Origin of the sequence: Mesorhizobium erdmanii, from assembly GCF_013170725.1 — a bacterium.
Lineage (GTDB): Bacteria > Pseudomonadota > Alphaproteobacteria > Rhizobiales > Rhizobiaceae > Mesorhizobium > Mesorhizobium erdmanii.
In genome coordinates this window covers 3,518,214-3,632,750 of the sequence record NZ_CP033361.1, presented here as the reverse complement: position 1 = coordinate 3,632,750, position 114,537 = coordinate 3,518,214, and the positions used below count along the sequence as shown (strand labels likewise).

Genomic DNA, 114,537 nt, shown 5'->3' with positions numbered 1-114,537 from the left:
GAATGACGAGAACCTCGCCTTCCCTGTAGTTGCGATGCGTCACCGCCTCGAAACATTCCTCTTCCGAATCGAAGCAGCGCGCCGGGCCGGAGAATTTCAACTCCGCCATGCCCGCGACCTTCACGATCGCGCCTTCAGGGGCGAGGTTTCCCTTCAACCCCACGACACCGCCGGTTTGGGTAATTGGTTTGTTGGCCGGGCGGACCACGTCTTGATGCTCATTCCAGGCAACGTGCTGCATGTTTTCGGCCAAAGTACGGCCAGTCACCGTCAAGCAGTCGCCATGCAGGTAACCATGGTCGAGCAGTGTCTTCATCAGCAACGGAATACCGCCGGCCTCGAACATGTCCTTGGCGACATATTTGCCGCCCGGCTTGAGGTCGGCGATGTAAGGCGTCTTCTCGAAGATTTTCGCCACGTCGAAGAGATCGAACTTTATCCCGGCCTCATGGGCGATCGCCGGCAGATGCAGCGCCGCATTGGTCGAGCCGCCGGTGGCCGAGACCACGGTCGCCGCGTTCTCCAGCGCCTTCAGCGTGACGATGTCACGGGGCCGGATGTTTTTGGCGATCAGCTCCATGATCTTTTCGCCGGAGGCGAAATTGAACCGGTCGCGCATTTCGTAAGGCGCCGGCGCACCGCAGGAATAGGGCAGCGCCAGACCAATCGCCTCGGCGACGGTGGCCATGGTGTTGGCGGTGAACTGGGCGCCGCAGGACCCGGCCGACGGGCACGCCGCCTGCTCGATTTCCAGCAGTTCGGCATCGCCGATCGTGCCCACCGAATGCTGGCCGACCGCTTCGAACACATCCTGCACGGTGATCTGGCGGCCGCGATAGCTGCCTGGCAGGATGGAGCCGCCATAGATGAAGATCGACGGCACGTTGAGGCGCACCATGGCCATCATCATGCCGGGCAGCGACTTGTCGCAGCCGGCGAGACCGACCAGCGCATCGTAGCAATGGCCGCGCATGGTGAGTTCGACCGAATCGGCAATGACTTCGCGCGACACCAGCGACGACTTCATGCCCTGGTGGCCCATGGCGATGCCGTCGGTGACGGTGATGGTGCAGAATTCGCGCGGCGTGCCGTTGGCGGCGGCCACGCCCTTCTTGACCACCTGCGCCTGGCGCATCAGCGAGATGTTGCAGGGGGCGGCCTCGTTCCAGCAGGAAGCGACGCCGACCAGCGGCTGCGCGATCTCGGCGGCGGAAAGCCCCATGGCATAGAGATAGGACCGGTGCGGCGCACGCGCCGGACCGACAGTCACATAGCGGCTAGGGAGCTTAGCCTTTGAGATGACCTTGGCGTCCATTCTCTTCCTTGCCGCGGGCGGTGCGGCCTTGTCCCCTCGCCGAGCCTTTTGGCGCGTGTCCCGAGACCTTTTCGAGGTGCGCCGGGTTTATGGCGGGAAATGGGCAATTTCCTCGGCCTGACTTCTAGCGCAGGGGTTGTTCAGAAAGTGTTGCCGAAACGTCACAATCGCACGAGGCGGCCGCACTGCAGCTTATATGCAACGCAGCTTGAATGACGGGAGCATCGGCGATGCCGGCGCAAACGAAAAAGGCCGGGCGATGCCCGGCCTTTCTCTTTTAATTTCAGCCAGTTACCATTTGACCTTGAATGAAGTCGAAAGTGCCGTGACAAGGTCATTGCCGAAGTCGGCGGTATAGCCATTATCGTAGGTTAGGCCATCCGCCGAGCTCACGGCCGTATGTATCGATCCGCTGGTAAGCACGCCGATCGCTCCACCGACACGGAGTTCAATGTTCTGAGTTGGCGTATAGGCCACGCCACCGCTGAGGGTCCAAGTATCGGTCTGAGCGCTCAGGCCGGTCGACGTTCCACGATCCCAGGTGATAATCGCCGCACCGCTCCACTGATCGTTGAATTTATGGCCGATACCGCCCGAAACCGTCCAGCCATCGCGATAGAGCAAATCAAGCGAAGTAAGCCGCAGTGGGCTTGTTGTGGTGCAGGAAGGCGTGCCGCTGGGGCAAAAGGGAATGCTCTGCAACTCGCTCCAATTCATCCACTTTATGGATCCGAATGCCAGCCAGCCGGGAGCTATGCCTGACTGAAGCTTGAGCTCCAAAGAATCTGGAACCTCCGACGAACCACTAACGTTCGTCACCTTGCCCAAAAACGGATTTAGAGGATTGAGGGCCGAAGGCACCTGAGTCAGATCGAGCGTTCCGTCCAAACTGTCGAGCTTAACCGCCGAATTATAGACCAGGCTGGCGCGCAGGGCGATGTCCGGAATCTCATAGGCAACGCCGGCTCGCCAACCCCATCCATCGCCCTGAAGGTCAAGCCGTCCTATGCCCGCGCCGGGAATGGGAGCCACCAATTGTTCTTTGAAGCCAGAAACATCCTCGTGGAACACGCCGCCGATGAAACGAAGCTGTCCCTTGCCAACATCCATCTTGTAGGAGCAGGTTCCACCCACAGCCTCGCTCTTCACCTGCGTGTTAACATTGCTGTTCGCGCCGGCCCAGTTACGACCCGGGTTGCTGGACGCACCTATCGGTTGGCCATAGTCGACGAGGCAGTCGACGGGGCCCATACCCGCCTTGATACCGACGCTCGGCACCCAATAGCTTTCGGTATCGCGAGCACTATTGGAGAAACCCGGAATGAGGTTGAGGGGCCCGTCAGACGGGTCAGTGTCCTTCACATTCTTGAGATTGCGTTGCGGCATCACATAGGTGCCTGTGACCTCACCCGTAACTGGCGCCGGATCAAACAGCAGATCGATGTCGTAGCCGCCGCGCTCCAGACCGCCGGCATGCGCCGAACTCATCGCCGTCCCGATCAAAGCCAGCGAAAAGCACCCCGCCCCCAGCAGTGCTTTCAGACGCAAATTGTTCATGGATGTCCTCCCCGAATAACTAGTGCATCAAGCTAGAACCAATTCAGGTTAACGGCGCAACAACGAATTCCCGGAGCGTACATGTACACGCTTGCCAAACGCATTTTCGACAAAATGCAGATGGCCACGATGGACCCGAAAAACGGTCCGAGGCGCGCTCATCCGGCCAGAAAATCACGGAAAGCGGCCTCAAATGGATCGAAAACGGCCACTTTTAGGGGTCTTTCGGCCTCATTGTTACATTAAGGCAACAATGGGGCTAAAACTTCCGTTTACGTCAACATTAACGCAACGGAATGCCCGTTTTCGAGGCAAAACGATCACCATTTTAGACGACGCTAAAGCCCATCGAATCTACCTCTCAACCGGCGTCGCGAACCCTGATCAACGCCACCGAAAGCTTATCCTGTGCGTCGCGGTATTCGGCGAGCTTTTCGCGCTCGGCATCGACGATCTCGGCTGGCGCGCTGGCGACGAATCTTTCATTCGACAGCTTCTTGTGCAGGCGCGCGATTTCCTCGGTGACCTTGGCCAGTTCCTTCTGCAGCCGCGCAGCCTCGGCGGCGATGTCGATGAGGTTGCCGAGCGGCAGGCAGATCGTCGCCTCGTTGAGCACGATCTGCGCCGAGCCCTTGGGCGCCGCGTCGGCCAATGAGATGTCGCCGACGCGCGCCAGCCGCTTGATGGCGGACTCTTCGCGAACCAGCCGCTCGCGCGTGACATCGTTGGCGCCGACCACGACCAATGGCGCGATCGCCCCCGGCGGCACGTTCATCTCCGAGCGCACCGAACGGATGCCGGAGACGAGGTCGACCAGCCAGTTGATATCGGCGGCCGCACCCGCGTCCTCGAAGTCCGGCGCCGGCCATGCGGCGTGGCAAAGCAGCGAGGAGCGCTCCTTGCCCTCGCCCGCCGTCTGCGCCCACAGCTCCTCCGTCATGAACGGCATCATTGGATGCAGAAGCTTGTAGACCTCGTCGAGCACGAAGGCGACGCAGGCGCGGCTCTCGGCCTTGGCCGCCTCGTCCGTGCCCATGAACACCGGCTTCAGGAGCTCCAGGTACCAGTCACAGAACAGGTTCCAGACGAAGCGGTAGGCAGCACCGGCCGCCTCGTTGAAGCGGTACGAGGTGATGCCGTCGGTGATCTGACGCGTGGCGCGCGTCAGTTCGGTCAGGATCCAGCGGTTGACGGCAAGCTTGGCATCGTTCAGCCAGAAATCGTCATTGCGGGCGACTTCGTTCATCTCGGCGAAGCGCGTCGCGTTCCACAACTTGGTCCCGAAATTGCGGTAGCCGGCGATGCGCGCCGGGTCGAGCTTCACGTCGCGCCCCTGTGCCGCCATCACCGTCAGCGTGAAGCGCAGCGCATCGGCGCCAAACTCGTCGATCAGGTCGAGCGGGTCGATGACGTTGCCTTTCGACTTCGACATCTTCTGCCCGTTCTTGTCGCGCACCAGCGCATGCACATAGACGGTGTGGAACGGCTCCTCGTCCATGAAATGCAGGCCCATCATCATCATGCGGGCAACCCAGAAGAAGATGATGTCGAAGCCGGTCACCAGCACGTCGGTCTGGTAATAGGTCTTCAGCTCCGGCGTCTGGTCCGGCCAGCCCAAAGTCGAGAACGGCCACAGCGCCGAGGAGAACCAGGTGTCGAGCACATCCTCGTCACGGGTCAGAATCTCGCCCGGCTTGAAGTTTTCCAGCTTGTCCTCGACCCAGGCCTTCCATGGCCCTTCCAGCGCCAGATAATATTCGATCGCCGCGTCCAGCGCCTCTTCCTCTGTCTTCTCGACGAAGACGCGCCCGTCCGGTCCGTACCAGGCCGGGATCTGATGTCCCCACCACAGCTGGCGCGAGATGCACCAGGGCTGGATGTTCTCCATCCAGTCGAAATAGGTCTTTTCCCAGTTCTTTGGCACGAAATTCGTGCGGCCTTCGCGCACCGAGGCGATCGCAGGCTTGGCGAGTTCCGCGGCATTGGCATACCACTGCTCGGTCAGGAACGGCTCGATCGGCACGCCGCCGCGATCGCCATGCGGCACCGCGTGGCGATGCGGCTCGATCTTTTCGAGGAAGCCGCCGGCCTCCATCAGCTCGACGATCTTCTTGCGCGCGACGAAACGGTCGAGCCCGTCGAGCTCGTCCCAGACAGCCTGGCGTTCCGGCATCACGTCGAGGCCGGCGAGGAAATCCTCATTGTCCTTCAACTTGATCGCGGCTTCGACGGTCAGGATGTTGATCGCCGGCAGCTTGTGGCGCTTGCCGACCTCGAAATCGTTGAAATCATGCGCCGGCGTGATCTTGACCGCGCCCGAACCCTTTTCGGGGTCGGAATACTCATCCGCCACGACAGGTATCTTGCGGCCGACGATCGGCAGCACGACGTTCTTGCCGACCAGGTGCCGGTACCGTTCGTCGTCCGGATGCACGGCGACGGCGGTGTCGCCCAGCATCGTTTCCGGCCGCGTCGTCGCCACGGTGATGAAGGTTGTTGGATTTTCCGGATCGAAGGTCTCGCCCCCGACCGGATAGCGGAAGTGCCAGAGGTTGCCATTGACCTCCTGCTGCTCGACCTCGAGATCGGAGATCGCGGTCAACAGCTTCGGATCCCAGTTCACAAGGCGCTTGTCCTTGTAAATCAGGCCTTCCTTGTAGAGGGTGACGAAGACTTCGAGCACGGCCTTGGACAGGCCTTCATCCATGGTGAAGCGTTCGCGCGACCAGTCGGCCGAGGCGCCGAGGCGCTTCAGCTGGTTGAAGATGGCGCCACCGGATTGGGCCTTCCACTCCCAGACCTTCTCGATGAACTGTTCGCGCGTGAGATCGCGGCGGTGGATCTGCTTTTCCATGAGCTGGCGCTCGACCACCATCTGCGTGGCGATGCCGGCATGATCCATGCCTGGCTGCCACAGCACGTTCTTGCCGCGCATGCGCTCGAAGCGGACCAGAATGTCCTGCAGCGTGTTGTTGAGGGCATGGCCCATATGCAACGAGCCGGTGACGTTCGGCGGCGGGATGACGATGGTGAAGGCCTCGGCCCCTTCCTCCGCCCCGGCGCCAGCGCGAAACGCGTCGGCCTCCTCCCACACTTTGGCAATCTTCGGCTCGACGGTCTTGGCGTCGTAGGTCTTTTCAAGCATGGGAAAATGGTCCGCGCTGTCGGGATTTTTGCTGGTTCGGTGTAAATCGGAAGGTCTTGGCCAAGTCAACCGCAAGCGCCGCCCCGGCTCATGAGAAGCAGATAGGCGTGGCCCTGTTCATTTCAACGGCATTGCGCCTGAGCCGCGGGGTGCCCGCGCCTTCATCGTCAGCGATGCCGACGGCAATCTGATCGCGTTCCCGACATCGGCCGAAAGCCGAGCCCAAAAAAAGCGCCACCCGAGGGCGGCGCTTCGATCCGGAATCAGTCGAGAGACTTACTACGCGCCGCGCGCGACGCGCTCGATTTCCTCGCGCACCAGGCGCTCGACCAGCGTCGGCAGATTGTTGTCCAGCCAGTCCTGCAGCATCGGCCGCAGCATCTCCTCGGCCATCTCGTCGAATGTCTTCTTGCTGCGGCTGGCAAAGGCATCGGACAACTCGCCAAAGGCCGCGGCGACCTGCCGGCCCGTGTGTTCGGAAAGAATTGCCGGACGAGCCGAAGGCACTTCGCTTGCCGCCGCAGGTGCCTGCGCAGTGCCTCCCGGAGCATCGCTTGACGAAGGCTGCTCAATCGCGGCCTCCACCATCGGCTCACCGGTCGGCTCCTCGGGCTGGGCGACTGGCTTGCGGATGCCCGGTATCGCTTTTGCCTGCTCTCCGACCGCCGCGATCTCGCGCCGCCAATCGGCAACGATGCTATCGCTCGTCGCAACGGCCTGCGAAGCCCCTGCCTGCGGCACCATTGGCGTGTCGATCCTGGCGGCCGGCGCCGGCTCGGCGGCGACCCTCGCACTAACCTCGGCAAGCGTCATCGACGGCTTGACCGGCACGGGATCGGCGCGCAACTGCTCGTCCATGCGCGCGATCACCGGCTCGGGCGACGGCGTCTGGGGGTCAGCGAGCGCGACCGGCTTTCCGACTTCGGGGACAGCATGCAACTCGGCGCGAAACGCATCGACATCGGCGGCGGCAGCCTCGCTCGGCGACGGCTCCAGATCCTGCCGCAGCTCTTCGGCCTCGCCCGGCTGCTTGCGACCGTTGTCGCTGTCCTCGATAATCCTCCTGATGGAAGCCAGTATCTCTTCCATTGAAGGTTCGCGCTGTGCGCTGCTCGCCGTGGCCATCGTCACATCCGCCGCCTTTGTGACCCCTGTGGACTTCCCCTCCGGCAGAAGCCGGATTCGAATCATGGCGCCAGCGTAACCGACGGAACGCCGCCCGAGAATCCCCAATCTGGGGACATGTGGGATTTCAACAGATTAGAGCACGAAATCGAAGCAGGACCAGTTTCAGGAAAGGTCCCGCTCCACAGGGTCGGCCGCGCCTAGCGGCCGTCCGGCGTGCGCACGCCGATCCACTTGTCCTTGACGGCGTTGTAGTGCTCTTCGGGCTTGTACTTGGTCACCGGCAAGCCGAGCCGGTCGATCGACAGCCGGCCCACCGCCGACAGGATTGCATAGCTCGCCACCACCACATCGTGTTCGGAATTGGCCTGGTTGATCTTGGCGGTGATGACGGTGGCCTGGGCGTTGAGCACGTCGAGCGTGGTGCGCTGGCCGACATTGCGCTCTTCGATGACGCCGTTCAGTGCCAGCTGCGCCGCGTCGATCACCTGCTTGTTGGCGGAAACGCTCTGTTGCGCGGCGGTGTATTGCGACCATGCCGTCGCGACGGCCTGGCGCACTTGGTCGCGGCTGACATCGACCTGGATGCGGGCCTGACCAAGCGATTCCTTGCTCTGCCGCACGACCGCCGAGGTCCGCCCACCCGAATAGATCGGGATGGTCAAGGTCGCGCCGATATTGGCCGAGGTCGAATTGCCGTTCGTTCCGATATTCGGATTGCGATTGAGATAGTCGTCCGAGATGCCGGCCGAGGCGGAAAGCTGCGGCAACAGCGCACCTTCCGCCGACTTCACAGAAAACGCCGCCGCGTCGACCAGATGCTGGGTGGCGAGAATGGCCGGATGTTCGGCCGAACCAATGGCAATCGCCGAATTGAGGCTCGACGGCAACAGCTTCGCCAGCGGCGCGGCGGGCTTGAGCTTGCCCGGCTCGTCGCCGACCACCTGGTGATAGGTTGCGGCGCTGGCCAATGCCTGCGCGCGGGCGGCGCTTAGCGAGGCGACTGCGGAGGCGCGCGACGCATCGGCCTGCGCGACATCCGTACGGGTGCCCTCGCCAACCTCGAAACGCGAGCGCGCGGCGCGCGCCTGTTCGGTCAGGAACTGCAGGTTCTGTTCGGTCAGCACCGCGATCTGCCGGTCGCGAATCACGTCCATATAGGCGGTCGCGGCATTGAAAAGGGTGTTCTCCTCGGTGTTGCGCAGGCTTTCGACCGACGCCTTCACCTGGGATTCCGCTGCCGCCACATTGTTCCTGGTCTGAAAACCATCGAACAGGGTCTGGTTGATGACAATGCCGACACTGGCCGAGCCTGTCTTGGTGTTGGCGCCGCTGGCGCGCGTGTTCACATAATTCGCGTCGGCGGATCCGGTGATGGTTGGGCGCCAACCCGACTTGGCAATGGCCACGCCTTCATCGGTGACGCGCACGCCGGCGCGGGAAGAATTCAGCGACGAATTGTACTGATAAGCCTTGGCGAGCGCGCCCGTGATGGTTTCCGCCGTGGCGGTCAGCGGGGACAGCGCGGTCGCGGAGACGAGGACGGCGGCAAAAAGTGACTTGGATACAGACGGCACGGGTATATCCCTCATTCGTTTTCCATGGGAACCGCGCCGCGCCAGCTTCTCGTCAGAGTAGCCGGAGTGGCGTGTTATGTTCCCTGTCGCTCGGTCCCAAAGTGCCCCCAGTCTGGAATCTGCAACGATTGTTCAAATGCAAGCGACCATGACAAAGCCTTTGCTGCAAGGCCAAATCATTCAGAATTCGAAAGCATGCTCACGTTCGAACCCGGGTAGTGGCTTAATTGCCGCATTAAATGCCCGTCTACCGGTTACAACCCCCCCAGCCTTGAAAAAAAGTCGCGCCACGCCGGAATTGCCCTGCCCTTCGACCGCGACGAGTCGGCCGCCCTCGGCGAGCTGATCGAGCAGCGGCGCCGGCACTTTCTCGACACTGCCGCCGATGAAGATGACGTCATAGGGCGCCTTGGCCGCATGACCTTGCGCCAGCGCGCCCTGGACCACGGTCACATTGCCGCAGCCCAGGCCGGAAAGGGTCGACGCCGCGGTTTGCGCCAGTACCGGATCGCTTTCGAGTGCCACGACGGACCGCGCCAGCCGCGACAGGATGGCCGAGGCGTAGCCGGTGCCGCAGCCGACATCGAGCGCCGAATCTGTCGGGTTGATCTCGGCCAGTTGCATCAGTTTGGCCAGCGGCGAAGCTTCCATGAGATAGCGAGCGCCATTGGCGCCGTCGGCTATGCGGATGTCCTCGTCGATGTAGGCAAGATCACGCTGGCGGTCGCCGACGAAAACCTCGCGCGGCACGGTGAGCATGGCTTCCAGCAGCGGAGCGCTGGTCACATCGGTGGTGCGAACCTGGCCATCGACCATCTTGACGCGAAGCTCGGCAAAATCAGCGCTCATGTCCCAACCAATCCGCTTGCCGCGCCAGAACCGCGGCTCATTTCGATCGGAACGTCAGGCTCCGGCGCTGAGCGCGCGGGAGCCCGGGTATTGGAGGCCTCGCCCGGAATCGAACCGGGGTGCAAGGATTTGCAGTCCTCTGCGTAACCACTCCGCCACGAGGCCTCGTTGCTCCCGGCGTTCCACCCGGTTCCAATAGGTTGCGGCGAAAATGGCGTCAAGCGGCCACCACGCATTCCGCGCGGTTTCCTCTGCAAGAATATAGCCCTACGCATCGAGCGTCGCGGCCACAGCGGTGACCGTGCACATTAGTGGATAATTAGGGATAGCGGCAGGTCACGAGAAACTCCATGCCCCGGCCACCGTTCAGAATAGTAGGAGGACTGCGCCATGCGGCCGGCAAGCCCCGACAACGGAATGAACACCTGGGAGGGCTTGTCGCGATCCGGATGCCAGGAGTTGTTGCGCTACGCCATAGATTGCCTTGCGATAGACGGCACCGCCACGCTTTCACCGCGTGACCGCGCGCGGCTCGCCTCGGCTGCCGCCGTGCTCAAGCAAATCCGCGAGGATCTGCAGAGAAGCGCCGACAGCAAAGCCGATCCACGAAAATCCGAAACCAGAACAAGTGCATAACGCCACGGAAAGACGATGCAGGTCGACCTGATGCCTGTCGCTCAATCCGGCCGCCGCCGCCGCTCCCACCAGACGACGAAGCGGCGCCGGTGGCGGCGTACCATGGCGAATTCATAGGAGAGCACCAGCAATCCGATCGGGATCATCCAGAAGCCGAGAATTGGCAGGAAACCGAGAATACCGCCGATGGTCAAGAGGATGCCGATGGTGATTCTGAGGCCGCGCGACTGCGGCATGGTGAACTCGCGTCCGAAAATCGAGATCTTTCGGGCCGGAGTCCGGTTTTCGCCTGCTGCCGTCATCGCCAATGGCTGCCTGTGTGGTCGCTTGTCTGGTCGTTCGAAAATATCATTTTACGAAAGCCGCGCCCCCCCCTTTTCGGTTCCGCGCCCGTCGCCAGGACGGCTAATATGAGGGCGGACGCCACCGATTGCGAGAAACCGCGCGAAAAAGTCTCGGAAAAAAGCGAAATGCTGCTTTGCAAAGCCGAAAGGTGTTTGCTATAGGCTGCGCCACTTGCTCAAAGAGCCTCCGTTCCCCGGTAGCTCAGTGGTAGAGCAACCGGCTGTTAACCGGTTGGTCGCTGGTTCGAATCCGGCCCGGGGAGCCAAATATTTCCAAGCACTTACCGAAAATGCAAAATCGCCGATTTTGGCGATAGGTACGGTATAGGTACGCAACTCGACTTCGCTAGGCCTTGATCACACGGGGCTCGCTAAGGAGAGAAACGAGCATGGAACGCTTATCTGACGATCTGATTTGCCTCAGTGGAAGCGGCCTCGATGGAATTGGCGCGCCGGCGCGCCAGCTTGGACGCTTCGCCTTGCCGAAAGTTTGGCGATCGGCGTCGTGATCGGTGTAGGCTTAGCGGTCGGAATTGTTCTGGCGAGATGAGATGACTAATCCCGTCGGCCTTAAGCAGGTATCGGCAAAGCTGTGGGAGAGGCCTCAGCCCCTGGGTCATTTTGCTGGCGAACTGCTGAAACGCGGCAGATCCTACTACCAAGCCTTTCAGATCATTGCCGAGCGCCACGACGTAGGCCTCAGTTATCCGGCCTATTTCCTACTCGCCCATGCTGTGGAGGTCATCCTCAAATCGTACCTAGCCTTCAAAGGCGTCTCGAAGCTGGACATGCGCCGCAAGCCTTTCGGTCACGACATCGACTATATCTTCTCGGAATGCGAGCGACGGGGGCTTGTCATCACCGACCAGTTGATGAAGCCGCTGGCCGGGGGGCTCGGCCATATAAATCAAGATTATGACCTCCGATATCCAACTGGCTTCAACCTGTCGATTGCGGGGCCAAAGCATTACATCCCTCCGGTCGACGCCTTGCTTGCCGTTATCGCACCAGTCGTCGAACAGGCCGCCATAATGGCTGACCTTCAGTTTGCCGCTGACACGCGACATCTTCGCGGCAAGGGCAAGATCCGATGGAGCGACTAATAAGTCCCCGGAAGCCTTGCCTTGGCCGCCGCCCAATGAACGTAGCGATATTTAAGAAGGTCGGAAACAAAGCCCCTCCTGCGGCGTTTGACGCTCGTGCAATTGGAGAGGCTTGGATAATGGACCCGGGAACCGCAGCAGTGATGGTTATGCTGTCGTGCAACTCCTCGCTGTGTCAGCCTATGAATTCATCGCCGGTCCCCTACTCGTCCATGGACGATTGCCAGACGGCTCTCGCGGCGCGGTTGGCGCCATGGCCGAACGGCGAGATGGTTGGCCGATGCACAGCAGTCGACATGGCGGAAACTCGCTCAATCCCAGAGGGGTATGCGGCTGTTCAGGTTACGCGGGGCGTCGGCGCCAATGCTGCCACTACCACTTATTTCGTGCCTCACGGGAACTAGGAAAGGCCCGGAAGCCGAAGCCGCCGGCCTTATCGTTTCCGATATTCAATGCTTGGTGGCCGACATCGCTTCCAGCAAATCCCAAGCGGGATCCCTGTTGCGGTGCTTGCTGACCCAACATTGCTTACATGACACGCTGCCTTGAGACAAAGCGCTTGCGGACCGGGCGACCGGCCAGGTTCCAACTTGGGCTGTAGCAGTGGCTCAGCAAGCCCACGCCCCTGTTGGCGGAGGGACGCGGGCCGATCGAGCTGCCCCCTCGATCTTCAGCAAAGGATCATTGCCGCAAGACAGGACTAATGTTCCGTCGCGCGGCACTAATCTCATTATCGAAATTTGTCCGGAGTGATTGGCGGCCGGCGTGCCATCAGCTCGGGAACTTCCTGGCGCTGGCGACGTTCGCTCGCATGGCTCTCGTTACCGGCGTTGCATCTGCACTGGTGATTCTGTCTGTGGTGCTGCTCTTCACGCACGCAGCCCGTGACCTTCAGAGCTCACCTATCTATCATCGGATCCGCCGCCGACTGCGTTGAGCGGTTTAGGGCTTCCGTGATCACGCCATACCTACGTTGCGTCGAATCGGTGATTTTAGTTGTGCGGCGGACCTGGTGTTCGCTCGGCCGGCGCCTTGCTCATAGCCCACCCAGCTCCCAACCTGGTGCCGGCCACCTTTCACCTGAGCGTCGCTTTAAACCTTACAAATCCGTATGTGGTCGATTGAGCCCACGCTGGGTTAGGAATGCCGCTGGCAGCGAAAATGTCCCCGCTGCCCGGTGGGACACCCTACATTTCCCGCTAATGGCCCGCTGCCTCCCCCAAGATCCGCCCTGGCAGCGGGCCTAGCGCCTGAACGTCGGCTTCCAATCCTGATTCCGTGGCCGCTGAATGCCCTCGTAGTCAGGAATGACGGTGAAGTGCACCGAACGCCGATCGCGGCCGGCGGCCTTGCAATCCGAGCAGGTGAAGAGCCCGACCAAATCCTGGTGCATCGAGCCATGAGCAGGCCCAAGCCTGTCGATCAGCGCCTGAACCTGGCCATTGGCGATCTCCGTAGGAGGAGCTCGCCGCAAAGGGGGATTATATTCCTCGCCCCGATCTCGATAGCAAAGTCTGTCCAGGCAAGCTGGGTCGGAATGTGAGTGTGCGACGGCTATGGGCAAGTCGCACCCCCCTATCGGCCTTGGCATTAGCACTGGGATGGCACTGGCCGGTTAAGCCGCACCTGTATCAGTCGTCACCGCCGCCACCGCCGCCACCGCCACCGCCGCCGTCGCCGCCACCGCCGCCGCCGTTGCCGCCGCTCCCACCACCAGCATGCTCGCCGCTCTGATGGTCGCCGCTCTCGCCGCTATCATCACCGGATTTATCACCCTGGTTGTCACCACCCTTTTGCTGGCCGGCGGTCGCGCTATCGTCACCCTGGTGGCCTGTGCTGGCGGTTTCGACCGCATCATCATCGTTCTGGTCGCCGGTAGTCATTGTCGCTGTACCAGCGTGATCGGACACCTGGCTTGCAAAGGCGTTCGCCGCCATGAAAATTCCCAGCGCACCGAGAGAAGCCGCTAACAGCAAGGGGAGCCTTTTCATCGTTTTCTCCAATGTCGGCTTGGCAGCCACAGTGACTGATTCCGGCTTTATCGTTCCGGGCACATTACGGCGCGCTTAAACGCAAAGGAGCAATTTTAGAGACTGCTAATTTTCTCGGTCGAGACTTTACCGATTTCGCATGCATGGACTCAGCCTTAGAGTGGAAGCGCCCTTCGGGGAAGCCTCGCCTGATGGCCTCGGCCAGTTCGGCGAGTTCGGCAGGAGTCTCAGGCAGCGTTCCTATCGAGTCGCCGATTCGAATCCGGCCCGGGAGCCAATATTTCCAAGCGTCCGAAAGTCTCGGTTGAACAGGCTCGAAATGTCGGCGCGTGTTGGCTCGCTGTATCGCGACAGCGCGACCATTGCCGAACCGCATCGCAAGATGCGAACTTCCCAACCAGATGTTTCGTTGGGAAGCCATCATGCTCGTCTGCAAGACCGTCATGCCCATATGCAGGATTGTGCTCTGTGCGGCAGCGATCACGATTGCTGCGGTAAGCTTGGCCAATGCTCGGCCGGACACGCGCAATATGACCTGCGCGCAGACCCAGGCGCTGATCCAGACGCAGCATGCAGCGGTGCTGGCCACTGGGCCGAACACCTATGATCGCTACATCAGACAATTCGGCAACGAGTGCGACGCCCCTTACGTGCCGATGGTAGCCTATGTTCCGACCAGCGACGGTCAATGCATGGTCTACCAATGCGAGGAGCCCTCGCCTCAGGTTGGGTACTGATTGGCGGGTTCACCTCGCAAATCCCGAACGGATTCGCGTTTCCCGAGTTGGAAGTATCCACCCGCGCTCGTGGTGCTTGCGCGCGCACTGCCGGCGCGCGATAGATGCGTCGGTTCAGGGAGGACTCATGCGCAAAATCCTGATATCGGCACTGCTAGCCGCGGCGGCGCTTTACGCGAATTGCGCCCTGGCGCTCGACAGCAACAGCACGCCTGTCGTCGTGACGCCGCTGGCGTCACGCACGACCACCGCTTCCGGCCAGCCGATCACGCTGCCGCAGAAGAACGTGCAGGTGCTGGTGTCGACCTATGACATCGCGGTGGGCGCGACCTTGCCGGTGCACCGCCACCCCTTCCCGCGCTACGCTTATGTCGAGGCCGGAACGCTGAAGGTCACCAATGTCGAGACCGGCAACAGCAACACTTACAAGACAGGCGATTTCATCATCGAAATGATCGGGCAATGGCATCAGGCCACCAACATCGGCGACGGCCCGGTCAAGCTCCTGGTCATCGATCAGGTCGAGGAAGGCGCCAAAAATACGGAGTTGCGCCAGTAACCGCCCATGCTCAGAAAGCCGGAAGGCAATGCCGCCCGCCTTCCGTGCTGATGCAAACGGCACTTGCCCGGAGCGCACTCAGCCCCAGGTTCCGACCATCTGCCGTGTCGTCGCGTTCAGCCGGTTGAATGCGTTGATCAGGGCGATCTGGATGACCAAAACGGCAAGCGCCTTTTCGTCATAGTGCCGGGCGGCTTCCTGCCAGATATCGTCCGGCACCGCGTCCGGGCGATCGGCGAGCCTGGTGCCGGCCTCGGCCAGCGCCAGGGCTGCCCGCTCGGCCTCGGTGAAGTATGGCGTCTCGCGCCATGCCGCGAGCGCAAAGATGCGCTCGTCCTTCTCGCCGGCCGCCTTCAGTTCACGCGCATGCATGTCGACGCAGAGGGCACAGCTGTTGATCTGGCTGGCGCGCAGATGGATGAGCTTGCGCGTCACATAAGGCACGTCGGCCGCCTCCGTCGACTTGTCCAGCGCCAGCAGCGCCTGCAGGGCGCCGGGGATCAGCATCACCGGATTCTTGATTCTCGCTTGCATCGTCTTTCTCCTTTCGAGGACGTGTTTTGCCGTGCCCGTATGCAGCGCATCCAGGTTTTCAGCCGATGGAATTTTCGGCTGCCGCCCCGCCACCAAGTGCCAATCAATAACCATATGGCTATGGTTTATCTCATAACCGCGCAGTTATAAGACTGTCAAGCCGCGAAATGTCACCTGGTCCAAATTGCGGGGCACCGTTCACGCTTTCGCGCCAGCCGCCCGGGTGCTAGGGCTGTCCGAAATATCATGAACTGGATCGCCCCTTGACCACACAAACCCACCCGCCGCTGATCGAAATCTGTGTCGAAGGCATTGATGGCCTGCTCGCCGCGCAGGCTGCCGGCGCCGATCGGGTCGAACTGTGCGCCAGCCTGGTCGAAGGCGGCATCACGCCGAGCCTCGGCACGGTGCGTGCTGCACTGGACCAGGCGAATGTGCCGTTTCATGTCATGGTGCGGCCGCGCGGCGGCGATTTTCTCTACAGCGAAACCGAATACCGCTCGATGCTCGCCGACGTCGCGGCGCTCAGAGATCTCGGCGTGCCCGGCGTCGTGTTTGGCTGCCTGAACGCCGACGGCACTATCGACGAGAAGCGCATGGGCGAACTGACGGAGGCCGCCGGCCCCCTGAACGTCACCTGCCATCGCGCCTTCGACATGACGCGCGATCCCAAGGAGGCGCTGGAAGCACTGATCCGCTGCAAGGTCGGCCGCGTGCTGACCAGCGGCCAGCGCGACACCGCCATCGAAGGCCTGCCGTTGCTGGCGGACCTCGTTCGCCAGGCCGGCGACCGCATCGTCATCCTCGGTTGTGGCGGGCTTGACCGCGCCAACATCGCCGAGGTGCGCGAAAAGACCGGACTGGCCGAAATGCATTTCGCCGCGCTGAAGGACGTGGCGAGCGCCATGCGCTACCGCAACCCCAAGGTTGGCATGGGCGGCTCCGATCTCGACCGCGAGTACCGCAACACATTGACCGACACCCCGCTGGTGGCGGCGACGATCGCGGCGGCCAAGGCATGACCTCATTGATCGACCATATCTCGCAAGGCGACGAAGCGGACATATTGGCGCTCAACAACGAACACGCTGCTGAATTGTCGTGGCTCGAAGCCGAACGGCTGTCGTATCTGCTTGGCGAAGCATTCTATGCGCGCCGCATCGGCGATCTCGAAGCCTTCATCATGACCTTCGACCAGGAAGCCAACTACGACAGCCCGAACTTCATCTGGTTCCGCGAGCGTTATACCAGCTTCATCTATGTCGACCGCGTCGTCGTCGCCGCGCATGCACGGGGCCGGGGGCATGCGCGGCGGCTTTATCAGGACCTGTTCAAGCAGGCAGCGCGCGCCGGCCACGCGCTGGTGACCTGCGAGGTCAACGTCGATCCGCCCAATCCCGCCTCGGATGCCTTCCACGCGGCGCTTGGCTTCGCCGAAGTCGGCGACGCGGTGATCCATGGCGGCAAGAAGGCGGTGCGCTATTACGTCAAGCAGCTCGTCGCCTGACTCTGTGGTGCTGGCCACATCGAGAAGCCATGTCTAATATACGGTTCCGCCATCCGGAGGAACCGCGATGCCAAGCAACGTCTTCCGCTTCGACGAGAGCTGGCAGATTCCCGAAGGCAGGCCACGGCAAGTCTGGGACGTGATCGCCGACGCCGAACTGCTGCCGCTGTGGTGGGGCGACGTCTACAAGGAAGTGGTGCCGCTCGACCGCAAGGGCAAGGCGTCGGTCGGTTCGCGCGCAAGGGCGCGGGCGCGCGGCGCCCTGCCCTATGAGCTGAACTTCATCATCGAGGCCGCCGAACTCGACCCCGGCCGGCTGGTCGTGGTGAAGACCTTTGGCGACTTCGACGGGCTGTGGCGGGCCGAACTATCGCCGTCGGGCACCGGCACCCATGTGCAGCTGACCTGGCAGGTTACGGTCGAGAGGCCGATCCTCAAATTCCTCGCGCCGCTGTTGCGGCCGGCTTTCGCCTGGAACCATCGCTGGACAACGCCACGCGGCGAGGCCGGCCTGCGCCGCTACCTTGTCGAGCAAAAGGGCCGGTCGGCTTAGTTTACCAGTTGCGGTTGAGCCATTCGCGCGCCGGCCGCTCGACGAGGTAGTAGCTGCAGAGCGCGCAGGCAAAGACGGCAGCCAGCATCGGCCACGGGTTGCTGCCTTGCTCGTAGACGAATTTGTAGAACGGCTGCTGCCACAGATAGAGCGAGTATGACCACAGGCCCAACGTCGCCATCGGCCAGGACGACAGCAGATTGGAAAAAATCGGTGTGCTGAAATCGAGCGCGTTGACGGCCAGCGCCAACAGCGGCACCGCCAGGAGATAGTGGATCGGCGTCGGTACGGGATCCATGAACAGGAGGACCGCGCCAGTAGCCGCGGCCAGGGCGACATAGGGCCCCTTCATTACCGCCGGCAGCCGGCCCTCGGCCTTGAGCAGGCAGATCGAAGCCGACAGCAGGATCGAGGCGATGTGCACGTCGGTGCGCCAGTAAGTGGCCTCATAGTCCAGCTTGAACACCCAGTAGGACACCGCCCCATTGGCCATGGCGAGCAACGCCAGCGCCAGCAGCAGCGGAATGACGCGGTTGCGGCTGGTGACGGTGGCGCTGATCAGCGCCAGGATCACATAGGCATGTTCCTCGACGCAGAGCGACCAGATATGATCTAGCGCCCCGGCGCGCGTGACGAGAACGCCGGCGTAATTGTAGGTGAAAGTCAGAGCTGTCAGTGCCGCCTTCCACTTGAAGGCGATGAACGTGCCGGAGAGCGCCATCATGGCAATGACGACGAAAACCAGAAGTGCCGGGTAAATGCGCGAGAAACGGCGCTTGAAGAACTTCTTCAGCGGGTAGCGTTCGATAAACAGGATTTCGGCCATCAGCCGGCCGGAGAGCACGAAGAAGAACTCGACGCCCAGCACGCCGAGATTGATTCCCGGAACGGGGAAAAAATGGCCGATCAGCACCAGGGCGATCGACAGGCCGCGCCAGCCATCGAGATAGGCCAGTCTAGTCCTGGTTGGTCTGTCGGCGACGGCTCGGGACGGAACCATATCGGTCGCGGCAATTTCGGACATGCCGATCCTTTCGCATTGGTTATGCGAAAGGCACGGCGATACACATCCGAACCAGGCTCGCATGCCCGCCCCAATCCATACTGCAGTGCAATATAGATTTGTGCAAGTGCGAGATTGCCGTTATGGCGCGCTGCGGCAATTTCATCGGGAACTGGGTGGCGTCAGGCGGCCACGGACGAAAAAGGGGCCGCGACTGCCCCTTTTCTTATCCTCGGCGGCTCGTGAAGCGCTGAATCTCGCCAGTTTCAGGCGTTGGCAGCTGCCACCGCGCGCTTGGCCATGACCGCGATCAGACTGGCGCGGTAGTCTGATGAAGCGTGGATGTCGCTCATCAGGTTCTTCGCCGGCACTTTCACGCCATTGAGCGAGGCAGCGTCGAAAGTCTTCGCCAGCGCCGCCTCGATCTCCTTCGAGCGGAAGACGCCATCATCCCCGGCGCCGGTCACGGCAACGCTGACACCATCCTTGCCCTTGGCCACGAACACACCGACGATCGCGTAGCGCGAGGCCGGGTTGCGGAATTTTTCGTACGCAGCCTTTGCCGGCGCGGTGAAGGACACCGCCGTGACGATCTCGCCATCCTTCAATGCCGTTTCGAACAGTCCCTTGAAGAATTTGTCGGCCGTGATCTCACGCTTGTTGGTGACGATGGTGGCGCCCAGCGCCAGCAGCGCGGCCGGATAGTCCGCTGCCGGATCGTTGTTGGCGATCGAGCCGCCGATCGTGCCCTTGTGGCGCACCGCCGGATCACCGATCAGCGACGCCAGATGGGCAAGCGCCGGACAGGCCTTTTGCAGCTTCTGGTCGTTAGCGACATCATAGTGGGTGGTGGCGGCGCCGATGGTGACCGTCTTGCCGGATACCTTGACGCCTTGCAGATCCTTGATGCGCGACAAATCAACGAGATCGGACGGGGCGGCCAGCCGCGTCTTCATGGCAGGTATGAGTGTCATGCCGCCGGAGAGCAGCTTGGCGTCGCCGTTTTTCACGAGCTTCGCGGCATCCGCGACCGAGGCGGCACGGTGATAATTGACCGAGTACATGGATGTTCCCCCTCAATGCTTGGCGGCGCGGATCGCGGCCCACACGGTGGACGGCGAGGCCGGCATGGCGATATCGGCAATGCCGATGGCGTCGGTGATGGCGTTGATGACCGCCGGCGGCGAACCGATGGCGCCGGCCTCGCCGCAGCCCTTGATCCCCAACGGATTGCCCGGGCACGGCGTGTTCGAGGTCGAGACCTTGAACGACGGCAGGTCGCCCGCCCGCGGCATGGTGTAATCCATGTAGCTCGCCGTCAGCAGCTGGCCGCTTGCATCGTAATGGGCGCCTTCCAGCAGCGCCTGGCCGATCCCTTGCGCGATGCCGCCATGCACCTGGCCCTCGACGATCATCGGATTGATGATGTTGCCGAAATCGTCGGCCGCCACGAACTGGACGATCTCGGTCGTTCCGGTCTCCGGATCGATCTCGACCTCACAGATGTAGCAGCCTGCCGGGAATGTGAAGTTCGACGGATCGTAGAAGGCCGTCTCCTTCAACCCCGGCTCCATGCCTGCCGGCAGATTGTGGGCGGTATAGGCGGCCAGCGCCACCTGGAACCACGGCACGTTCTTGTCGGTACCGGCGACCTTGAGGGCGCCGTTCTCGATGACGATGTCACCTTCGTCGGCCTCGAGCAGGTGGGCCGCGATCTTCTTGGCCTTGGCCTCGACCTTGTCGAGCGCCTTCGATATCGCCGACATGCCGACCGCGCCCGAGCGCGAACCGTAGGTGCCCATGCCCATCTGCACCTTGTCGGTGTCGCCATGGACGATCGAAACCGAATCGATCGGCACGCCGAACCGCTGGTTGACCAGTTGCGCGAAGGTCGTCTCATGGCCCTGGCCGTGGCTATGCGAGCCCGTCAGCACCTCGATCGTGCCGACGGCATTGACCCGCACTTCGGCCGATTCCCACAGGCCGACGCCGGCGCCGAGCGAGCCGACCGCCGCCGACGGCGCGATGCCGCAGGCCTCGATGTAGCAGCTCATGCCGATGCCGCGCAGCTTGCCCTGCTTTGCCGCCGCGGCCTTGCGCTTGGCAAAGCCGGCATAGTCCGACGCCTTCATCGCCGCATCGAGAGAGGCGCCATAGTCGCCGGCGTCATAGTTCATGATCACCGGGGTCTGGTGCGGGAAGGTGGTGATGAAATTCTTGCGCCGCAACTCAGCCGGCGACACGCCGAGTTCCCGCGCCGCTGCTTCCATCGTGCGTTCAAGCAGATAGGTCGCCTCCGGCCGCCCTGCCCCGCGATAGGCATCGACGGGTGCCGTGTTGGTGTAGACGGTCCGCACATTGGCGTGGATGGTGGGAATGTCGTACTGGCCCGACAAAAGCGTCGCGTAGAGATAGGTCGGCACGCAGGACGAGAACAGCGACATGTAGGCGCCGAGATTGGCGATCGTGTCGACCTTGAAGCCGGTGATCCTGTTGTTCGTGTCGAAAGCCATTTCCACGGTCGAGACGTGATCGCGGCCATGCGCGTCGGTGAGGAAGCTCTCGGTGCGGTCGGCAACCCATTTGACCGGCACGCCGGTCTTCTTGGAGGCCCACAGGCAGACGATCTCTTCCGGATAGATGTAGATCTTGGACCCAAAACCGCCGCCTACGTCAGGCGCGATGACGCGCAGCTTGTTTTCCGGCGCGACATTATAGAAGGCGCTCATCACCAATCGCGCGACATGCGGATTCTGCGATGTCGTCCAGCAGGTGTAGTGATCCTCGGCCTTGTCGTAATGGCCAAGCGCGGCGCGCGGCTCCATGGCGTTCGGCACCAGCCGGTTGTTGACGATCTTCATGCGGGTGACATGCGCCGCTGCCTTGATGGCGGCGTCGGTCGCCTTGGCATCGCCGATCTCCCAGTCGAAGATCAGATTGTTGTCGGCCTCGGGATGGATCTGCGGCGCGCCCTTTTCGAGCGCCTTGGTGGCCTCGACGACGGCCTTCAACTCCTTGTAGGTGATCTCGACCGCCTCGGCCGCGTCGCGCGCCTGGCCCTTGGTCTCGGCGACGACGATGACGACGGCGTCGCCGACATAGCGCACCTTGTCGAAGGCCAGCGGCGACCAGGCACCCATCTTCATCGGCGAACCGTCCTTGGAATGGATCATCCAGCCGCAGATGAGATTGCCGATGCCGTCCGCCTTGAGCTCCTTGCCGGTCAGGACACCGATGACGCCCGGCATGGCTTGCGCCTTCTTGACGTCGATCTTCTTGATCTGCGCATGCGCGTGCGGGCTGCGCACGAAGGCCGCATGCTTCATGCCGGGAACCACCATGTCGTCGACATAGCGGCCGGCGCCGGTGATGAACCTTTTGTCTTCCTTGCGCGCGACCCGAGCGCCAACACCTTCAATACCCATAAGAAATTCCTCCCGAGATTGTAGGGGAGTAGGTGAGTAAAGCAGTACGGCAGTGGGGAAAAATGGCTCTCTTTCCCTACTGCCCTACTGCCTTACTGCCCTACCGCCTCGTTCACGCAGCCTGTTTCGCCTTGCCCTTCGACGCCTTCGCCATCGTCTTCGATGCGGCGAGGATCGCCTTGACGATGTTGTGGTAGCCGGTGCAGCGGCAGATGTTGCCTTCCAGTTCGGCCCGCACCGTCGCCTCGTCGAGGCCTTCGGGATGGCGGCTGATCATGTCGGTTGCGGTCATGATCATGCCCGGCGTGCAGAACCCGCATTGCAGGCCGTGATGTTCCTTGAAGGCTGCCTGCACTGGATGCAGATCGGCGCCGTTGGCGAGACCCTCGATCGTCACTACGCTCGAGCCGGACGCCTGGACCGCAAGCATGGTGCAGGACTTGACCGCCTTGCCGTCGACATGGACCACGCAGGCCCCGCATTGCGAGGTATCGCACCCGACATGAGTGCCTGTAAGGCCGAGGTTATCGCGCAGGAAATGGACCAGAAGCGTTCGATCCTCGGCAACGCCGCTGACTCGCCTCCCGTTCACCATCAAAGAAACGTCCGACATGGTCCCTCCCTGGGTATCAACCTTGGTCATCACCTGCCGACGCGCCGCTGGCACTTCGGCCATGCGTTATTCGTACACCGCACAACGCGCAAAAAACAGCGCGACGGAAAAGGCCGATCATTGTACTTTCGGTCATGGCCCGGGCCGGAGGTGCATTCCCCCTCGCCCCATTGCCAAAACGCCGATTGGAAGCAACAATATCGTTCGACGCCCGCGCGCAAGAAGCTTGAAAAAACAACGCGCATAAAAACAGCGTCGGAGGAAATGCGGGAGAACGCCGCTGACCAGTTCACGGACGCGCTACGCATGCGGCTTGTCGGCGCTGACCACGGATGAGCCCGATCCGGATGTTTTCGCGCGCGCGGTGGCCTCGGAGGCTGCCGCGATCGACGCCGGCTTTGCCTTGCTGTTCTTTTCCCAGCGCCTCGTCGAGGCCGGCGCCCTGTCGCGGGCGCTCTCGGCCCACGCGCCGGGGCTCCACCATGCCGGCTGCTCCACCGCCGGCGAGATTACGCCGCAAGGGCTCGAGGAAGGCCATATGCTGGCCATGCTGCTGCCCTCGGCGTCGTTCACCGCCGTCAGCGCCATGGTCGACAATCTGTCCTCGTCGGGCATGGACAGGATCACCGGCGAGGTCGAGGCCTTGCGGCGCACACTGCGCGGCCGGCGCGGCGGCGAGCAGACCAGCAACACCTTCGCGCTCTGCTTCATCGACGGGCTGTCCTATGCCGAGGAAGCGGTCAGCTCCGCCATTCACTGGGGTCTTGACGACATACCCTTGCTCGGCGGCTCGGCCGGCGACGATCTGAAATTCGAGACGACGCGCCTGATCTCGAACGGCAGGGTCACCTCGGACAGCGCCATCATCGTGCTGATATCTACGGAAATTCCGTTCCATGTCTTCAAGACCGACAATTTCGTTCCGACCGACGAAAAGCTGGTGGTGACGGCGTCCGATGCCGATCACCGCATCGTGCGCGAGTTCAACGCCACCAACGCGGCCGAGGAATATGCCGCCTCCGTCGGCATCGTCCCGCAGACCCTGACGCCGCTGAGCTTCGCCTCGCATCCGGTGGTCGTGAAGGTGGGCGGCGAATATTACTGCCGCTCGATCCAGAGGATGCACGCCGATGGCTCACTGTCGTTCTTCTGCGCCATCGACGACGGTGTCGTGCTGTCGATCGCCCAGCCCAAGGACATGGTGGAATCGACGCGCGCCGCCCTGCGCGAGGTCGAGGAGAGGCTGGGCGGCATTGACCTGATCCTCGGCTTCGACTGCGTGCTGCGCCGGCTTGATGCGCGCAACCGGCAGGTCTTCCGCGACATTTCGGAACTCTACCGGGTCAACAACGTCGTCGGTTTCGGCACTTATGGCGAGCAGTACCGGTCGATGCATTTGAACCAGACCTTCACCGGCATCGCCTTCGGCGAACGGCAGGCGGCGGAATAAGATGCCGCTCAAGGACATAAACGACCTCGAAAAGCTGAAGAGGATCAACGCTGCTTTAGTGAGCCGCGTCGAGCGGTCCATGGACCAGCAGGGCAATGCCTTCTCGCTGTTCCAGACCGCGATCTCGCTTGAAAACCGCGTGCGCACGCGCACCGAGGAGTTGCATTCGACGCTGCGCAGGCTCGAGCAATCCAACATCGATCTCAGCGCCGCCAAGGAAAATGCCGAGTTGGCGAACCTTTCCAAGACAAGGTTCCTCGCCGCCGCCAGCCATGACGTGCTGCAGCCGTTGAACGCGGCCCACCTCTCCGTCTCGGCACTGGCCGAGGTGCAGACCAGCGACGAAGGCAGGAAGCTGGTGCGGCAGGTCGAGCGTTCGCTGGAAACGATGGAGGATCTGCTGCGCACCTTGCTCGACATCTCCAAGCTCGATGCCGGCGTGGTGCAGCCTGACATCGGTGATGTCAGCCTGGAAGCGCTGTTCTCGTCGCTGCGCTCGGATTTCCAGCCCGTTGCGGAAATGAAGGGTTTGTCGCTGAAATTCCGACCGGTCAATGCCGTGGTCCGCTCCGACCGGACGCTGCTGCGCCGCATTTTGCAGAACATCCTCTCCAACGCGCTGGGCTATACCCGCTCGGGTGGCGTTCTTGTCGGCACAAGGCATCGCGGCGACACCATCCGCATCGATGTCGCCGACACGGGCTGCGGCATTCCCGACGACCAGCGCGAGGCGGTGTTCGAGGAGTTCCATCGCGGCACCTTGCCTGCCAACGCCGAACTCGATGGCGGCGGTCTTGGCCTCGGCCTTGCCATTGTCCGCCGCATGGCCGGCGCGCTCGGCCACCCCGTGACCTTCTCGTCGAAGGTCGGGCGCGGCACGATCTTCCACATCGACGTCCCGGTCGGCATAGGTGCCCCCGCCGACGCCATCGCCAGCGCCACCAGCCTGGAGCGGTCGCGCGGCTACGGCCTGTTCGGCACCAGGGTGCTGCTGGTCGAGAACGACATCGAAGTGCTGGAGGCGATGACCTTCCTGCTCGAGCGCTGGCAGTGCCTGGTGCGGTCCGCAACCTCGACCGACGATGCGCTGGGCCTGCTCGGCGACACCGACTGGGTGCCCGACATAGTCATTGCCGACCAGCATCTCGACGGCGGCGACCTCGGCACCGCCACCATCTCGGAGGTCCGCGACTATCTCGGCCGCGCCGTGCCCGCGCTGATCGTCACCGCCGACAGTTCCGAAGCTGTCGCCAAGGCAGCCCGCGCTGGCGGCATCGAACTTATGCGCAAACCGCTGAAGCCGGCGCAGCTCAGAGCGCTGTTGGCGCACTTGCTGGCTTGAGCTCCATGGCCCCCTCATGATGAGAAGGCCAAGAGATCAAAACCCTGCCTGATCGCGAAACAGCTCCGCATTGTCGAGCTTCGACACCTCGATCACCGCCTGCGTGCGGCTATACACGTTGAGCTTGCGCAATATCTCCGAGACATGTGCCTTCACCGTCGTCTCGCCGACCTGCAACTCGTAGGCGATCTGCTTGTTGAGCAGGCCTTGGCGAAGCATCTGCAATACGCGCAGCTGCTGCGGCGTCAGCTTGGACAGGCGCTGGACCATGTCGGCGCGGTCGATGCTGTCGGCGTCCGCCGGCTGGCCTTCATAAGTTTCCGGCACATAGATGGCGCCGTCCATCACCGAGCGGATGGCGACGGCCAGATCGCTCTTGCGCACCGATTTCGGGATGAAGCCGGCGGCGCCGTAGGACAGCGCCTCGGAAATGATCCTCGGCTCCTCATGGCCAGAGACGATCACCACCGGCAGGCGCGGATAACGGGTCCTGAGCTGCAGCAGCCCGTCGAAGCCGTGCACGTCGGGCATCGACAGGTCGAGCAGCGCAAGGTCGAACGGCTTGGCGTCGGCCAGCAGATCGAGTGCCTCGGCGATCGAGCGCGCCTCGACCGTATCGACTTCGGGATAGGCCATCTGCACGGCGCTGTGCAGCGCCTCGCGAAACAGCGGATGATCGTCGATGATCAGGAACCGGGCGCTATCGTTGGCTGCTGTCATGTGGCTCGTCCCGGTTTACCGGCCACACCATAGTCCCGCGACCATGGCCGGATTATTGGCAAATAGTCTATCGCCAGTCGATAGGATGCAGCACTGCAAAAGCAATGCGAACCCTGAATTTCTTATACAGCGCCGGCAAGGCCGTGCTTTATGACAAGCGATGCCTTGCCCGCCCCCCGAAATCGGTCGAAGGTGCCGCCATCATCCCGATATCCAGCGCAGAGACCGCCATGACCGCCTTCGTCCTTCCCGTGCCGCCAACGCCTTCCGTCGCCATTAGCGGGTCGGCCGAGCGTTTTGCCGTGCGGCGCATTTTCTGCGTCGGCCGCAACTATGCGGCGCACGCGCGCGAGTTCGGCAACGATGAACGCGATCCCCCCTTCTTCTTCACCAAGCCGGCCGATGCCGTCGTTGATTCCGGCACGGAGATCCCCTACCCGCCGCTGACGGAAAACCTGCATTTCGAGATAGAACTCGTGGTCGCGATCGGGACGGCCGGTTTTCGCGTTGCCCGCGACAAGGCGTTGGATCATGTCTGGGGCTACGGCGTCGGCATCGACCTGACACGCCGCGACCTGCAGGATGCAGCCAAGAAGGCGGCGCGGCCGTGGGACTGGTCGAAGGCCTTCGACCGTTCCGCGCCTTGCGGCCCGCTTGTTCCGGCGCAGAAATCCGGTCACCCGACGAAGGGGCGCATCTGGCTCGCCGTCGACGGCAAGGTCCGGCAGGACGCCGATCTCGCCGAACTGATCTGGCCAATTGCCGATATCGTCTCGATCTGCAGCGAGGGCGTCGAATTGCAGGCCGGCGACCTGATCTTCACCGGCACACCGGCCGGCGTTGGCGCGGTCAGGCCGGGCGAAACGATATCAGGCGGCGTCGACGGCATCGGCACGATCGAAGTGACCATCGGCCAGCCGTAGTGACCGCATGAGCGACATCGTCCTGCACAATTACTATCGCTCCTCCACCTCCTACAGAGCGCGGATCGCGCTGGAGATGAAAGGACTGAGCTACACCTATGTGCCGCATCATTTGCGCCATGGCGAGCATCTGGAACCGGCCTTTCTCGCGGTCAATCCGCAAGGACTGGTGCCGGCATTGGTGCTCGACGACGGCACGGTTTTGACGCAGTCGCTGGCGATCATCGAATACCTCGATGAGATTCAGCCCGCGCCGCCCCTCCTGCCGAAGGACGCACTTGGCCGGGCGCGTGTGAGGATGCTGGCGCAGATGATCGCCTGCGATATCCACCCGGTGAACAATCTGCGCGTGCTGACCTCGCTGCGCACCTTGTTCGGCGCCGGCGACCAGGACATAACCAACTGGTTCCGCCATTGGGTGAACGAAGGTTTTCAGCCGTTGGAGAAGATTCTGGCGTCCTCGCGTCAGACCGGAACATTCTGCCATGGCGAGGCACCGGGCCTCGCCGACATCTGCCTAGCGGCGCAGATCGCCAGCAACGCCCGCTTCGGTGTCGACCTGGCGCCCTACCCGACGATCGCCCGCATCAACGCCGCCTGCATGGCGCTGCCGGCCTTCCAGAAAGCCGCGCCGCAGAACCAGATCGACGCGGAGTAAGGCACCTACTGACCCACGCGCAGCGTCAGCGCCCAGATCAGCAACGCCAACAGACCGATGCCCGCGCCGAGCAGGCAGACGCCGCTCCAGCCGAAAGCGCCATAGGCCATTGTCGAGGCGATCGAGCCGAGCGCGCTGCCGAGCGAATAGAAGATCATGTAGCCGCCGACCAGGCGGCTGCGCGCGTCCGGACGGCGGCCGAAAATCAGGCTCTGGTTGGTGACATGAATGGCCTGGATCGCCAGGTCCAGCATAACGATGCCGGCGACGAGCAGCCATAGCGAGGAGCCCATGAAGGCGATCGGCAGCCAGGCCGCGATCATCAGAAGCAGCGCGAGGCCGGTGACCAGTTGACCGCGCCCGCGGTCGACGAGGCCGCCTGTCCAACGCGCGCCCAGCGCGCCGGCGACACCGGCAAGGCCGAACAGCCCGATTTCGGTATGCGAAAGCGAAAATGGCGCCGCGCTCAGCGGCAGCACCATCGGCGCCCACAGCACATTGAAGGTGGCGAAGATCAGCATGGCGAGCACGGCGCGTACGCGCAGCAACGGCTCCTGCACGAACAGCAGCACCACTGAGCCGAGCAGGCGCGGATAAGATGTGCGCGGCCGCTCCGCCTCGTGGCGCGGCAGCATGAAATAGAGAACCACCGACATGGCGAGCGTCAGCGCCGCCGAGACAAGATAGACCCAGCGCCAGCCGGCGAAGTCGGCGATGACACCGGCAACGAAGCGGGCAAGTAGGATGCCTGTTATGACGCCGCTGGTGACGGTGCCAACCGCCCGCCCGCGTTGTGACGGCACGGCAAGATCGGCGGCGTAAGCCACCAGCACCTGCACCACCACGGCGAGCAGACCGACGATGGCGAGACTGGCCAGCAGCATCGCGGCGTTCGGCGCGATCCCGACCGCGATCAGCGCCACGGTGGAGAGGACCGCCTGCCCGGCGATCAGCTTGCGCCGGTCGAACAGATCGCCGAGCGGTACGATGAAGAACAGGCCCAGTGCGTAACCGATCTGCGTGACCGTCACCACGATGCCGACCGAGGCCGGCGCGATGGCAAAATCATGCGCCATCGCGTCGAGCAGCGGATGGGCGAAATAGACATTGGCGACGCTCAGGCCACAGGCGATGGCGAAGACCAGCGTGGTCAGTCCCGACAGTCCAGGTAGTGACGGCGTTGTGGCCGGTGTTGGCTCATTCGACCGCTCTGCCTCCGTTGCCGCGCTGTTGGTCACCCACATATTCATGTTCGCCTCCAAAAATGGTTTCAAATTGAAACCTCTTGCTGGATAGACAGAACAGTTTTATGTTGCAACCAGAATGATTGATCTGGACCAACGATTGCCATGGTGAAACGGACGAGCCATCACGAAGCGGATTGCTTCATCGCGCGGCCGCTGGACGCGATCGGCGACTGGTGGTCGCTGCTCATCGTGCGCGACGCATTCGATGGCTTGCGACGTTTTGGCGAGTTCCAGAAGAGCCTTGGCGTCGCCAAGAACATCCTGTCGGCTCGGCTGCGCAATCTGGTCGCGCATGGCATACTGGAAACGGTTCCCGCGCCCGACGGCAGCGCGCATCATGAATATGCGCTGACGCAAAAGGGGCGCGGCCTGTTCTATGTCCTGGTTGCCTTGCGCCAGTGGGGCGAGACCTATTTCTCCGGGCCGGGCGAGCCCTACACCTTCATGGTCGACACTGAGAGCGGCCGGCCGGTCAGGCGCCTGGAGGTGCATGCCGAGGACGGGCGGCTGCTCGTTCCCGGCGACACAAGGCTCGCCGATTTCCGCAACCGGGAAAACAGCTGACCGCTCCGCTGGTTCGGCGGACTGCCGCCTGGCGGAATCGATTTCCGCTTGACCGGCCAGGGAATCGGCTATCGTTTCGCTACATCAGCGTAGAGGGTGGAGTAATCGATGAAAGCCGTCGTCTTCGAGAAGTTCGGTGAAGCGCCGACGATCCAGACCGTGCCCGACCCCAAGCCGGCCGCCGATGGCGTCGTCATCAAGGTCGAGGCGACGGGCCTGTGCCGCAGCGACTGGCATGGCTGGATGGGCCATGATGACGGCATCAAGCTGCCGCACGTCCCGGGACATGAGCTGGCGGGCATCGTCGTCGCCGCCGGCAAGCAGGTGAGCCGCTGGAAGGCCGGCGACCGCGTGACTGTGCCGTTTGCCGTCGGCTGCGGCCGCTGCTTCGAATGCACGTCGGGCAACCATCAGGTCTGCGAGCACCAGACGCAGCCGGGCTTCACCGGCTGGGGCTCGTTCGCCGAATATGTCGGCATCGAGCACGCCGACACCAATCTGGTGCGCCTGCCGGAAGAAATGGACTTCGCCACCGCCGCCAGCCTCGGCTGCCGTTTCGTCACCTCGTTTCGCGCCATCGTCGACCAGGGCCGGGTGACGCCGGGTGAATGGGTGGCGGTGCATGGCTGCGGCGGCGTCGGCCTGTCGGCGATCATGATCGCCAGTTCGATGGGCGCCAATGTCATCGCCATCGATCTCACTGACGAGAAGCTGGAATTCGCCAGAAAGATCGGCGCGGTGGCGACCATCAACGCGTCCACCACGCCGAATGTGGTCAAGGCGGTCAAGCAGATCACCAATGGCGGCGCGCATATGTCGATGGACGCGCTCGGCCATCCCACCACCTCGTTCAACTCGATCGCCAATCTGCGCCGGCGCGGCCGCCATGTGCAGGTCGGCCTCATGCTGGGCGAACATGCCCGCCCGCAGGTGCCGATGGACAAGGTCATCGCCTTCGAGCTCGAAATCCTCGGCAGCCACGGCATGCAGGCCTACCGCTACCAGGCGATGATGGACATGATCCGCAACGGCAAGCTCAAGCCGGAATTGCTGGTCGGCAAGAAGATCAGCCTCGACGAGGCGCCGGCTGCCTTGATGGCGATGGGCGGGTTTGAGGGGATCGGCATTGGGGTGGTGACGAAGTTCTGAACGTGAGAGCGCGGCTCCTGCCTAGCGCGCAAACTTCTTCGCGCCGAACACACAGGCCACCACGCCCAGCGTGACGACCACCATCATCGGGCTGACCTGCTCGTGCAGCAGCGTCGCGGCCAGCGCCAGGCCGAAGAACGGCTGCAGCAGTTGCAACTGACCGACGGCGGCAATGCCGCCTTGCGCCAGGCCGCGATACCAGAAGACGAAACCGATCAGCATCGAGAACAGCGAGACATAGGCAAGACCAACCCAGGCGTGGGCGCCGACCGCGGCAAAGGACGGCGGCAGCGTCGCGACAGTCAGCACCAGCATGATCGGCAGCGACAGCGTCAGCGCCCAGCAGATCACCTGCCAGCCGCCCAGCCTGCGCGACAGCGCGGCGCCCTCGGCATAGCCCAGGCCGCAGACGACGATGGCACCCAGCATCAGGCCATCGCCGACCGGCGAAGCGGTCACGCCCTGCATCAGGGCAAAACCCGCCACGAGCGCGCTGCCGATGCACGAAAACAGCCAGAACGCCGGTCTTGGCCGCTCGCCTCCGCGCAGCACGCCGAAGATCGCGGTTGCCAGCGGCAGCAGCCCGACGAAGATGATCGAGTGGGCTGACGTGACGTGCTTGAGCGCCAACGCGGTCAGCAGGGGAAAGCCGACCACCACGCCAAGCGCCACGATCACCAGCGACAGGAGATCGCCGCGTTCCGGACGTTTCTGCCGGAACAGGAGCAGCATCGCCAAGCCAAGCAGCCCGGCAATCGCGGCGCGTGCCGATGTCACGAAGGTCGGGTCGAAATCCATGACCGCCACGCGCGTCGCCGGCAGCGAGCCGCTGAAGATCAACACGCCGATGAATCCGTTCAGCCAGCCGCTCGCGGTCTTGTCCATTGCAGGCTCCATGTCTTTCGCTCCCTATCGGACAAACGCCCATGGCAGAGCCAGAGACAATGAGGTACAATTTCGCAAAACTGTAATGGCCTAGTGAGCAGTACGGATGGCGGATATCTCTTTCGAGACAGCCCATACAGCTGATGCACCCGCCTTCGTTGCTCCCACTTTGGTCGAAAGCGTGATGGCGACCATCCGCCAGCGCATATTAGCGCGCAGCCTGACTCCGGGAGCGAGACTACCGTCCATCCGCGCTTTCGCCAAATCCATGCGGGTGTCCAAATCCACCGTCGTCGAAGCCTATGAGCGGCTTGCCGCCGAAGGCGCGATCCGCTCCCGGCCGGGCTCCGGCTTCTATGCCGCCGGCTCGCTGGCGCCGCTGTCGCTGGCCGAAATCGGCCCCCGCCTCGACCGTGCCGTCGACCCGCTCTGGGTCTCGCGCCAGTCGCTCGACGCCGGCGACGAGGTCCTGAAGCCCGGCTGCGGCTGGCTACCGGCCTCATGGATGCCGCAGGCCGGGCTGCGCCGCGCGCTCAGAACCGCTGCCCGCACCGACGATGTGGCGCTTGCCGATTACGGCACGCCGCTCGGCCTGCCGCCGCTGCGGCAGTTGCTGGCACGGCGCATGGCCGGGCATGGCATCGAGGTTTCACCTGAACAGATCATACTGACGGAATCGGGCACGCAGGCCATCGACCTTCTGTGCCGATTCCTGATCGAGCCCGGCGACACGGTGCTGGTCGACGATCCCTGCTATTTCAATTTCCACGCTCTGCTGCGCGCCCACCGCGCCAAGGTCGTCAGCGTTCCCTACACGCCGTCGGGACCTGACATCGACCTGTTCGCGCAGGCGCTCGCCGAACACCGGCCGCGCCTCTACATCACCAACTCCGCCATCCACAATCCGACCGGCGCGATCCTGTCGCCGGTCACCGCGCATCGCTTGCTCAAGCTCGCCGACCAGTCGGACCTGACCATCGTCGAGGACGACATCTTCGCCGATTTCGAACATGCCTCAGCCCCTCGCCTGGCGGCCTTCGATGGCCTCAGCCGCGTGGTCCAAATCGGCAGCTTCTCCAAGACGCTGTCGGCCTCGGTGCGCTGCGGGTTCATCGCCGCGCCGCGCGACTGGATCGACGGCCTGACCGATCTCAAGATAGCCACCACATTCGGCGGCGGACGGCTGGCCGCCGAACTGGTGCTGACGCTGCTGAAGGACGGCAGCTACCGCAAGCACATGGATTTGCTGCGCGCCAGGCTCGCGCGCGCCATGGCCGAGACCGGCACGCGGCTGAAGGCGATCGGCATTACGCCTTGGATCGACCAGCCGGCCGGCCTGTTCCTGTGGTGCGGCCTGCCCGATGGCGTCGACGCGGCCGAGGTCGCACGCCGCGCTTTGGCCGACAACGTGGTGCTGGCGCCCGGCAATGCGTTCAGCCTCTCCCAGACGGCCAGCCGTTTCCTGCGCTTCAACGTCGCCCAGTGCGAAGACCCGCGGATTTTCAAGGTTCTCGAGGCGGCGATGGCGCGCTGATCTCAGCGGTTCGCGCAGATCTCGCGCACGCAGTCACGCAACCAGCGTTGTGCCGGATCGGCATCGAGACGCGGATGCCAGAGCATCGAGATGGTGACGTCCATGGTGTCGACCGGCAACGCAAAACTGTGCATGCCGGCGCGCGCGCCTCCCGTATGCCGCTCGGGCACGCTGGCGATCAGCTCCGAGGCGCGCGCCATGGCAAGTGCCGCCGAAAAACCCGAGACCATGCACACGACCGTCCGCTGCAACCCGAGCGCGCTCAGCGCCTCGTCGATCGGTCCTCTCTCGCGGCCGCGCCTGGAAACGCTGATGTGTCGGCCCGCGGCGTAGCGTTCCGGCGTCACGGTGCCCTCGGTAAGTGGATGGCCGGCTCGCACCGCGCCGATGAAGCGATCGCGAAGCAGCGCCTGGATGCGCACTTCGGGTCCGGTTTCGCCGGCAACGCCGATTTCCAGGTCGATCGCCGCGTCGCGCAGCGACATCGCATCCTTGTCGGACTTCGGCGCGAAACGCAGCCGTACATCAGGCGCATCGGCCCCGATCCGGGCGACGAGGCGAGGCCCGAATTCCTCGACGAAGCCCTCATTGGTGCGCAATGTGAAGACCCTGTCCAGGCTCGACGGATCAAGCAATTCGGCGGGACGCAGCAGAGCCTCCGCATCCTGGACCACAGGGCCGACCTGCCGCCGCAATTCCTCCGCGCGCGGCGTCGCCACCAGGCCGCGCCCGGCGCGGACCAGCAGGGGATCGCCCGTTGCCTCGCGCAGCCGTGCCAGCGTCCTGCTCATCGCCGAGGGACTGAGCCGCAATCGGCGCGCCGCGCGGGCCACGCTGCCTTCCGCCAACAGCACGTCCAGAGCAAAAAGCAGGTTGAGATCGGGCGATGTCATCCGCCCATCATACATGATGTGGCGCTCAACGCACGAATATGATGCAAATGCTGCGCCTTCCGCCATATATACCGAAAGGCTAGATCTCCGACAGCTCCGGTCTCGGAGCCAATCAAAAGGAGATCGCCATGCCAGTCGCCGCGCAAAATCGGCTGAAATCAGCGCAACAGGACCAATCGGTCGGCTGGGCACTCGCAAGCCTGTCGCTCGCCACGCTGCTGTCGTCGCTCGGAACCAGCATTGCCAGCGTCGGGCTGCCATCGCTGATGCAGGCGTTCGGGGCGTCGTTCCAGGCCGTGCAATGGGTGGTCCTTGCCTATCTCCTGGCCATCACCACGCTGATCGTCAGCGCCGGGCGGCTGGCCGACATGTTCGGCCGCCGGCCGCTGCTGCTCGGCGGCATCGCGCTGTTCACGGCGGCATCGGTGCTCTGCGGCCTGGCGCCGACGCTCTGGCTGCTGATCGCCGCGCGCGCCGTGCAAGGGCTTGGTGCGGCACTGATGATGGCGCTCACGCTGGCCTTTGTCGCCGAGACGGTGAGCAAGGAGCGGACCGGCAGCGCCATGGGCCTGCTCGGCGCCATGTCGGCGATCGGCACGACGCTCGGCCCCTCGCTCGGCGGTCTGCTGATCGCCGGTCTCAGCTGGCGGGCGATCTTTCTCGTCAATGTCCCACTTGGCATCCTGACCTTCGCCCTCGCCTGGCGTGCCTTGCCTGCCAGCAAAAAGAACGCGCAGACCGCTCAAGGCAAATTCGATGCGATGGGCACTGTCCTGCTGGCTCTGACGCTGGCCGCCTATGCGCTGGCCATGACACTTGGCCGGGGCAATTTCGGTCCGCTCAACATCGGCCTGCTGGCCGCGACCTCTACCGGCATCATTCTGTTCGGCGTCGCACAGAGGAATGCGAAGAGCCCGCTGATCCAGCTTGCCAGCTTCCGTGACCCGCGCCTCAGCATCAGTCTGGCCATGAACGTGATCGTCGCAACGGTAATGATGGCGACGCTGGTGGTTGCACCGTTCTATCTGTCGCGAGGGCTGGGACTCGACGCCGCGATGGTTGGCGTAGTGCTGTCCACCGGCCCGCTTGTCTCGGCACTGTCGGCGCTGCTGGCCGGACGGCTTGCCGATCGCTTCGGAGCTAGCAGGATGATGGTCGCCGGCCTGCTTGGTCTGGCAACGGGCACGTTCCTGCTGTCGCTCGCCATGACACAGCTCGGTATTGCCAGTTATGTCGTTCCCATCACCGTCACCTGCTTCGGCTACGCCTTGTTTCAGACGTCCAACAATGCCGCCGTCATGAGTGGCGTCGGCGCCGGCGAACGCGGCGTCATATCGGGGCTACTCAATCTGTCGCGCAATCTCGGCCTCATCACCGGCGCGTCGATGATGGGCGCCATCTTCGCGATCGCGTCGGCCAAAGAGCAACAAGGGGTTGGTCAGCAGCTTCTGAGTTCCGAGGCAGCTGCCCGTGGAATGCAGGTCACCTTTCAGACAGCAACGGCGCTGGCGCTGGTCGCGCTGGTCCTCGCGCTGCTCTCGGCCCGCGTCGCTGGCCGTTTAGAACCTAATGTTTCGTGAGGCACGATCTGCTTGCGACGGAGGCGTAACGTCCGTTAGACGCCGCGCAGAGACTGTTTCGAAATTCGCTCTGGCGAGTCATATGGTGGTGGTTTCGAGAACCGTAGCGCAGCGGACATTTGGTCCGTGAGCTCAGTTCTACTGCGACGCAGTAGAACGCGAAAGCGCAGAAAACGCCATCAGATGGCCGCCAGAGTAGAATTTCCAAGCAGGCTCTCAGGCCCCTGCCCGTTTGCGGCGCTCATAAAGCATGACCAGCGTTTCCGCCATCAGCGCCGGCTTTTCCTCGCCTTCGATCTCGACCGTGTTGGCGGCCTTCATCAGATACTGGCCGGGCCCCTTGTCCTCCATGGAAAGCAGGACGGTGCGCAGCCTGATGCGTGCGCCGACCTTGACCGGCGCGAGGAAGCGCACCTTGTCGAAGCCATAGTTGAAGGCGGCCTGGGTGTTTTCCGGCACAATACCCATGCCGAGCGCCAGCGCGCCGACGATCGACAATGTCAGGTAGCCATGCGCGATTGTCGTGCGGAACGGGCTTTGACGTCGCGCCCGTTCGGGATCGACATGGATCCATTGATGATCACCGGTGCATTCGGCGAACTGGTTGATGCGGTCCTGGTCGACCGTGGTCCATTCCGAGACGCCGAGCTCCTGCCCGGACATCGTCCTCAACTGCTCGTAGGTCGGCGGCGTTTTAGGCCGTACTTCAGTCATTCCTGCTTTCCCGATCGCGTTCAACGCCTCCGGACCACGAACGGACCACGTCTGTCAATTCGCCCTGCGTGAATCCGTTCCGCTGAATCCCGGCTGAATGACGCCATGCCACCCGTCGCGTGGCGCGAATGCAACTATGCGCGATGCCGGACCTCGCGTCTCGGCTCAAAAGCAAGAGACAAGCCGCGGAAGCCTATTTCTGCCCGTAGCCGGCGCGGATTTCCTCCATCGCCTCCTTGATGCGCGCGCGCAGGATTTCGATCGATTCGGTGCCGGATTTCCTTGCCAGTTCAGCCACTTCCCCGGCATTCTTGAGCGCGGCCTCGAAGGATTTCCTGGCGAACTCCGTCTGCTTGGCCATGATTTCCCCAGGGTTACCCGGCGCGCGATAGCTTTGCGCCACATCGGCGACCTCGCGCAGCGTGTCCTGCAGCATCTCGCGTTGCCTCGACAACAGTGAGGTTGCTCCGGCAGCGCCGGCACGCGCGGATTTCTCCAGCGCTTCGAGGTTCTTGCGATGATGCGCAAGGATCGCCTCGACATCGACACTGGGCACCTTCAGGTCGCGGCCGAACCTGCCGAACATGTCCATGAAGGAATCGGATTCCGGTTGTTTCGCCATGATGTCTTCTCCCCTTTGCCGCGGATGCGGGTGCCCTCGCCTGGAGCATAGCACTCGGATGCCGCGTGTCCATTTCGAAGACACGATCGACACGCATCAATTGACCGGGAGCAGCAGCTCGATCGTGTAAAGCACGATACCCGCCAGCCCGCCGATGATCATGCCGTTGAACCTGATATATTGCAGGTCCCTGCCGATGTTCATCTCGATCAGCCGCGTCAGTTGCGCCAGGTCCCAGCGCTTGACCTGATCGGCGATGAATTTCGACACGCCGCTCTTCTGGTTTTCCACGAACGAAGCCAGCGCCACGACGAACCCCTGGTTCATGTCGGCCCGGATTTGTGGATCGCCGGCAAGATGGCGGCCGACCTCGACGAACATGTTGGCGAGATGCGCGCGGATCACCGAATTCGGCGCCTTGGCGTCCTGCTCGATGAACTGGCTGAGGCTCTCCCACATGTCGCCGGCCAGCGCCCTGACTTCGGGGCGGGCGAGGAAATCATGCTTCATCTTCTCGGCGCGCGTTGCATACTGCTTGGACGTGCGCAGCCGTTCGACGAAGCCTTGCGCGAAACGGTCGACCTCGGCGCGCATCGGATGGTCGGGATCGGCCCGCACCTCGTCGAGCAGGGAACCTGCCGAGGCGACGATCTTCTTCAGGAGATAGGCATCGGCCCTGAACAGGTTGAACAGCGACGGCAGCTCCTCGCGAATCTTCTCGCGCATCGCTGCCAGCGCGTGTTCGTCGTTGAGGAACCTTCCAACCACCTTGATGAACTCGTCGAACAGTTTCTGGTGCCGGCGGTCGTCGGTGAGCGCCGACAGGAGTTCAGCCGCCAGCGGCGCCAGCGGCACCTTTTCGATCTGCTCCAGCATGCGGCTGGTGACGAAGCCGCGCAGGCCGGACTGCTCGACCGCGGCCAGCGTCTGCGGCACCAGTCGCACGACGAAACGCGACAGGCCGGCAGCACGTTCGGCGTCGGACAGCCAGTCGGCCACGAGTGCCGCGAAATCGACTTCGGCAAGTTTTTCCCGCACCGGCTCCGGCGCCAGGAAATTGGCTTCGATGAAGCGGCCGAGATTGTCGGCGATGCGGCTCTGGTTCTCCGGAATGATGGCGGTATGCGGGATCGGCAGTCCGAGCGGCCGCCTGAACAGCGCCACCACCGCGTACCAGTCGGCCAGGCCGCCAATGGTCGCCGCCTCGGCGAAGGCGGCAACGAACCCCAGCCATGGATAGGAGTTCTCGAACGACTTGGCCAAAGCGAACACCAGCACGCAAAGCGCCAGCGCGGCCGTGGCGATAAATTTAGTGCGGCGCAACGCGGAGAGCTTGACCGCCGCGTCGGCATCGAAACGGACTGGTACCAAGGAAGGAGCCGATTGTGACATGGATGAACTGCTCTTCGTCGATCTCAGGTCGACCACCGGGTAGATCCCTGGTCGATCTCGGGGGGCGATCTCGGGTCTATCTAGGGTTTCATCAGCCGAAATGCCCGTGACGAAACGGCTTTCCCCGTATCTTGCCCGGTTGCGCACATAAAGTTGACGAGGATATTCATCTATAATGCGGAGCTAGTCTGGAATTGTTCCAAGGTATAGGCCATATTCGGGCCAAGGCCAGTGCGGCGAATCCGAAAATCCCGGATCGGAGCACGCCAGCAAGGTTCTGGAAGCCGGCGTGGTTACACCGCGCCGGCGCCTGATGAGGACGAAAATGCGGCTTACACGCCAAACCAATTATGCCATGCGCATCTTGATGTATTGTGCCGCCAACAATGACCGGTTGAGCCGCATCCCCGAAATCGCGGCTGCCTATTCGGTGTCGGAACTGTTCCTGTTCAAGATCCTGCAGCCGCTGGTCGAGCATGGTCTGGTCGAGACGGTGCGCGGCAGGAATGGCGGCGTCCGGCTTGGCCGCGCCGCGGAATCCATCAGCCTCTTCGATGTGGTGCGCGTGACGGAAGAGAGCTTCGCCATGGCCGAGTGCTTCGAGAACGACGCCGCCGAATGCCCGCTTGTCGACAGCTGCGCGCTGAATTCGGCGCTGCGCGAGGCACTCAACGCCTTCTTCGCCGTGCTCGCCCGCTACACGGTCGCCGATATGGTGGCGGCGGCAAGGCCGAATGTGCGCAACCTGCTCGGCATCGACATGCTGGAGCGCCGCACTCCGGCCGCCTGAGCTTCTTTCTCCCCGTTCTACGGGGAGTTGAGGAGTGGTCCGCATCGGACGAAAAGCCAACTGCTTGGCTTTTCGAATGACGAATACCCGGCAGGGCAATGAGGGGCGGCGCCGACTTCGACAATTGGCGCGTCAATGCCGTAAGCACAGGCCCCCCGTTCGCAAGCCGGCCTCACCGGAATATCAACCGACCGAGGATTGGGGCAGGACGAACGGCACATTGCCGGCCGGCAGAACGCCGACTCTCAGCCGGCAGTCGAACACTTTCTCGATCAGGTCGTCGCTCAGCACATCCGACGGAGACCCGGTCGCGGCCAACCGGCCGCGATGCATGACGAAGATGCGGTCGGCATACATGGAAGTCAGGTTGAGGTCGTGCAGGATGGCGACCACGCCGCCGCCCCTTCGGGCGAAGTCGCGGGCGATGTTCATGATGATCAGCTGGTGCTTGATGTCGAGGCTGGAAACGGGCTCGTCGAGGAACAGATAGCGCGGCTTGCCGTCGAGCACCGGCGCCCAGACCTGGCAAAGCACGCGCGCAAGCTGGACGCGCTGCTGCTCGCCGCCTGAAAGCTCCTGATAGAAACGCCCGGCGAAACCATCAAGGTCGACACGCGCCAGCGCCCGTTCCGGCAGCCGCGCATCCTCGCCGGGCAAGGCACCCGAGCGGCCGCCGACAAGGCCGAGCTTGACCACCTCGCGCACCGTGAACGGGAAGGACAGTGTCGTCGCCTGCGGCAGCACCGCGCGATGCACGGCAATCTCGACCGGTTTCATCGAAGACAATCTTCGGCCGTTGAGGGTGATGCGCCCGGCATGGACGATCTCACCCGACAAGGCCTTCAGGAACGTCGTCTTACCGGATCCGTTGGGGCCGACGATCGCCGCGACCTCGCCGGGTCGCGCATCGAAATCGACACCGCCGACGATGCGCTTGCCGGCAATATCAACCGAAACGTCCCTTGCCTCGATCATCCCAGCTTCACAATCCCAAATCTCACAGATCGACCACGCCGCGTTTGCGCAGCAATATCCACAGGAAGAACGGCGCCCCTGATATCGCGGTGACGATGCCGATCGGCAATTCGGCCGGCGCGACGATGGTGCGGGCGATCGCGTCGGCCAGCAGCAGCAGCGAAGCGCCGAGCAGGGCGGAGGCCGGCAGCAGATAGCGATTGTCCGGACCGATCAGCAGGCGCAGCAGATGAGGCACGACGATGCCGACAAAGCCGATGCCGCCGCTGACGGCGACGGACGCGCCAACGGCAGCCGAGACACCGATGATCGCCGTATATTTCAGCCGCTGCACCGGAATGCCGAGATGGCCGGCGGTCGCCTCGCCCAGCGCCAGCGCATTGAGGCCCCGCGCCAGGAACGGCATTGCCGCCAGCGCCAGCATGATGATCGGCCCGACGGAACCGATCTTTTGCCATGTTGCGCCGCCGAGCGATCCGAGTTGCCAGAAAGTCAGATCGCGCAACTGGCGATCGTCAGCCACGAAGATGAGGATGCCGGTCAGCGCCATGGCAAGTGCCGCCAGCGCGATGCCGGCGAGCAGCATGGTGGCGACCGAGGTTTGCCCGCGTCGCGTGGCGACCTGATAGAGCACCAGCGTGGTGGCAAGGCCACCGAAGAAGGCGGCCAGCGGCAGCGCGAGCGTCCCGAGCAAGGCCGTCACCGGCGCCAGCGCAGTGGTGCCAAGCACGATGACGGCCACCGCGCCGAGGCTGGAGCCGGCGGAAACGCCGATGAGGCCGGGATCGGCCAGCGGATTGCGAAACAGCCCCTGCATGACCGCGCCCGAAACCGCGAGCGCAGCCCCCACCAGCATGCCGAGGACCATGCGCGGCAACCGGATGTCATAGACGATCAGGCTGTCGCGGGCGCTCAGCGCCGCATCCCGTGGAATGCCGCCAAAAAGCCAGTCCCCCATAACGTTGACGGCGGACGCGTCCGACGCCCCCGACGTCAAGGACAAGAACACAGAAGCCGCCAGCCCCAGCCACAGCAGCAGGATGACGATGCGGGCGCGACCCGAGCGGTCGCCTTCGAATGCATTCGCCATCGCCTTCATCGGCCCGGCGATCGATTGATCGACCATGATATGCCTGCTCAGTCCGTGACCTGCGCGCCATAGAGCGAGACGGCGAGGTCGTGGATGGCTTCGGCCGTGCGCGGCCCGAAGCCAAGCAGATAGCCGCCATCGATACGGATCACCTTGCGCGCGGTCCCAGCCGGCGTCGAGGCAACGGAGGGATTGCCGAACAACTCGTCGTCCGAAACCGGCGGCCCGGCATTGCTCATCATCAGGATGACGTCAGGCCTGGCGGTGATGATCGCCTCGTCGGACATCTGCTTGTAGCCGGAGAAGCCATCCACCGCATTGACCCCGCCCGCCAGCTTGACCATGCCGTCGGCCGCCGTGTCGCTGCCGGCGGCCAGTATCTTGCCGCCCTGTATCGACAGCACGAACAGGATGCGCTTGCGCTGCTTGATCGAGGCGGTCTCCCTTTCAGCTGATATCAGCTTCGCATCGAGCTCCTTGGCCAGCACCGCGGCCTTGGCGTCGACGCCGAGCGCCTTACCGACGATCCGGACCTTTTCGAGGATGCCTTCGTGGCTGTAGTGCTCGGGCACTTCGATGAAGGGTATGCTCGTCTTCTTCAGCACGTCGACCGCTTCTTTGGGGCCGCTGCCATGCAGCGCCAGAATGCCGGTCGGATTGACCGAGAGCACACCTTCCGGCGACAGCGCGCGCATATAGCCGACATCAGGCAGGTCGAGCGCCGCTTTCGGATAGCGGCTGGTGGAATCGCGCGCCACCAGATGTTTTTCCTCGCCAAGCGCATAGACGATTTCCGTAATCGAACCGCCTATGGCGGCGATCTTCGACGTATCGGGAAAGACCGAGACGCCCTCGGTGGCGCTGGCCGGCTGCAGCGCGGTGACAGCCAAGGCGAGGCCGATCATCGGGCCGGCGATGGTCCTGGAAAAACAGCCCATTGTCGTTCGCCTCAGGCCGCCGTCGGGTTTGGCATGCGCGGCAGGTTCTCGGCCAGGAACCGCCAGTCGTCGCGCTCGCTCTCGCCTTCGTGGCGCTTGCCGAAGAATTGGATGATCATCTCGCCATTGGCGGCGTAGACCTCGAGCGAGGTGACATGGCCGTCCTTGGTCGGCTTGCGCACTGCCCAGACCTCATGAATGTGGTCGGTTCGCAGATGCAGATGGAAGGTTTCGTCCAGCACGTTGATCCACGGCCCCATCTGCTTGATCGACTTGATCGGTCCGGAATGGATCTGGATGCAGCCGCGGTTGCCGACGAAGCACATGATCGGCATCTCTCCTTCGGCGGCATGGTGGAACATGGCGCAGACCGCATCATTGTCGAGCAGCCAGGCATAGTCCGTGCCGACCATGCGCACCGCCTGTCGGCGGCTGAGCTTGAGCGTTTTCAGCATACCGAAGAACTGGTGCACGTCGGTCAGCCGGCTCCAGCGGTCGCGCAGATCGTCAAGGTTGGCGGTCGTCGCCGTGGCCTCGCCCTCATCGTCGAAGGCTTGCCCGGAGATGGCGACCGTCGGCTCCTGGTTGGACAATTCCAGCGAGGCGATCAGCTTCTGGTAGGCGTAGAGGCTGGAGGCTGGCCGCAGATGCACCTTGTGCACCGCTTCGCCGGCCGCATCGAAGAACTGCAGGCTGCGGCGGATGTCGTCGCCGTCGCGCTTCTCCACGGCAAAGCCGTGCGCCCAGAGCTTCGGGAAGATGCGCAGGTCGATGTTCTCGCCAAGCACCATGGCATTGTGGTTGCCGGTGACGACCTTGTCGTAGACACCGATCTTTTCGTGCACGGCGCTCTCGTTGCGGGTCAGCGCCATCACCTCGCCGACTGCTTCGAGCCCGGTCAAAAGGTCGTTGACGCGCGGTTCGATGCGGATGACGCCATCGCCGCAATGGGCAGCGACCAACTCGGCTTCCGAAATGCCGAGTTGGGCAGCCAGGTCACGCTCGCGCGTTTTCGGATTCTCCGACCGTGCCCACCGGATTTCGTGTGGGGCGGGTTTTACGCACTGGTCCATGTCTCGTCCCTACTGCCTTGCTTTACTTGTTGAGAATGAGCTTGCCCTGGCGGGTGATCTTCAGCCGGTAGAGGGCACCGTGATGCTCGATGCCGATCTCATGTTCGCCCTGGAAAAGCGCGTTGCTGGAGAGAGTTCGCACCGCCAGCGGGATCCGATCGAAGCGGGCGGAGGCATCGTCGGAACGGCGGACGCGGTAGCGAAAGTCGTTGGGATTGTGGGTGTTCATCTGGGTCGATCCCTTTCCTGTGCCGGGCATCTGGCTAGGCGTTGCGAATTGCCGATTCATTTCTTGACTCGAATAATCATGTTTACTAGTCAGTGCAATACCGGATTAAATGAGTCAACATTTAACACGCCGGATACGATCACAAATGCCAGCGAGCCACGGCCAGCCAGCACGAAACCTGGAAATCTTGGAGTTGGGGCATGAGGGTGGCGATTTGGGAATGGCGTGGCTGGTCGGCCGCGAACGGTACGGCGGCTTTGTTGGCAAGCGTGGCGGCAATCGCCTTGGTCGCGCCGTCGGCCCACGCCCAACAGGCAACGCAGCCGGCGGGCGACCAGACGGATCAGTCGAAAAAGGCTGACCAGGAAGTGGCCGCCCCTGCGGGCGCGACGCTGCTCGACAAGATTCTGGTGCTCAGCCGCACCGGCGAAACGGCGATCGAATCGCTGGCCTCGGCCAGCCATCTCGATCAGGAACAGCTCGACCGACGCATGGCGTCGACACCGAACGAGATGCTGCTGGGCGTCCCCGGTGTCGCCGCGCAGGCCGACGCCCGCCGCGTCAGCACCAGCATCAACATCCGCGGCCTGCAGGATTTCGGCCGCGTCGCGGTCATCGTCGATGGTGCGCGCCAGGATTTCCAGCGTTCCGACCACGGCACGCAGTCGACCTTCTACATCGACCCCGAACTCGTCAAATCCGTCGACGTGATCCGCGGCCCAGTCGCCAACACCTACGGTTCGGGCGCCATCGGCGGCGTCGTCTTCTTCGACACCAAGGACGCCGCCGACTTCCTCAAGCCGGAAGAGACCTGGGGCGCTTCGGTGACGGGACGCTACGAAAGCAACGGCAAGGGCTGGACCACCAGCGCCACCGGCGCCTACCGTTTCAACGAGAACTGGGACGCGCTCGGCAACATCGTCTACCGCAACTATGACAACTACAAGGATGGCGGCGGCGACACTGTCAACGGGACCGGCTTCGACGTGCTGAGCGGCATGCTCAAGACCAGCATCCGGCCGACCGAAAACAGCCAGTTGAAGCTCGGCTGGGTCGGTTCAAGCGATGGCTGGACCGAGATCAGCGGCGGCGTGCCGACAAATGACGTCGACCTGAAATCGAACACCTTCACGGCCCGCTACAACATAACAGACGAAGACAAGAGCTGGCTCGATCTCCACGTCAACACCTCCTACAACAAGACCAATCTCGGTCTGACCAGCCTCATCCCGCAAAACCGCTTCGATCCGGTCACGGGTCTTCCCGTTGTCCTGCCGACGGGCTCGACCTCGACCTTCGATGTCGGCACGACCAGCATCGACATCTGGAACACGTCGAGATTCGAGACGGCCGGCGTCGCGCATGAACTGACCTATGGCGGCGACTGGGTGGGCGATAACGTCGAGACCGGCGGCTCCGCCGGCGGCGATAGTTTCTACACCCCTTCCGGCAAGCGCAACGTGACCGGCGCCTATGTCCAGGACAAGCTGACCTGGAACTGGCTCGAGGTCATAGCCGGGCTGCGCTACGACAATTACAGCCTCAGGGACAGCACCCATGAGACATCGGGAGACCGTCTGTCTCCGCGCATCACTGTCGGCGTCACGCCATTCCAAAGCGCCGGCCTTGATGGGCTGCAGTTCTACGGCACTTATGCGGAAGGCTACCGGTCACCGTCGCTGACCGAAACACTGATCAGCGGCAACCATCCCGCGGGCGTCACCTTCCCGTTCCTGCCCAATCCAAATCTCCGCCCTGAAACCGGCAAGACGACGGAGTTCGGCGTCAACTACAAGCAAAACGATATCCTCGAATCCGGTGACGCGCTCCGCATCAAGGCGGCCTATTTCCACAACGATGTCGACGACTATATCGATGGCGTGACCTTGTCGCCTTTCGCCCCGGGCAGCGGCTGCCCGTTCGGACCTGGCATTCCGATCTGCTTCCAGTATCAGAATTTCGCCCAGGCCAAGATCGACGGGTTTGAACTGGAAGGCGTCTACGATGCCGGATGGGGCTATGCCGGGCTATCGGCATCGATCACCAATGGCCACACCATTTCCTACAAGGGTGTCGAAGCGGACTTGGCCACCCTTCCCTCCTCGCAGGTCACCGCGCAGCTCACCCTGCGCTTCCTCGAGGACAAGCTGACTGTCGGCGGCGAGGTGCAGTACAACGGCAAGCCGAAGGGCAATCCGATCGCCGAGGACTACACGCTGGTCAATGCCTTCGCCAGCTACCAGGCGACTGACAACCTGAAGATTGATTTCCGCGCTGACAATCTGTTCGACGTCAAGTACGCCAACCCTCTCAACGTCACCACGACCGGCCAGCCGGCGCAACCGGTCTTCGCAGCCTATGAGCCCGGCATAACGTTGAAGCTGGCGGCAACCATGCGCTTTGGAGGCTGACAGACCATGACGAGCTTGACGACATCCCTTCGTCTGCTGACCTCGACGCTGGCGGTGTCGCTTGCGACGGTTCCGGCGTGGGCTGAGCAGTCCGCGCCGGTCCTGACCCTCGAACTCAATGCCGCGCAGCCCTCCGACAAGGGCTGCCGGCTGACCTTCCTGGTCAACAACAATCTCGGCGCCGACCTCTCCAAGACGGCATTCGAGATCGCCCTGTTCAACGAGGCCGGCGTCGTTGACCGGCTGACCGTGCTCGACTTCAAGGACTTGCCTGCGGGCAAGACCAAGGTGACGCGCTTCGATCTCGCCGGCGCCGACTGCACCAAGGTCAGCCGCGTCTTGATCAACAGCGCGACGGAATGCGCCGGTACTGGCATCGAACCGAACGCCTGCATGCGCAAATTGAAGACAGATACCAAGACCGGCATCGCCTTCGGCGTCTGAAGTGGGGCTGCATCCCGCATTCCCAGGAAAGACCGTGGCAGGACCGCTGGCCGGTTTCCATTGGCTGCCGTTTGAGGCAACCGATCTTGATTTGACAAGTCTGCGCGCGTCGCTGCAATTTCGCGCCCGCGACATGCAGGAAATCAGTCCCCTCCCCGACGTTGGCAGCGAGCTGGCGATAGCGCCGGCAGAGCGGCTAACCCCGGCGCGCGTATCCGCCGGGAGACGCAAGTGGACAGCGGCGATCGTCATCTCCTGCGTCCTCCATGCCGCCGTGGCGGCGGCCTTTCTGATCTCGCCGTCGGGGACATTCGTCTCCAGTGATGCCATGCAGTCGGAAGGCCGCGATCAGGCGGGCGCAAATGTGGTCGGTAGCGCGCTGGATCGAGACCCGGCGGCGATCGATGTTGCGCTTGTGCCGAACCCGCAACCGACCAAAACACTGCCAGAAAAGCCAGCCAGGCCGGCGTCGCCAACAGAACCTTCACAGCCCGGACAGGAAGCAACGAAGCACCCCCCCAAACCTTTGCTGGAACCTGTCAAACAGCCAGCCGCCACGCCGGACATATTGGTGGCCGGCACCCCACGCCCGGATAACCAGAGCGTCGCTGCCAATACTGAAATGCCGCCACGGCCGACTGCGCAATCCGAAGACACCGAGGCGCCAGCCGCAATCCCAGAACAACCGCCGATCCCCAGCGCGAGGCCGAGTCCAGCGGCTGCCCCGGCAACTGCAAGCGCACCATATGAGAAGCGCGGCACGGCGGATGGTCACGAAATCAACGCAGCAATCGCCAGCAAAGGCGGAAAACAAAAAGATGCCGGCAACGCTGCGGCATCCCGCTATAGTGGCGAGGTAGCCGGCAGGTTGGCTCGCGCCAATCGCCGCGTATCGAAATCTGCGCAAACGACAGCCCGCAACAATGCCATCGTGGCATTTGTGGTGCTGGCCAACGGCAGCATCAGCAACTTGCAACTCGCCAAAAGTTCGGGCTCTCCGGAGCTCGATCAATTTGCCTTGGACCTTGTGCGAAAACAGGCGCCCTTCCCTCCAATCCCCCCGGAGACCGGCCTGTCAAGCTGGCGGTTCAAAGCACCAATCGGTCCGTTCTGAGCCTCTGTCGCGCCGTTCAAGCCATCAATCAATCGCCAAAGTACAAAACCGTTGAAAGGAACCGCATGTACATCGCCATGAACCGCTTCAAGGTGCAGAACGGCTCGGAGACCGATTTCGAGGCCGTCTGGAAGAATCGCGATTCCAGCCTTGCCGAGATGAAGGGTTTTCGGGAATTCCATCTGCTGCGCGGCCCGGTCAACGAGACCGAAGGCTACACGCTGTTTGCGTCGCACACGGTGTGGGCAAGCCAAGACGATTTCGTCGCCTGGACCAAGTCGGAAAACTTTCGCGCCGCGCACAGGAATGTCGGCACGACGAAAGTCCATTATCTCGGCCACCCGCAATTCGAGGGCTTCTCCGTCGTCGAGGGCGCTTAGAGCAATTCCAGGAAAAGTGTGTAACGGTTTCCCGTCCGGAATTGCGTTAAAACAAAGAGTTAGAGCGGCTCGGCGATTCATCAAACGCTGAACCGCTCTAGCTCGGCTCAGGCCGAGGCAAGCAGGCTGGCATTGCCGCCAGCGGCCGTGGTGTCGACGCAGACGGCCCGCTCATGCGCATAGGCGGCGGGGTAGAACACCTCGCTGACCAATGGCACGATAGGCCCGGTCCGGTCGGCAATCACCTTGCGCACGATGCGCGCCGCCTCCGGCGTGCCTGAAAACGCGACGACATCGACGCGCAGCGAACGCGCCTCCACCGGATCGGGCCGACCGTCTATGGCCGACAAAGGAAGGCCTTTGCCAGTCAATGCGGACAGTGCCGCCGGCGCGCCCGGGGCCACGGCCAGCACCGCATTGCCGGCGCCAAGCGCCTGGATGGTCTGGGCAAGCAACGTATCGGCATCCGGCCCCAGGCACAGCACGCGGCCGCGCGGCGACAGCGACAGCGTATTGGCCTCGCCGGTCGGTCCGGGCAGGTCGACCTGGCCGAAATCGATGCCGGCGGCAGCGCCGATCGCCGCGGCGCCCTTGCCGCGCAGATGCTTTCTCAGGATGGCGATGCGGTCCGGCCGCGTCGACCAGCCGCCAAGTGCCGGGTCGGGCAGATTGTCGGCCAGTTCGGTTGCCGTAACCTTGTGGCTTTCGCCAACGTCCGTGCCCGCCTCCGGCCCCTTGCGGAAGCGACGCAGATAGTGCGGGCCGCCGGCCTTCGGCCCGGTGCCCGAGAGCCCCTCGCCGCCAAACGGCTGCGAACCGACGACGGCGCCAATCTGGTTGCGGTTGACGTAGATGTTGCCGGCATGGATGCCGTCGACGAAATGCTGCACCCGGCCTTCTATGCGGGTGTGCAAGCCGAAGGTCAGGCCATAGCCCTTGCGGTTGATGGCGGCGATGACCGCATTGATCCCGTCGGCGTCGAAGGTGGCGACATGCAGCACTGGCCCGAACACTTCGCGGTCCATCTCTTCGATGCCCTTGACCCTGAAGACATGCGGCGCGACGAAGCGACCATCCTTCGGCGCCTCCAGCTTGGCGATCAGCCGGCCCTCAAGGCCCTTCTTCGTGCAATAGTCGCTGATCGAGGCCTGTGCTTCATCATCGATGACCGGACCGACATCGGTCGAAATCCGCCAGGGATCGCCGATGTTGAGCGCCTCCATGGCGCCCTTCAGCATCTCCAGCATCTTCTTCTCGACGTCCTTCTGCACATAGAGCACGCGCAGCGCCGAGCAGCGCTGGCCCGCACTCTGGAAGGCCGAGGCCAGGATATCGCGCACCGCCTGTTCGGGCAGCGCGGTTGAATCGACGATCATGGCATTGAGACCGCCGGTTTCGGCGATCAGCATGGCGTCGGGCGCGGCGGTCTCGGCGAGCTGCTTCTCGATCAGCTTGGCGACCTCGGTCGAGCCGGTGAAGCAGACGCCGGCAATGCGCGGGTCGGCGGTCAGTGGCGCGCCGACCGAGGGCCCGTCGCCTGGCAGCAACTGGATGATGTCTTCCGGCACGCCGGCCTCGCGCAGCAGCTCGACGGCGCGGAAGGCGATAAGCGGCGTCTGCTCGGCCGGCTTGGCGATAACCGAATTGCCGGTGACGAGCGCCGCCGCGATCTGGCCGGTGAAGATGGCGAGTGGGAAATTCCATGGCGAAATGCAGACGATGGCGCCGCGCGCCTGCGTTCCGGCCTCGGCATTCGCGGCCTCGGCGGCGTAGTAGCGCAGGAAGTCGACGGCTTCGCGCACTTCCGCCACACCGTCGGCGAGCGATTTACCGGCCTCGCGGGTGGCCAGCGCGAAGAACTCCACGGCATTGGCCTCATAAAGGTCGGCGGCGCGGTTGAGGATGGCGGCGCGCTCGGCGACAGGCCGCCTGGCCCAGGCGGGTTGCGCTTCCGCTGCGATGCGCACGGCGATCGCGACCTGCTTGGCGGCCGCCTCGTGAACCGTGCCGACCACTTCGTCAGGCTTGGCCGGATTGACGATCGGGCGCTGCTTGCCGTAGCCGGCGGCACGCGTGATTGGCTTGGCATGCCAGCGATCCGGTCCGGCGAAGGCCGCGCGGGCCTTGTCGATCGCTGCCAGCGTCACCGTGTCGGTGATGTCGAAACCTTTCGAGTTACGGCGGCCGGCCCCAAAAATCCGCGAAGGCCGGGCGATCGCCGGATTGGCGGCCGGCCCCTGGTCGTCGACCGTCTCCAGCGGATCGCGCGCGATGTCTTCCGGCTCGACATCCTCGTCGGTCAGTTGGTGCACGAAGGAGGAGTTGGCGCCGTTCTCCAGCAGCCGGCGGACAAGATAGGCCAGCAGGTCGGAATGCGCGCCGACCGGCGCATAGATGCGGCAGCGCGTGCCCTCCGATCGACGCACCGTCTCGTGCAGCGCCTCGCCCATGCCATGCAGACGCTGGAACTCGAAGGAATTGCGGTCGCCTGCCATCGACAGAATGGCGGCGACGGTGTGGGCGTTGTGGGTGGCGAATTGCGGATAGATGCGGTCGGTCATGCCAAGCAGTTTCTTCGCGCAGGCCATGTAGGAAACGTCGGTGTTGGCCTTGCGGGTGAAGACCGGATAGCCTGACAGTCCGAGCGTCTGCGCCCGCTTGATCTCGGTGTCCCAATAGGCGCCCTTGACCAGCCTCACCATGATGGTGCGGTCGTACTTCCTCGCAAGCGCGTAGAGCCAGTCGATGACGAACGCGGCACGCGGCCCATAGGCCTGGACGACGATGCCAAAGCCGTTCCAGCCGGCGAGCTCCGGTTCGGCCAGCACCCGCTCGATGACATCGAGCGACAGATCGAGGCGGTCCGCCTCTTCGGCATCGATGTTGAGGCCCATGCGCGAATGGCGGGCGGCGAGTGCCAACGACAGCAGCCGCTCGGCCATCACAGGCAGCATCTCTTCCTTCTGCGCCACCTCGTAGCGCGGATGCAGCGCCGAGAGCTTGACCGAGATGCCGTGGTTCTGCCTGATGTCTGGGCCGTTGGAGCCGGAATCGAGCGACGAAATGGCGTCGGCATAGGCCTTGTGGTAGCGCAGCGCGTCGGCCTCGGTGCGGGCCGCCTCGCCCAGCATGTCGAAGGAGTAGAGATAGCCCTTCTGAATCATCGGTCGGCCGCGCTTGACGGCTTCGGCGATGGTGCGACCGAGCACGAACTGCTCGCCCATCTCGCGCATGGCGGCGGCCACCGCCTTGCGGATGACCGGCTCGCCCAGTCGCCTTACCATCGAACGCAGCGTCCCTTCGATGCCGCCCTCGCCCTCGTCGAGCACCCGGCCGGTCAGCATCAGCGCCCAGGTCGAGGCATTGACGAAGATTGAGCTCGACCCGCCTGAATGCGCGGACCAGTCGTGCGGCGCGATCTTGTCGGCGATGAGATCGTCCATCGTCTCGGTGTCGGGCACGCGCAGCAGCGCCTCGGCCAGGCACATCAGCGCCACGCCCTCCTTGGTGGAGAGACCGTAGGCGGAGAGAAAAACCTCCATCAGCCGGGGATCGGACGAGCCGCGCACCGCCCGCACCAGATCGGCGGCTCGCGCCGAGATCGCATTGCGATCCCTCACAGAAAGCCCTGTCGCGTCGGCCAGCCGCTTCACGGCCTCGTCTTCGTCGGGCAAATAATTGGCGCGAATCTGCTGGCGGATGGTGTCGAGCGGCATGGCGGGTCCTGTGGAGCAAGCATCAGGGAACGGGCCGGCGGTCACCGGACCGAATGGCGCAAGCTAGCACAGCTCCAAAATTTCAGCCGGTCCGAAGAAATCGACATCACAACCCATTTGATCTATCATAGCAGCCCAAGATGACCGAATGGACTGCAGTTTCCATGACAGAAGACCAATTGGACCGCATCGATCGGAACATCCTGTCGGCGCTCGCAAGCAATGGCCGGCTTTCCATGTCGGAACTGGCGGCAAAGGTCGGCCTGTCGAAGACGCCGGTTCAGGCGCGCGTGAAGCGGCTGGAAAAGGATGGCTATATCAGGGGCTATCAGGCGATCATCGACCGTGAGCGCATGGGCGAAGGCCATGTCGCCTTCGTCCAGGTGAAACTGTCCGACACCCGTTCCGCCGCTCTCGACGCCTTCAACCGCTCGGTGCAGGCGGTTCCGGAGATTGAGCAGTGCCACATGATGGCATCGAGCTTCGACTATCTGCTGAAGGTCCGCACCCGCGACATCGCCGCCTATCGCCGTGTGCTCGGCGAGCGCATCTCCGCCCTCCCCCACGTCGCCCAGACCTCGACCTTCGTGGCGATGGAGACGGTGAAGGATCGATGACAGGATCCCGAAAAGTGGACGCCGGTTTTCGGACGAGATCATGGTCAAACAAGAAAACAGAGCCTACTCCGCAAGCGTCTTCAAAAACGCCACCAGCGCCGCACGCTCCCGATCCGACAGTTCCAGCGGATGGATTTCTGACGTCCCCTCCACGCTTGGCGCTGCCTTGGCATAGTGCGCCACCACCTCGTCGAGCGACGAAAACTGTCCGGCATGCATGTAGGGCGGCCGCGTCGCCGCGCCGCGCAGCGACGGCGTCTTGTAGGCGCGCACCAGTTGCGGCGCATCCTTGACCATGAAGCGGAGTTCGCCGCAGGCGCTCGCGTCGCCGTCGCGATAGGCGCCGAAGCAGTTGAACGGATCAGCCTGAACTTGAGCCACGGCATCGACGCGTCCACGATCCGGCGGCAGACCCGCGACGGGCGGCACGCCGGTATTGTGAAAACTGTTGTCGGTGAAGCGCGGGCCGTTGTGGCAGGTCACGCAGTTGGCCTTGCCGATGAACAGCTTGAGCCCGAGGATTTCTTCGCGTGTAAAGACCGCATCGCCCTTCGGCTCGGCGCCGGTGGCGAGATCCAGCGCAAAGCGGTCGAAACGCGTCTGCGAAGGCTCGATCGAGCGTTCGAAAGCCGCGATCGCCTTGCCGATATTGGCATAGACGCGGTTGATCGCGTCCCGCTGCGCATCGTTCATCGCGTTCCAGGCAGCCCTTTCGACATCGTTTCCGAGCGGGCTGGCATTCAACGGAATGCCGGAAAAGTCGGGCAGAGGCCCGAAAATGCGCTCATAGCGCTCGCCGAAGCGCGCCTTGATGTAGTGTGCATAGGCCGTGCGGTTTCCCGCCTGCTCTAGCGGGTTTTCCAACGGCGTCAGCGCTTGCGCCCACAGGCTGTCGCGGCGACCGTCCCAGAAGAACCAGGGGTCGCGTGCCACGCCCGCCAGCGGCATGGTGCGCCGGTTGGTGCGGCCGACGCCCACCGCTTGCGGCAGGTCGTCCTGGAACTGCCGGTCGATCTTGTGGCAGGTCGAGCACGACACCGTGCCATCGCGGCTCATGCCAAGATCGAAGAACAGCGTCGAGCCTAGGGCCGCGGCGGCCGGCACATCGGCGAAGCGGTTGGTCGTGTCGGGCTTCAGCGACGGCAGCGTGTTCAATGCCAGGGAAGCGATGGTCTTCTTCTCGGCGTCGGAAAAATCGGGTTTGCCGCAGCCGCCAAGGATGACGGCGACACTTAGCGCCAGAAAGCAGAAAAGGCGCTTCATCGATCGCTCACAGCACCACGTTGAACAGCACCGTGTCGGAGCCGGCGCCGGAAGAGATGGCGAAACGAAATTGCCACCAGCCGCTCATCGTGAATTTCACCCCTTCGATGCGGTAACGGCCCTCGCCCAGATAATCGGTCACCTGCGGGCTGGTTGGCAGCCCGTGATTGTGTTGCGGCATGCCGCCTGAGATGGCAATCGCGGCGCGCTCCACGGAAGCGCCGGTCTTTGTCTTCAGCGTCAGCAGCCAGGATTCCAGTTCGCCCTGCAGCACGACGCCGCGTTCCGGGACGAAGCTCGCCACATACAGCCCATTGTCGGTCTTCTTTGTTCGCGAGACATCCGGTCCGACGGTCTGCGCCGATTGCGGAGCGGTCAGATAGACGACCGCCAGAACCCCGACCAGCAGAGCAGCCAGACCCAGACCCGCCAAGAGATAACGCCATAACGATGCCAAACCAGTTCCTCTTCTGCAGACAACGTTCTGCCGGATGGATCGCATCCCGCCAGCCTGTGGGAAAACGCTGTGGCGCAAAAAAGCCTGCTTGCCAAGCATGGCGCTGCCGTCGGCAAAAAGCTACAGCACCGAAATCACTGGAGGATTGCAGATGGCGGGAAACGGCGTCGCATCGATCGGCGAATGCATGCTCGAACTGTCGGGTCAGACCGGCCCGAACTGGCGCATGGGTTTTGCCGGAGACACGTTCAACACGCTGTGGGCGCTGCACGCGTTGAGCGGCGACCGGCCAGCGACCTATGTCTCGGCCTTCGGCGACGACCCCTTCTCGCACAACCAGATCGGCTTCTTCGCCGAAAACGGCATCGGCATCGGTTCCAGTCCGCTGATAGCGGGCGCGCGCCCCGGCCTCTATGCGATCACCTTGACCGGCGCCGAGCGCTCCTTCACCTACTGGCGCGGCGACGCGGCTGCACGGCAGCTTGCCTCTGATCCATCAGCATTGTCGAAAAACCTGGAAAATCAGGCGCTTGTCTACTTTAGCGGAATCACTTTGGCAATTCTTGAAGATTCCGCGCGCAACACACTCCTGGCCGCCGTGGCCGGAGCGCGGGCGGCTGGCTCGCTGATCGCTTTCGACCCCAACTACCGGCCTCGGCTCTGGCGCAACCGCGAGGACGCCCAGGCAGCGATCGTCGAAGCGCTTGCCGTCACCGACATCGCGCTGCCGACCTTCCCCGACGAGCAGATGCTGTTTGGTGACGAGACAGCGCGTGCGACAGCCAAGCGACTTGGACAATGGGTCGGCGAGATCATCGTCAAGAACGGCGAACAGCCGGCTCTGATCTGCGAAAACGGGATGCAGCACGACATGCCGGCGATCCATGTGGCTGCCCCCGTCGACACCACCGGCGCCGGTGATTCCTTCAATGGCGGCTATCTCGCGGCGCGACTTGCCGGCCATGGCCCGCGGGAAGCGGCCCGCCGGGCCCATCGCATCGCCGCCGCCGTGGTTCAGGTCCGTGGCGCACTGGCGCCATTCGAGACGCTACGGGCGGCGTTCGACGGCTGAGGTCTGTCGATCCTAGGGCAGGCGGAAACGGTATTCCGTCACATGATGGTAGATCGCACCGGGCCAAAGTGTCGCTTGCGGAAAATACGGCCGGTTCGGCGCATCGGGCCAAATCTGCGGCTCCAGGCAGAAGCCGGAATATGCCTTGTAGTCCCGACCTTCCAGCCCCTTGCGCGGCGTCACATATTGGCCGGTGTAGAGTTGGACTCCGGGCTCCGTGGTCCAGACTTCCATTTCGACGCCCGAACTTGCCCCTTGCGTCCATGCTGCTTGCAGCAGCGGCCCGCGCGTCGAAGCAAGGCAGAAATTCTGGTCGTAGGGCAGTTGTTCACCCTCGGTCTCCATGCGCAGCGGCCGCGCCTGACGGAAATCGAAGGGTGTGCCGTCGACTGGCTTGACCACACCGGTCGGGATCATGTCGCTGTCGACGGGCAGATAGGCGCCGGCATTCACCATCATCCTGTGGTCGAGAATGTCGGCAGCGCCACCGTCATCGAGGTTGAAATAGGAGTGCTGGGTGAGATTGCACAGCGTCGGCTCCTCGCAAGTCGCCGTCAACTCGACGCTGAGCGTGCCGGGGATCTTCAGCCGATAAGTGCAGGTAACGTCGAGCGCGCCCGGGAAGCCCATCGCGCCGTCGGGATCGTGCAGCGTCAGCGTGACGAAATCCCTGCCGTGCAGCGAAACCGTCCATGGCCGGTGCGAATAGCCTTGCGAGCCGCCATGCAGCGTATGTTTGTCGAGGAAATTCGGCTCGGTCTGATAGCGGTTACCGGCGATCGTGAACCGGCCGTCGCGGATGCGGTTGGCATAGCGGCCGACCACCGCGCCGAAGAAGGCGTTGTCGGCCTCATAGGCCTCCAGAGTGTTATAGCCGAGCACCAGCGGCGCATCGTGCCCGGTCAGGCGTAAATCCTGGATGATGGCGCCCAGCCCGATGATGTTGGCGGTGAGACCGCCGCCCCTGATGGTGAAACGGCGCACCGGCTCGCCCGTCTGCGTCGTGCCGAAAACCTCGCCGTCCTTCATTGCCATGCCCGTAAATGCCAGTTGATCCGGAAGGGTTCGGCCGATTCTCCGACGCGAGACAGGAAGGCCAGCGGCCTCCCTGTCTCAGGGACAGTGTATCAGAGGCCGAGGCCGCCGATGCACACATATTTGGTGTCGAGATAATCCTCGATGCCCTGATGCCCGCCTTCCTTGCCCAGGCCCGATTCCTTAACGCCGCCGAACGGCGCTTCGGGCGTGGTGATGAGGCCTTCATTGACGCCGACCATGCCGTATTTCAGCCCTTCCATGATGCGGAACGCGCGGCCGAGATCGCCAGTATAAAAATAGGCGGCGAGGCCAAATTCGGTATCGTTGGCGAGCGCGATGGCTTCCTCTTCGGTCTCGAACTTGAACACCGGGGCGATCGGGCCAAAGATCTCTTCCTTCATGAAGCGCATCTTGGACGTCGCATTGGCAATGACGGTCGGCTGGAAGAATGAACCGCCGAGCGCATGGCGCTTGCCGCCGGCTACGACCTTGCCACCCTTCGACGTCGCGTCGGCGATGAACTCCTCGACCTTCTCGACAGCCTTCTCGTCGATCAGCGGTCCCTGCTGCACCCCTTCCTCGAGGCCGGAGCCAACCTTCAGCGCGTTGCTGGCGGCGACGAGCTTCTCGACAAACTTGTCGTAGACTCCTGCCTGAACGAGGAAGCGGTTGGTACAGACGCAGGTCTGGCCGGAATTGCGGTACTTGGCGGTGATGGCGCCGGTGACGGCGCGATCGATGTCGGCGTCGTCGAAGACGATGAACGGCGCATTGCCGCCGAGTTCCATCGACACCTTCTTGACCGTGACGGCCGACTTCTGGATCAGCATCTTGCCGATCTCGGTCGAGCCGGTGAAGGTGATCTTCGATATCAGCGGGTTGGCGCAGATCTCATCGCCGATCTCGCTGGCCGAACCGGTCAGGATGTTGACGACACCCTTGGGGAAGCCGACTTCCTCGGCAAGCGCGCCCCAGGCAAGACCCGAATAGGGCGTTTGCGAGGCAGGCTTGACGACCGCGGTGCAGCCGGCGGCGAGTGCTGGGCCGAGCTTGCGGGCCAGCATCGAGGATGGGAAATTCCATGGCGTGATCGCGGCGATGACGCCGACCGGCTCCTTGGTCACCAGAATGCGGCGGTCCGCCCATGGCGACGGCACGACATCGCCATAAGTGCGGCGGCCTTCTTCGGCGAACCAAAGGATGTAGGCCGCGGCCGAGCCGATCTCACCCTTCGATTCGAACAGCGACTTGCCCTGCTCGATGGTCAAGAGTTCGGCCAGCACGTCCTGATTGTCCATCATCGCGTCATGCAGCTTGCGCAAGAGCTTCGAGCGCTCGAGCGCGGTGGTCTTGCGCCAGGTCTTGAAAGCTTCGCTGGCCGCTTCGATGGCGCGGCGCGTCTCGGCCTTGCCCGATTTCGGCACCGTGCCGATCTTGAGGCCGGTGGCCGGGTTGTTGACGTCGACCGTCTGGCCGCTGTCGGCCTGAACCCATTCGCCGTTGATGAGATTGGCCTGCCGCATGAAATGGCTGGTTTTCTGAAGCATGGTCTATCCTCCGTTCGGCGCGCTGACGGGCCGGTCTGTGAATTCTTCGGTGAGCGTGTCCGATGACTTGAGGCCGGCACGCCGGAGCCACTGCTCTTTACCTAGGGCAAGCCCCGCAAGCAATTGCAAGATGGCATATAGGCTTTAGTCCAGCCGAGCGCGAGAAAAATTAACATGTAAATTAATCTTTGGGCCGAACCTGCCCCAGGCCGGACCTACCCAAAGACATGGACCACCACCGTCAGCCAGAAGGCGGTGGTGATGGCGGCGCAGGCCGTGGCGATGGTCATCTGGTTCGATGCTAGCGCCTGGCCGGTGTTGAACTGCACGGCGATGAGATAAGAATTGATGCCGGATGGCAGCGCCGCCACCACGACCGCCACCTTGGCGGTCATCGGCGGCAGGCCGAGCAACCAGACGAAGGCGAGAACCAGCGCCGGCATCAGGAACAGCTTCAGCGCCGAAAGCGCCAGCGCCGGCCGCACATTCCCCGATATCCCGAAGCGGCGCAGGCTGAGCCCCATGGCAAACAGCGCCACCGGCCCTGCCGTCTCGGCAAGCGCATCGACCAGCCGCATGACGAGGCCCGGCAGCGGCACGCCGCTGAGCCGCCACGCCAACCCCAGCAGAATGCCGATGATCAGCGGGTTGAGGAACAGCCGCCGCAGGAAACCGCGCAGCACCCGCAGTGGATGCACCTGCTCACCACCGCTCCGGCCGAACATCTCGAACAGCACGATCGAGGCCATCATCATAATTGGCAGATGCACGGAGACGAGCAGCGACAGCACTTCGAAGCCGCTCGGGCCGAATACGCCCAAAATGAAGGGAGCGCCGAGCAACACGACATTGGAATAGGCCGACGAGACACCGCCGACGACACCGGCGCGTGCGTCGCGCCCGAAGACCCGCGTGGTGACGACATGGCCGGCGGCCCAGGTGATCGCCACCGCCGTGAAATACGCCCCCCACAGCGGCCAAGGCGCCACGCCGTGGAAGTCGGAGTTCACCATCGTCTGGAACAATAGCAGCGGCATCGCCACCGAAACCGCGAAGTCCGATATCCCCTCGCCACTCGCCGGCTTCAAATAACCCGTGAGTCCGGCGAGATAGCCGAGCCCGACAAGACTGAAGACAAACAGGACCGTTTCTGTGAGCGGAGACATTTTTCAGGGATAGGCGAGCCCAGATTGCAGTGCAATCGCCGAGCTCTTCAAACGCACTCGCGCAGTTGAACAGTCGCCTGAATTTGATCACGGTCACGTGACAGGGCTATAGAGCTTGGGATCATCAGCGCGGACAGAAGCGGCAAATGGATTTTGTCGAAGCTTCGAGACAGTATATTTTCAGACAGGCGTGGCTCGTCGCTCTCATCGCCGCGCTGTTTTGTCTTGCCGCAACCGCGCTTGCACTTGCCGAGACGAAAAGTCTCAAGGGCGTGGCGCTGATCATCGGCCAGTCAAATTACCTGCATATCGCCGCCCTGCCCAATCCGGCCAACGACGCGCGCGACATGGCCAAGATGCTGACAGACCTCGGCTTCGACGCCCGCAACGTCACCGATCGCGATGCCGCCAAGCTGAAGCGCGACCTCGAACGTTTCGTCGAGGATGCCGAGGGCGCCGACGTCGCCTTCATCTATTACTCCGGCCATGGCATCGAAGCCGGCGGCGAGAACTATCTGGTTCCCGTCGATGCCGATGTCTCGTCGCTCAAGGACGCGGGCCAGGCCCTGGTGCCGATGTCCTCCGTCATGGACGAGTTGAAGAAGACAGTTCCGGTGACGATCATGCTGCTCGATGCCTGCCGTACCAATCCGTTCCCGCCGGATGCCGTGGTGCGGCGCGCTCCGACCGCCTCGGCCGAACCGATCGGCGCCGGCGGCCTGGAACCTGTGCGTGGCGCCAAGGCACTTGGCAACACACCGGCGACCGACGCGAGCCTGGGCTCGGTGGTCGGCTTCGCCGCCGAACCGGGGCGCCCGGCACTGGATGGCGCGGCCGGTGAAAACAGCCCGTACGCCGCCGCGCTGCTGCGCCACCTAGCGGCCATGAAAGGCACGGAGTTCGGCTTGGTGATGCGCATGGTGACCGAAGAGGTCTATCTCGACACCAAGGCCAGGCAGCGCCCCTGGGTCAATGAAAGCTTGCGCCGGCTGCTTTATTTCGGCGTGGCACCGCCGGAGCCGACCGGCGACGACGGCTTGATCACCGGCGAGAGGCGGCAATTGCTGCTGACGATCTCCGACCTGCCTGATCCCCAGCGGGCGCAGGTGGAAATGGCCTCGCTGCAGGATGGCGTGCCGCTCGACGCGCTCTATGGCGTGCTGAGAGCCCTCGGCACGGACAAGATCCCCGAAGACCCGACCGACTTGCAAAAGGTGCTCGACGCCCAGGCCGAACGCCTGAAGAAGATGATGTCGGAGCGTGCGGCGCTGCGCACCGACGACCCCGAAATCAAGCGCCTCGTCGCATCCGCCGACAAGGCTATCGGCCAGGGCGCCATGGTGGCGGCGCGTAAATTCCTCGACGATGCGGTTGGCAGGGTCGAGCAGAACAGCGGTGCCGTTGACGAGACCGAGGAGTTGGTCAGGCAGAAGCGCATCGCCGACGCCGCCATCTATGCCAAGCGCGCCGATGCCGCCGCACTGGTCTTCGACTATAAATCCGCGGCCAACGATTACGCCAAGGCATTCTCGTTGGTCGAGAAATGGGACGACAAGCTGCGCTGGAACTACAAGAACCAGGAAGCCGAGGCGCTCAACTCCTACGGCTACGCCACCGGTGATCTGGATGCGCTCCAGCACGCGATCGAAGCCTATCGCGTCATCCTGAATTTCATCCCCAATGGCGAGCAGAACCGGGATTGGGCCATCACCCGCAACAACATGGCGGTGGTGCTGCAGACTATCGGCGAGCGCGAGACCGAAACCGCGCATCTCGAAGAGGCAGCCCGGATTTTCAGCGATTCGCTCCTCGTCTTCGAACGCGAGAAGGACGACCGCAACTGGGCGGCAGCGCAGAACAACCTGGCCAACGTGCTCTTGAAGATCGGCGAACGAGAGAGCGACCCGAAACGGCTCAACGACGCGGTGGCGGCGATGCGTGCCACATTGGAAAAGCGCCCGCGCGACAAGCTGCCGCTCGACTGGGCCGCCTCGCAGAACAATCTCGGCCTGGCGCTCTATGCCCTTTCCCAGCGCGACCCCGCCGGCGAGCACCTGAAGGACGCGGAAGCCGCCTACCGGCTGGCGCTGGAGGAATACACGCGCGAGAAAGCGCCCGTGGAATGGGCGATGGTCGAGAACAATCTCGGCAACACGCTGGTCACGCTAGGTATCCAGCTCAACGACAAGGCCAAGATCAACGAGGCTGCCGACGCTTTCCGCGCCGCGCTGAAAGTGCGAACCCGCGAGACCTTCCCGGTCTCGTGGGCGACCAGCCGGCTCAACCTCGGCAACGCGCTGAGCGGTGTTGCCCGCTTCGACATGGGCACGGGCACGCTCGAAGAGGCAGTCACGGCCTATGACGATGCGCTGACGGTGTTTACCCGGCAGCGCTTCCCGATGGATTGGGCGTCCGCGCAAAACAATCTCGGCTCGATCTATCAGACGCTCGGCCAGCGGACCCGTGACGCGGCCAAGCTGGAACAGTCGGCCGCGGCCTTCCAGGCGGCCCGACAGGTCTATGTCAGGCGGAAATTCCCGCAGGATTGGGCGATGAGCTACTACAATCTCGGCAACACACTGCAGCTGCTTGGTGGCGTGACGGACAAGCCTGAGCGGTACAGCGAGGCAGTCAATGCTTACGGCAATGCGTTGCGCGAGTACAAGCGCGAGACCAATCCGCGGCAATGGGCGCTGGCCCAGGCCGGTCTCGGGTCCACGCTGCACTGGCTGAGCATGAGCAATGCCGATCCGAAAACCTTACAAGCGTCGATCGCGGCGCGGCGGGCCGCCCTCGAGGTGCTAACCTTGGAAACCGCGCCCATAGATTGGGCCAATGCCCAGAACGGCATCGGCATGAGCCTGCTCAACCTCGGCAACATCGAAAGGACAGGCAAATATCTCGACGAGGCCGAGGCGGCTTTCACGGCGACGCTGAAAGTGTTCACCAGGGAAAGCCAACCCATGCAGTGGGCCTTCGAACAGAACAATCTTGGCGACATCCACTGGAACCGCGCCAGCTATGGCGGCGGCAAGGCCGAATATCTCAAGGCCATCGAATTCTTCGAGAACGCCAAGCAGGGCTTTGCCGAAGCCGGCTACACCATTCCCATCCCGCTTACCGACCAGAAGATCGATCTGGTAAAAAAACAAATCGCCAAAAAGTGAGGCTGGGACTTCCGCAACGCCCGCTTGTCTTTGTGCCGGCATTCCGATCCCTATATGCGAATGACCGGAACCCGATGTCGGGCTCCTGGAAGGACTGCGATGATCCGATTTGCCCTGGCCTTGCTTCTGCTCGTCGTTCCCGCCGCGGCCCATGCCACGGATGCCGGATGGGCGCTGCTGCGCGATGGCGGGCATGTCGTACTGCTGCGTCATGCCATGGTCACCGGCAACACCGATCCGGCCAATTTTGATATCGACAGCTGTGCCACCCAGATCAATCTCTCGGCGCGCGGCAAGCAGCAGGCGAGCAAGATCGGCGCCTTGTTTGCCGCTCGAGCCGCCCCCATCGAACGCGTCCTGTCCAGCCGCTACTGCCGTTGCCTCGACACCGCGCGCATCGCCTTCGAGGCCGAGCCGGAGCTGTTTGCACCGCTCGATCTCTTGAAGGGCGACGATGCGCAGAAGGCCGCGCAGATCGCCGCCATCATGAAGGAAATCCGCGCCTATTCCGGCTCAGACAATCTGGTCATGGTTACCCATCTGGAAGATATCGTGGCGCTGACCGGCGTATCGCCGCGCGAGGGCGAGGCGGTGGTCGTCGAGCCACAAGGCGACAGCCTGCGCGTGCTCGGCCGCGTCACTTTCTGACCAACCTGGCACTGTTGCCGAAATGCCACCGCCGAAAGAAGCCGCGAATCCGCCACGACAATGCCGCTTGCGACAACCCGTCGCAGGGGCTATAGGCGCGCTCCCGGTCACGAAAACCGAAGCGAGCACAACGGTTGGAGCTTTCGCCTCCGCCCGTGCAGGCGGCTTTGCCGCCCTGTATACGGCGCCGCTTCGGGGGTTGGGATCGCGGATGTAGCTCAACTGGGAGAGCGCCGGATATAATCCGCAGGTTGTGGGTTCGAGTCCCGTCGTCTGCACCACGGATAGCTCAGTTGGGAGAGCATCAGACTCATAATCTGACTGTCGAAGGTTCGAGTCCTTCTCCATTGGCCTGTTAAGCCAGCACCCTGCCACGGTGTTATCTGAAAACGGTCCGGGGACCGGAATGCTGAAGACCTGACGGACGGCACAAGCCCTCGGGCGACGGCCGGCTCGACAGATCTGACGCCATCGGCTCGCGGCCAGGCACGCGGTGATGATCAAGGCGCAGTGTCGCCGGCAAGGGAGGCTTTGGCCTCCAGCGCCCGCGTCCCTGCCCCGCGATCCGCTCCCGAAGGCCCGCCGCGATTTGATGCCACCGGTCCCCGGATCATTCGTGCCGGGACCGAGAAGACGATTGGAAACGAGAAACGAAGGGAAGATCGACGCATGACGTGACGCCTCGCATGGGGCCATGCCCGACAGGAGTAAGACAATGACTATTCTCGATCAGGTTCTTGGACGCGAGCGCGTCCTCGTAAAGGAAAACGAACGTGCCCTCACCCTCTACAAGGGGGAGATCCAGGCTGTCCTGCTGCCGGGCGAGCATTGGCTCGCCAACCGGGGCGGAAGCCTGGAAGTGTCGCGGCACGATCTGAAGAACCAGGAATTCGTTTCGGCATACGAGAAGGCGTTGTTCGACAAGCTCCCGGATGTGGCCGCGCGTCATTTCACCGTCGTTCGCACCGGACGCACGGATGTCGCCGTTATCGAGCATGACGGCAATCTGCATGCCGTGCTGGCCCCGGACCGCAAGCTTGTGCTGTGGACGGATGCCGGTCCGTGGAAGGTGACACTGGTCGACACGTCGGTCGATCTCGCCATCGACCCGGCGCTCATGCGCCGGCTTGGCCAGGCCCGGAAGGCGGAACTGATGTCCGTCCACCCGATCGTCGATGGTCAGGCCGGACTGCTGTTCGTCGACGGTGTGCTGGTGCGCACGCTCGCCGCCGGCGTGCATGCGTTCTGGAGCGTCGGGCGCATGGTGCAGGTGAAGGTCGTCGACCTCAAGCGCCAGTCGCTTGATGTCGCCGGGCAGGAAGTGCTGACCAAGGATCGGGTGACGATCCGCGTCAACATCGCAGCCGAATACCGGGTCGTCGACCCGGTCAAGGCGGTGAGCGCTGTGAAGGACTTCTCCGAAGCCCTCTACCGCGCCCTCCAGTACGCCTTCCGCAAGACGCTGGGCGCACTGACGCTCGACCAGATCCTTGAAAAGAAGGTGACGGTCGATGAGGAAGCCGCGGCCAAGGTCCGTGCCGACATGGCCGGGATCGGTGTCGAGGTCAGCGATATCGCGCTCAAGGATGTCATCCTGCCGGGCGAGATGCGCGAGATCCTCAACCAGGTGGTGTCGGCCGAAAAGCAGGCCGAGGCCAACGTCATCCGCCGCCGCGAGGAGACGAACGCCACGCGTTCGCTCCTCAACACGGCCAAGGTAATGGCGGAGAACCCGGTGATGCTGCGGTTGAAGGAGCTCGAGGCTCTGGAAACCATCGCCGGCAAGGTCGAGCGGCTGACCGTCCACAACGGAACGGGTGGACTGTTGAACGACCTGGTCAAGCTCCGCGACAGCTGATGTACGTCGCCCAAAAGTGGTTCCGGTTTTGGGACAACGACATGCATCGAGAAAAATGGCTGACGTAACGTAATGGGAAGGGCCGCCGGGTTGACCGGCGGCCCTTCTTGCGTTTCTTGGGGCGGCTTCCCATCTGCGCCCGGCTTATCAGGCCTTTTCCTGCCGGGAAAAACCGATTAGACAGCGCCCAAACAAGATGCGGACAGATTCCGCCCGCAAAGAAGGAAAAGCCCCTTGTCTACCACGAACTCCACCACGTTCGACAAAGTCGCCAAGATCATTGCCGACACCAGCGAGATCGACATCGACACGATTACACCCGAGAGCCACACGATCGACGATCTGGGCATCGACAGCCTCGATTTCCTCGACATCGTCTTCGCTATCGACAAGGAATTCGGCATCAAGGTGCCGCTGGAAAAGTGGACCCAGGAAGTCAATGACGGCAAGGCTTCGACCGACGATTACTTCGTCATGAAGAACCTCTGCGCCAAGATCGACGCGCTGGTCGCCGCCAAGACCGCCTGACGTCAGTTGAGCGCGCGACCTTGACGCGCTCTGCCGCCTGACCCACAAAGCCGCCCATGAGCAGCCCCCGCGACGTCGTCATCACTGGTATCGGCCTAGTCTCCTCGCTGGGAGAAGGCCCTGACGCCCACTGGCAGAAACTGGCGCAGCCGGGCCTGCAGCCGGTGCTCGAAGCGGCGCGGTTCGCGCCCTACACCGTCCATCCGCTGCCGGAAATCGACTGGAACCTGCAGATCGCCAAGCGCGGCGACCAGCGGCAGATGGAAACATGGCAGCGGCTCGGCACCTATGTAGCCGGGCTTGCGCTCGACGACGCCGGTATCAAGGGCAATGACGAACTTTGCACGACCATGGACATGGTTGTCGCCGCCGGCGGCGGCGAGCGCGACGAGGCGGTCGATGCCGCCATTCTCGCCGCATCCGAGAGCCGTAACGACCGCGACGTGCTGCTCAATGAGAAGCTGACCACCGAGTTGCGGCCGACCCTGTTTTTGGCGCAGCTTTCCAATCTGCTCGCCGGCAACATCTCCATCGTCCACAAGGTGACGGGCTCGTCGCGCACCTTCATGGGCGAGGAAGGTGCCGGCGTCGCCGCCGTCGAAACGGCCGCCGCGCGCATTCGCTCCGGCCAGTCGACGCACATCCTGGTCGGCGGCGCCTTCCAGACCGAACATTCCGACATGCTGCTCGGTTACGAGCTTGCCGGCTATTTGCATCGCGGCCCCTGGAAACCTGTGTGGCAAAGACAGGGCGCTGAGGGCGGCGGCGTCGTTACTGGATCCGGCGGTGCCTTCCTGGTGCTGGAGCAGCACGAACACGCCATCAGTCGCGGGCGCAAGATTTATGCCGAGCTCGGCCCAGTCGTCTCAGGCCGCGCCAGGCGATCGCGCGGGGAACTCGACACCGAGATCGCCTTGCTGCTCAGCCAGGCGGCGCTGCCAAGCGGCAAGCTGCTGGCGCTTTCGGGCGCCTCGGGCGCGCATGCCGCAACCACCGCCGAGAAGGCTGTGCTCGATGCTAATCCGGCGATTGCCACACGCGGCTTCTCGACGCTGACCGGCCACATGAAGGAAGCACAGTTTCCTTTCGCGGTGGCGCTGGCGGCACTCGCCGTGGAACGCAAGGCCGCTTACCCTGTTTTCGATGCCGCAGCCGAGAAGCCGTTTGAAGGCATTCCCGCAAGTGTCCTTGCAACGGCGATCGGCTATCACCAATTCGAGGGCATGGCGCTGGTCAACGCCGCATAACGCGGCGCTCGCGATCCATGCTGCAACGATAAACGCTCGAGGGCTCCCGGATGGCCAATCTGAACGATCACATGGGCAGGCCAATCGTCGCCGTCACCGGCATCGGCGTGGTCACCTCGCTTGGCGTCGGCAAGACCGACAATTGGGCGGCGTTGACCTCCGGCACGTCGGGCATCCACCCGATCACCCGCTTTCCTATCGATCAACTGAACACCCGCATCTCCGGCATGGTCGATTTCCTGCCGTCGAGTTCGAAAGGTGCCAGCCCGCTTACCTATGAGCTGGCGGAGCTTGCCGGCCTCGAAGCGGTGACCGAAGCCGGCCTTGATTCCAGCGACTTCGGCGGACCGCTTTTCCTCGCATCGCCGCCGGTCGAACTCGACTGGGCCGAGCGCTTCTCGCTCTACAATTCTGACAAGGACAAGGATGACACCGCCGCCGAAAGACTGCTTCGGGTGGCGCGTAGCCTGAAAGAGCTGGATATCTTCGAGACCACCCAGTTCGGTTCGATCGCCGACCGCCTTGCCGACCGTCTTGGCACACGCGGTCTGCCGATCACCCTGTCGACGGCTTGCGCTTCAGGTGCCACCGCGATCCAGCTTGGTGTCGAGGCGATCCGACGCGGCGAATGCGACCGTGCGCTATCGATCGGCGCGGACGGTTCTGCCACCGCCGAGGCATTGATCCGCTTCTCACTGCTTTCGGCACTCTCCACGCACAACGACATTCCCGAAAAGGCATCGAAGCCTTTCTCCAGGGATCGCGACGGCTTCGTATTGGCCGAGGGATCCGGGGCGCTGGTGTTGGAATCGCTTGAGGCGGCATTGGCTCGCGGCGCGACCATTCTCGGCGTCCTTAGCGGTTGCGGCGAGAAGGCCGACGACTTCCATCGCACCCGCTCGAAGCCGGACGCTTCGCCCGCCATCGCCGCGGTTCGCGCCGCCCTCGCCGATGCCGGCCTGAGTGAAGACGAGATCGACTATGTCAACGCCCACGGCACGTCGACCCCCGAAAACGACAAGATGGAACATCTGGCACTGTCGACCGTATTCGGCGAGCGGATCGGCTCGATGCCGGTTTCGTCGAACAAGTCGATGATTGGTCACACGCTGTCGGCGGCGGGTGCCGTCGAGGCGGCGTTCTCGCTGATGACGATGCGCGAAAGCGTCATTCCGCCGACCATCAATTACGACAATCCCGACCCGGCGATCGTGCTCGACGTGGTGCCGAACAAGAAGCGCAATGCGCAGGTTCGCACCGTTCTGTCGAACTCCTTCGGTTTCGGCGGCCAGAACACTTGCCTTGTCATGGCGCGGGAACCGGTCTAAGCGACCTTTTTCAGCCAATGCATGTCGCCCAACAGTGACCTCGGTTTTGCGATAGCGACATGCATAAAACCAAGAACTAGAGCGCGAAGCGCTTTAGAACAGAACCGACAGGCCCAATGCGCGCATTGCAACTTATCGAGGACCGCCGTCTTGAAACGGTGGACCTGCCGCCCCCGCCGCCACCCGCACTCGGCGAAGTCACGCTGCGCATCAAGGCCGTGGCGCTGAACCACATCGACGTCTGGGGCTGGCGCGGCATGGCCTTCGCCAAGCGCAAGCTGCCGCTGGTCGTCGGCGCCGAGGCCTCCGGCGAGGTCGAGGCGGTCGGCCCCGGCGTTTCCAGCCTGCAGCCTGGACAATTGGTGTCGATCTACGGCGCCCGCACCTGCGGCCTTTGCCGGGCCTGCCGCGAAGGCCGCGACAATCTCTGCGAACATGTTTCCGGCGTCCATGGCTTCCATCTCGACGGCTTCGCGCAGGAAAAGATCAACCTGCCGGCGCGCTTGCTGGTCCCCGCCCCGCCCGGCGTGAGCGACATTGGCGCCGCGGTGGCACCTGTCACCTTCGGCACCGTCGAGCACATGCTGTTCGACAATGCCAGGCTGCAGCCCGGCGAAACCATTCTCGTCCATGCCGGCGGCTCCGGCATCGGCTCGGCGGCGATCCAGCTGGCCAAGCGGATGGGCTGCACCATCATCACCACGGTGGGCTCCAACGACAAGATCGACAAGGCCAAGGCGCTCGGCGCCGACCATGTCATCAACTACCGCGACGACCGTTTCGAAGGCGTCGTGCGCAAGCTGACCAAAAAGAAGGGCGTCGACGTCGTCTTCGAACATGTCGGCGCCGACACCTTCGCCGGTTCGATGCTGTGCCTGAAGCGCGGCGGCCGGCTGGTGACCTGCGGCTCGACCTCGGGCGTGTCGACGCAGATCAACCTGATGCAGCTCTTCCAGCAGCAACTGAAGCTGCTCGGCTCCTTCGGCTGCCGCATGGAGAACATGGCGAATGCCATGCAGAAGATGGCGGCGGGACAGGTAGCACCTGTCATCGACACCGAAGTCGGCTTCGACGACATCGGTGCCGCGCTGAAACGCATGGAAGGCCGCGACGTCTTCGGCAAGATCATCCTGCGCGTCGCCTAAGGCTTTGACCTCGGTGCTCAAGAAGTTTCGCCGCGATCTCAAATTTCGCTACGGCAGGCAGCTGCGCCAGCTGAACTACTGGCTGGTTGCCCGCGCGGCGATGATCATCATGTCGATGCTTCGCTTGCTGCCGGCCGACAGCGCGCTGAATTTCGCCGATCGGGTCGCGCGCCTCATTGGTCCCCGGGTCGGCCGCCACCAGGTCGCCGTCGACAATCTGCGCAAGGCCTATCCGGAAAAGAGCGAGGACGAAGTCCAAGCCATCGCCTCCGATATGTGGGGCAACATGGCCCGCCTCGCCGCCGAATACATTTTCCTCGATGCCCTGTTCGACTATGACCCCGCGGCAACCAAGCCTGGCCGCGTCGAGGTCAAGGGCATAGAGCATTTCGTCGAGATCGCCGCTGAAAAACGGCCGCACATCGTCTTCACCGGCCATCTCGGCAATTTCGAACTGCTGCCGGTGGCGGCGGCAACCTTCGGCATGAACATCACCGCGCTGTTTCGCCCGCCCAACAACCCTTACCTGGCCGATTACATCCTCTCGACGCGCCGCTCGACCATGGGATCGCTGCTGCCGTCGATGGCCGGCGCCTCGTTCGCTCTTGCCGGCGTCCTTGAAAACGGCGGCAATATCGGTGTCCTGGTCGACCAGAAATTCTCCAACGGCGTGGATACGACCTTCTTCGGCCGCCCCTGCCAGAGCAACCGCGTGCTCGGCACCCTTGCACGCCACTATGACTGCGACGTCTATCCGGCGCGCTGCATCAGATTGCCGGGCAACCGCTTTCGGCTCGAGATCGAGGACAAGCTGGTCTTGCCGCGCGCCGCCGATGGCAGCGTCGACGTGCCCGCCACCACCCAGATGCTGAACGACGTGGTCGAGCGCTGGGTGCGCGAGGATCCCGGCCAATGGATGTGGTTCCACAAAAGGTGGGAGATCAGCAACTGGCGGCGCAACCGGCGCCGACAGGCAAAGGAAGTCAGCTAAAGCGCGTCGCATGACTCCGTAACGAGGAGCCTTTGGAGCAATTCCAGGAAAAGCGTGCAACGGTTTTCCATCCGGAATTGTATAAAAACAAAGAGTTAGAGCGGCTGGGCGATTCCATCAAACGCTAAACCGCTCTAGACGAAGTAAAGGAAAAAGCCGCGGAGGTTCTCCCCGCGGCTTTTCTACTGCATGTACCTGGCTCTATATCTTCTGGGGGCCGTTCACCCCCCGAACGGCAGGATAATATTCGGCCGATAGGTATCCATCGTGGCGCCGTTGCGGTCTTCGTCCAGCAACGTGTCGGAACCGAAGCTCGCACGCACGCCAATCACATATTTGTGGATGTTCTCGCTTATGCCGCCGGCGGACAGATGATCCAGTTGATAGCGGCCAAACACCGAAAGCGGCGTCCCGGAAAACCGGTACATGGCCTGCAGCGCCCCGGTTACGGTATTGAGATGCTCGCCACCTAGCGAGATCGTGGAATAGCCGAGTTCGCCATCGAAGCGAAGGTTGTCTTGAGCGAAATAGCGCACCACGCCACGACCGCCCCAGGTGTCCAGATGTTCGGACGAACCGCTGGCCCGCAACTGTCCATAGTCAACTTGGCCGTAGAGTGTCACATTGCCGAAATAGGCTTGGGCTTCTGGGCCGACCGTAAAATTGTAGATGTGCTCCCCACTGAAATTGTCGCCGCCATACCCGGTAATCGTGGCGAATCCGCCAAGCGCGTATGAGCTCGGATCGCGCCAGTAGCCGTGAACGGCGCCGCCATATCCGTAAAAATTCTGGCCTTGCACCCAAAGAGAATCGATGAACGCGTCGGTCTGGACGTTCCAGCGGGAGTCGATTGGGAAATTCACGCGACCCGTACCGCCTGCGGTCGTAGCGGACGCATGGTCACCTGGGACGGTCACATACAATCCGCCGAGGTAAGCCTCAACATAACCGGAAATATGCGGCGCGGCGACCTCCTGATCCATGACGATCGGAGCGACGGCGTCGGCCGCGAAAGCCGACGTGGCGGTTGCGGCAATCGCCACACCAAGAATAAATCGATACATCACGCCCCTCATGAGTTTCCCGATGGGTTCTCTATTACCACCACCGGCTGCTCATAGAAATATTAGCTGGACCGAAATAACGCAGCGGCAATTTTTTCCGTGCCAATGCGATATTCCTGCAACGATTGCGGCCGGAAACCGCCAGGAACGCGCCCAGCATCGTGTCGTTTCGGTCTTTGCCACTTAATTGGTGACGACAATGCGCGTGTTGCCGAAGCCCACTTCCCGCACCATCGAATAGAAGGTTGCGGCATTGGCCGTGTGCAGCCGCACGCAGCCATGCGACGCTGGACGACCGAGTTGCCTGACAGCGCCGGTTCCGTGGATGGCATAGCCGCCATGGAAGAATACGGAATAAGGCATCGGCGACATATGATACTTTTTCGAATACCACATCCGGGCGGTCCGCTGCGGCCGGTAGGTGCCGCGTGGCGTGAAATAACCGGGCCGTGCGGTGGACACGGTCCACCGGTAAACCTGCAGGCCATATCTGACCGTCATCGTTTGCGACGACACGTCGATATTCGCTTCCAACATGGCCGCGTGGCTTGCGGCCGGCGCACCAAACAGCGCGGTCATCAGCATCGCTGCTGCGACAAGAAAAGACTTCTTCATGCGACCAAACCCCTTTGATTGCCCTTATCCGTCTGCCCTCACGATGTTTTTCATCTTTTTAACGGCAGGTGAACGGGATAGCACACACTCCTTGATCAATTCGCCAATTCGAAGCAGCGAATTTGAACGATTTCCCGCGATAGTTGCCGCAGCGACACGTCGCACGGACCTGATCGCCGGCGGGCTTGCAATGCATCACCAATCGCTGCTCAACTCTGCCAATGAATGAAAGACTCCTGCGAGCAATCGATGACAGGCGCAACGATGTCGTCGCGCTGACCGCCGACCTGATCCGCTTTCCGACCATAAATCCGCCCGGCGAAGCCTACCGTCCATGCGCCGAATATCTTGGCGCGCGGCTGAGGAAGCGTGGTTTCGAAACCGAATTCATCCGCGCCGAAGGCGCGCCGGGCGACACCGATCGCTACCCGCGCGTCAATGTCGTGGCCCGTTTCGACGGTCGCTCGCCCGGCGCCTGCGTCCACTTCAATTCGCATATAGACGTGGTCGAGGCCGGCGACGGCTGGACCGTCGATCCCTTTGCCGGCATCATCAAGGACGGCAGGGTCTATGGACGCGGCGCCTGCGACATGAAGGGCGGCCTGGCTGCGTCGATCATCGCCGCCGAAGCGTTCATGGACGTCTATCCCGATTTTCCCGGGGCCATCGAAATATCCGGCACCGTCGACGAAGAGTCCGGCGGCTTCGGCGGCGTCGCCCATCTCGCCAGCCTGGGCTATTTCTCCAAGCCCAGGGTCGACCACGTCATCATTCCCGAGCCGTTGAACAAGGACCGCATCTGCCTTGGCCATCGCGGCGTCTGGTGGGCCGAGATCGAGACCAAGGGCGAGATCGCGCATGGTTCGATGCCGTTTCTCGGCGACAATGCGGTGCGCCATATGGGCGCCGTGCTCAGGGCCTTCGAGGACGAACTGTTCCCCGCGCTCGACCGCAAGATGACGCGCATGCCGGTCGTGCCCGAGGGTGCGAAACGTTCGACCATGAACATCAACTCCATCCATGGCGGCCAGACCGAGGATTTCCGGCCCGGCTTGCCCTCGCCCAACGTGCCCGATTCCTGCCGGCTGACCATCGACCGCCGCTTCCTGCTCGAGGAAGACCTTGCTACGGTGAAGGGCGAAGTGACCGGCATTCTCGAGCGGCTGAAGCGCGAGCGCAAAAAGTTCGATTACGAGATCCGCGACCTGATGGAAGTGCTGCCGTTGATGACCGAGCGCGACGCGCCGGTGGTCAAGGCGGTGGCGCAAGGCATTCACGCGATCTTCGACCGCGAGCCGGACTATGTCATCTCGCCCGGCACCTACGACCAGAAGCACATTGCCCGCATCGGCCATCTCTACAACTGCATCGCCTACGGACCCGGCATTCTCGACCTCGCCCACCGGCCGGACGAATGGGTCGGGATTTCGGACATGGTGGAATCGGCCAAGGTGATGGCGATCGGCCTCAACGTGCTGCTGCGCGGCACGGCCGGATGATCGGCCGACGACGCAAAAACATTTCTCCTGGCGCGGCGCGACAGCACGAAACGCAATTTACTCCCGCGCGAAATCACGCTTCTATCCCTGATGCATGTCGCCCAAAAGTGACCTCGGTTCTGGGAAAACGATATGCATAAAAACAAGGACCTGAAGCGCATTGCACGGATCCGTTTCAACGCGACGCGCTTTAGGCTTGAGCATTTGAGCACATGGGGAGTTCAGCGATGAAATTTTGGAGAACCCTTCTGGCCGCTGCCGTTCTGGCGTTCGCAAGCGCCGCTTCGGCGTCTGCCGCCCGGACCGATCTCGTCATCGGCATTCCCCTCGAACCCCCGCATCTCGACCCGACGGCGGGAGCGGCCGCGGCAATCCGGGAGGTCACCTACGCCAATGTGTTCGAGGGCCTGACCCGGATCGGCCCCAATGGGGAGGTTCTGCCGGATCTCGCCGAGAGCTGGACGATTTCCGATGACGGCAAGGTCTACACTTTCAAGCTGCACACTGGCGTCAAATTCCACGACGGCACCGATTTCAGCGCCGAAGACGCAAAATTCTCGCTCGAGCGTGCGCGCGCTGAAAATTCCATCAATGCGCAAAAACAGCTCTTTGCCGCCATCGACAAGGTCGAAGTAGTCGACCCTGCCACTGTCAAGGTTACGCTCGCCCACCCGCAGGGCTCGTTCCTCTACAATATGGGCTGGGGCGATGCGGTGATGGTGTCGCCGAAATCCGCCGACACCAACAAGGAAAAGCCCATTGGCACCGGCCCCTTCAAGTTCGACAGCTGGGCCAAGGGTTCGTCGATCACCCTGGTGAAATCAGATCATTACTGGGGCGCTCCCGTCTTCCTCGAAAAGGTCGAGTTCCGCGTCGTTCCCGATGCCGCCGCCGCGGTGCCGGCGCTGCTTTCCGGCGACATACAGGCTTTCCCCTTCTTCGATCCCGACAGCGTCGCGCAGATCAAGGATGATCCGCGCTTCAAGGTGGTGGTCGGCGCGACCGAGGGCGAGACCATACTGTCCATCAACAACAAGAAGCCGCCCTTCGACAAATTGCAGGTAAGGCAGGCGATCTCCTACGCGCTCGACCGCAAGGCAATCATCGACGGCGCCTCGGCCGGGCTCGGCCTGCCGATCGGCTCGCATATGTCGCCGGCCAACAAATACTATGTCGACCTCACCGGCCGCTATCCGCACGACGTGGCCAAGGCCAAGGAACTGCTGAAGGAAGCGGGGCTGGAGAACGGCTTCAAGGCCACGTTGAAGCTGCCGCCGACCTCCTATGCGCGGCTCGGCGGCGAGATCATCGCCTCTCAGCTCCGCGACGTCGGCATCAACCTCGAGATCATTCCCGTCGAGTGGGCGCAGTGGCTGGACCAGGTGTTCACCAAGAAGGACTACGACCTGACCATCGTCTCCCATACCGAGCCGAACGACATCGATATCTACGCACGCAAGGACTACTACTTCAATTACGACAACCCCGCCTTCAACAAGGTCATCGCCGATCTCGAGCTGACCCCCGACGAGGCCAAGCGCAAGGAATTGTATGCGCAAGCGCAAACGATACTGGCCGACGATGCGGTGGTCGGCTTCCTCTATGAACTGCCCAAGGTCGGGGTCTGGGACGCCAAGCTGCAAGGGTTGTGGGAAAACGCGCCAATTCCCGCCAATGACCTGACCAAGGTGAAGTGGAGCGACTGAGGTGTTTCGTCATCCCAGGGCGAAGCAGGGAGCGAAGCGACGCGGCGCGACGGAGCTTTGCTCCTGCTTCGCCCGTGAATGACCACGCCGGCGTCGAGCTCCCATGACCGCCTACCTCCTCAAGCGCCTCGCCATCTCCGTAGTCACACTAGCGCTGGCTTCCATCGTAGTCTTCGCCGTGCTGGAGATCCTGCCGGGCGACCCGGCGCGGCTGATGCTGGGCATGAACGCCAGCGCCGACCAGGTGGAACTCCTGCGCAACCAGATGGGGCTCAATGCGCCGCTGATCTGGCGCTACCTGCACTGGGTCGGCGGTCTGCTCAACCTCGACTTCGGCCGCTCCTATACCTATTCGGTGCCGGTCATCGATCTCGTCCGTGAACGGTTGGCCGTCTCGCTGCCGTTGGCGTTGATCGCGCTTGCACTCTCCACCATCATCGCCATACCGGTCGGCCTGTTTTCCGCCAGCCGGCGCGGCCGGGCCGGTGACACGATTGCCATGGGCGCGGCACAGCTCGGCGTCGCCGTGCCCAATTTCTGGTTCGCGCTGATGCTCATTTATGTCTTCGCGGTCTGGCTGCGGCTGGTGCCCGCCGGCGGCTTTTCCGGCTGGGGAGCCGGCGTCTGGCCCGCGCTTAAATCCCTGCTTCTGCCGGCTGTAGCGCTCGCCTTGCCACAGGCGGCAATCCTGGCGCGCGTTACCCGCTCGGCGCTGATCGAGGTGCTGAACGAGGACTATATCCGCACCGCCCGTGCCAAGGGCCTGCCCTACCGTGCCGTGCTGTGGCGGCATGCACTGCGCAACGCCATGATCCCGGTGCTGACCATCCTCGGCCTGCAATTCGCCTTCCTGCTCGCCGGCACCATCATCATCGAGAATGTCTTTTATCTTCCCGGCCTCGGCCGGCTGGTATTCCAGGCCATTACCCAGCGCGACCTGATCGTTGTCGAAAGCGTTGTCATGCTGCTGGTCGCCGCCGTCATTGCCGTCAACCTCGTCGTCGACCTTTCCTATGCGGTCGTCGATCCGCGCCTGAGAAGCCGGCGATGACACTGCATATCGACATCCCTGAAGAATCGTTCGGCAGCATCCTGGCCAAGGCATTCCGGAACACCGCTTTCGTCACCGGCTTCGTCATCACCTTGCTCATCCTGGTAATGGCAATCGTCTCCTATGTCTGGACGCCGTACGATGTGACGAAGCTGGTCATCGCCGACAAGACGCAAGGCCCCTCGCCGGCGCATTGGTTCGGCACCGACCATTTCGGCCGCGACATCCTGTCGATGATCATGGTCGGCGCCCGCAATTCGATCGCCGTGGCGCTGGTCGCGGTCGGCATCGGCATGGGCGTCGGCGTGCCGCTCGGCGCCTTTGCCGCGGCGCGCGGCGGCCTCGTCGACGAGGCGCTGATGCGCGTCAACGATCTGGTCTTCGCCTTTCCCGCACTGCTGTCGGCGATCATGATCACGGCGATTTTCGGGCCGGGCGCCGTCAACGCCATCATCGCCATCGGCATCTTCAACATCCCGGTTTTCGCCCGCGTCGCCCGCGCCGGCGCGCTTGCGATCTGGCCGCGCGAATTCATCTTTGCCGCGCGCGCCGCGGGAAAAAGCAGCACGCAGATATCGATCGAACATGTGCTGCCCAACATCGCCACACTGCTCCTGGTGCAAGGCACCATCCAGTTCGCGCTGGGCATCCTGGCCGAGGCCGGGCTTTCCTATCTCGGCCTCGGGGCGCAGCCGCCAATGCCGAGCTGGGGCCGCATGCTGTTCGACGCCCAGACCCGCATGGTGGTGGCGCCGTGGATGGCGATCTTTCCCGGCATGGCGATCGTGATCACCGTGCTCGGCCTGAACCTCTTGGGCGATGGCATCGCCGACATTCTCGACCCGAAATCGCGGCGGCAGCGATGAGCCTGCTCGACATCGAGAACCTGTCGCTGACCATCGGCAACACGCAGATCCTGAAAGACGTGGAGCTTTCCGTCGCGCCTGGCGAGGTGATGGGGCTGGTCGGCGAATCCGGCTCCGGCAAGTCGATGACCGCGCTGACGGTGATGCGGCTTTTGCCTTATGCCGCGCGCGCCACCGGGCGCGTCACATTCGACGGGATCGATATCCTCACTGCCACCGAGGACCAGATGTGCGCCCTGCGCGGCGACGACACCGGCATGGTGTTCCAGGAGCCGATGACGGCGCTCAACCCGGTCAAGACCATCGGCGAACAGGTCGCCGAAGGCATACGCTGGCACACCAGGGCCACGCGCGCGGCGGCTGAGGAGCGGGCGCGCCAAATGCTCGATCGGGTCGGCCTGCCCTCGGCAAAATTCCCGCTGTCGCGCTATCCGCATGAACTGTCCGGCGGCCAGCGCCAGCGCGTCGTCATTGCCATCGCCTGCGCGCTGAAGCCGAAGCTGCTGATCGCCGACGAACCGACGACCGCGCTCGACGTGGTGCTGCAGGCGCAGATCCTAGACCTCTTGCGCGACCTCGTCGCGGAGAACCGTATGGGCCTGCTTTTGATCTCGCACGACCTCGCCGTCGTGACCGAAATGGCCGACCGCATCACCATCCTGCGGCGCGGCGAGGTGATGGAGGCCGGCGACACGGTGCGCACGCTGTCCGAACAACTCCATCCCTACACGCGCCAGCTGGCGCAGGCCTCCATGCATGTGCCGGCGCGGCCCAGGTCGCATGGCACGAACCCGGGCAACCCCTTGCTCCAGGTCGAAAGCGTGACCCGCGATTACCCCGGCCGCCGCACCTCGCTGTTCCGGCGCGCACCCGCCATCCGCGCCGTCGACGATGTTTCGCTGTCGATAACACCGGGCCAGTCGGTGGCGCTGGTCGGCCGCTCCGGCTGCGGCAAGTCAACGCTTGCTCGCATGATCCTGGCGCTGGACAAGCCGAATTCGGGCACGATCCGGTTTCGCAGCGAAACCGTCACCGGCAAGAGCGAAGCCGACTTGAAGCCCGCCCGGCGCGACATGCAGGTCGTCTTCCAGGATCCTTACGGCTCCTTCGATCCGCGTCAGAAGGTCGAAAAACTGGTCGCCGAACCCTTGCATGTGCTCGACAAGAAGCCGACGCGTGCCGAGCGCCGCGAAATGGTGGCGCATGCACTGCATGAGGTTGGCCTCGACCAGCGCGACATGGACAAATATCCGCACGAATTTTCCGGCGGCCAGCGCCAGCGCCTGTCTATCGCCCGCGCCATCATCACCCGACCCAAGCTGGTCGTCGCCGACGAGCCGGTCTCGGCGCTGGATGTCTCGATCCGTGCCCAGATCCTCGATCTGTTCGCCGAACTGAACCAGAAACTCGGCATCGCCTATCTCTTCATCACCCACGACCTGACCGTCGCCCGCGCCATCACGGACGAGGTGCTAATCATGCATGAAGGCAAGATCGTCGAGCGCGGCAAGACGAGCGAGGTGCTGGGTCACCCGCAATCCGAGGCCGCCAGGGCGCTGGTCATGGCGGCGCCGGACCTGCACAGGGCAATCGCGAAACGAATGCAGGAACAAGGCTGAACTGGCGGCGAGCCTATTCCGGCTTCACCACATCGACCGGGCTGATGTCGAGCAGGTCGAGCGTGCGGCGCAGCAGGCGCACCTCGCTCTCGGCCAGTTGCGAATCCGCCTTGGCGATCTCCGCCATATGCTGCGCCAATTGCTTGCGGCGTTCGACATCGAGATCGCGGAACAGCGCAATCGCCTGCGAGCCGTTGGTCTCGTAGCCGAACTCGTTGAGATATTCGATGACGCTGTCGATGCTGGTCTCCGCAATGCCGAAGGCATCCTTGCAGATACGCCGGAAGGCGACCATCTCGCTCTCGCTGACCGTACCGTCGGCCAGGATCATGCGGAACAGCATCAGAAGCTCCGCCGATAGGACCGGATCGTCCGCGACCTTGCGCACACCCGGGTCGCCATCGAAGATGGAGCGTATCTGGTTCAGCAATGCGAATGCCATCAGGGCTTCTTTCCTGGTTAGCGACACACAATAGAGATGCAAGCGCGATGCGCTTGGATAGACGTAGCGCGGAATCGGCCTTGCGCAAACAGGGCGGTCGTGGTCGAACGCCCTTATCCCGCCGACCAGCGTATCAGATGATCGATCTCACCGCCCAGACAATCGCCATGCTCGCCGTCGCCGCCTTTGCCGCGGGCTTTGTCGATTCGATTGCCGGCGGCGGCGGGCTGATCACCATCCCCGCGCTGCTGCTTGCCGGATTCTCACCGGTCGAGGCGCTTGGAACCAACAAGCTGCAAGGCATGTTCGGTTCCGGATCGGCGACAATCCACTATGCCTCCAAGGGCCATGTCGACCTGCGCCGGCAATTGCCGTCGGCGCTGCTGGCGGGCGCCGGGGGTGTCGTTGGCGCCTTGCTGGCCACCATCGTTCCAGCCGATCTGCTGCGTGCGCTGCTGCCGCTGGTGCTGATCGCCATCGCGCTCTATTTCGCGCTCAAGCCCAACATGAACGACGTCGACCGCGCCGAGCGCCTTTCGCCTTTCCTGTTTGGGCTGACCCTGGTGCCGGCAATCGGCTTCTATGATGGCCTGTTCGGTCCCGGCGCCGGTTCCTTCTACATGCTCGCCTTCGTCGCCCTTGCCGGCTACGGCGTGCTCAAGGCGACGGCCCACACCAAGCTGCTCAACTTGGCCTCCAATATCGGCGGCTTCATCGTCTTCGCCGCTGTCGGCGTCATCTCCTGGAAGATCGGCTTGATGATGGGCGTTGCTCAGTTCCTCGGCGCCCGCCTCGGTGCCAGCCTCGCCATGCGCGTCGGCGCCAGGCTGATCAAGCCGCTACTGGTGGTCGTCTGCGTGGCGCTGGCGGTGAAACTGCTGGCCGATCCGGCCAACCCGCTGCGTGTCATGATTGGTGTGTGATCACGCGCCTGTTACCATGACGCTGTCCGAATCATGTTGGAGGAGCCCAGACATGAATCTCAGCGCGCCTACTCAGATCGTTTTCATCATTTCCCTGGTTATCGCCATCATCGGCATTCTCGCCGCGCTTGGCGTTCTTGCATTTATCCCGCTCGCATCGGTGTGGATCGTTCTCATTGCTTACGTCGTGCTCGCCGCCGGTTGCTTGATGCGCGGCGCCTGACTGATTTCCCATGAAGTGGGGACCGAGAGCGCCCGGCCAAAAGCCGGGCGCTTTTGATTCTGGTCCGCAACCTGCCGGCGCGCCTTCCCGATCCTGCGCTCGAGGGAACCGTCACCGACATTTGTGGCTACCGCGAACCGCTTCAGGCCATTTCCGCAATGTCGAATACGCCTCGCTGACCGTGCCGCTCGTCATCAGCTTCGCCGAGCCATTATCGCATCGAAGACGTCGATGCCGCCTGCGCCAGGGCAAAGAAGGTCGGTGCGACAATCACCGAGCCAGCCCGAAAATCGCGTCACAGTCCAGATGCATTTCCAGCTCCGCCGCGACCTCGTCCAGCGCTCGCTCGACCTCGGCGCGATAGTCGATGCCGCCACCCTTGACGCCAAGGCTTTCCAGGAATTTCCCGCGAAAAACGTCGGCACCGAACAAGCCATGCATGTAGGTGCCGATCACCTTGCCATCGGCCGAGATCGCACCATCCTCCACGCCATTGATGACCGCCGACGGTCGCATGGTGTCGGGGCCGGTGGTGCGGCCGAGATGGATCTCGTAGCCTTCGAGCGGCAGATCGAACGGCACGGAGCGGGCGCTGACATTGCGCACCGTCTTTTCCGGCTCCATCACCGTTTCGATATCGAGCAGGCCAAGCCCTTCGGCCTCGGTGATGCTGCCTTCGATGCCGTCGGGATCGCGCACGGTGCGTCCGAGCATCTGATAGCCGCCGCAAATGCCGACGACGTGGCCGCCCCGCTTGCGGTGCGCGAGAAGGTCACGGTCCCAGCCATTCTCGCGGAATTTGAGGAGATCACCGATCGTCGACTTGGAGCCGGGAATGACCACCAGTCCGGCGTCCTCGGGCAACGGCTTGCCCGGGGGAACGAACACCACTTCGACCTGCGGTTCGGCCTTGAGAGGATCGAGATCGTCGAAATTGGCGATCCGGCCGAGCATCGGCACCGCCACCTTCAGCGCCCGCGCCTCGCCGGATGCCAGCCGTTCCAGCACCACCGAATCCTCCGAGGGCAACCGGGCCGCCGCCTTCAGCCAAGGCACGACGCCAAAGCAGCGCCAGCCGGTGAAGCCTTCGATTGCCTTCAAACCGTCATCGAACAGCGAAACATCGCCGCGGAACTTGTTGATGAGGTAGCCGACGATCATGCGCCGATCCTCTTGCGGCAGAATCAGATGCGTGCCGGCAACCGAAGCGATGACGCCGCCGCGGTCGATGTCGCCGACCAGCACCACCGGCACATTGGCGCGCGTCGCAAAGCCCATATTGGCGATGTCGCGGCTGCGCAAATTGATCTCGGCCGGCGAGCCGGCGCCCTCGACGATCACCAGATCGGCTCCCTCGCCGACCTTGCCCCAAGAATCCAGCACAGCGTCCATCAGTCGGGCCTTGAGCGCCTGGTAGTCGCGCGCCCGCGCCTCACCGAACACCTTGCCCTGGACGATGACCTGCGCGCCGACATCGGTCTGCGGCTTTAGCAGCACCGGGTTCATGTGCACCGACGGTGCCACGCCGCAAGCGATCGCCTGCAGCCATTGCGCGCGGCCGATCTCGCCACCGCCATGGTTGTTGTCGCCGGGAACGTCGGCGACGGCGGCATTGTTCGACATGTTCTGCGGTTTGAACGGCCGCACATTGAGCCCACGCTTTTTCGCGGCGCGGCAAAGGCCGGCGACCAGCACGGTCTTGCCGACATCCGAACCCGTGCCTTGCAGCATGATTGCCTTGGCCATCAGCTGCGGCCCTGCGTGGCGGTTCCGGTGATCGTGGATTTCTGCGCCAACGGCCCGCCGCGCCAGATATAGAGCGCCAGAAGCGGTTCGTTGCCGGTTCGCATGGCATGGTTGACATTGGCGGCATGGTGGATGACCTCGCCGGCCTCCCGCTTGCGAAAACCGCCCTCGCCCATGCGCCATTCCGTACCGCCGGTCAGCGGAATGTAAATCTCCTCAGCGATGTGATGATGGTCCGGATAGACGATCCCGGGCCCCAGGATCAGCAGGCCGGCGGCAACCTCGTCATTGACGAAATGGCCGCGTGTGCCGAACACCTCCACCCAGCCGTAGTTTTCCATAAAGGCCTTGCCGAAGTCCCCCTCGGTGTAGGTCTGCCCCCAACGCAATGCGTTGCGCTGCTGCGCCAGCCTCTGAACCAACGCCTTCGCGGCCGTCGGCGCCAACTCCGCCGCCCGATCGAGATGGCGCAGGCAGGCGAGTGAATGCGGCTCCAGCACGCGGCCCGGCATGTCCCAGCCGATCCGCGCCATCGCATCGCGCACCAGGGCGCTGTCCACGCCAGCGAGATAAGCGTGGAATTGCCCAAGCAGCTCATCGAATTTTGTCGTCACATCTCGCTCCGGGCATGCATTGATGCACAGCCGCTCCGCGGGGGATCGGGTTGCGCGGCGGCATCATTGGTCTAGATTGATGCGCGCGCAAAGCCAAAAACGACAGGCCAGCGGACCATCTGGCCAGCATTCAAGGGAGCACGCCATGGACGCCGCGGTCGATGCGAGCACCAGCCAGTTCGAACTCAACGAGGAACAGCGCGCCATCCAGGAGATGGCGCAGGCCTTCGCCGCCGATAGGATCGCGCCGAGTGCGCTCGACTGGGACCGCAGGAAGTACTTTCCCGCCGATGTGATCCGTGAGACTGGGCCGCTCGGCCTCGGCGGCATCTATGTCAGGGACGATGTCGGCGGCTCGGCGCTCGGCCGCCTCGACGCCGTGCTGATCTTCGAGGCGCTGTCGCACGCCGATCCGGGCTTTTCGTCGTTCATCTCGATCCACAACATGGTGGCCTCGATGATCGACCGCTTCGGCAATGACGAGCAGCGCCAGCGCTTCCTGCCGAAGCTGACCTCGATGGAATGGCTGGCGAGCTACTGCCTGACCGAGCCTGGCTCCGGTTCCGATGCCGCGGCGCTCAAGACGCGCGCGGTGAAGAGCGGCGGCGACTATGTGCTCAACGGCGCCAAGCAGTTCATCTCGGGCGCCGGCGACAGCGATGTCTACGCCGTCATGGTGCGCACGGGGGCCGACGGGCCGAAAGGCATTTCCACCATCGTCGTGCCCAAGGATGCGCCCGGCCTCTCCTTCGGCGCCAACGAACACAAGATGGGCTGGCACATGCAGTCGACCCGCCAGGTCATCTTCGAGGATTGCAAGGTGCCGGCGGAAAACCTCTTGTCGGGTGAAGGCGCCGGCTTCGGCATCGCAATGGCCGGGCTCGACGGCGGCCGGTTGAACATCGCCGCCTGTTCGCTGGGCGGCGCGCAATCGGCGCTCGACAAGGCACTGTCCTACACCGCCGAGCGCAAGGCTTTTGGCTCCAAGATCAACCAGTTCCAGGCCTTGCAGTTCAGGCTGGCCGACATGGAGACCGAGCTGCAGGCGTCGCGGATCTTTCTCTATGCGGCCGCCTCGAAGCTCGACCGGAAGGCGCCCGATGCCGGCAAATGGTCGGCGATGGCCAAGCGCTTCGTCACCGACACCGGCTTCAAGGTCGCCAACGATGCGCTGCAATTGCTCGGCGGCTACGGCTATCTTCACGATTACGGCATCGAAAAACTGGTGCGCGACCTGCGCGTCCACCAGATCCTCGAAGGCACCAACGAGATCATGCGCGTCATCATCGCGCGGGCATTGATCGGCCGGTAACGCCAGCAAACTCCGGGAGTGAGACAATGACGACGATCGCCTTCATCGGCCTTGGCAACATGGGCAATCCAATGGCCTCGAACCTGGTCAAGGCGGGGCATTCGGTGAATGGATTCGATTTGGTGCCGGAGAATCTCACGGTCGCCAAAGAACATGGCGTGACGATCATGGCCAACGCCTCGGCGGCGGTGAAGGATGCCGATGTCGTCATCACCATGCTGCCCGCCGGCAAGCACGTCCTGTCTGTTTACGAGGACATCGCGCCCAAGGCGAAAAATGGGGCTCTGTTCATCGATTCCTCGACCATCGACGTCGAATCGGCACGCAAGGCGCATGGGGTCGCCGCGAAGCACGGCCTCAAGTCGATCGATGCACCCGTCTCGGGCGGCACCGGCGGTGCCACAGCCGGCACCTTGACCTTCATGGCCGGCGGCTCCGACGAAGCCTTCGCCGGCGCCGAGCCGATCCTGAAGTCGATGGCCGGACGCATCGTCCATTGCGGTGGTGACGGCGCTGGCCAAGCGGCGAAGATTTGCAACAACATGATCCTCGGCATCTCGATGATCGGCGTCGCCGAAGCTTTCGTGCTGGCGGAGAAACTCGGCCTCTCGCATCAGGCGCTGTTCGACGTCGCCTCTACTTCGTCGGGCCAGTGCTGGTCCTTGACCACCTATTGCCCGGTGCCCGGGCCGGTGCCCACCTCCCCCGCCAACAGAGATTACAAGCCAGGATTTGCCGCCGCGCTTATGCTGAAAGACCTGAAATTGTCCCAGGAAGCAGCACTTGGCGCGGGCGCCGTGACCCCACTTGGCGCCGAGGCCGCACAAATCTACGCCCTGTTTAATGCCCAGGGGCATGGCGGCGCGGATTTCTCCGGCATAATTAATTTTCTCAGTGGTAACCCCACGTAACCAGCGGATTTGATGAGCTTTTCCGGGACAGCCCGACAGAAAAGCCGCAAATTTAGATTTGCTTAAGCTCTCGATAACTCCGCGGTAACGATGTCCCTATAAAACGGATGGCGAGGCGGACATATCGCGTCCGCCCGGCGCTCCGGATCAGGTCTCGCGTACCGGAGCCCGTAAGTTTCGACAAGTGCCATAAGTTTCGCAAATTGTTTGCGTAGCGAAGCACCATGCGTATCTGGCAAAGCCGCGTTCCCGATGGAGCGCGGTTTTTGCGTTTCTGGAACTATCGCCGGGTCATCCGACTATATCTTGGTTGCCGCATCTGGGCTCGCGAAATGGTCCTCATCGACCAGCACGATTGGTGCGCCTCCCGCCATGACGACAAGCAGGCGCAGGTTCCATTTTCCCGCGCTGCGCACGGAATGCGACATCAGCCAGGCCGATCCATGGCTGCCGTGGATGCGCGTGCTGAGCTGGGCGTCGCCAGACCCGTTACCAAAGGTCTGGACGCTGCCAAGCACCCAATAGCTCGCGTCAATATTCTCACCGAGGGCAGCCTTGACGCGACCATCGGCGCGGACAGCATCCATGGTTAGGCGGTAGGCGTCGCTGTTTTTCAGGAGGCGAGGGACAACGCCGACCATGGCGGCGGCACTGGCGAGCCCGAGCCCAAATGCAACGAAACCGGCAATCGCCCAGTTGCGTTGGACCTTGCGGAAATGCGTGGCATCGCGCCAGGAAACATTCTGCCACGCCCAACGGCTGCCCTTGGCGCCCAGTACGAAGAGCATGACGATGTTGACCAGCGGGACGAACATCAGCAGCGCGATGAACGTGTTGTTGGCGATGCCCCAAATCCAGTTGAAGAAAAACGCGCCCCAGTTCCAACGGTCGAGTTCAGGCGGAATTTCAGCGGGCTGGTTGAGCGGTTGTACGGCCATGATGTCCCCCGTCGGCAAAGACTACCCGATGGATTCTAGCGCAGGCGTCGTAAAAACCGGAATCGGCTTTTTACATCCAGCTGGGATAGAGGCTTGGCGGCCTTGCCTGACCCGACGTCTCAATCAGCCTTTTGAAGAAAGCCGCTGAAAATTCGCCTTCACGGCTTTGCTGGCCGGCTTCAGCGCGGCGCCGATCGAGCGTTCCGCCGCGATGCCGTTGAACAGCGACGGCGTGCGGCCGGAAAGTACCTCGGGCCAGAAACGCGATGCCGATTGCAGGAATGACATTTGCGCCGCGAGCGCTCCTTCGGCCATCGCAACGGTCTTCTCGCTGATCGCCCTTGCCGTCTCGGTGCTCCACGGTTCGCCGCTCCTGGCATCCCTGGCCATCAAGGGCAGGCGCATCATCGCCACCATGGGCGCCAGCATCAGGTCCGCGCCAATGCTGGCCGATTCTCGCACGCGTCGGCTCTGGCCGGTCTTTCTCATGAACACACCCCTTGTCGCAGCCGGAGCGCTGCCGCCTCACAAAACTAAGCGCGGAGAGATTGGTTCCCGACCGTCACGGCATGTTTCCCGACGCCGGGCGTTCCCTTGCAGAAACGCCCGGTCAAGGTACGCGCTCAGCGCTTGCGCAAATCCGCTTGCGCAAGATCCAGCGCCTTGCCGATGCGCTCGCAGGCCATGTCGACCGTGTCGCGGGTCCAGATCAGCGGCGGCGACAGGATCATCGTGTCGCCGGTGGCGCGCAGCATCATGCCGTTGGCGATGGCATGGTCGCGCACCGTCACCGCCGCACTTCCCGACGGCAGGAAGCGTTCCTTGGTCGCCTTGTCCTTGACGATCTCGATGGCGCCCATCAGGCCGATCGAGCGCACCTCGCCGACAAGGTCATGCCCGGCGATCCGCTCCTGCAGGGCCTTGGCGAAATAAGGCCCGGTGTCGTTCCTGACACGGTCGACCAGGCCTTCCTGCTCGATGATCTCCAGGTTCTTCAACGCCACGGCGCAGGCCACGGGGTGCCCGGAATAGGTGTACCCATGGTTGAACTCGCCGCCCTTCTCGACCAGCGACGAGGTGATGCGGTCGCCGACCAGCAGTGCCGAGAGCGGCTGATAGCCCGAGGTCAGCGCCTTGGCCGTGGTGATGGTGTCGGGCTCGATGCCGAAGGTCTGCGCCGCGAACCATTCGCCGGTGCGGCCGTAGCCGGTGATGACTTCGTCCAGCATCAGCAGCACATCGTATTTGCGGCAGATGCGCTGGACCTCGGGCCAATAGCTCGCCGGCGGGATCTTGACGCCGCCAGCGCCCATCACCGGCTCGCCGATGAAGGCCGCGACCTTGTCGGCGCCGGCCTCGAGGATGGCGTCCTCGACCGATTTGGCCGCGCGCAGGCCGAAATCATGATCGCTTTCGCCCGGCAACGCCAGTTCGTAGGCATAAGGCATCATCACATGGACGATGTTGGGCACGGCGCCGTTGAGCTGCTTGTGCATGGCGTCCATGCCGCCGAGCGAAGTGCCGGCGATGGTCGAGCCGTGATAGGCCATCTTGCGCGAGATGACGCGGTTCTTCTCCGGCTTGCCCTCGATCACCCAGTAGTGGCGGACAAGACGCAAGGCGGTGTCGTTGGCCTCCGAGCCGGAGGAACCATAAAATACCTGGTTGACGTTGCGTGGCGCGATCTCGGCCAGCTTCTTGGACAACAGCACCGGCGTCGGCGTCGAGCATTTGAAGAAGGAATTGTAGTAGGGCAGCTCCTTCATCTGCGCATAGGCGGCCTCGGCCAGTTCGTCGCGGCCATAACCGATGTTGACGCACCACAGGCCGGCCATGCCGTCGAGCAGCTCGGCCCCTTCGGAATCGTAGATGAACGGGCCATTGGCGTGGGTGATGATGCGCGAACCCGCCTCGCGCAGTTCCTTGTGGTCGGTGAAGGGATGAAGATGATGCGCGGCGTCGATCTGCTGAAGCTGCTTCAGCGAATAATTCTGATAGGTCATGTCTGGATCTCTCTTCTGGATTCAGTCCGGCGGGCGCCGGGGCGAATGCATCAGAGGCTGGCAGGCGGCGAATAACCGATGCGGGCGCACAGCCGCAAAAGCTCCGCGCGCAGCGTGCGCGGTGACGGTGTCACCGCGACCCCGAACGTGCAGACAAAGGTCATAGCAGGAGCCATGGAGCGCACCTTAGAGCAAAGGCGGGCCGAGGTGAACCACCCTTTGCTTGGCCATGACGGAATACGTCTGGTGCATCCCGCCTGAAAGTGGTCCCGGTTCCAGAACGACACGGACAAGAAACAAAGGCGTAAAGCGCGTAGCGACGCGTTTTACGCGCCAGCGCTGAGTGCCCGTTGCAGGAAGATATATTTCATCGCCGTCTGCGCTGCCTGCGGCCGGCGGTCGCCGCGCCCGCCATGCCCGCCTTCCGTCTCCTCGAAGAACAGGGTCCTGGCATGACCGGTTTCCTGCAAGCGGGCCGCCATCTTGCGGGCATGGCCGGGATGCACGCGGTCGTCGGCGGTCGAGGTGGTCAGCAACACCGGCGGATAGGCGGCGTCGGCCCGGACGTGCTGGTACGGCGAATAGGCGGACAGCCATTTGACGTCTTCCGGCTTCGACGGATCGCCATATTCGGCCATCCATGACGCGCCGGGCGGCAATTCGGTATAGCGCAGCATGTCGAGCAGCGGCACCTCGATGATAACGGCACCGAACAGTTCCGGATGCTGCGTCAAGGAAACGCCGGTCAGCAGGCCGCCATTCGAGCCGCCCTGGATGCCGAGCGATCGAGCTGTCGCGATGCCACGCCTGACAACGTCCTCGGCCACCGCGGCGAAATCGTCAAAACCGTTCTGGCGATTGCCTTTCAGTGCCGCCTGATGCCAGGCGGGGCCGAACTCGCCGCCGCCGCGTATGCAGGCCTGCACATAGGCATTGCCCTTCTCCAGCCACAACCTGCCGCGCACACCGGCATAGCCGGGCAAGAGCGGCACTTCGAACCCGCCATAGCCATAGAGCAGTGTCGGCACCGGCCCCTTCTGGTCGCGCCGCCTGACGACGAAATACGGAATCATCGTGCCGTCCTTCGAGCGCGCCTCGAACTGCTCCGAGATCAGCGGGGAGGCATCGAAACGCGCCGGCTGCGACTTCACCGTCTCCAGCGTCTCGCCATCGTCATCCGACCAGATGATCGAGCTCGGCGTCAGGAAATCCGTGAAGGAGAACGAAACGCTTGAGCCGAAATGCTCGGCATGGCTGATGCCGACGGTGCCGTTCTCAGGCAGCGCGACCGGCTTCTTGGACCATGCACCATCCCTGCGCTCGCAGACGACGACCTTGCCGCGCACATTGTCCATCAGGCTGATGAACAGCCGGTCCTGTGTACGGGCAATGCCGGCGATCGATACGCGATAGGCTGGCGCCAACAGGGTCTCGATGGCGCCGAAACTGCCGGTTTCGATCCAATGCGCGAAATCGAGCGAGTAAAGCCCGTCCGGCTGGCACACAGTGCCGTCCGGCGCCGTCCATGGGCTGCGCACCCCGAACAACAGCTGGTCCTTGAAAAGCGAAGTGTCGGTGGCGTCGTCGGGCAGCGGAACGCGTCTGTTCTCGCCGGACGGGAGATGCAGGAAGCTGTGCGATGTGAAGAAATCGAGTGCCCGCGCCAGAAACACGTGCCGCTTCTCGCCGTCGAACTCGACGCCGGCTCCAGCGGCGAGATCTTCGGTCTTTGCCTCGAAGATCGGCGTTGCGTCTTCGAGCTTCGTGCCGCGCTTCCAAAGCTTGATCACGCGTGGATAGCCGGACTCGGTCTTGTCGGCCTCCTCGAACGCCGCCGAGACGATGACCGTGTCCTTGTCCAGCCAGCTAAAACCCGACTTCGAGGCCGGTGCGTGAAATCCACCCTCGATGAACGATCTGGTTTGGATGTCGAACTCGCGCATCTCGCTGGCGTCGCCGCCGTCCGGCGACATTGACAGCAGGCAGCGGCTGAAATCCGGATAAAGCCGGCTGGCGCCGCTGAACACCCATTTGATCCCCTCTTTCGCCGCAAGCTGGTCGAAGTCGATGATCGTTTCCCAGACAGGCTTCTCGGTCTTGTAGGAGGCGACCGTCGTGCGGCGCCACAGGCCGAGCGCATTGGTCTTGTCCTGCCAGAAATTGTAGACATGCCCGGCGATTGCGGCACCGACGGCGATGTTGTCCTCGGCCGTCATCAGGTCGAGCGCCGTCTGGAAAGACGCCTGATAGGACGGATCGCCCTGCAATTCGCCGACAGTGATCTCGTTCTGGCTATGTACCCAGTCGAGCGACTGCTTGCTGGTCCTGTCCTCCAGCCAGAGGAAGGGGTCCGCGGTGCCGGCTTCCGGCCTGGTGATGGGCTTGGTCATGGAATCTCCGATGGGCAATGCTTCGGCATGCTACATCGACATGCCGTGTCCGATATTCAATAGCTGCGGCGCTAGGCCAAGGATTCGGGTTTCCGTCGACCAGCAACACTCGCGACCGCCAGGACGAGGCACAGCAGGCCAAGCGTGATCGGCAGGCCTTCTGCACCCAGTATGTCCATGACGCTGCCGGCCAGCGGCGGCACGGCTATGCCGCCGACACCCCACATCAGGGAAAAGGCGGCGTTGCCGGCGACCAGGGTCGAGCCGGTGAAGCGCTCGCCAAGCTCGATGATCGACATCGTGTAGATGCCGTAGGAGACCGCGCCCCAGACGAAGATCATCGGCCAGACCAGCGGCGTTTCGATGAGAAACGGCAGCAGCGCGCATCCGAGCACGGTCAAGGAAACACAGGCAAACCGAACGAGGCGCGCGGTCAGCCTCTCCGCCAGCAGCCCAAGCGGCACCTGCATGGCGATATTGCCGGCGATCATCATCGACAGCAGCGCCGACATGCGGACTTCAGCGATGCCGTGATGGTTGCCATAGACCGGCAGCAAGGCCAGCGCCCCCTGTTCGAAACCCGCGGCCACGATGACCGCGAACAGAAGCAGCCACGCCATCGGCACGAAGCCCAGGACGGAAACCTGATGACCGGCCTCGTCCACCTTCGGCAGGCGCGGCAGCACCGACGCCAGGCAGATGCCGCACACTACGAAGGCACAGATGCCGACGAGGAAGGGCGGCCACCCCTGTGTGCCGACGGCAAGCAGGCAAAGCGGCCCGGTCGCGAAGCCGGCCGAGATGATCGTCGAATAGACCCCCATGATGCGGCCGCGCATGGCCGGCGGCGCCAATGCGATGACCCAGATTTCGCTCAAAACATAGAGCGGGTTGGTCACCACGCCGATCAGCAAGCGCAGCGGGAACCAGAGATAGACATTCTGCGTCCAGCCGATCAGCGCCAGCACGACAGCCGAAAGCGCCGCACAGGTAAGCGCCGTGCGCCCCGCCCCGAACCGCCGCGCCAGCCCGGGTATCAGCGGCGACGAGATAATGAAGCCGATCGGTGTCATCGCCGCCGACAGGCCGATCATCGCCGGCGAGACGCCCTGGCGCTGCAGGATGAAGCTCAACAGCGGATAGGACAGCCCCTGCGCGATGGCGAACACCGAGACGGTCGCGATCACGCCGGTGATCGCGGCCCACTGCATTCCCGTTTCACGGGTGCCCGGGTCGATCGAGGTCATGCCTGCACGCTCCGGCGGATCGATGAACGATACAGCGCGAAGATCACCAGCAAGGCATCGAGGCCGGCGATCACGACAGGCAGTCCCAGCGGACCGATGCCTTGCATCAGCAGCCCGGCGCCCGGCGGGCCGACAATGCCGCCGACGCCCCACAGCAAGGCGAAGGCCGCGTTGCCGGTGACGAGCAGCGTCCCCTTGAAGCGGCTGCCGAGTTCGACCAGCGCCATCGTATAGACGCCGTAGCCGACCGCGCCCATCACCAGCAACACACCCCAAATCAAGGGCGTGGTGATCAGCAGCGGCAGCAGCGCCGCGCAGATTGCCGTCGCTACCGCGCAGGCAAGGATCATCGGACGGCCGCCGAACCGTTCAGCGAGCAGGCCGAGCGGGATCTGCAGCAGGATGTTGCCCAGGGACAGCGCCATTACCAGCGCGGCGAGCACGGCTTCGGGCAGGCCATAGCCGGCGCCGAAGACCGGAACCAGCGCATAGGTGCTTTGCTGAACGGCGGCCGAGACCAGCACGGCCAGCAGCAGCGCCGGCGCCAGCCGGGCGAAACCGACAAAGCTGCCGGCGGGCTGCCCGTCATCCTCGAACCCGGTGAGTTTCGAAGACACAAGGCGCAGAATGACCGCGCAAAGCATGAAGCCGCCGATGCCCACGCCAAAGGGCGCCCATCCCGATGTGCCGATAAAGGTCAAGGTGAAGGGTCCGGCGGCATAACCGGCGCCCATCAGCGTGTTGAACACGCCCATAACCCGGCCGCGCCGCGACGGCGGCGCCAGCGATAACGCCCAAACCTCGCCAAGGATATAGAGCGGGTTGATGACGACGCCGATGATGAAGCGGATGATGTACCAGGCCACCCAGTTCTGCAGATAGCCGATCGCCACGAAGCACAGCGCTCCGATCAGCGAGCAGCCGACCGCCAGGTTGCGCGCACCGACCAGCCGCACCGCCGCCGGCACGAATGATGCCGACAGGATCAGCCCGAGCGGCATCATCGCCGCCGACAGGCCGATCAATCCCGGCGACATGCCTTGCTTCTGCATAAGAAGCGTGAACAGCGGCGAACTCAGCCCTTGCGCGGCGCCGAACATGGCAAGTGCGGCGGTGACGCCGGCGAGCGCCGCCCACTGCGTTCCCGCTTCGCCTTCGCTCGAGCCGGTTGCCACCATGCCATCAATCCATCTGGGGTGCCGGCGGATATCCCGGCCGACAACGGTCACTGCTACTGGTCCAATCCGGGGAAAGAAAGGGCCGGCAAGGGAAATCCGCTTGCGCCAAACGGACGGTGATCAGGCGAATGCCGCCCGCCGTGCAACTGCCGTTCGGGCATGTCGCTTCCCTCGCCCTAGTGGTCGCCGCCTCCGCAATGACCAGACTGCCGCCGGTCCATTATGCCGCCCGCTATTCGTACCGCATGAGGACCATCATGACCGCCGCCCTACAATCCTTGGAATCGGCCCAGGCACCCGACCGTGCCCGCCGTGGCGGCCGCGCCGGCAAGCGCGCCGGCGGCTCGGCCGCCTTCGAGCAGCCGGCTTTCCGCCAGTTGAGAAACCCGCTGACGCCGACCAAGCTGGTGTCGGACGACGAGCTGGAATCGATCCACCTTGCCTCGCTACGCGTGCTGAGGGAAATCGGCGTCGACGTCCTGCATGACGAGGCACGGCGTATCATGAAGGCGCATGGCGCCGACGTCCGCGAAGGCTCCGAACGCGTGCGCTTCGACAGCGACATGATCCTCGAGCTTGTCTCGCATTGCCCCTCGGAATTCACGCTGCATGCCCGCAACCCCGCGCACAATCTGCGGTTCGGCGGCAACAACGTTATCCTGTCGATGATGGCTTCGGCACCCAACTGCTCGGATATCGATCGCGGCCGCAGGCCAGGCAACCAGGCCGACTACCGCAATTTCCTGCGCCTGGCGCAGATGCACAACATCCTGAACTGCACGGGCGGCTATCCGGTCGAGCCGACGGACATCCATCCCTCGGTCCGCCACCTCGAATGCATCCGCGACCTCGCCATGCTGACCGACAAGGTGTTCCACATCTATTCGCTCGGCAAGGAGCGCAATGTCGACGGCATCGAGATCACCCGCATCGCACGCGGCATCAGCCACGAGCAGATGCTGGAAGAACCGTCCGTCTTCACCATCATCAACACCAACTCGCCGCTCAAGCTCGACGTGCCGATGATGGAAGGCATCATCCAGATGTCGAGCAAGGGCCAGGTCGTTGTCGTCACGCCCTTCACTCTGTCGGGGGCCATGGCGCCGGTGACCATCGCCGGCGCGCTGGTGCAGCAGAATGCCGAGGCGCTTTCCGGCATCGCCTTTGCCCAGATGGTGCGCAAGGGCGCTCCCGTGGGCTATGGCGGCTTTACCTCCAATGTCGACATGAAGTCCGGTTCACCAGCCTTCGGCACGCCCGAATACATGAAGGCGCAGCTTGTCGGCGGCCAGCTTGCCCGCCGCTACAACATCCCTTACCGCACCTCTAACACCTGCGCCGCCAACACCGTCGACGCACAGGCGGCCTATGAAAGCGTCTTTTCGCTGTGGGGCGCGATCCAGGGCGGTGGCAACATGATGATGCACGGTGCCGGTTGGCTGGAAGGCGGGCTGCGCTGCTCCTACGAAAAGACCATCCTCGACATCGATCTCTTGCAGATGGTGGCCGAATTCCTGACCCCGCTCGACCTGTCCGAGGAAGCGCTCGGCTTCGACGCCATCCAATCGGTCGGCCCGGGCGGCCATTTCTTCGGCACGCAGCACACGCAGGACCGCTACAAGACCGCGTTCTACTCGCCGATCCTTTCCGACTGGCGTAATTACGAGACCTGGGCCGAAGCCGGCTCGCCGACGGCGCTGGAAAAAGCCAACAAGGTCTGGAAGGAGCGGCTGGCATCGTATGACGAGCCCTACATGGATCCGGCGATCCGCGAGGAGCTCAACGCTTTCGTCCAGAAGCGCACGGCCGAAGGCGGTGCGCCGACCGATTTTTGATCAATGTTGGTGATGAACGGTCGACCCCCACTCCGTCGAGCTTCGCTCGACACCTCTCCCCCGATCGACGGGGGAGAGGAAAGGCGCGCGCTTAGCCAGGCTGGCTCCCTTCCTCTCCCTCCGGAGGGGGGAGAGGTGGCGCCGCGAAGCGGCGACGGAGTGGGCGAAGGCCGCCCCGCCACACGCAGCCGCCGCAAAACAGGCACCACCCAGCGAGCCAGAAAACTCAGGCAAGGTGACAACCAGGCCGAAGCACTGCTTTGGCTTGAGTTAAAAGCCCGCAAACTTGGCGGCTACAAGCTCACTCGACAATTCTCTATCGGACCATACTTCGCAGACTTTTGTTGCCGCGAAAAATGGCTGGTCGTCGAAATCGACGGACACCAGCACGCCGACAGTTCATACGATCGCCGCCGCGACGAGTTTATGCGTGCCCAGGGCTATTCAATCCTGCGTCTTTGGAGCCATGACGTTGTAAAACATCGTACTTCCGCCTGTGAAACCATCCTCGCCGCGCTTAACGACAAGCTGACCGAAAACATAGCAGTCTCCGACCTGCGCTTTGTTTTCACGCCGCGCACATCCGATTCAATTTCTCCAAAAACGGACCTATCTTCATGAAATCCCACGTAAAAGCGGTTGTCATAGGCGGCGGCGTCGTCGGCTGCTCGGTTCTCTACCACCTCGCCAAGGCCGGCTGGACCGACATCATGCTGATCGAGCGCTCGGAGCTGACCTCCGGGTCGTCCTGGCACGCGGCGGGCGGCTTCCATACGCTGAATGGCGACCCCAACGTCGCCAAGCTGCAGGCCTACACCGTGCAGCTTTACAAGGAGATCGAGGAGATCTCGGGCCAGTCCTGCTCGCTGCACCTGACCGGCGGCGTCATGATGGCCGACACGCCCGAGCGCATGGATTTCCTGCGCCTTGCCCACGCCAAGGGCCGCTATCTCGGCATGGACACCGAGCTGATCACCCCGTCCGAAGCCAAGGCGATGTTCCCGCTGATGGACGAGACCAACTTCGTCGGCGCCATGTGGGACCCGGTCGAAGGCCATCTCGACCCCTCGGGCACGACCATCGCCTACTCCAAGGCCGCCAAAAAGCTCGGCGCCGAGATCGTGCTGCGCAACCGCGTCGTCGACCTGACGCAGCAGCCTGACGGCACCTGGAATGTCGTCACCGAACAGGGCACGGTCCATGCCGAGCATGTCGTCAATTGCGGCGGCCTGTGGGCGCGCGAGATCGGCCGCATGGTCGGCGTCGAATTGCCGGTGCTGGCGATGGAGCACATGTACCTCTTGACCGAGCCGATGCCGGAGGTCGAGGAGTTCAACAAGTCGACCGGCCGCGAAATGATCGGCGTGCTCGACTTCAAGGGCGAGATCTACACCCGCCAGGAGCGCAACGGCATCCTGCTCGGCACCTATGAAAAGGCCTGCAAGCCGTGGTCGCCGGTCAACACCCCATGGGATTTCGGCCATGAATTGCTGCCGCCTGATCTCGACCGCATCGCGCCGTCGCTGGAAATCGGCTTCAAGCATTTCCCCGGCATCGAAAAAGCCGGTATCAAGCAGATCATCAACGGTCCCTTCACCTTCGCGCTCGACGGCAACCCGCTGGTCGGCCCTGTACAGGGCCTGACCAATTTCTGGTGCGCCTGCGCCGTCATGGCCGGCTTCAGCCAGGGCGGCGGCGTCGGCCTCGCACTATCGAACTGGATGGTGCATGGCGATCCCGGCTTCGACGTCTGGGGCATGGATGTCGCCCGCTTCGGCGAATGGGCCGGCCTGCGCTACACCAACGCCAAGGTGCGCGAAAACTATTCACGTCGTTTCTCCATCCGCTTCCCCAATGAGGAACTGCCGGCGGCTCGCCCGGCGCAGACGACGCCGCTCTACGACACCATGCTGGCCAACAATGCCGTCATGGGCGACTCGTGGGGTCTCGAAACCCCTCTGTGGTTCGCGCCGAAAGGCAAGGAACCGAAGGACATCGTCTCCTTCCACCGCTCCAACGATTTCGGGCCGATCGGCGAGGAAGTCCGCGCCACGCGCGAGCGCGTCGGCGTCACTGAGATCGCCAACTTCGCCAAATACGAAGTGTCGGGACCGGGCGCGGAAGAGTTCCTCAACCGGCTCATGACCAACCGCATGCCGAAGACCGGCCGCATCGTGCTCACCCCGATGATTAACGAATTCGGCAAGCTGATCGGCGACTTCACCATTGCCAAGGCCAGCGAGGACCGCTTCATGATCTGGGGGTCTTCCGCCGCGCAGAAATACCACATGCGCTGGTTCGAAAAGCACCTGCCCAAGGATGGTTCGGTGCGCATCCACCGCTTCGACCAGACGCTGGTCGGCCTCTCGATCGCCGGACCAAGATCGCGCGACCTGTTGCAGAAGCTGGTCGATGTCGACATCTCGACCAAGGCTTTCCGCTTCATGGATTTCCGCGAGATGGCGGTCGGCGGCGCGCCGTGCCTGGTCAACCGCATCACCTATACCGGCGACCTCGGCTACGAGATCTGGATGGCGCCGGCCTACCAGCGGCTGGTTTACAAGGCGATCAAGGACGCCGGCGAAGAATTCGGCCTGGTCGATTTCGGCATGCGCGCCCTGCTGTCGATGCGCCTCGAAAAGAACTTCCCGACCTGGTTCCGCGAGCTCAGGCCGATCTACGGGCCGTTCGAAGGCTCGATGGACCGCTTCATCAAGCTTGAGAAAAACGACTTCATCGGCCGCGAAGCTGCTGCCAAGGAACAAGCCGAAGGTCCAAAACTGCGCCGTGTCTCCTTCATCGTCGACGCTGCCGACGCCGACGTGATGGGCGACGAGCCGATCTGGGCCAAGGTCAGCAAGGATTATGGCTCGGTGGAAAAACCGCATGGCTACGGTGCGCCGCGCTTCGACACATCCGGCAAGGAAGTGCGTGGCTCCAAGGCTGCCGAAGGCGCGTCTGCCGTGCGCGGCATTGTCGATGGCGAATGGCGCGTGGTCGGCTGGGTCACCTCGGGCGGTTATGCCCATTACGTCCAGAAATCGATGGCGCAGGGCTATGTTCCGGCAGCCCTTGCCGAGGATGAAAGTGCCGGCCTGTTCGAGATCGAGATTCTCGGCCACCGGCGCCCTGCCCGCATCAATATCGAGGCGCCATTCGACCCGAGCGGCGAGAAGATGCGGACCTGAGGCTCGGTCATGGACAGCGCGGCGCCAAAAGGAAGCTTCGGCCGCCACCGCAAGATCATGCCATTCAAGCCGGGCTCGATCGAGGCCCTGCGCGACGCCTCCCGCCAGAAGGCGGCGTCACTCAATCAGCATGTGCTGGGTTACGGCGCCCAGGCTGAAGCAGAATGGGCGGCGGCAGGCATTGCCGCCCCCGATCTTCCGGCGATGCGCAAATACCGGCTGGAGCGCATCCGCGCAGAGCTGAAGCGCCGCGGCTATGCCGGCGCCCTGCTCTACGACCCCGTCAACATCCGCTACGCCACCGATTCGACCAACATGCAGCTGTGGGTGGCGCACAATCCGACGCGGCATTGTTTCGTCGCCGCCGACGGGCCGGTGGTGCTGTTCGACTATTTTTCCTGCGAGCATCTGTCCGACCACTCCGGGGTCGTCGACGAGGTGCGCCCCGCGGTGTCGTGGATGTATCTCTATGGCGGCGAATTGACCGAGCAGAAAGTCCGCCGCTGGGCCACCGGCATCGCCGATCTGGTGAGGGACCATGGCGGCGGCAACAGCCGCATCGCTGTCGACCACCTCAATCCCGAAGGCGTCGAGGAACTCGCGCGCCTCGGCATCTCCATCGGCAATGGCGAAGCGGTGATGGAGAATGCGCGGCTGATCAAATCGCCGGATGAAATCCTTGCCATGCGCCGCGCCATCGTCGCTTGCGAAGCTGCGATGGGCGAGATGGAACAGGCGCTGAAGCCGGGCATCTCCGAGAACGAGCTGTGGGCGGAACTGCATCGCGGCAATATCGCGCGCGGCGGCGAATGGATCGAGACCCGGCTGCTGGCGTCGGGGCCGCGCACCAATCCCTGGTTCCAGGAATGCTCGTCGCGCAAAATCGAGGCCGGCGATCTCGTCGCCTTCGACACCGACCTGATCGGCCCCTACGGCTTCTGCGCCGACCTGTCGCGCACCTGGCTGTGCGGCGATACCGAGCCGACCAATGAACAGCGCGATCTGTTCCGTATCGCCGCCGACCAGATCGAACACAACACAGACTTGATGCGGCCCGGCATTTCGTTCCGCGACCTGGTCGAGCGCTCGGCGGTGCCGCCAGGAGACTGCTTCCCGACCCGTTATGGCGTGCTTTACCACGGCGTCGGCCTGGCCGACGAATACCCGACCTTGCCGCATGCCAGCGACTGGACTTCAGACACGCCCGACGGCGTGCTCGAACCAGGCATGGTCCTGTGCGTGGAAAGCTATATCGGCCGGCTCGGTGGGCGCGAAGGCGTCAAGATCGAGGAGCAGATCCTGATCACCGAGACCGGCAACGAGCAGCTTTCAACCTACCCTTTGGATGCGAGGCTGCTGGGCTAGGCCGGCAAGGGCTTCGCGCATGGCTTGAACTGTCTTTTCCGGCGTCGTCCTGGCCGTGATGAACGGCAGGCCCTTGCGCCGTGCCGTCCAGCCGACGATCACCACTTTCCGAGCCGCTGGTTCGAAACGCTGCGCCAGCGCCCAGCTTTCACAGTCGATCGCAGCGACATCCGCCCTGCCCTCAGCCACGGTGACGATGGAGCCGCGATGGCCGCCACTTTCGCCGCGCGATGAGAAGATATCGAGGGTTTCGCCGGCCGCTTTCAGGTCGCGCGTCAGCGCGATGATACCCGACATGGAATCCAGGCTGTTGAAGGTGAAGCGCTTGCCACGGATGCGATCAAGCGGAAGCACGGCCTTGCCATCGGCTGGCGACCGAACCTCGTCACCCTCGCCTGCCCGCATCACCAGCGCGCTGCAATAGAGTTCGCCTTGCCCGCCTTCATAGGCGTCGTAGCTTGGTTGGCCGACCACCTGAACATGCTGCGACAGGCCAAGTTCCATGGGCCCCCAGCAGGTCTGCGCGAACAGCAAAGCCGGATGCAGCCAGAGCTTGTGGAAGTCCAGTTCGTCAGGTGGCAAGGTCGCGGGATCGGGTGCGATCAGGTTTCCGGCGGCGTCATGGATGCCGCCAGGCACGGCAGGCAGGTCACCATTGCGGCGAACGATGGCTTCAGGCGCATCCACGCCCCTCTGCCGGAGGGCATCGCGCAACAGTGCCCATTGCGCGTCGATAGCGTCGCGAACTTCGGGCCAGTCATACATCGGCAACGCCGCAATCAATTCGCTCATGCCGATATCAAATCATCATGTCTGGAGAAAGGATCGCAAAAACGCGCCGTCCAATCAGAATTGGCCGACTCGGGGACCCTGGGTTGCCCGGACTTATTCCTTGGGCGGCTCGGCGGGCACCGGCGCGGTGCCGAGCCCATTGATGCTGTGCGCCCGGATGCGCGGCTTGAAGGCCCGGCCGTGCTCGGGTGCGCGTCGCAGCACCGGGTGCACGATCGGCTCCTTCGCCTTGAAGGCGTAGGCTTTGATCAGCGCGAAATAGTTTGGATAGACATAGCCATTGTTCATCCTCAGCCATTCGTCGCGGCGCTCGCGAAACAGCTTGGGCAGTCTGTACCAGGCCGCCGTCGGGGCTTTGTGATGGACAAAGTGCAGATTGTTGTTGAGGAACAGGAGCGACAGCGGCGAGCGCTCGATGATCACCGTGCGGCCTTCCGGGTGCTCGGACCACTGATGCTCGGCGAAAGTGCGGATCGCGATCAGCGATTGGCCGAGCCATACCGGCACCAGAATGTATAGCCACAGCGGAATGCCGAAGCCGAACTGCACGATCGGCACCACGATGGCGAGGCCGATCGCATGCAGCAGCCAGGCTTTTCGGATCGCCTTGTCGCCGGCCATCATCTGCTTGGCATCGTCGATGAAGAAGCCGATGCAGGACAGCCAGGGGCCGAGGAAGAAACGGCCGGCCATGGTGTTGTTGATGTTGAGCAGGAATTTCATCGTCTGCGGCAACTCGTCATGCTGCCAGAGCGCCTGATAATAGCTCTCGGGATCGTCAAGCGGATCGGTCAGCCGCTCGTCGGCATGGTGGCGCAAATGCAGCGTCTTGAAGCGCCGGAACGGCCACACCAGGCCGATCGGCAGGAAGACGAAGGCCTCGTTGACCAGCGCGCTGCGCGTCGGATGGCCATGCAGCACTTCATGCATGATCGACGACTGCAGTGCCAGGACAAAGCCGAGGAGAAAGAGCGCCACGATGGGATAGGAAGGCCAGAGCAGGAAACCGGTGGCAAGCCAAGTTCCGTAACAGAAGAAAGCGAGAGCCGTGGTCGGCCACTCGATGGCCGGTGTGTTGCGTCGCTTGATGCTCTTGCCTGTCATGCTATCGACCACTGCCCCTCAGTCGCCGGAACCCCCAATGGTTCCTGACAACATAGTGTCAGGAGAAACGATTCCACTCAACGCGACAAAGTATACAAAATGTTGCGATTGCGCATTTTTGACCGCACATGTTACACATTGTAAACAGTCTTAGGGATTCATTTACGCCTAAGACGCCACCCTGGGCCGGTTCGGCGCAAATTTTTCCTCAGGATTCGCGGAGCATGGCGATGGACAAACGGGACCTGTCAGCAATCTTTCGGGAGCGCCTGAAGCTGCTCCTGACACGCTCCGACCTCAACCAGTCGGCATTCGCGTCAGCTGTCGGCATCGATCGTTCGGCACTGTCGCAGCTGATGTCGGGCGCTTCGACGCGTCTGCCGCGCGCCGAGACGCTGCTCAACATGGCAGCCGAATTCAAGGTGTCGCTCGACTGGCTGCTCGGTCTCAGCCAGGATGAAGGCGTTACCGGCGAAATCCGCGAAAGCCTGGAGATCGAGGAAGCGCCCGACGGTTTCGACCGCACCCTGCTCGCCAAGTGGTTCGCCGAGGCCGCGGGCACCAAGATCCGCTATGTGCCGGCCGGCATTCCCGACCTCCTGCGGACCCGCGCGCTGGTCGATTACGAGGCCAACATCACCAACAGGAGTCGCTTGGCCCAGGCCAGCGAGACCCAATACCGCATCGAATACAACCGGCGACCGGAAACCGACATGGAAGTCTGCATGCCGCGCCACACGCTGGAGATTTTTGCGCGCGGCCTCGGCGTATGGGACCGCTTTCCGGAGGCAGACCGCCGCCAGCAGCTCGCCCACATGGCGACACTGCTCGACGATCTCTACCCCACCTTTCGCCTGTTCCTCTATGACGGCCGCATGCGCTATTCGATCCCGCTGACCATCTTCGGCCCCTACCGTGCCGCCATCTATGTCGGCGACATGTATGTGGTGCTGAACGCCACCCAGCCGGTGCAGGCGCTGACCCGGCATTTCGACAATCTTATCCGTGCCGCCGACATCAACCCGCACGAGGCCGCCGCCTTCGCGCGCAATCTCGCCGGCATGTCGTTTCCATCGGGCGCTGTCTGATCGCCGGCAGTCGCCGTATCGACCGGGTCGTCGCCCGCAAATCATTGACTAGACATAAAGACTTCTTTATATCCTTATTCGAATTCGAAACACGAAAGCCAATATGATGACGACGACCAATCCGATTGATGCCCTGCTGGCTGAAAAGGGCGTGCTTTTGGCCGATGGCGCCACCGGCACCAACCTGTTCGCGATGGGCCTGGAGGCCGGCGAGGCGCCGGAACTACTGAACGAGACAGCCCCTGACACCATCACCAGCCTGCACCAGAACTTCGTCGATGCCGGCGCCGACATCATCCTGACCAATTCCTTTGGCGGCACCCGTCATCGGCTGAAACTCCACCATGCGCAGGACCGTGTGCACGCGCTGAACAATCGCGCCGCCGAGATTGCGCGGGCCGTCGCCGACAAGGCCGGGCGCAAGGTGATCGTCGCCGGCTCCGTCGGCCCGACCGGCGAATTGCTGGTGCCGCTCGGCGCCATGACCTATGACGAGGCGGTCGACGCTTTTGCCGAGCAGATCGAGGGCCTCAAGGAAGGCGGAGCCGAAGTCGCCTGGATCGAGACCATGTCGGCGCCCGACGAGATCCGTGCCGCCGCCGAAGCAGCCATACGCGTTGGCCTGCCCTACACCTATACCGGCTCCTTCGACACCGCGGGCCGCACCATGATGGGCCTGCTGCCGAAAGACATCCACGGCGTCGTCGACGGCTTGGCGCAAGCCCCGCTCGGCGTTGGCGCCAATTGCGGCGTCGGCGCCTCGGACATACTGGCATCGCTGCTCGACATGACCGAGGCGAAGCCGCAGGCGACGGTCATCGTCAAGGGCAATTGCGGCATCCCGGAATTCCGCGGCACCGAAATCCATTATTCCGGCACGCCGGAATTGATGGCCGATTATGTGCGTCTGGCCGTCGATGCCGGCGCGAAAATCGTCGGCGGCTGCTGCGGCACCTCGTTCCAGCACCTTGCCGCCATGCGCAAGGCGCTCGATGCCCACACCAAGGCGGATCGTCCGACGGTTGCGGCAATCGTCGAGCGCATCGGTCCGATGCGCAACAAGGTGGCGACGGAAAACACCGCCGAGACAAGCGAAGCCCGCCGCGAACGGCGCCGGGGCCGGGGCTGAAGCTTTTTGATTATTCGCTGTTGTCGGCGTAGCTCGACTGCGCCGACTTGAAATCGACCACGTTGTCGCCGCGCATCGTCATCAGCGCGCCTGATGAAGCCGGATCGGTGATGTGTTCCAGCATGGCGCGGAAGCGGTCGTTGGTCAGGGCCGACATGGCGGTCTTGCGCGCCTGGGCGACGTCATCGCCGATGCGTCTGGTTTCTGCTGACGGGGCTGATGAAACCGCCGAAGTGTCGCGTGCCGGCGATGGCGAGTTGGCGATAGTCGTGATCTGCAATTCCGGCTCCCTCAAGCCTTTAGACATGACCGATGTAGCAACAGGGAGTTGCGATCCGGTACCGGAAATGCCGCGCAATTTAACGATCCCCGCAGATCGCCACAAACCGGCGATCCCACCGTCGTCAGGGCAGCTAAATCAACGGCGGAAAAAGCTTCCGCAGGAAGCCATCGAACCAGGCGGCTTGCGCCGCATCATGCAGACTCAAGAGGCGATCCTGCTCCTCGCGCGTCTGTGCGCCCGGCTTGTCGTAATTCGCTGTCGGGCGGTTCTGCACACGCTGAAATCCGGTTGGGGTTACTTCCGCATGGAACTGCAGGCCGTAGACCTTTTCGCCAATCCGAAAAGCCTGATTGGGAAACAGGGCGCTCGAGGCAAGGTGCTGGGCGCCTTCCGGCAGTTCGAGCCCATGCCAGTGTGACTGCGTCACATGGATCGGCGCAGGCAGGAAATCTTCCGCGCCCTCAGCCGGGTAAATTGGATAACAGCCAAACTCATGCACACCGCTTGCCGGCGGACCGACATGCGCGCCGTGAAGCCAAGCAATCTGCTGCGCGCCCTGGCAGATGCCGAGCAAGGGGATGCCGGCATTCATGCAGAAGTCGATAAACCGGTATTCGTCCAGCAAGAACGGATGCAGCGACGTGTCATATACATTGTACATGCCGCCATAAATCACGCCGCCTGCGACGGTATCGTCAGCATCGAGCGCCTCTCCGGCAAAGGCGCGGCGCAAGACCGGCTCGTAGCCGTTCTGCTGGAGGTAGGCGAACACACGGTCGTCTGCGGGCTCGTCGCTGTGCCGCACAAGGACAATGCGTTTCTTCATAGCTTCGCCTTTCATCTCGCCAGAATGGGTGGTGCAAGGCAGCCGCGCAACGAAAAAAAGCCGGCAAGGGAATGAACCCCTCGCCGGCCTGCCTCACCCGCCCGTAGGCCGGCTCCCGTGTCAGAACGACCGCCGTCTGAAAGGAACCGGCCGTATTGCCACTACCGGTTACCGCCCAGCGCCGAGGCAAGGCGCACAAGCGAAAGGAACTCGGACCTGTACCCAAACGGGTCGGCTCCTCGGGCGGCGGTGGCAATCTCCATGATCTTGTCGTAACCGAACTTCGCGGTGGCATCCTCGTCGCGCAGCTTCTGGCCGAAGGCGGCGACGGCGACGGAGAAACGCTGGTCGGTGCTGGCCTGGTCGAAGGACGACACCTCGTTGGCCGAGGTCACCGGCGTGGTGATCAGCTTCGAGACGTCCTCGTTCGGCAGCTTGTAGCGGATCTTGACGAAGGCATATTCGTCCGCATTGGCGACGCCGCCATTGTTGACTGTGGCCTGGCCGTAGCGCAGCGGGTCGATCTGCTCGCCGCCGCTGCCCTTCGGCGTGATCTCGTAGATCGCGGTGACCGAATGGCCCGAGCCGATATCGCCAGCGTCGACGCGGTCATTGTTGAAATCCTCGCGGTTGAGCGCCCGGGTCTCGTAGCCGATCAGCCGGTACTCCGAGACCTTGTTCGGGTTGAATTCGACCTGGATCTTCACGTCCTTGGCAATCGGGAACAGCGTCGAGGAGGCGTCCTCGACCAGCACCTTTTCGGCCTCGGCCAGCGTGTCGATATAGGCAGCGGTGCCGTTGCCGTTCTGGGCGATGGTCTGCATCATCTGGTCGTTCAGATTGTCGTGGCCGAAACCGAACACGGACAGGAAGACGCCCGACTTGCGCTCCTGTTCGATCAGGCGCTTCAAATCATCGTCGTCGCTCTGCCCGACATTGAAGTCGCCATCGGTGGCCAGCATAACCCGGTTGACGCCGTCCTTGACGAAGGATTTCTGCGCCAGCCTATAGGCTTCCTTGATGCCCGCCTCGCCGGCCGTGCTGCCGCCGGGTGTCAGATTGTCGATAGCATTGAGAATCTTGTCCTTTTCGGAGGCCTTGGTCGGCTCCAGGACCGTGCCCGCTTCGCCGGCATAAGTGACGATGGAAATGGTGTCGTCGGCCTTCAGCTTGCCGACCAGCAGCCGGAATGCCGACTTGAGCAGCGGCAGTTTGTCGGGCTCGTCCATCGAGCCCGAGACGTCGATCAGGAACACCAGATTGGCCTTCGGCTGCTCGGTCGGCTTGATGTCGAAGCCCTTGATGGCGACATGCATCAGCTTCGTGTGCTCGTTCCACGGCGTCGGCATGACGCTGACGGTCGAGTTGAACGGCGTCGAGGCCGAGTCCGGCCCCTTCCAGTCGTAGGGGAAGTAGTTGATCATCTCCTCGACACGGACCGTGTCGGCCTGCGGCACGGAGCCTTCCTTCAGCGAACGGCGCACGAAGGAATAGGAGGCGGTGTCGACATCGATCGAGAAGGTCGAGACCGGATCTTCGAGCGCCGCATGAACCGGATTGGTCTTGAAATCCTGGACGCGGTTGCGGTTCTCCTCCGGCGGCGCCACCTGATCCGCCGGTGCCATGGTCGGCCGCGGCGCCATCAGCTTGGACTCGGCGGCGGGCATGCGGGCGACCCGCGACGTGCTGGGTGCGGCGGTGCCGTCGAGTGCGAACTCACCCGTCGGCGCTGGCGGTGCCGGTTCGGCCACTATGCCGCGCCCGAGCGCATCCTGCTGAGCGGAGCCACCGGCAATCGTTGATTCGGACTTCGGCGGCGCGGTCGGCGCGACCAGAACTTCCGTGGCGTCGCGGCTCTCGACATCCGCGTCGGCCTTCTTGTCCTTTTCCTGCAGGTTGGCCACGGTGGGCTCGTTGACCGTCTGATCTGCCGGCGCCTGCTTGGCCAGCGGCTTCAGCGTCGCCGGCTTGTCGGCCAGCGTCTCCGTGATCTTTTCGTCGCCACCGAATTTGGGCGGCTGTTCCCTCAGCAGATGGAAGGTGGCGTATCCGGCGATCGGCAGGGCGATGAGCCCGGCAAGGGCCGGCGTGGCGATGAACTTCTTTTGCATGATCTCGCTCCAGAGCTTTTGTGCTCGCTCCGTGAGACGAAGGCCGCCGACCGATCCTTGGGTGACGGCGGAAAAATTTTCCTGATCATACGCGCGCAGGGCGGCCTCGAAGGCCCGCGCCTTCGCACTCTCGCCCGGTGCCGGCACCGCCGCGTCGCGCAGTTTGTTGAGTTCGGTGTCGTCGACCATGGTCACACTTCCCCGGCCGAGCGCATCAGCGTCTTCAGCCGTTTCTTCGCTTCATGGATGTGCCAGGAAACCGTCGCCTCCGAGATCGTCATAGCCTCGGCGGCGGCCGCGTGGCTCAAGCCTTCGCCATAAACCAACAGCACGGCGTCGCGCTGCTTGTCCGGCAATTGCCGCACCGCGGCCCACAGCGCCTCTGCCGGATCCTCGCTCTCGGCCGGGGCCTCGCCCGAAATCAGCGCATGGACGCCATAGGCCGCGGTCTTGACCGTCTCGCGCGCGGTCTTTCGCATCGTGTCGCGCGCGGCGTTCATCGTCACGGAATAGAGCCATGTCGTGAAAGCGCCGCCACCACGATAGTCGCGGATCGCCTTGCCGAGCCGGACGCAGACTTCCTGGGCAATGTCTTCGGCATCCGCTTTCTTGCCGCACCAGCGATAGGCGGCGCGATAGACGAAGTCGTAGTGGCGCTCCAGCAATGTGCCGAAGGCCCCCCTGTCTCCGCCCTTCGCCCGCCCAATCAGTTCGGCGTCGGAGGCTTCGCTCTCATCCAGCATCATTGCCATCATTTGCCTGTTGGACGAAGGCTAATGGCTAATCCTTGGGGTGATGCAAAGATTCTTTTGGCAAGCGCTCCTTACCTTATCCCCGTTCATGGGGAGAAGATGCCCCGAAGCGGCGGATGAGGGGCCGCACGACTTTCGAAAGCTTGCTCTACCTCGCTGCCAAGCTGGACTTACTCACAGCACAATCGCTTACCCTAGCGTCTCCGCAAACAGCGCAATCAGCCTTTGCCAATGCCGCTCGGCGCCGGCTTCGTTGTACACGCCGTGGTCCGGCACGCACCAGCCATGCGCCATGCCGACATAATTCTCCAGCACATGGTCGACTTCGGCATTGCGCAGCGCCTCCTCCAGCCGGGTCGACTGCTCCGGAGGGAAACTCCTGTCGACGCCGGCCATGCCGACATAGAGCCGGGCCTTCATGGACGTCGCCTTGCGGTGTGGGCTGTCGGCGGCATCGCTGGCCAGATTGCCGCCATGGAAGCTGGCGGCGGCCTTGATCCTGTCCGGATAGGTCGCGGCGGCGTTCAGCGCCCGCGCGCCACCCATGCAATAGCCGACGGTGCCGATCGGACCCGTAACGCCTTCGCCGGCGAGCGCAGCGAGAAAGGCGGCGCTGTCGCTGATGGTCATCTCCTGCGTCGTACCGGTGACCAGCGCCATCAGCGCCACTTTCGTCTCTTCTACTGTAAAAGCCGTCCTGGCATCGAACGGCCCGTAAGGTGCGTTGCGATGGAAGAGATCCGGTACCAGCACCGCATAGCCTTCGCCCGCCAGCCGCTCGGCCATGCTATCGAGCGCCGGGCGTGGACCGAACGCGTCCTGGTAGAGAATGACACCGGCCTTGACCGGAGAAGCCTTGCGCGAACGGAACAGACCCGCCTTCGCCACGCCGTCACGGGTCTTGATCTGAAGGTCCTGCTTCGTCATTGCCTGCTCCATTGATCAGATGCGCGATACATATCCGCGCGAGCCGCCACGGCAAGGCGTTCCCTGAGCCTGTCGGTCAAGATTTCGTGCAGGATCGCGTGATGCGTTCGCAGGTTTCCGAGGCTGCGACGTGGAAGGGCTTGGATCAGCCGTCCCCCTCGATGCGAATGGTCCTTGCGCCGACATGCAGCGCTCGTCCGGCGCCGAACCCCATGACCGCGACGCCGAGCCCAAGCGCGACGAACAGGTAGGCCGATTCCGAGAAACTGCCTGTCCAGCCGCGGATCAGCCCCACCAGCAGCGGGCCGGCTGCCGCAAGCACATAGCCAACACCTTGCGCCATGCCCGAAAGATGCGCAGCGACATGCGAATCCGGCGACCGCAGCACGATCAGGGTCATGGCGGCGGCGATCAGGCCGCCCTGCCCGATGCCTTGCAACACCGCCCAGAAAAGCACGGTCGAGACCGGCGCGAACAGAATGCCGAGGAACGCAACCACCGCGATGACGACGAGCGCAACGTTGATGCCGCGCTGGTCCTTGAGCCGTACGGCAATGGACGGGACGGCAAGGCAGGTGATGACTTGCGCCATGACCGAGAGCGAGGCGACGGCACCGGCGCTGGCCGCGTCGAAGCCACGCTCGCGCAGGATCGGCGCCAGCCAGCCGAAGATGCAATAGGCAAGCGCCGACTGCAGCCCCATGAACAGCGTCACCTGCCAGGCCAGGCGATCGCGCCACAGGCCGACGACGCGAAAACCGCGATGGCTGACTTGCCGCCGGCTGCCCAGCGCCTGGGGGATCCAGATCAGCAGCACAAGCAATGTCGGCACCGCCCATCCAGCGAGTGCGCCTGACCACGAACCCGTGACAAAATGCTCGATCGGCAGGGTGAGACCGGCGGCAGCGGCCGAACCGGCGCAGAGCGCCATGGTGTAGAGCCCGGTCATGACGGCGGCCCGGTCGGCGAAATCACGCTTGACCAGGCCGGGCAAAAGCACGTTGCCGATGGCAATGGCGCCGCCGGCAAGGAAAGTGGCGACAAACAGCAGTGGCACCGAGCCGAACCAGCGCAGGCCGGTTCCCAGCGCCAGCAGCACAAGCGCACCGAGCAGAGTGCGCTCCGCCCCGTAGCGCTGGGCGAGCCTGGGCGCAAAGGGCGCGAACAGGCCGAGACACAGCACCGGAAGCGTGGTCAGCAGGCTGGCGCCGGTCGTCGAAAGACCGGTCGCCTGCATCACCTCGGGCAACAGCACCGACAGGCTGGAAAACAGCGGCCGCAGATTGAAGGCGATCAGCACGAGGCTTGCACCAAGCACGATGCGCGCGGCGCGGCTGAGTGGCTCGGGTGGCTGCGGCTGCGGCAGGCTATCGGCTTCGGCATCGATGAGCTCCAGTCCCTCGACGGCCTTGGATTGCACCGTCGGGGCGGGCTGACGAAACGTCTGGTTCATTGGGAAAGCAGTCTTTCGAGTTGGGCAAGCACCGGCGCCATGAAAGCGCGAACGGCGGCAACCGCGCGGTCGGGATCGCTTGCGGCGATCGCGTCGACGATTGCCGCGTGCGCCTGTTGATCCGGCTCGGGCAGTTCGCCGTCGATGGTGGCATGGATGGTTTCGGTGATGGCGGCGGTGAAGAAGTCGTAGAGCTCCATCATCGCCCTGTTGCCGGAAGCCGCGACGACCGATTTGTGGAAAGCGAGGTCGCGCCGGATGAAGGCTTCGCTGCCGCCATCGGCGACCGTGCCGCGCTCGGCCAGCAGCCGGCGCATCTGGTCGAGATCGGCGGGCGTGCGGCGCAAGGCGGCCAACCGTGCGGCCTCCAGGTCCAATGCCGCCCGCGCCTCCCATTGATCGCGCAAACCGGTGCGTTTGACCCGGTCGAGAGCCGCGGAAGAATCGACAGTCGAGCGCACGTAGGTGCCCGAGCCCTGGCGCGTATCCAGCAATCCCTGCGAGACAAGCACCCGCACCGCCTCACGCACCGTGCCGCGGCTGACCGACAGAAGATCGCTGAGAGCCGCCTCATTGGGGATGCGCTCGCCGATACCCCAGCGGCCGCCGATGATCTCGGCCCGCAGGCTGTCGGTGGCGCTGTCGGTGAGATTGGTTCTGCTGGCAGGTTGCATCGGCCTATTCATCAAGTCATCAGATGACTTGATGAATAGGCTTGCTTTCGGCACCCGTCAAGGTGTTCATCGGAACGGACACACGCCGCACAATGCCGTCGATCAGCTGGCAGCGCGTGCGAAGCTAGCCATGTGAAAAGCCTGGATTTCAGGCGGATAGCGGTATTCCGTGCCATAGGGACAGGCATTGCGGTCGAGGCAGCCGCCGCTCCGGCACGGTTCGCCATTGGCTCCCCGTACATGCGCCAGGCAGGCCTGGTAGGCGAAACCTGCCCTCGAATAGGCATCGACCGGACAGGATTTCAGGCAAGGTTTGTCGACGCAGCTGTCGCAGAGATGGATCGTCTCGGCCTGCTCCGGAACCGCGATCTCGTCCTCGAACAGCAGCGCGCCGCGATAGGCGTGCCAAAGCCCATATCGCGGATGCATGAGAATGCCGAGCGGCGACGGTTTTAGCCCCTCTGCCCGAACAGCCCATTGCTGGAATGGCAAATAGGGCTTGTCCGAGGGTGACACCGCCCGCGCGCCGAATGCTTCGGCCACATTGCCGATGACCTGTCGAGACCACGTATCCAGCGGATTGGCGATTGTCTGTGGTTGCTGCGCTCGCCAACGCATGAAATGCGGCCAAGGTGCAGCACCCGCCTGCCCCACCAGCAGCACCGACCTTGCCGCGGCGCCATCGGGAGCATTCTCAACATCAGGGAAAACAAAACCGCCGCGCAAGATAAGGCCATCGGCGGCAAGCGCGGCCGTGATCTCCTCGATCATGCCGCGCGCAAGAATCATCCCTTCTTGTCCGGATCGGAGAAGGCGCTCCGCCAGACTTCCTTGTGGATGATGTTGGCGACTTTAGCCCCGCCTGACTCGGGCTCCTTTCAGGTGAAGGCGTCGGGCATCGACCCCTTCTTCCTGGCGATGAAGTCCTTCAGGGCCTCGTCGATCGACGGATCGAGATGCGGCGCCTCATAGCTCTCCAGCCAGCGGCGGGCGAGATCGTTGGCGCGCTGCGGCGCGGTCTTCTCGCCTTCGGCCAGCCACTGTTCGTAGGAATTGTTGTCGGCGATGTTGGAGCGGTAGAAGGCGGTCTGGAAATTGGCCTGGGTGTGGTCGCAGCCGAGATAGTGGCTGCCAGGGCCGACTTGGCGGATCGCGTCCATCGCCTGGCCGTTTTCCGACAGGTCGACGCCTTCGGAGAATTTCTGCTGCATGCCGAGCTGGTCGATATCCATCATGAATTTTTCATAGCAGGAGGCCAACCCGCCCTCGAGCCAGCCGGCCGAGTGGAGGACAAAGTTGGTGCCGGCAAGAATGGTCGAGTTCAGCGTATTGGCGCTTTCATAGGCCGCCTGCGCATCCGGAACCTTGGACGCGCACAGCGATCCCCCTGTGCGGAACGGCAGGCCGAGGCGACGTGCGAGCTGCGCCGCGCCATAGGAAACCAGCGATGGTTCCGGCGTGCCGAAGGTCGGCGCGCCCGACTGCATCGAGATCGACGAGGCAAAAGTGCCGAACAGCACGGGCGCCCCGGGACGGATCAGCTGCGTGAACGATGCGCCGGCCAGCACCTCGGCCAGGACCTGCGTCAGCGTGCCGGCGACCGTTACCGGGCTCATCGCGCCGGCGAGGATGAACGGTGTGACGATGCAGGCCTGATTGTGGCGCGAATAGACCTTCAGCGCACCAAGCATCGTCTCGTCGAACACCATCGGCGAGTTGGCGTTGATCAGGCTGGTCAGCACCGTGTTGTTTTCGACGAAATCGTCGCCGAAGACGAGCTTGGCCATGGCGACGGTGTCTTCGGCGCGTTCAGGCGCGGTCACCGAGCCCATGAACGGCTTGTCCGAATATTTTATGTGCGAATAGATCATGTCGAGATGGCGCTTGTTGACCGGCACGTCGACAGGCTCGCACACCGTGCCGCCGGAATGGTGGATCGAAGGCGCCATATAGGCGAGCTTCACGAAATTCCGGAAATCCTCGATCGTCGCATAGCGCCTGACGCCGTCGAGATCGCGCACGAAGGGCGGGCCATAGACCGGCGCGAAAACCGTGGCGTTGCCGCCGATCTGCACCGAGCGCTCGGAATTGCGGGCATGCTGGGTATAGACGGACGGCGCCGTCTTCAGCAGCGAACGGCAAAGACCCTTCGGGAAATGCACGCGCTCGCCCTTGACATCGGCGCCAGCCTCTTTCCACAGCTGCAGCGCTTCGGCGTCATCGCGGAAGATGATGCCGATCTCTTCGAGCACCGTGTCGGTGTTCTTCTCGATCAGCGCCAGGCCTTCCTCATCGAGCACCTCATAGACGTTGATCTTGCGCTTGATGTAGGTCAGCTGGGTGCCCGGTCCGCCGCCGGAGCGCGCCGCGCGCCTGGCCGCCGCTCCGCCGCTGGCACCGCGCCCACGCCGCGCGTTTGACGCTTCCTGGTCGACTGCCGCGTGTTCGCTCATGATCGCTCTTCCCTGAATATGGCCGGCCTGAATCCGGCCGGTCCGTAACCGTTGCGGCCGCATGGCGCGGCTTTCGCCCGGATCGTAGCCATGCACCCTATTCGAAACGGCCCGTCCGCGCCAACGCCTGTCGCAAAATCGACAAGAAAACCAATAGATTTTCCAGTCGCTTTCCTTTTGCGGGAAGTCGCAAATCAGCTATGGATAGCCGCCCGTTGCGGGTTAGGTATGAACGCCAATATTTTGTGCCTTGCGACACAGTCGCGATGCCGTGAGGAGCTGGATTAAAATGTCCGACGACGAGATCATCCTTTCTGAACTTTCCGACGACGAGTTGGTGCAGCAGATGCACGACGACCTTTATGACGGGTTGAAGGAAGAGATCGAGGAAGGCACCAACATCCTGCTCGAGCGCGGCTGGGTCCCCTACAAGGTGCTAACCGAAGCGCTGGTCGAAGGCATGCGCATCGTCGGCGAGGACTTTCGCGACGGCATTCTTTTCGTTCCCGAAGTGCTGCTCTCGGCCAACGCCATGAAAGCCGGCATGCACATCCTGCGGCCGCTGCTCGCCGCCACCGGCGCGCCCAAGCAGGGCAAGATGGTGATCGGCACCGTCAAGGGCGACATCCACGACATCGGCAAGAACCTGGTCGGCATGATGATGGAGGGTGCTGGCTTCGACGTCATCGACCTCGGCATCAACAACGCGGTCGAGAAATATCTCGATGCCATCGAGCAGCATCAGCCCGACATCATCGGCATGTCGGCGCTGCTCACCACGACCATGCCGTACATGAAGGTCGTCATCGACACTATGAAGGAAAAGGGCATACGCGACGATTACGTCGTCCTCGTCGGCGGCGCGCCGCTCAACGAGGAGTTCGGCAAGGCCGTCGGCGCCGATGCCTATTGCCGCGACGCCGCGGTGGCGGTCGAGACCGCCAAGGACTTCATGAAGCGCAAGCATAACGTGCGCGCGTCGGCCTGATCCGAGGCATCAGGATGGACAGACAGAAAGAGCCGCGCCTTGCAGCGCGGCTTTTTTGTTACCAGATGAGGATATGATTGCCGGCAACGAAAGCCGTTTCAGCTCAGATCATGGCCAAGGTTCAAAAAACACAAGCGAATGAAGCGGACAGGCTGCTGGTCATCGCCTGCGGGATGATTGCGCGCGAGGTATTGGCCGTCAAGGAACGGCTCGGGCTGGATCACCTTGACCTGACCTGTTTGCCGGCGGAGTTTCATTTCTATCCCGACCGCATCGCGCCCGCCATGGACAAGGCGATCGGGAAGGCCAAGGCGGAAGGCTATGAGCACATCTTCGTCGGCTATGCCGATTGCGGCACTGGTGGCCTGCTTGACCGCGTCATCGAGAAACATGGCGTCGAGCGCATGGCCGGCCCGCACTGCTTCGCCTTCTATCAAGGCATGGACGCCTATGCGAAGGTCGCCGACGACGACATGATGTCCTTCTACATGACGGATTTTCTCTGCCGCCAGTTCGATGCCTTCTTCATGAAGCCGCTCGGTCTCGACAAGCACCCGGAACTGATCAAGGACTATTTCGGCAACTATGAGAAGCTGATCTACCTCGCGCAGACCGATGATCCCGAGCTCGACAAGGTCGCGGAAAAGGCCGCAGCCCTGCTTGGCCTCGCCTATGAGCGGCGTTCGACCGGCTATGGCGACCTGACGCCCGAGCTGGCGCGGGTCGCCGCCAACGCGTGAAAACGGCTAGGAAGCTCCTTCTTCCGCCCGTAACTGCGCCAGCACATCGATAAAACTCGTCTTGCAGACGAAGCCCAGCCTGTCCCTTGCCCGCGACGCGTCATAGACCCGGTCGATGGAGGAAAACATCGTCCAGCCTTTCTTCGCATAGAGGGCGGGAAAGTCCGGGAAATAGCGCCCGACAACCGACGGCGCATCCCCGATCAGCGCATCGCAGTCGCCGGGCTGGAACGGTGTCGGCGCACAGACGATGAAAACATCGAAGCCGAGCTGCGGCGCCTTCTCCAACGCAAGGACATGAGCCTCGGCCGCATCCTCCACGGTCAACCGCCGGAACAGCAATTCGTTGGCCTTGGTGTTGGCGTCCGATTGTTCGATCGCATGCGCCATGTCGTCGGCTTCGGGAAAGAAGCGCGCCGTGCGCAGGACGACCACCGGCAGGCCGTGCCGAAGATGATAGAGGCGGCACAGATGTTCGGCCGAAAGCTTGGTGACGCCATAGATGTTGCGCGGCTCGGGCGACATCGCCTCCGTCAGCCAGGCGGCCTTGCGGGCGCCGCCCTTGAAGCCGTCGCGTATCGCCTGCGATATCATCAGTGAAGTCGTCGAGGTGAAGACGAAGCGCTGCACGCCGCTCGCCACCGCCGCGTCGAGCAGGTTCAGTGTGCCCTGCACATTTGTGGCGACGAAATCGCTGTTGGTGCGGCTCTCTATATTGGGCTTGTGCAGCGCGCCGCTGTGAATGATGGCTTCGATACGATTATCGCCCACCGCCCGCATGATCAGATCCCGATCGGCGATCGAGCCGATCACCTGTGTTTCAACAGATGGAGCCGGGTCCAGCCCGATCACCTCATGGCCGAGCGCGCGCAGGCGCGGCGCCAGTGCGCTGCCCAGCCAACCCGATGATCCCGTGAGCAAGATTCGCATGCGTCACACCATGATTTTTGACGGTGACGCTGTTAAGCACGGATGACAGGCGCGGGCGACCCAGTAAACTCAGG

The 114,537-nt window shown here is 63.1% G+C and carries 102 protein-coding genes and 4 tRNA genes (1 of these 106 cut by a window edge); 50 read left to right on the top strand and 56 right to left on the bottom strand.

The features are described from left to right. From ilvD to EB233_RS17535, 7 genes are all read right to left on the bottom strand, one after another. On the bottom strand, nucleotides 1–1,315 hold the 5' portion of the coding sequence (gene ilvD, locus EB233_RS17565) for a dihydroxy-acid dehydratase (RefSeq protein ID WP_064988425.1). 410 nt of this gene lie to the left of the window's left edge; only the first 1,315 of its 1,725 coding nucleotides appear in the window; its start codon is at nucleotides 1,313–1,315; its stop codon lies beyond the left edge, outside the window. A 291-nt stretch (nucleotides 1,316–1,606) separates the two neighbouring features. Then, nucleotides 1,607–2,872, bottom strand: a complete 1,266-nt coding sequence (locus EB233_RS17560) for an OmpP1/FadL family transporter (protein ID WP_064988424.1) — start codon at nucleotides 2,870–2,872, stop codon at nucleotides 1,607–1,609. A gap of 361 nt (nucleotides 2,873–3,233) precedes the next feature. Further along, nucleotides 3,234–6,017 carry a valine--tRNA ligase gene (locus tag EB233_RS17555; RefSeq protein WP_064988423.1) on the bottom strand — a complete coding sequence of 928 codons (2,784 nt, stop codon included), beginning with the start codon at nucleotides 6,015–6,017 and terminating at the stop codon, nucleotides 3,234–3,236. Nucleotides 6,018–6,296: 279 nt separating this feature from the next. Continuing rightward, a complete protein-coding gene (locus tag EB233_RS17550; protein ID WP_064988824.1) occupies nucleotides 6,297–7,142 on the bottom strand; it encodes a PopZ family protein in 846 nt (281 codons plus the stop codon). Between the two features lie 200 nt (nucleotides 7,143–7,342). Then, the gene (locus EB233_RS17545) at nucleotides 7,343–8,719 is read right to left on the bottom strand and encodes a TolC family outer membrane protein (protein WP_064988422.1); all 1,377 of its coding nucleotides are present in this window, start codon (nucleotides 8,717–8,719) and stop codon (nucleotides 7,343–7,345) included. A gap of 180 nt (nucleotides 8,720–8,899) precedes the next feature. Beyond that, nucleotides 8,900–9,568 (bottom strand): protein-L-isoaspartate O-methyltransferase family protein, encoded by a 669-nt coding sequence (locus tag EB233_RS17540; RefSeq protein WP_064988421.1) that lies wholly within the window; start codon nucleotides 9,566–9,568, stop codon nucleotides 8,900–8,902. A 91-nt stretch (nucleotides 9,569–9,659) separates the two neighbouring features. Continuing rightward, nucleotides 9,660–9,733: transfer RNA gene (locus EB233_RS17535), tRNA-Cys, on the bottom strand. 225 nt (nucleotides 9,734–9,958) lie between these two features. On the opposite strand from EB233_RS17535, the gene EB233_RS17530 reads away from it, so the two are divergent. Next, nucleotides 9,959–10,204, top strand: coding sequence for a hypothetical protein (locus tag EB233_RS17530; protein WP_154674532.1), 246 nt, complete (start codon nucleotides 9,959–9,961; stop codon nucleotides 10,202–10,204). Nucleotides 10,205–10,245: 41 nt separating this feature from the next. On the opposite strand, the gene EB233_RS17525 is transcribed toward EB233_RS17530, so the two are convergent. Next, nucleotides 10,246–10,506 carry a hypothetical protein gene (locus tag EB233_RS17525; protein WP_064988419.1) on the bottom strand — a complete coding sequence of 87 codons (261 nt, stop codon included), beginning with the start codon at nucleotides 10,504–10,506 and terminating at the stop codon, nucleotides 10,246–10,248. A gap of 233 nt (nucleotides 10,507–10,739) precedes the next feature. On the opposite strand from EB233_RS17525, the gene EB233_RS17520 reads away from it, so the two are divergent. Together EB233_RS17520 and EB233_RS17515 are read left to right on the top strand one after the other, a co-directional pair. Further along, nucleotides 10,740–10,814, top strand: a tRNA-Asn gene (locus tag EB233_RS17520). Between the two features lie 285 nt (nucleotides 10,815–11,099). Further along, a complete protein-coding gene (locus EB233_RS17515) occupies nucleotides 11,100–11,651 on the top strand; it encodes a hypothetical protein (protein ID WP_064988418.1) in 552 nt (183 codons plus the stop codon). A 1,631-nt stretch (nucleotides 11,652–13,282) separates the two neighbouring features. Here EB233_RS17515 and EB233_RS17505 read toward each other — a convergent pair. Continuing rightward, the gene (locus tag EB233_RS17505; protein WP_171892240.1) at nucleotides 13,283–13,642 is read right to left on the bottom strand and encodes a hypothetical protein; all 360 of its coding nucleotides are present in this window, start codon (nucleotides 13,640–13,642) and stop codon (nucleotides 13,283–13,285) included. Between the two features lie 422 nt (nucleotides 13,643–14,064). Here EB233_RS17505 and EB233_RS17500 point away from each other — a divergent pair, with 422 nt between their 5' ends. Both EB233_RS17500 and EB233_RS17495 read left to right on the top strand, forming a co-directional pair. Continuing rightward, entirely contained in the window at nucleotides 14,065–14,379 is a 315-nt protein-coding gene (locus EB233_RS17500) for a hypothetical protein (protein WP_425487708.1), read from the top strand. Nucleotides 14,380–14,506: 127 nt separating this feature from the next. Beyond that, nucleotides 14,507–14,938: a cupin domain-containing protein gene (locus EB233_RS17495; RefSeq protein WP_064988415.1), complete on the top strand. Its 432-nt coding sequence runs from the start codon at nucleotides 14,507–14,509 to the stop codon at nucleotides 14,936–14,938. Between the two features lie 78 nt (nucleotides 14,939–15,016). On the opposite strand, the gene EB233_RS17490 is transcribed toward EB233_RS17495, so the two are convergent. Beyond that, a complete protein-coding gene (locus tag EB233_RS17490) occupies nucleotides 15,017–15,472 on the bottom strand; it encodes a carboxymuconolactone decarboxylase family protein (RefSeq protein WP_064988822.1) in 456 nt (151 codons plus the stop codon). Nucleotides 15,473–15,735: 263 nt separating this feature from the next. Between EB233_RS17490 and EB233_RS17485 the strand changes: the two genes are divergently transcribed. From EB233_RS17485 to EB233_RS17475, 3 genes are all read left to right on the top strand, one after another. Next, nucleotides 15,736–16,494 carry a copper homeostasis protein CutC gene (locus EB233_RS17485; RefSeq protein ID WP_244277593.1) on the top strand — a complete coding sequence of 253 codons (759 nt, stop codon included), beginning with the start codon at nucleotides 15,736–15,738 and terminating at the stop codon, nucleotides 16,492–16,494. Then, nucleotides 16,491–16,979: a GNAT family N-acetyltransferase gene (locus EB233_RS17480; protein ID WP_064988413.1), complete on the top strand. Its 489-nt coding sequence runs from the start codon at nucleotides 16,491–16,493 to the stop codon at nucleotides 16,977–16,979. Before EB233_RS17485 ends, EB233_RS17480 begins: the two co-directional genes overlap by 4 nt. A 67-nt stretch (nucleotides 16,980–17,046) precedes the next feature. Beyond that, complete coding sequence (locus EB233_RS17475; RefSeq protein ID WP_064988412.1) at nucleotides 17,047–17,532, top strand: SRPBCC family protein; 486 nt, start codon at nucleotides 17,047–17,049, stop codon at nucleotides 17,530–17,532. A gap of 1 nt (nucleotide 17,533) precedes the next feature. On the opposite strand, the gene EB233_RS17470 is transcribed toward EB233_RS17475, so the two are convergent. The 4 genes from EB233_RS17470 to EB233_RS17455 form a co-directional block, all read right to left on the bottom strand. Beyond that, the gene (locus tag EB233_RS17470; RefSeq protein WP_064988411.1) at nucleotides 17,534–18,556 is read right to left on the bottom strand and encodes an acyltransferase family protein; all 1,023 of its coding nucleotides are present in this window, start codon (nucleotides 18,554–18,556) and stop codon (nucleotides 17,534–17,536) included. Nucleotides 18,557–18,801: 245 nt separating this feature from the next. Then, complete coding sequence (locus tag EB233_RS17465) at nucleotides 18,802–19,599, bottom strand: FAD binding domain-containing protein (RefSeq protein ID WP_064988410.1); 798 nt, start codon at nucleotides 19,597–19,599, stop codon at nucleotides 18,802–18,804. A 12-nt stretch (nucleotides 19,600–19,611) separates the two neighbouring features. After that, a complete protein-coding gene (locus EB233_RS17460) occupies nucleotides 19,612–21,960 on the bottom strand; it encodes a xanthine dehydrogenase family protein molybdopterin-binding subunit (RefSeq protein WP_064988409.1) in 2,349 nt (782 codons plus the stop codon). A 112-nt stretch (nucleotides 21,961–22,072) separates the two neighbouring features. Next, nucleotides 22,073–22,573 (bottom strand): (2Fe-2S)-binding protein, encoded by a 501-nt coding sequence (locus EB233_RS17455; protein WP_027052179.1) that lies wholly within the window; start codon nucleotides 22,571–22,573, stop codon nucleotides 22,073–22,075. Nucleotides 22,574–22,886: 313 nt separating this feature from the next. On the opposite strand from EB233_RS17455, the gene EB233_RS17450 reads away from it, so the two are divergent. Both EB233_RS17450 and EB233_RS17445 read left to right on the top strand, forming a co-directional pair. After that, nucleotides 22,887–24,023, top strand: a complete 1,137-nt coding sequence (locus EB233_RS17450; RefSeq protein WP_064988408.1) for an FIST signal transduction protein — start codon at nucleotides 22,887–22,889, stop codon at nucleotides 24,021–24,023. Between the two features lies 1 nt (nucleotide 24,024). Then, a complete protein-coding gene (locus EB233_RS17445; protein WP_064988407.1) occupies nucleotides 24,025–25,365 on the top strand; it encodes a hybrid sensor histidine kinase/response regulator in 1,341 nt (446 codons plus the stop codon). 36 nt (nucleotides 25,366–25,401) lie between these two features. Here EB233_RS17445 and EB233_RS17440 read toward each other — a convergent pair whose 3' ends face one another. Further along, complete coding sequence (locus EB233_RS17440) at nucleotides 25,402–26,085, bottom strand: response regulator (protein ID WP_064988406.1); 684 nt, start codon at nucleotides 26,083–26,085, stop codon at nucleotides 25,402–25,404. 230 nt (nucleotides 26,086–26,315) lie between these two features. On the opposite strand from EB233_RS17440, the gene EB233_RS17435 reads away from it, so the two are divergent. Both EB233_RS17435 and maiA read left to right on the top strand, forming a co-directional pair. Then, nucleotides 26,316–27,008 carry a fumarylacetoacetate hydrolase family protein gene (locus tag EB233_RS17435; RefSeq protein WP_064988821.1) on the top strand — a complete coding sequence of 231 codons (693 nt, stop codon included), beginning with the start codon at nucleotides 26,316–26,318 and terminating at the stop codon, nucleotides 27,006–27,008. A 7-nt stretch (nucleotides 27,009–27,015) separates the two neighbouring features. After that, on the top strand, nucleotides 27,016–27,666 hold the full coding sequence (gene maiA / locus EB233_RS17430) for a maleylacetoacetate isomerase (RefSeq protein ID WP_064988405.1): 651 nt from the start codon (nucleotides 27,016–27,018) through the stop codon (nucleotides 27,664–27,666). A gap of 5 nt (nucleotides 27,667–27,671) precedes the next feature. Here the strand turns inward: maiA and EB233_RS17425 are convergent, their stop codons facing one another. Beyond that, a complete protein-coding gene (locus EB233_RS17425) occupies nucleotides 27,672–28,916 on the bottom strand; it encodes an MFS transporter (RefSeq protein WP_064988404.1) in 1,245 nt (414 codons plus the stop codon). A 99-nt stretch (nucleotides 28,917–29,015) separates the two neighbouring features. Here EB233_RS17425 and EB233_RS17420 point away from each other — a divergent pair, with 99 nt between their 5' ends. Both EB233_RS17420 and EB233_RS17415 read left to right on the top strand, forming a co-directional pair. Next, nucleotides 29,016–29,477: a winged helix-turn-helix transcriptional regulator gene (locus EB233_RS17420; RefSeq protein ID WP_064988403.1), complete on the top strand. Its 462-nt coding sequence runs from the start codon at nucleotides 29,016–29,018 to the stop codon at nucleotides 29,475–29,477. Between the two features lie 108 nt (nucleotides 29,478–29,585). Continuing rightward, on the top strand, nucleotides 29,586–30,626 hold the full coding sequence (locus EB233_RS17415; protein WP_064988402.1) for a zinc-dependent alcohol dehydrogenase family protein: 1,041 nt from the start codon (nucleotides 29,586–29,588) through the stop codon (nucleotides 30,624–30,626). Between the two features lie 21 nt (nucleotides 30,627–30,647). On the opposite strand, the gene EB233_RS17410 is transcribed toward EB233_RS17415, so the two are convergent. Beyond that, nucleotides 30,648–31,511, bottom strand: coding sequence for a DMT family transporter (locus EB233_RS17410; protein ID WP_064988401.1), 864 nt, complete (start codon nucleotides 31,509–31,511; stop codon nucleotides 30,648–30,650). 106 nt (nucleotides 31,512–31,617) lie between these two features. On the opposite strand from EB233_RS17410, the gene EB233_RS17405 reads away from it, so the two are divergent. Beyond that, on the top strand, nucleotides 31,618–33,045 hold the full coding sequence (locus tag EB233_RS17405) for an aminotransferase-like domain-containing protein (protein WP_064988400.1): 1,428 nt from the start codon (nucleotides 31,618–31,620) through the stop codon (nucleotides 33,043–33,045). A 2-nt stretch (nucleotides 33,046–33,047) separates the two neighbouring features. On the opposite strand, the gene EB233_RS17400 is transcribed toward EB233_RS17405, so the two are convergent. Further along, nucleotides 33,048–33,938 carry a LysR family transcriptional regulator gene (locus EB233_RS17400; protein WP_064988820.1) on the bottom strand — a complete coding sequence of 297 codons (891 nt, stop codon included), beginning with the start codon at nucleotides 33,936–33,938 and terminating at the stop codon, nucleotides 33,048–33,050. A gap of 128 nt (nucleotides 33,939–34,066) precedes the next feature. Here EB233_RS17400 and EB233_RS17395 point away from each other — a divergent pair, with 128 nt between their 5' ends. Further along, a complete protein-coding gene (locus EB233_RS17395) occupies nucleotides 34,067–35,518 on the top strand; it encodes an MFS transporter (RefSeq protein ID WP_064988399.1) in 1,452 nt (483 codons plus the stop codon). A gap of 216 nt (nucleotides 35,519–35,734) precedes the next feature. On the opposite strand, the gene EB233_RS17390 is transcribed toward EB233_RS17395, so the two are convergent. From EB233_RS17390 to EB233_RS17380, 3 genes are all read right to left on the bottom strand, one after another. After that, entirely contained in the window at nucleotides 35,735–36,232 is a 498-nt protein-coding gene (locus EB233_RS17390; protein ID WP_064988398.1) for a MaoC family dehydratase, read from the bottom strand. Nucleotides 36,233–36,425: 193 nt separating this feature from the next. Continuing rightward, nucleotides 36,426–36,854, bottom strand: coding sequence for a phasin family protein (locus tag EB233_RS17385; RefSeq protein ID WP_064988397.1), 429 nt, complete (start codon nucleotides 36,852–36,854; stop codon nucleotides 36,426–36,428). Nucleotides 36,855–36,950: 96 nt separating this feature from the next. Then, entirely contained in the window at nucleotides 36,951–38,246 is a 1,296-nt protein-coding gene (locus tag EB233_RS17380; RefSeq protein WP_064988396.1) for a DUF445 domain-containing protein, read from the bottom strand. A 325-nt stretch (nucleotides 38,247–38,571) separates the two neighbouring features. On the opposite strand from EB233_RS17380, the gene rirA reads away from it, so the two are divergent. Further along, nucleotides 38,572–39,036, top strand: a complete 465-nt coding sequence (rirA, locus tag EB233_RS17375; RefSeq protein ID WP_064988395.1) for an iron-responsive transcriptional regulator RirA — start codon at nucleotides 38,572–38,574, stop codon at nucleotides 39,034–39,036. A 183-nt stretch (nucleotides 39,037–39,219) separates the two neighbouring features. Here the strand turns inward: rirA and EB233_RS17370 are convergent, their stop codons facing one another. From EB233_RS17370 to hemP, 5 genes are read right to left on the bottom strand one after another with little or no spacing between them, the layout of a single operon-like run. Then, nucleotides 39,220–40,011: a heme ABC transporter ATP-binding protein gene (locus EB233_RS17370; protein WP_064988394.1), complete on the bottom strand. Its 792-nt coding sequence runs from the start codon at nucleotides 40,009–40,011 to the stop codon at nucleotides 39,220–39,222. Nucleotides 40,012–40,033: 22 nt separating this feature from the next. Next, nucleotides 40,034–41,137 carry a FecCD family ABC transporter permease gene (locus EB233_RS17365; protein ID WP_064988393.1) on the bottom strand — a complete coding sequence of 368 codons (1,104 nt, stop codon included), beginning with the start codon at nucleotides 41,135–41,137 and terminating at the stop codon, nucleotides 40,034–40,036. 11 nt (nucleotides 41,138–41,148) lie between these two features. Further along, entirely contained in the window at nucleotides 41,149–42,039 is an 891-nt protein-coding gene (locus tag EB233_RS17360) for a heme/hemin ABC transporter substrate-binding protein (protein WP_064988392.1), read from the bottom strand. Nucleotides 42,040–42,050: 11 nt separating this feature from the next. Further along, nucleotides 42,051–43,112, bottom strand: coding sequence for a hemin-degrading factor (locus tag EB233_RS17355; protein WP_064988391.1), 1,062 nt, complete (start codon nucleotides 43,110–43,112; stop codon nucleotides 42,051–42,053). A gap of 22 nt (nucleotides 43,113–43,134) precedes the next feature. Continuing rightward, on the bottom strand, nucleotides 43,135–43,341 hold the full coding sequence (hemP, locus tag EB233_RS17350; RefSeq protein ID WP_064988819.1) for a hemin uptake protein HemP: 207 nt from the start codon (nucleotides 43,339–43,341) through the stop codon (nucleotides 43,135–43,137). Between the two features lie 200 nt (nucleotides 43,342–43,541). On the opposite strand from hemP, the gene EB233_RS17345 reads away from it, so the two are divergent. The 4 genes from EB233_RS17345 to hmuQ all read left to right on the top strand — a co-directional run bounded on the left by EB233_RS17345 (nucleotide 43,542) and on the right by hmuQ (nucleotide 47,690). Then, the gene (locus EB233_RS17345; protein WP_064988390.1) at nucleotides 43,542–45,752 is read left to right on the top strand and encodes a TonB-dependent hemoglobin/transferrin/lactoferrin family receptor; all 2,211 of its coding nucleotides are present in this window, start codon (nucleotides 43,542–43,544) and stop codon (nucleotides 45,750–45,752) included. A 6-nt stretch (nucleotides 45,753–45,758) separates the two neighbouring features. After that, nucleotides 45,759–46,196: a hypothetical protein gene (locus EB233_RS17340; protein WP_064988389.1), complete on the top strand. Its 438-nt coding sequence runs from the start codon at nucleotides 45,759–45,761 to the stop codon at nucleotides 46,194–46,196. A gap of 34 nt (nucleotides 46,197–46,230) precedes the next feature. After that, a complete protein-coding gene (locus EB233_RS17335; RefSeq protein ID WP_343064830.1) occupies nucleotides 46,231–47,310 on the top strand; it encodes an energy transducer TonB family protein in 1,080 nt (359 codons plus the stop codon). Nucleotides 47,311–47,375: 65 nt separating this feature from the next. Further along, on the top strand, nucleotides 47,376–47,690 hold the full coding sequence (gene hmuQ, locus EB233_RS17330; protein ID WP_064988388.1) for a heme-degrading protein HmuQ: 315 nt from the start codon (nucleotides 47,376–47,378) through the stop codon (nucleotides 47,688–47,690). 107 nt (nucleotides 47,691–47,797) lie between these two features. Here hmuQ and putA read toward each other — a convergent pair whose 3' ends face one another. Further along, entirely contained in the window at nucleotides 47,798–51,406 is a 3,609-nt protein-coding gene (gene putA, locus EB233_RS17325) for a bifunctional proline dehydrogenase/L-glutamate gamma-semialdehyde dehydrogenase PutA (RefSeq protein ID WP_064988387.1), read from the bottom strand. A 164-nt stretch (nucleotides 51,407–51,570) separates the two neighbouring features. On the opposite strand from putA, the gene EB233_RS17320 reads away from it, so the two are divergent. Beyond that, nucleotides 51,571–52,023 (top strand): Lrp/AsnC family transcriptional regulator, encoded by a 453-nt coding sequence (locus EB233_RS17320; protein ID WP_064988817.1) that lies wholly within the window; start codon nucleotides 51,571–51,573, stop codon nucleotides 52,021–52,023. Nucleotides 52,024–52,086: 63 nt separating this feature from the next. Here EB233_RS17320 and EB233_RS17315 read toward each other — a convergent pair whose 3' ends face one another. Further along, nucleotides 52,087–53,286, bottom strand: coding sequence for a cytochrome-c peroxidase (locus EB233_RS17315; RefSeq protein WP_064988386.1), 1,200 nt, complete (start codon nucleotides 53,284–53,286; stop codon nucleotides 52,087–52,089). A gap of 7 nt (nucleotides 53,287–53,293) precedes the next feature. Continuing rightward, entirely contained in the window at nucleotides 53,294–53,743 is a 450-nt protein-coding gene (locus EB233_RS17310) for a FixH family protein (RefSeq protein WP_027051393.1), read from the bottom strand. Between the two features lie 151 nt (nucleotides 53,744–53,894). On the opposite strand from EB233_RS17310, the gene EB233_RS17305 reads away from it, so the two are divergent. Then, nucleotides 53,895–54,815: a sugar kinase gene (locus EB233_RS17305; RefSeq protein ID WP_064988816.1), complete on the top strand. Its 921-nt coding sequence runs from the start codon at nucleotides 53,895–53,897 to the stop codon at nucleotides 54,813–54,815. A gap of 12 nt (nucleotides 54,816–54,827) precedes the next feature. On the opposite strand, the gene EB233_RS17300 is transcribed toward EB233_RS17305, so the two are convergent. The 3 genes from EB233_RS17300 to EB233_RS17290 form a co-directional block, all read right to left on the bottom strand. Then, a complete protein-coding gene (locus tag EB233_RS17300; protein WP_064988385.1) occupies nucleotides 54,828–55,850 on the bottom strand; it encodes an aldose epimerase family protein in 1,023 nt (340 codons plus the stop codon). Nucleotides 55,851–55,942: 92 nt separating this feature from the next. Then, nucleotides 55,943–57,400 carry an NAD-dependent succinate-semialdehyde dehydrogenase gene (locus tag EB233_RS17295; RefSeq protein ID WP_027051390.1) on the bottom strand — a complete coding sequence of 486 codons (1,458 nt, stop codon included), beginning with the start codon at nucleotides 57,398–57,400 and terminating at the stop codon, nucleotides 55,943–55,945. Nucleotides 57,401–57,615: 215 nt separating this feature from the next. Beyond that, the gene (locus EB233_RS17290) at nucleotides 57,616–58,566 is read right to left on the bottom strand and encodes an AEC family transporter (protein ID WP_064988384.1); all 951 of its coding nucleotides are present in this window, start codon (nucleotides 58,564–58,566) and stop codon (nucleotides 57,616–57,618) included. Between the two features lie 146 nt (nucleotides 58,567–58,712). Between EB233_RS17290 and EB233_RS17285 the strand changes: the two genes are divergently transcribed. From EB233_RS17285 to EB233_RS17240, 10 genes are all read left to right on the top strand, one after another. Further along, on the top strand, nucleotides 58,713–61,733 hold the full coding sequence (locus EB233_RS17285) for a caspase family protein (RefSeq protein ID WP_064988383.1): 3,021 nt from the start codon (nucleotides 58,713–58,715) through the stop codon (nucleotides 61,731–61,733). Between the two features lie 99 nt (nucleotides 61,734–61,832). Further along, nucleotides 61,833–62,381, top strand: a complete 549-nt coding sequence (locus EB233_RS17280) for a histidine phosphatase family protein (RefSeq protein WP_027051387.1) — start codon at nucleotides 61,833–61,835, stop codon at nucleotides 62,379–62,381. Between the two features lie 207 nt (nucleotides 62,382–62,588). Next, nucleotides 62,589–62,662, top strand: a tRNA-Tyr gene (locus EB233_RS17275). A 2-nt stretch (nucleotides 62,663–62,664) separates the two neighbouring features. Continuing rightward, nucleotides 62,665–62,732 (top strand) — tRNA-Met (locus EB233_RS17270). Between the two features lie 364 nt (nucleotides 62,733–63,096). Then, nucleotides 63,097–64,239 (top strand): slipin family protein, encoded by a 1,143-nt coding sequence (locus tag EB233_RS17265; protein ID WP_064988382.1) that lies wholly within the window; start codon nucleotides 63,097–63,099, stop codon nucleotides 64,237–64,239. Between the two features lie 234 nt (nucleotides 64,240–64,473). After that, nucleotides 64,474–64,767 carry an acyl carrier protein gene (locus tag EB233_RS17260; RefSeq protein ID WP_027029416.1) on the top strand — a complete coding sequence of 98 codons (294 nt, stop codon included), beginning with the start codon at nucleotides 64,474–64,476 and terminating at the stop codon, nucleotides 64,765–64,767. Between the two features lie 56 nt (nucleotides 64,768–64,823). Continuing rightward, nucleotides 64,824–66,014, top strand: a complete 1,191-nt coding sequence (locus EB233_RS17255; RefSeq protein ID WP_064988381.1) for a beta-ketoacyl-ACP synthase — start codon at nucleotides 64,824–64,826, stop codon at nucleotides 66,012–66,014. Between the two features lie 50 nt (nucleotides 66,015–66,064). Further along, nucleotides 66,065–67,342: a beta-ketoacyl-ACP synthase gene (locus EB233_RS17250; RefSeq protein WP_064988380.1), complete on the top strand. Its 1,278-nt coding sequence runs from the start codon at nucleotides 66,065–66,067 to the stop codon at nucleotides 67,340–67,342. 116 nt (nucleotides 67,343–67,458) lie between these two features. Beyond that, the gene (locus EB233_RS17245; protein ID WP_064988379.1) at nucleotides 67,459–68,487 is read left to right on the top strand and encodes a zinc-binding dehydrogenase; all 1,029 of its coding nucleotides are present in this window, start codon (nucleotides 67,459–67,461) and stop codon (nucleotides 68,485–68,487) included. 13 nt (nucleotides 68,488–68,500) lie between these two features. After that, nucleotides 68,501–69,478 (top strand): lipid A biosynthesis lauroyl acyltransferase, encoded by a 978-nt coding sequence (locus tag EB233_RS17240; RefSeq protein WP_064988815.1) that lies wholly within the window; start codon nucleotides 68,501–68,503, stop codon nucleotides 69,476–69,478. Nucleotides 69,479–69,699: 221 nt separating this feature from the next. Here the strand turns inward: EB233_RS17240 and EB233_RS17235 are convergent, their stop codons facing one another. Both EB233_RS17235 and EB233_RS17230 read right to left on the bottom strand, forming a co-directional pair. Next, nucleotides 69,700–70,542: a hypothetical protein gene (locus tag EB233_RS17235; protein ID WP_064988378.1), complete on the bottom strand. Its 843-nt coding sequence runs from the start codon at nucleotides 70,540–70,542 to the stop codon at nucleotides 69,700–69,702. A gap of 183 nt (nucleotides 70,543–70,725) precedes the next feature. Further along, nucleotides 70,726–71,157 (bottom strand): L,D-transpeptidase, encoded by a 432-nt coding sequence (locus EB233_RS17230; RefSeq protein ID WP_027051380.1) that lies wholly within the window; start codon nucleotides 71,155–71,157, stop codon nucleotides 70,726–70,728. A gap of 221 nt (nucleotides 71,158–71,378) precedes the next feature. Between EB233_RS17230 and EB233_RS17225 the strand changes: the two genes are divergently transcribed. The 5 genes from EB233_RS17225 to EB233_RS17205 all read left to right on the top strand — a co-directional run bounded on the left by EB233_RS17225 (nucleotide 71,379) and on the right by EB233_RS17205 (nucleotide 77,898). Next, entirely contained in the window at nucleotides 71,379–72,656 is a 1,278-nt protein-coding gene (locus EB233_RS17225; RefSeq protein ID WP_064988377.1) for an acetylornithine deacetylase/succinyl-diaminopimelate desuccinylase family protein, read from the top strand. A gap of 227 nt (nucleotides 72,657–72,883) precedes the next feature. Beyond that, nucleotides 72,884–74,362 carry an ABC transporter substrate-binding protein gene (locus EB233_RS17220; RefSeq protein ID WP_064988376.1) on the top strand — a complete coding sequence of 493 codons (1,479 nt, stop codon included), beginning with the start codon at nucleotides 72,884–72,886 and terminating at the stop codon, nucleotides 74,360–74,362. 103 nt (nucleotides 74,363–74,465) lie between these two features. Further along, entirely contained in the window at nucleotides 74,466–75,413 is a 948-nt protein-coding gene (locus EB233_RS17215; RefSeq protein ID WP_064988375.1) for an ABC transporter permease, read from the top strand. Beyond that, the gene (locus EB233_RS17210; RefSeq protein ID WP_064988374.1) at nucleotides 75,410–76,279 is read left to right on the top strand and encodes an ABC transporter permease; all 870 of its coding nucleotides are present in this window, start codon (nucleotides 75,410–75,412) and stop codon (nucleotides 76,277–76,279) included. The genes EB233_RS17215 and EB233_RS17210 overlap by 4 nt, the downstream gene beginning before the upstream one ends. Beyond that, on the top strand, nucleotides 76,276–77,898 hold the full coding sequence (locus EB233_RS17205) for an ABC transporter ATP-binding protein (protein WP_064988373.1): 1,623 nt from the start codon (nucleotides 76,276–76,278) through the stop codon (nucleotides 77,896–77,898). The genes EB233_RS17210 and EB233_RS17205 overlap by 4 nt, the downstream gene beginning before the upstream one ends. Nucleotides 77,899–77,911: 13 nt before the next feature. Here the strand turns inward: EB233_RS17205 and EB233_RS17200 are convergent, their stop codons facing one another. Further along, nucleotides 77,912–78,340 (bottom strand): TerB family tellurite resistance protein, encoded by a 429-nt coding sequence (locus EB233_RS17200; protein WP_064988372.1) that lies wholly within the window; start codon nucleotides 78,338–78,340, stop codon nucleotides 77,912–77,914. A gap of 137 nt (nucleotides 78,341–78,477) precedes the next feature. Here EB233_RS17200 and EB233_RS17195 point away from each other — a divergent pair, with 137 nt between their 5' ends. Both EB233_RS17195 and EB233_RS17190 read left to right on the top strand, forming a co-directional pair. Continuing rightward, nucleotides 78,478–79,263, top strand: coding sequence for a TSUP family transporter (locus EB233_RS17195; protein ID WP_064988371.1), 786 nt, complete (start codon nucleotides 78,478–78,480; stop codon nucleotides 79,261–79,263). A gap of 52 nt (nucleotides 79,264–79,315) precedes the next feature. Further along, a complete protein-coding gene (locus EB233_RS17190; protein ID WP_081293942.1) occupies nucleotides 79,316–79,486 on the top strand; it encodes a hypothetical protein in 171 nt (56 codons plus the stop codon). A 270-nt stretch (nucleotides 79,487–79,756) separates the two neighbouring features. Here the strand turns inward: EB233_RS17190 and EB233_RS17185 are convergent, their stop codons facing one another. Beyond that, entirely contained in the window at nucleotides 79,757–81,232 is a 1,476-nt protein-coding gene (locus EB233_RS17185) for a cobyric acid synthase (RefSeq protein WP_064988370.1), read from the bottom strand. Beyond that, nucleotides 81,232–81,846: a dimethylsulfonioproprionate lyase family protein gene (locus tag EB233_RS17180; RefSeq protein WP_064988369.1), complete on the bottom strand. Its 615-nt coding sequence runs from the start codon at nucleotides 81,844–81,846 to the stop codon at nucleotides 81,232–81,234. Before EB233_RS17180 ends, EB233_RS17185 begins: the two co-directional genes overlap by 1 nt. Nucleotides 81,847–81,991: 145 nt before the next feature. Between EB233_RS17180 and EB233_RS17175 the strand changes: the two genes are divergently transcribed. Both EB233_RS17175 and mmsB read left to right on the top strand, forming a co-directional pair. Next, nucleotides 81,992–83,158 (top strand): isobutyryl-CoA dehydrogenase, encoded by a 1,167-nt coding sequence (locus EB233_RS17175; RefSeq protein ID WP_064988368.1) that lies wholly within the window; start codon nucleotides 81,992–81,994, stop codon nucleotides 83,156–83,158. A 26-nt stretch (nucleotides 83,159–83,184) separates the two neighbouring features. Beyond that, nucleotides 83,185–84,069 (top strand): 3-hydroxyisobutyrate dehydrogenase, encoded by an 885-nt coding sequence (gene mmsB, locus EB233_RS17170; protein WP_064988367.1) that lies wholly within the window; start codon nucleotides 83,185–83,187, stop codon nucleotides 84,067–84,069. Nucleotides 84,070–84,368: 299 nt separating this feature from the next. Here the strand turns inward: mmsB and EB233_RS17165 are convergent, their stop codons facing one another. The 7 genes from EB233_RS17165 to EB233_RS17135 all read right to left on the bottom strand — a co-directional run bounded on the left by EB233_RS17165 (nucleotide 84,369) and on the right by EB233_RS17135 (nucleotide 91,825). After that, nucleotides 84,369–85,007, bottom strand: coding sequence for a cytochrome c oxidase assembly factor Coa1 family protein (locus EB233_RS17165; RefSeq protein ID WP_064988366.1), 639 nt, complete (start codon nucleotides 85,005–85,007; stop codon nucleotides 84,369–84,371). Between the two features lie 123 nt (nucleotides 85,008–85,130). Beyond that, a complete protein-coding gene (locus EB233_RS17160; RefSeq protein ID WP_064988365.1) occupies nucleotides 85,131–85,496 on the bottom strand; it encodes a hypothetical protein in 366 nt (121 codons plus the stop codon). 134 nt (nucleotides 85,497–85,630) lie between these two features. Next, nucleotides 85,631–87,010 (bottom strand): aspartate aminotransferase family protein, encoded by a 1,380-nt coding sequence (locus EB233_RS17155; protein ID WP_064988364.1) that lies wholly within the window; start codon nucleotides 87,008–87,010, stop codon nucleotides 85,631–85,633. Between the two features lie 50 nt (nucleotides 87,011–87,060). Further along, on the bottom strand, nucleotides 87,061–87,186 hold the full coding sequence (locus tag EB233_RS17150) for a capsid protein (protein ID WP_081293941.1): 126 nt from the start codon (nucleotides 87,184–87,186) through the stop codon (nucleotides 87,061–87,063). 150 nt (nucleotides 87,187–87,336) lie between these two features. Then, a complete protein-coding gene (locus EB233_RS17145) occupies nucleotides 87,337–89,400 on the bottom strand; it encodes a prolyl oligopeptidase family serine peptidase (RefSeq protein ID WP_064988363.1) in 2,064 nt (687 codons plus the stop codon). Nucleotides 89,401–89,471: 71 nt separating this feature from the next. Then, nucleotides 89,472–90,647, bottom strand: a complete 1,176-nt coding sequence (locus tag EB233_RS17140; RefSeq protein ID WP_064988362.1) for an MFS transporter — start codon at nucleotides 90,645–90,647, stop codon at nucleotides 89,472–89,474. Next, nucleotides 90,644–91,825 (bottom strand): MFS transporter, encoded by a 1,182-nt coding sequence (locus EB233_RS17135; protein WP_064988361.1) that lies wholly within the window; start codon nucleotides 91,823–91,825, stop codon nucleotides 90,644–90,646. The genes EB233_RS17140 and EB233_RS17135 overlap by 4 nt, the downstream gene beginning before the upstream one ends. 257 nt (nucleotides 91,826–92,082) lie before the next feature. On the opposite strand from EB233_RS17135, the gene EB233_RS17130 reads away from it, so the two are divergent. The 4 genes from EB233_RS17130 to EB233_RS17115 all read left to right on the top strand — a co-directional run bounded on the left by EB233_RS17130 (nucleotide 92,083) and on the right by EB233_RS17115 (nucleotide 98,213). Further along, nucleotides 92,083–93,660, top strand: coding sequence for a trimethylamine methyltransferase family protein (locus EB233_RS17130; protein WP_027051361.1), 1,578 nt, complete (start codon nucleotides 92,083–92,085; stop codon nucleotides 93,658–93,660). Nucleotides 93,661–93,795: 135 nt separating this feature from the next. Then, entirely contained in the window at nucleotides 93,796–94,281 is a 486-nt protein-coding gene (locus EB233_RS17125) for an endonuclease domain-containing protein (protein WP_081293984.1), read from the top strand. Further along, on the top strand, nucleotides 94,278–96,848 hold the full coding sequence (locus tag EB233_RS17120) for a GcvT family protein (RefSeq protein WP_064988360.1): 2,571 nt from the start codon (nucleotides 94,278–94,280) through the stop codon (nucleotides 96,846–96,848). Before EB233_RS17125 ends, EB233_RS17120 begins: the two co-directional genes overlap by 4 nt. Nucleotides 96,849–96,857: 9 nt before the next feature. Continuing rightward, nucleotides 96,858–98,213 (top strand): M24 family metallopeptidase, encoded by a 1,356-nt coding sequence (locus tag EB233_RS17115; RefSeq protein ID WP_064988359.1) that lies wholly within the window; start codon nucleotides 96,858–96,860, stop codon nucleotides 98,211–98,213. On the opposite strand, the gene EB233_RS17110 is transcribed toward EB233_RS17115, so the two are convergent. Together EB233_RS17110 and EB233_RS17105 are read right to left on the bottom strand one after the other, a co-directional pair. Then, nucleotides 98,178–99,005, bottom strand: a complete 828-nt coding sequence (locus tag EB233_RS17110; protein WP_064988358.1) for a phosphate/phosphite/phosphonate ABC transporter substrate-binding protein — start codon at nucleotides 99,003–99,005, stop codon at nucleotides 98,178–98,180. The genes EB233_RS17115 and EB233_RS17110 overlap by 36 nt on opposite strands. A 93-nt stretch (nucleotides 99,006–99,098) precedes the next feature. Further along, complete coding sequence (locus EB233_RS17105; RefSeq protein ID WP_064988357.1) at nucleotides 99,099–100,109, bottom strand: fatty acid desaturase; 1,011 nt, start codon at nucleotides 100,107–100,109, stop codon at nucleotides 99,099–99,101. A 230-nt stretch (nucleotides 100,110–100,339) separates the two neighbouring features. Between EB233_RS17105 and EB233_RS17100 the strand changes: the two genes are divergently transcribed. Together EB233_RS17100 and bmt are read left to right on the top strand one after the other, a co-directional pair. After that, on the top strand, nucleotides 100,340–101,197 hold the full coding sequence (locus EB233_RS17100; protein ID WP_064988814.1) for a helix-turn-helix domain-containing protein: 858 nt from the start codon (nucleotides 100,340–100,342) through the stop codon (nucleotides 101,195–101,197). 106 nt (nucleotides 101,198–101,303) lie between these two features. After that, nucleotides 101,304–102,326, top strand: coding sequence for a betaine--homocysteine S-methyltransferase (gene bmt / locus EB233_RS17095; protein ID WP_064988813.1), 1,023 nt, complete (start codon nucleotides 101,304–101,306; stop codon nucleotides 102,324–102,326). A 10-nt stretch (nucleotides 102,327–102,336) separates the two neighbouring features. Here bmt and EB233_RS17090 read toward each other — a convergent pair whose 3' ends face one another. The 9 genes from EB233_RS17090 to EB233_RS17050 all read right to left on the bottom strand — a co-directional run bounded on the left by EB233_RS17090 (nucleotide 102,337) and on the right by EB233_RS17050 (nucleotide 111,805). Next, on the bottom strand, nucleotides 102,337–102,684 hold the full coding sequence (locus EB233_RS17090) for a hypothetical protein (RefSeq protein WP_244277592.1): 348 nt from the start codon (nucleotides 102,682–102,684) through the stop codon (nucleotides 102,337–102,339). 55 nt (nucleotides 102,685–102,739) lie between these two features. Continuing rightward, nucleotides 102,740–103,435, bottom strand: coding sequence for a glutamine amidotransferase-related protein (locus EB233_RS17085; protein ID WP_064988812.1), 696 nt, complete (start codon nucleotides 103,433–103,435; stop codon nucleotides 102,740–102,742). A gap of 161 nt (nucleotides 103,436–103,596) precedes the next feature. Next, the gene (locus EB233_RS17080; RefSeq protein WP_064988356.1) at nucleotides 103,597–105,735 is read right to left on the bottom strand and encodes a VWA domain-containing protein; all 2,139 of its coding nucleotides are present in this window, start codon (nucleotides 105,733–105,735) and stop codon (nucleotides 103,597–103,599) included. Nucleotides 105,736–105,737: 2 nt separating this feature from the next. Next, nucleotides 105,738–106,298, bottom strand: a complete 561-nt coding sequence (locus EB233_RS17075; protein WP_064988811.1) for an RNA polymerase sigma factor — start codon at nucleotides 106,296–106,298, stop codon at nucleotides 105,738–105,740. Nucleotides 106,299–106,487: 189 nt separating this feature from the next. After that, nucleotides 106,488–107,225 (bottom strand): dienelactone hydrolase family protein, encoded by a 738-nt coding sequence (locus EB233_RS17070; RefSeq protein ID WP_081293983.1) that lies wholly within the window; start codon nucleotides 107,223–107,225, stop codon nucleotides 106,488–106,490. A 145-nt stretch (nucleotides 107,226–107,370) separates the two neighbouring features. Beyond that, nucleotides 107,371–108,678, bottom strand: a complete 1,308-nt coding sequence (locus tag EB233_RS17065; protein ID WP_064988354.1) for a CynX/NimT family MFS transporter — start codon at nucleotides 108,676–108,678, stop codon at nucleotides 107,371–107,373. Beyond that, nucleotides 108,675–109,352 carry a FadR/GntR family transcriptional regulator gene (locus tag EB233_RS17060; protein WP_064988353.1) on the bottom strand — a complete coding sequence of 226 codons (678 nt, stop codon included), beginning with the start codon at nucleotides 109,350–109,352 and terminating at the stop codon, nucleotides 108,675–108,677. The genes EB233_RS17065 and EB233_RS17060 overlap by 4 nt, the downstream gene beginning before the upstream one ends. Nucleotides 109,353–109,454: 102 nt before the next feature. Beyond that, entirely contained in the window at nucleotides 109,455–110,141 is a 687-nt protein-coding gene (locus EB233_RS17055) for a 4Fe-4S dicluster domain-containing protein (protein WP_064988352.1), read from the bottom strand. Nucleotides 110,142–110,230: 89 nt separating this feature from the next. Next, nucleotides 110,231–111,805, bottom strand: coding sequence for a trimethylamine methyltransferase family protein (locus EB233_RS17050; RefSeq protein ID WP_064988351.1), 1,575 nt, complete (start codon nucleotides 111,803–111,805; stop codon nucleotides 110,231–110,233). 289 nt (nucleotides 111,806–112,094) lie between these two features. Between EB233_RS17050 and EB233_RS17045 the strand changes: the two genes are divergently transcribed. Next, nucleotides 112,095–112,793, top strand: coding sequence for a corrinoid protein (locus tag EB233_RS17045; RefSeq protein ID WP_027051345.1), 699 nt, complete (start codon nucleotides 112,095–112,097; stop codon nucleotides 112,791–112,793). Between the two features lie 110 nt (nucleotides 112,794–112,903). Further along, nucleotides 112,904–113,533, top strand: coding sequence for a DUF1638 domain-containing protein (locus EB233_RS17040; protein WP_064988350.1), 630 nt, complete (start codon nucleotides 112,904–112,906; stop codon nucleotides 113,531–113,533). Between the two features lie 6 nt (nucleotides 113,534–113,539). Here the strand turns inward: EB233_RS17040 and EB233_RS17035 are convergent, their stop codons facing one another. Beyond that, complete coding sequence (locus EB233_RS17035) at nucleotides 113,540–114,463, bottom strand: NAD-dependent epimerase/dehydratase family protein (protein ID WP_064988349.1); 924 nt, start codon at nucleotides 114,461–114,463, stop codon at nucleotides 113,540–113,542. Nucleotides 114,464–114,537: the final 74 nt, after the last annotated feature.

Coding starts and splice junctions, on each gene's coding strand:
- EB233_RS17245 (WP_064988379.1), top strand. CDS start 67,459: ATGCGCGCATTGCAACTTATCGAGGACCGCCGTCTTGAAACGGTGGAC.
- EB233_RS17045 (WP_027051345.1), top strand. CDS start 112,095: ATGTCCGACGACGAGATCATCCTTTCTGAACTTTCCGACGACGAGTTG.
- EB233_RS17175 (WP_064988368.1), top strand. CDS start 81,992: ATGGACGCCGCGGTCGATGCGAGCACCAGCCAGTTCGAACTCAACGAG.
- EB233_RS17515 (WP_064988418.1), top strand. CDS start 11,100: ATGACTAATCCCGTCGGCCTTAAGCAGGTATCGGCAAAGCTGTGGGAG.
- EB233_RS17285 (WP_064988383.1), top strand. CDS start 58,713: ATGGATTTTGTCGAAGCTTCGAGACAGTATATTTTCAGACAGGCGTGG.
- EB233_RS17085 (WP_064988812.1), bottom strand. CDS start 103,435: ATGAAGAAACGCATTGTCCTTGTGCGGCACAGCGACGAGCCCGCAGAC.
- EB233_RS17405 (WP_064988400.1), top strand. CDS start 31,618: ATGGCGGATATCTCTTTCGAGACAGCCCATACAGCTGATGCACCCGCC.
- EB233_RS17305 (WP_064988816.1), top strand. CDS start 53,895: ATGGCGGGAAACGGCGTCGCATCGATCGGCGAATGCATGCTCGAACTG.
- EB233_RS17415 (WP_064988402.1), top strand. CDS start 29,586: ATGAAAGCCGTCGTCTTCGAGAAGTTCGGTGAAGCGCCGACGATCCAG.
- EB233_RS17385 (WP_064988397.1), bottom strand. CDS start 36,854: ATGGCGAAACAACCGGAATCCGATTCCTTCATGGACATGTTCGGCAGG.
- EB233_RS17380 (WP_064988396.1), bottom strand. CDS start 38,246: ATGTCACAATCGGCTCCTTCCTTGGTACCAGTCCGTTTCGATGCCGAC.
- EB233_RS17290 (WP_064988384.1), bottom strand. CDS start 58,566: ATGTCTCCGCTCACAGAAACGGTCCTGTTTGTCTTCAGTCTTGTCGGG.
- EB233_RS17550 (WP_064988824.1), bottom strand. CDS start 7,142: ATGGCCACGGCGAGCAGCGCACAGCGCGAACCTTCAATGGAAGAGATA.
- EB233_RS17540 (WP_064988421.1), bottom strand. CDS start 9,568: ATGAGCGCTGATTTTGCCGAGCTTCGCGTCAAGATGGTCGATGGCCAG.
- EB233_RS17230 (WP_027051380.1), bottom strand. CDS start 71,157: ATGAAGAAGTCTTTTCTTGTCGCAGCAGCGATGCTGATGACCGCGCTG.
- EB233_RS17050 (WP_064988351.1), bottom strand. CDS start 111,805: ATGAGCGAACACGCGGCAGTCGACCAGGAAGCGTCAAACGCGCGGCGT.
- putA (WP_064988387.1), bottom strand. CDS start 51,406: ATGCCGCTCGACACCATCCGCCAGCAGATTCGCGCCAATTATTTGCCC.
- bmt (WP_064988813.1), top strand. CDS start 101,304: ATGACGACGACCAATCCGATTGATGCCCTGCTGGCTGAAAAGGGCGTG.
- EB233_RS17265 (WP_064988382.1), top strand. CDS start 63,097: ATGACTATTCTCGATCAGGTTCTTGGACGCGAGCGCGTCCTCGTAAAG.
- EB233_RS17505 (WP_171892240.1), bottom strand. CDS start 13,642: ATGAAAAGGCTCCCCTTGCTGTTAGCGGCTTCTCTCGGTGCGCTGGGA.
- EB233_RS17440 (WP_064988406.1), bottom strand. CDS start 26,085: ATGACAGCAGCCAACGATAGCGCCCGGTTCCTGATCATCGACGATCAT.
- EB233_RS17080 (WP_064988356.1), bottom strand. CDS start 105,735: ATGGTCGACGACACCGAACTCAACAAACTGCGCGACGCGGCGGTGCCG.
- EB233_RS17055 (WP_064988352.1), bottom strand. CDS start 110,141: ATGATTCTTGCGCGCGGCATGATCGAGGAGATCACGGCCGCGCTTGCC.
- EB233_RS17495 (WP_064988415.1), top strand. CDS start 14,507: ATGCGCAAAATCCTGATATCGGCACTGCTAGCCGCGGCGGCGCTTTAC.
- EB233_RS17435 (WP_064988821.1), top strand. CDS start 26,316: ATGACCGCCTTCGTCCTTCCCGTGCCGCCAACGCCTTCCGTCGCCATT.
- EB233_RS17165 (WP_064988366.1), bottom strand. CDS start 85,007: ATGGCCGTACAACCGCTCAACCAGCCCGCTGAAATTCCGCCTGAACTC.
- EB233_RS17100 (WP_064988814.1), top strand. CDS start 100,340: ATGGACAAACGGGACCTGTCAGCAATCTTTCGGGAGCGCCTGAAGCTG.
- EB233_RS17445 (WP_064988407.1), top strand. CDS start 24,025: ATGCCGCTCAAGGACATAAACGACCTCGAAAAGCTGAAGAGGATCAAC.
- EB233_RS17185 (WP_064988370.1), bottom strand. CDS start 81,232: ATGGCCAAGGCAATCATGCTGCAAGGCACGGGTTCGGATGTCGGCAAG.
- EB233_RS17155 (WP_064988364.1), bottom strand. CDS start 87,010: ATGACCTATCAGAATTATTCGCTGAAGCAGCTTCAGCAGATCGACGCC.
- EB233_RS17215 (WP_064988375.1), top strand. CDS start 74,466: ATGACCGCCTACCTCCTCAAGCGCCTCGCCATCTCCGTAGTCACACTA.
- EB233_RS17530 (WP_154674532.1), top strand. CDS start 9,959: ATGCGGCCGGCAAGCCCCGACAACGGAATGAACACCTGGGAGGGCTTG.
- EB233_RS17220 (WP_064988376.1), top strand. CDS start 72,884: ATGAAATTTTGGAGAACCCTTCTGGCCGCTGCCGTTCTGGCGTTCGCA.
- EB233_RS17490 (WP_064988822.1), bottom strand. CDS start 15,472: ATGCAAGCGAGAATCAAGAATCCGGTGATGCTGATCCCCGGCGCCCTG.
- EB233_RS17340 (WP_064988389.1), top strand. CDS start 45,759: ATGACGAGCTTGACGACATCCCTTCGTCTGCTGACCTCGACGCTGGCG.
- EB233_RS17235 (WP_064988378.1), bottom strand. CDS start 70,542: ATGTATCGATTTATTCTTGGTGTGGCGATTGCCGCAACCGCCACGTCG.
- EB233_RS17395 (WP_064988399.1), top strand. CDS start 34,067: ATGCCAGTCGCCGCGCAAAATCGGCTGAAATCAGCGCAACAGGACCAA.
- EB233_RS17190 (WP_081293942.1), top strand. CDS start 79,316: ATGAATCTCAGCGCGCCTACTCAGATCGTTTTCATCATTTCCCTGGTT.
- EB233_RS17525 (WP_064988419.1), bottom strand. CDS start 10,506: ATGACGGCAGCAGGCGAAAACCGGACTCCGGCCCGAAAGATCTCGATT.
- EB233_RS17140 (WP_064988362.1), bottom strand. CDS start 90,647: ATGACCTCGATCGACCCGGGCACCCGTGAAACGGGAATGCAGTGGGCC.
- EB233_RS17035 (WP_064988349.1), bottom strand. CDS start 114,463: ATGCGAATCTTGCTCACGGGATCATCGGGTTGGCTGGGCAGCGCACTG.
- EB233_RS17040 (WP_064988350.1), top strand. CDS start 112,904: ATGGCCAAGGTTCAAAAAACACAAGCGAATGAAGCGGACAGGCTGCTG.
- rirA (WP_064988395.1), top strand. CDS start 38,572: ATGCGGCTTACACGCCAAACCAATTATGCCATGCGCATCTTGATGTAT.
- hmuQ (WP_064988388.1), top strand. CDS start 47,376: ATGTACATCGCCATGAACCGCTTCAAGGTGCAGAACGGCTCGGAGACC.
- EB233_RS17420 (WP_064988403.1), top strand. CDS start 29,016: ATGGTGAAACGGACGAGCCATCACGAAGCGGATTGCTTCATCGCGCGG.
- EB233_RS17470 (WP_064988411.1), bottom strand. CDS start 18,556: ATGTCCGAAATTGCCGCGACCGATATGGTTCCGTCCCGAGCCGTCGCC.
- EB233_RS17105 (WP_064988357.1), bottom strand. CDS start 100,109: ATGACAGGCAAGAGCATCAAGCGACGCAACACACCGGCCATCGAGTGG.
- EB233_RS17365 (WP_064988393.1), bottom strand. CDS start 41,137: ATGGTCGATCAATCGATCGCCGGGCCGATGAAGGCGATGGCGAATGCA.
- EB233_RS17500 (WP_425487708.1), top strand. CDS start 14,065: ATGCTCGTCTGCAAGACCGTCATGCCCATATGCAGGATTGTGCTCTGT.
- EB233_RS17065 (WP_064988354.1), bottom strand. CDS start 108,678: ATGAACCAGACGTTTCGTCAGCCCGCCCCGACGGTGCAATCCAAGGCC.
- EB233_RS17210 (WP_064988374.1), top strand. CDS start 75,410: ATGACACTGCATATCGACATCCCTGAAGAATCGTTCGGCAGCATCCTG.
- EB233_RS17160 (WP_064988365.1), bottom strand. CDS start 85,496: ATGAGAAAGACCGGCCAGAGCCGACGCGTGCGAGAATCGGCCAGCATT.
- EB233_RS17075 (WP_064988811.1), bottom strand. CDS start 106,298: ATGGCAATGATGCTGGATGAGAGCGAAGCCTCCGACGCCGAACTGATT.
- EB233_RS17555 (WP_064988423.1), bottom strand. CDS start 6,017: ATGCTTGAAAAGACCTACGACGCCAAGACCGTCGAGCCGAAGATTGCC.
- EB233_RS17130 (WP_027051361.1), top strand. CDS start 92,083: ATGACCGCCGCCCTACAATCCTTGGAATCGGCCCAGGCACCCGACCGT.
- EB233_RS17110 (WP_064988358.1), bottom strand. CDS start 99,005: ATGAGCGAATTGATTGCGGCGTTGCCGATGTATGACTGGCCCGAAGTT.
- EB233_RS17145 (WP_064988363.1), bottom strand. CDS start 89,400: ATGACCAAGCCCATCACCAGGCCGGAAGCCGGCACCGCGGACCCCTTC.
- EB233_RS17315 (WP_064988386.1), bottom strand. CDS start 53,286: ATGAAGCGCCTTTTCTGCTTTCTGGCGCTAAGTGTCGCCGTCATCCTT.
- EB233_RS17355 (WP_064988391.1), bottom strand. CDS start 43,112: ATGGACCAGTGCGTAAAACCCGCCCCACACGAAATCCGGTGGGCACGG.
- EB233_RS17135 (WP_064988361.1), bottom strand. CDS start 91,825: ATGGTGGCAACCGGCTCGAGCGAAGGCGAAGCGGGAACGCAGTGGGCG.
- EB233_RS17115 (WP_064988359.1), top strand. CDS start 96,858: ATGGACAGCGCGGCGCCAAAAGGAAGCTTCGGCCGCCACCGCAAGATC.
- EB233_RS17280 (WP_027051387.1), top strand. CDS start 61,833: ATGATCCGATTTGCCCTGGCCTTGCTTCTGCTCGTCGTTCCCGCCGCG.
- EB233_RS17225 (WP_064988377.1), top strand. CDS start 71,379: ATGAATGAAAGACTCCTGCGAGCAATCGATGACAGGCGCAACGATGTC.
- EB233_RS17060 (WP_064988353.1), bottom strand. CDS start 109,352: ATGCAACCTGCCAGCAGAACCAATCTCACCGACAGCGCCACCGACAGC.
- EB233_RS17255 (WP_064988381.1), top strand. CDS start 64,824: ATGAGCAGCCCCCGCGACGTCGTCATCACTGGTATCGGCCTAGTCTCC.
- EB233_RS17200 (WP_064988372.1), bottom strand. CDS start 78,340: ATGGCATTCGCATTGCTGAACCAGATACGCTCCATCTTCGATGGCGAC.
- EB233_RS17425 (WP_064988404.1), bottom strand. CDS start 28,916: ATGAATATGTGGGTGACCAACAGCGCGGCAACGGAGGCAGAGCGGTCG.
- EB233_RS17560 (WP_064988424.1), bottom strand. CDS start 2,872: ATGAACAATTTGCGTCTGAAAGCACTGCTGGGGGCGGGGTGCTTTTCG.
- EB233_RS17150 (WP_081293941.1), bottom strand. CDS start 87,186: ATGGCTCCTGCTATGACCTTTGTCTGCACGTTCGGGGTCGCGGTGACA.
- EB233_RS17400 (WP_064988820.1), bottom strand. CDS start 33,938: ATGACATCGCCCGATCTCAACCTGCTTTTTGCTCTGGACGTGCTGTTG.
- EB233_RS17390 (WP_064988398.1), bottom strand. CDS start 36,232: ATGACTGAAGTACGGCCTAAAACGCCGCCGACCTACGAGCAGTTGAGG.
- EB233_RS17360 (WP_064988392.1), bottom strand. CDS start 42,039: ATGGGCTGTTTTTCCAGGACCATCGCCGGCCCGATGATCGGCCTCGCC.
- EB233_RS17370 (WP_064988394.1), bottom strand. CDS start 40,011: ATGATCGAGGCAAGGGACGTTTCGGTTGATATTGCCGGCAAGCGCATC.
- maiA (WP_064988405.1), top strand. CDS start 27,016: ATGAGCGACATCGTCCTGCACAATTACTATCGCTCCTCCACCTCCTAC.
- EB233_RS17345 (WP_064988390.1), top strand. CDS start 43,542: ATGAGGGTGGCGATTTGGGAATGGCGTGGCTGGTCGGCCGCGAACGGT.
- hemP (WP_064988819.1), bottom strand. CDS start 43,341: ATGAACACCCACAATCCCAACGACTTTCGCTACCGCGTCCGCCGTTCC.
- EB233_RS17195 (WP_064988371.1), top strand. CDS start 78,478: ATGATCGATCTCACCGCCCAGACAATCGCCATGCTCGCCGTCGCCGCC.
- EB233_RS17465 (WP_064988410.1), bottom strand. CDS start 19,599: ATGTACTCGGTCAATTATCACCGTGCCGCCTCGGTCGCGGATGCCGCG.
- EB233_RS17480 (WP_064988413.1), top strand. CDS start 16,491: ATGACCTCATTGATCGACCATATCTCGCAAGGCGACGAAGCGGACATA.
- EB233_RS17475 (WP_064988412.1), top strand. CDS start 17,047: ATGCCAAGCAACGTCTTCCGCTTCGACGAGAGCTGGCAGATTCCCGAA.
- EB233_RS17295 (WP_027051390.1), bottom strand. CDS start 57,400: ATGCTTCAGAAAACCAGCCATTTCATGCGGCAGGCCAATCTCATCAAC.
- EB233_RS17460 (WP_064988409.1), bottom strand. CDS start 21,960: ATGGGTATTGAAGGTGTTGGCGCTCGGGTCGCGCGCAAGGAAGACAAA.
- EB233_RS17300 (WP_064988385.1), bottom strand. CDS start 55,850: ATGGCAATGAAGGACGGCGAGGTTTTCGGCACGACGCAGACGGGCGAG.
- EB233_RS17455 (WP_027052179.1), bottom strand. CDS start 22,573: ATGTCGGACGTTTCTTTGATGGTGAACGGGAGGCGAGTCAGCGGCGTT.
- EB233_RS17070 (WP_081293983.1), bottom strand. CDS start 107,225: ATGACGAAGCAGGACCTTCAGATCAAGACCCGTGACGGCGTGGCGAAG.
- EB233_RS17205 (WP_064988373.1), top strand. CDS start 76,276: ATGAGCCTGCTCGACATCGAGAACCTGTCGCTGACCATCGGCAACACG.
- EB233_RS17410 (WP_064988401.1), bottom strand. CDS start 31,511: ATGGACAAGACCGCGAGCGGCTGGCTGAACGGATTCATCGGCGTGTTG.
- EB233_RS17320 (WP_064988817.1), top strand. CDS start 51,571: ATGACAGAAGACCAATTGGACCGCATCGATCGGAACATCCTGTCGGCG.
- mmsB (WP_064988367.1), top strand. CDS start 83,185: ATGACGACGATCGCCTTCATCGGCCTTGGCAACATGGGCAATCCAATG.
- EB233_RS17120 (WP_064988360.1), top strand. CDS start 94,278: ATGAAATCCCACGTAAAAGCGGTTGTCATAGGCGGCGGCGTCGTCGGC.
- EB233_RS17250 (WP_064988380.1), top strand. CDS start 66,065: ATGGCCAATCTGAACGATCACATGGGCAGGCCAATCGTCGCCGTCACC.